Below are 115,343 nucleotides of genomic sequence, written 5' to 3' on the forward strand. Positions count from 1 at the left end.
CAGGACTGGTACGTGAAACGCTGGAAGTACCGCGCGGCGAAGGTCAATGTCGACGATTTCGCCGACAGTGTCGTCAGTACGGCGCGCGGGTATTTGAGCATGGTCAAGGCGCCGTAAAAACGCCGCCGACGGCGGCTTGTCGGGTTACGCCGTTCCGGCTAACCCGACCTACTGATCAGTTCGTGGTTTCTATGGGCAGCGTCTCCGGCACGGCTGCCGGATCCGTCGGCGTCTCCACGTCCATATCCAGGGTCTTGACCCCGTTCATGTCGATGAATTCATCGTACAGCCACTCGCCGTCGACCTGGCTCAGGCCCTCCGGCACGGCGCGCGTGATTTGCGGGCGCGTCGACAGGGCCGTGCGCATGTAGTCGATCCAGATCGGCATGGCCAGGGTGGCGCCGAATTCGCGTCCGCCCAGGGACTTGGGCTCGTCATAGCCCATCCACGCCACGGCCACGATGCCGCCGCTGTAGCCGGCGAACCAGCCGTCGACGGCGTCGCTGGTGGTGCCCGTCTTGCCGGCGATGTCAGTTCGGCCCAGTTTTTTCGTTGCCGCCGCGCCCGTGCCCGTGCGCGCCACTTCGCGCAGCATGCTGTCCATCACGAAGGCGTTGCGCGGGTCCAGCGCCAGGGTCTTGTCGTCGTTCGGCGCGGGCGGCTTGGTTTGCATCAGCACCGTGCCCTTGGCATCGACGATGCGGTCGATCAGGTACGGTTCCACCTGGTGGCCGCCATTGGCGAACAGGGCGTAGGCGCCCGCCATCTGCACGGGCGTGACGGAACCCGTGCCCAGCGCCATGGTCAGATTGTTCGGCTGGCGGGCCGGGTCGAAGCCAAATTTTTCCAGGAAGTCGTGCGTGTACGACACGCCCAGCGCGCGCAGGATGCGCACCGAGGCCACGTTCTTCGATTGCGCCAGCGCGTAGCGCATGGTGATGGGACCGTCGAACTTGAAGTCGTCGTTCTGCGGCGCCCACACCTTGCCGCCCGCCTGCATTTCCAAAGGCACGTCATTGATCAGGGTGGCCGGCGAAAAGCCTTTTTCCAGTGCCGCCGAATACACGAAGGGCTTCATCGCTGAACCGGGCTGGCGCCACGCTTGCGTCACGTGATTGAACTTTTGCAGGTTGTAGTCGAAGCCGCCCACCATGGCGTGGTAGGCGCCCGTGTCCGCGTCGAGCGAGACAAACGCGGCGGCCACCAGCGGCACTTGCGTGATGGCCCAGTTGTCTTTGCCATCCCTGGTGATGCGGATCACGGCGCCCGGGCGCAGCTTGATGCCGGCGCTCGCTTTGGCGGACAGGGCGGGGGCGGCAAAGCGCAAGCCGTCGCCCGTGATCGTCTTGGCGTCGCCATCGCCCGTATCGGCCACCACCTTGCCGCTGGCCACGTCCGTGACGACGGCGGCGATCAGGCCATCGCTGTCCGGGCGTTTTTGCAGCGCCGCGTCGATGGCGTCGTCGCGCTGCTCCGGGTCGGCTGGCATGTCGATGAAGGTTTCCGGGCCGCGGTAGCCGTGGCGCTGGTCGTAGGCGATGACGTTGCGGCGCGTCGAAGCATAGGCCGCGTCCTGATCCGCTTTCAGGATCGTCGTGTAGACGCTGATGCCCTTGGTGTAGCTGTCTTCCTTGAACTGCGCATAGACGGCCTGGCGCGCCAGTTCGGCCACGTATTCGGCGTGCGTATCGAAACCCTGCTTGCCGCGGCTATTGATATGCAGCGGCTGGGCCAGCGCTTGCTGGTACTGGCCTTCGCTGATGTAATCGAGTTCGCGCATGCGTTTCAAGACCAGCCGCTGGCGCGCGTGCGCCTTTTTCGGATTGCTGATCGGGTTGTGGCGCGACGGGTTTTGCGGCAGGCCCGCCAGCATGGCCATTTCCGCGATCGACAGTTCGGACAATGGCTTGCCGAAATACGTCTGCGCTGCGCTGCCGAAGCCGAATGAGCGCTGGCCCAGGTACATCTGGTTCATGTACAGCTCAAGAATCTGCTCTTTCGACAGGGCCGACTCGATTTTCAGGGCCAGCATGATTTCGTTGAGCTTGCGCGAAGCGACTTTTTCGCGCGTCAGGAAGAAATTGCGCGCCACCTGCATGGTGATGGTGGAGCCGCCGCCGTGGCCGAAGCCGTGGCGCAGGTTCGACAGCACGGCGCCGCCGGCCCGCACGAAGTCGATGCCGTGGTGCTCGTAGAAGCGGCCATCCTCGATGGCCAGCAAGGCCTTCTTCATCATTTCCGGCACTTGCGCAATCGGCACGAAGTCGCGGTGCTCTTCGCCGAATTCGCCGATCAGCACATTGTCGGCCGTGTACACGCGCAGTGGTATCTTCGGCTGGTAGTCGGTGATGACGCCCAGTTCGGGCAGGCGGGGGCGCACGTACAGGAACAGGTAGGCGGCCAGCAGCAGGACAGCGGCCAGCGCGGCGCAGCCGGCGATGATGATAGCGCGCACGGTGGCGCGGCGGGAAGGCCAGGGGAATCCGGTTCGTTTGGCAGTCAAGGCAGTCTCACGTGAGCGTGCAGGGCACGGTGGCAGCGATTATAGACCAATGCGCCAGCCGTTCCGGCGCGGGCGGGGTGCCAGGGCTGGCCGCCGGGACCGGGAGCAAAAAACCTTTTCATCGAAACGCGGCTGTGCGATAGTCTCGGCTTCAAGAAAATAGCCCGGGCGTCAATCCGGGCTGTTTATTTTTAAAAATTAAGGAAATATCCATGGCAAAAGATGCAACACCGAGCGTCGTGAAGCCGTACATTCCGGCCGATGCGAAGCTGCCCGAGATGACCTTCCGCGCGCTATTCATGGGCGTCATCCTGGGGATGGTCTTTGGCGCCTCCTCGCTGTACCTGGTGCTGAAAGTGGGCCTGACCGTCAGCGCGTCGATTCCCGTCGCCGTGATCGCCATCACCCTGTTCGGCCTGGCCAAGAAGGTGGGCGGCAAGGATTCGTCGATCCTGGAAAACAGCATCACGCAAACGGCCGGTTCGGCCGGCGAATCGCTGGCCTTCGGCCTGGGCGTGACCATGCCGGCCATTTTGATCCTCGGCTTCGACCTGGAAATCTCGCGGGTCATGCTGGTCGGTATCCTCGGCGGCCTGCTGGGCATCCTGATGATGATCCCGATGCGCCGCACCATGATCGTCGACCAGCACAAGGAACTCAAATTCCCCGAAGGCACGGCGTGCGCCGAAGTGCTCAAGGCGGCCGCCACGGAAGAATCGCGCATCGCCGCCGGCGAAAGCATCGAGAAGGATTCGGCCGCCGCGCTGGACGCCAAGCGCCGCGCGAAGATCATCTTCGGCGGCTTTGCCGTCGGCCTGCTGTACAAGGTGTTCAATATCTCGTTCAAGGGCTGGAAGGATACGCCGGGCGTGGAATTTGCCGCGCCGCTCAAGGGCGGCTCCATCGGCGCCGAGATTTCCCCTGAATTGCTGGGCGTGGGCTACATCATCGGCCCGCGCATCGCCGCCACGATGGCGGCCGGCGGCGTGCTGTCCTACCTGCTCTTGATCCCGATGATCAAGTTCTTCGGCGACAGCCTGACCACCGTGCTCTCGCCTGGCACCAAGTTGATCAGCGAAATGGGTGCGGACGACGTGCGCAGCGCCTATGTGCTGTACATCGGTGCGGGCGCCGTGGCCGCCGGCGGCCTGATTTCGCTGGTGCGCGCCATGCCCATGATCTGGCGCAGCCTGTCGGCCGGCCTGAAAGGCATCGGCAAGGGCGTCAAGAGCAATTCCACCCTGCGCACCGACCAGGATATCCCGTTGAAATGGGTCGTCATCGGCTGCCTGTCCATCATCGCCGTGATCACCTTCGCCACGCCGCTGCACATGAATTTCCTCGGCGCGCTGCTGATCCTCGTCTTCGGCTTCCTGTTCGCCACCGTCTCGTCGCGCCTGACGGGCGAAATCGGCTCGTCGTCGAACCCGATCTCCGGCATGGCCGTGGCCACCTTGCTGTTTACCTGCCTGATCTTCCTGATCATGGGCTGGACGGGCGGGCGTTACTATGTGACGGCCCTGTCGGTGGGCGCCATCGTCTGCATCGCCGCCAGCAATGCGGGCACCACGTCGCAAGACTTGAAAACCGGCTACCTGGTGGGCGCCACGCCGCGCCTGCAGCAGTACGCGATCCTGGCGGGCGCGCTGTCGTCCGCGCTGATCCTCGGTCCGATTCTGCTGAAACTGAACGAAGCGAGCACCGTCTACGTGCCGGCCGCGCAAGTGGCGCCCGGCCTGACGGTCGACGCGTCTAAGCTGACGGTGACGGGCGAGCTGCACGGCCCGCAAGCCGATACCGACCACAATACGTATAAAGTCTGGCAAAAGACGGACACCGTGGGTGGCCCGGCCGGCAAGTATTTCGTCAAGGAAGATGGCCAGCTGGCTTACCTGGTCGATCCGGGCATTAACGGCCATTACAGCAAGCGTCCGGACGGTTCGGAAGTGAAGAAATACGATGCGCCGAAGGCCGTGCTGATGTCCTACATCATCAAGGGCATCCTCGACCAGCAACTGCCCTGGACCCTGGTGCTGTTCGGCGTGATGATCGCCGTGGTGCTGGAAATGGCCGGTATCCCGTCGCTGGCGTTTTCCGTGGGCGTGTATCTGCCGCTGTCATCGACCTTGCCGATCTTCGTCGGCGGCCTGGTGCGCTGGCTGGCGGACCGCCGCAACAACAAGCTGGAACACAATGCGAAACTGAACGAGGAAGAGCGCCAGTTGGCGGGCGACCGCAGCTCGGGCGTGCTGCTGGCCTCCGGCTACATCGCCGGCGGCGCGCTGGCCGGCATCATCATCGCCATCACGGCCGGCGTGCTCACGCACTTCGACCAGATGATGGCCGACTGGGCCGAGCACGGCAACCCGTTCTACGCGGGCCTGCACTCGGACGCGCTGTCGCTGCTGCCGTATGCCGTCATCATCGTGCTGCTGTATATCGTGGCGCGCGAGAAAAAGGCGGACCGCCCGCAGGCTTGATGTTGTAGCCAACCCAATGAGAACCGCCCGGTGTCATGACGATCCGGGCGGTTTTTTTTTGCCCGTCGCTGGCCGGCTCAGGTATTTTTGTTATAAAAATGAAATCAAATATCGACAAGTAGTGTATTGTTGTTGCTGTTTAAAATACAACAATCTGGAGTTCTCCTCATGTCCCCACTGCAACGCGGTTTTATCTCTTTTGCCTTGCTGGCAGCCAGTCCTGCCCTGCATGCCACGCCTTTTCCCGTCGAGGCCATGTTTGAGGCGGAAAGTACGGCGCCTGGCGCGCCATGGGGGCTGGAAAGCCAGGGCGGCAACGTGGTGTCCGGCGGCGGCTATCTGAGTACGCCGGCTGACCTGGCGCGTGCCGAGTCGCCAGGCGCGGCGGCGCAATTGTCGTACAGCGTGACCGTGCCCCGCGATGGCAACTATACGATCTGGCTGCGCGTGCTGGCGCCGGCGGCGAACGCCGCGTCCTTGTACCTGGCGGTCGACAATGGCGCCTATGCCAGTGCATCCGTGCCGTTCACCGCCGGCCAGCCGCCGAAGTGGACCTGGCTGCCTGTCACGCGCTGGCTCGCGGCGGGCGAGCGCGAACTGAAGCTCCAGTACCGCGAGGGCGGCCTGGGGATCGATTGCTTGCTGGTCACGGCGCTGGCCGATTTTGTCCCGCAAGGCTATGGCGTGTATCCGCTGCCCACCGTGCTGCCGCCCGCCGGCGAGCATCCGCGCGTGTTTGCCCGGGTGGGGGACCTGGCCGCGATACGTAGCCGTTTCGAGTCCGGCGCGCAGGAAATGGTGCAGCATCGCGCTGTCCTGAACGGGTTTGTCGCGGCACCGGCAGTGGTGGCGTTGCCCGTGTTCGTGCCTGGCGGCCCGGCCAGGAGCAATCACCAGGTCGATGCCGTGAGCGCGATCAAGGCGAAGGCGCTGTACTCTCTGCTGTACGAACGCGGCGGTTCGGCGGCGCAGGCGCAGCGGGGCCGGGAAGCCGTGCAGATGCTGCTCGACTACCTGGCGGCCGTGCAGTTTGCGCCCGGCTACAATCACCCGAACGAGAAAGGCGATATCATCCTGGCCAGCGCCATGGTGTATGACTGGTGCTTCCATCTGATGAGCGCGCAGCAGCGCGCCTATGTCGTCGCGCGTTTTACGCAGCTGGCGGCCACGATGGAAATCGGCTTTCCGCCATCGCGGCAAGGCCCCGTCGTCGGCCATGGCAGCGACAACCAGCTGCTGCGCGACCAGCTGTCGGCCGCCATCGCCTTTTATGACGAGGCGCCGCTCGTCTACAACATCGTTGCCGGGCGCTTCTTTGCCGACTATATCGCGCCGCGTAACTATGCCTATGCGGCGCAAGCCTATCATCAGGGTGCGTCGTATGGCACGGTGCGTTTCCTGGCGGATATGTACGCCGCATGGATATTCCGGCGCATGGGCGCCGCGCCCGTGTTCGATCCCGTGCAGCAGATGACGCCGTATCACTGGCTGTACACGCGCCGCCCCGACGGACAATGGATGCGTGATGGCGACGTCTATCACTCCTCCTACACCAACAGCAGGGAGTACTGGAGCGAACCGCTGGCCTTTATGCTGCCCGCCACCTACTACAACAATCCCACCTTGAAGCATGAGTATTTGAAGCAGTCGCTGCAGCCGTCGACCAGCTTTATCCACCCGAAGGACAGCATCTGGCCTATTCTGCTGGGCAATACGGCCATGGGCAGCACGCCGAGCCCGGTGGCGTTGCCATTGACCAAATATTTTCCGGATCCCGCCGGCCTGATGATCGCCCGCACGGGGTGGACCGATGGCATACATGTGGAGTCAGGCAATGTCGTGGCGACGATGAAGCTCGGCGGCGACTGGTTCGGCAACCACGAGCATTATGACGCCGGGCATTTTCAGATTTACTACAAGGGCGGCCTGGCCATCGATTCCGGTATTTATAGCGGCAGGGATGTGGCCGATCCCAGCATCCCCCTGGAATACGGCAGTGCGCACGACATGAATTATCACAAGCGCAGCATCGCGCACAACACCATGCTGGTGCATGACCCGGACGAGAATTTCGACGGCTATGCCAATGATGGCGGGCAGCGCTTTCCGGGCGACGAGCCGTCATCCTTGGCGGAACTGGCCAATGGCTACAAGGTGGCCACTGTCCTGCGCCAGCAGCAGGTCGGCGGCGCGGCCGGGGCGCCCGACTTCAGCTACATCAAGGGCGATCTGACGGCCGCGTACAGCAGCAAGGTGCGCCAGTTCCAGCGCTCATTCGTGTTCTTGAATCTCAAGAATACGGACCACCCGGCGGCCCTGATCGTGTTCGACAAAGTCAGCTCCAGCGACGCGGGGTTCAAGAAGACCTGGCTGCTGCACAGCCAGTTTGAGCCGCAAATCAGCGGCGACACGGTGCTTATCCAGCGCACGGACTGGGATTACAACAGCACCTTGCAGTACAACGGCAAGCTGATCAACCGCACCTTGCTGCCGGCGAATGCGTTGCTGGCCAAGGTCGGCGGCAGCGGCAATGAATTCAGCGTCGGCGGCACGAACTATCCTATCCAGCCTGAAGCCGATTATTCGACCGAGGAAGCGGGCGCGTGGCGGCTGGAAGTGTCGCCGCCGAGCGGGAACGAAACGGATGTGTTCCTGAACGTGATGCAGGTGATGGATGCCAGCAGCACGCTGCCTGCGCTGCCGACGACGGCCATCGATTCGGCCCTGCTGGCTGGCGTGAAAATCCAGGACCGCGTGGTGCTGTTTTCCAAAAGCGGCTTGCCGCTGGGCGGGACTGTCACCGTCGAGTTGCCGGCGCACAGCGCATCCATGCAGGTGCTGGTGGCGGATTTGCAGGCGGGAAGCTGGACGGTGAGCAAGCGTGGCACGGATGGCCTCATCGAAGATGAGGTGAGTGACGGCGGCGGCACCCTGTATTTTGTCGCGAATGGGGGCGGTGTGTACGACCTGCAGCGCAAGTAGTCGCTGGCGTGTCACTGCCTCACCGGCCGTGCCGCCAGCTGCGCCGCTGTGGCGTAGATCGTCACGTCGTCGGACGCGAGCCGGCCCAGGTGCGCATAAAACGCCTGCGCCGGTATCAGCCACGACGCCGCGTCGCCCACTTGCCCGTTGACGCGCAGGCCGGCCGCGTCGAATTCCCGGTGAAAGTAGTCGCGCAGGTCGGCGCGGCCGGGATGGTCGATGCGGCGCTGGGCGACTGCCTGGTCGAAAGGGCGCACGGGCACGTCCCAGCGCCGGCCGTCATGGTCCAGACAAGGCAGCAGCTTGGTATCGTCTTCCCATACGCGCACGGGAAAGGCGTCGCCCATGGCGTCTTCCAGCGCGTGATAGAACGTCACCGGTCCCATGGAAATGCCGAGACCCAGCACCTTCGCCTGATCGCAGCCGATGAAACGCTGCCACGGCGAGTCCATGCCGAAGATCGAGGGCGCGTGGTGGTGCGCCTCGGTAAGGTGAACGGCATGGCGGCCCCACGCGGACACGGAGTGAGTAGGGTGGATGCTGCGCCGGACGCCGGTACTGGCGAGGAAGGCTTCAGGCAGGCGCCCCATGTGCGTGCCATGGCGGCGCGGGTCGAATACGTAGTCGGGCATGGCGCAGGTGGCGCGCACCGTGCCGCCCGGCAGATAGTAGGTGGGCAGCAGCAGGGTGCCTTGTGGCCCGACGGCGTCCTGCAGGGCGTTTATCACGGCCAGCGCGCCGCCTTCCACGTAGCCGAGGCTTTTCAGCGATGAATGGATGAACAGCGTATCTCCTTGCGCGATGCCCAGCCGCGCCAGATCTGCGGCCAATCCGGCGCGCGTCACGTGGGGCGCATTTTGGCGCACATGCCTCGCGCGGGCGGCGCGGTGCCACGTTTCCAGCGCGGCCCTGGCGGCGCGTTTGGTCTGTTCAAGCATCTCCGATTTCCATTTCCAGCAGGTTGGCATCGATGCAGAACTTGGCGGCCCAGTTCAGGTAGGCCCAGGTGCCGTAGTCGCCATCGACGGGAAACGAGCCCTTGACGCCGCCGCGCACGTGCGCGGGACCGTCGATGCTGATGGAGCGCCGCACGAAGCGGTTCAGGCGGCGCCCCGCGTCGAGGTAGCGCCGCTCGCCCGTGAGCTGGTACAGCAGGAACAGACAATGGGCGTTTTGTGCGGAACCCGTGAGGCAGGCGTAGCCGGCCCCCGGCTGGAAGTCCGGACCGAGGCGGCCCGCCAGGTAGCCGTCGTCCCTCACGGCCTTGGCGACGCTCGTGCCGGTGCGCGCGGCGGCGTCCAGCAGGCTGGCGCGCGCCGAAAAGCGGTGCGCTTCGAGCAGGCCGCGCAAGGCGTAGCCGATGGTATGGGTCAGCGGCAGCAGCGGGTTGTCCAGGCAGTTCGAGGCGAACCAGCCGTTGGGGCGCTGCTTGGTCAGCGCCCAGTCGACCTGGCGCAGGCCGGCCGCGCCATAACCGTGGCCCGGTGCGACGCGGTCCGCTTCAAACAGGCCCCACGCCACGTGCGTTTCGTAGGCCTTGTCGCCGGCGCTGGCGAAGGGCGTCGGATGCCTGCGCCAGCAGCCGTCGCCATCCTGGCTGTCGCGCAGCCACCTTGCCGCGCGGTGCATGGCGTCCTGGTAGGCTTCGCCGTACGCTGCCACGCCGGCGGCCAGGCCCAGCAAAATCTGCCCCGTGTTGAAGGTGACGGGCACGCGCGGGGTGGAGTCGATCTTGCCCCCCTGGAAGCCGCCTTCGGGGAACTGGATGGCCACGCACCAATCGAGCATGCGGCGCGCCCGCCAATGCAACCCCTCGTCGCCCGTGCGCTGCGCCAGGGCGATGACCGTGGGGATGATGTAGCCGGTGGTCTCCGGGTAGGAACTCGACCAGCCTGTCAGCAGGCTGTAGTCGCGCGCGACGCCGCCGTCCTTTGAGCTGGAATGGTCCTGCGCCGCGCACAGCCAGGCCGTGCAAGCCTTGACGACGGCTTGCGGCCCGGGGTCAAGGGCTGGCAGGCCGCGCCGGTCCGACAGCCGCTCCATGCGCGCGGCCGCCGGCAGGCTTGCCTGCGGCGCCAGTGTGTTCCGGATTTTCGTGAGCAAGGTGCGCATGGCAGTGATGGCGTAGTGGTGGGCTCCGGCTACTGTAGCGCCGGCAGCCGGCACGGCTATTGACTTGCCGCAAGGATCAGCCGCCGCATCGCCGCCGCCGGAATTGACGCATAATGGACGCCTCACCACCGTTGACGAGGCCCGCCATGAACAATGTCACGCTTGAGTACTCGGTCGTCACCAATCCCGATTCCTTTGTCGGCTTCAAGTATTACGTCAAGGCGGGGCAGGCATTCGATGCCGATGATTTCGCCTATTCCTACAAGCTGAAACGCTCCGACCTGGACCCCGACAGCGTGCTGGCCACGCGCGAGGCGGCGGAAAATCTGCAGCCGGGCGAGTGGCTGACGGTGTCGCATTCGATTGCGGCATAACCGGCAGCGCATTGTTTCTCAGGCTAGATGCCGAACACTTTCAAGATCGCGTCCGTGAAACCCTCGAACCAGCTGCCCACCTTGCCCGGCTGCTTGCCATGGCGCGGGGTTTCCTCGTACAGGTAGACGCCGTTGCCGCCGTCGAAGCGGTCGTTGAGCAGCGCCTGCTGGCCGCGCAGGTAGGGGATGAAGGTTTCGCTGCGCAGGGTCGAGTACAGCACGTCGGTGCTGAAACCCAGGGTGGCGGACTGGCTGATCGAGCGTCCCTGGCCGGCCCGCTCCAGGCGCACGCCACGGCAGCCGCGCACGATCAGGGTGACGGGGCCGCGAAAGACGATGAAGCGCAGCTGCAGGGTGAGCCAGGCGTGCAGGCTGCCCAGGCGCCAGTGGCTGCTGATCGCCAAAGGCTGACCCGCATCGGCAATCAATCCGACCAGTCCCCGCGGCTGGAACACGAGGGTGCTGCCGGCCGGCAGGTGGACGATGGCCACTTCCAGCAGCGGATCGTCGCTGGCGGATATCGTCACGGATGCCGGCTCGCTGCTTTCCAGCCGGGTCAGCGCCACCATGCCGGCGGCCAGGCTGGTGAACGGGAAGCGCCAGTCCAGCAGCCATTGCGTGCGCTTGGTGCTGCTGACGGGCGACGATTGCAGGTATTCGGGATGGATCAGCATCCGCTGGCCAGGCTGCAGCAGCAATGCTTGCGAGACGGCGGAAATGCGCGATTCGCCATGTGGCGGCAGGGGCAGGCTGGCGGCGTTGAGCTGCAATGTGCGCGCGATCGACAGCGGCGGCAAACGGGCAGCAACGGGCGCCAGCACGAAGTAAAAGAAGGCCTTGATCGCCGCCGGCAGCAAGATGGCCGACAGCACCAGCAGGGCGGCCGTGGGCGCCACGTCCATGACGGGCGCGCGCCAGCGGGCTATCCAGTTGCGCGCCAGCTGCGCTTCGCCGGCCGTGATGGCTTTTTGCACGGGCGCCAGCGCGCCGGTCAAGGCTTGCGTGTCGATGGCGAATGGGGCGGGGCGGGCAGCGTTCGTGGCGCTGCTGCGCGCGTGCTGCGCTGCCCAGGCCTGGTAGGCTTGCAGGTTGATCTCGCGCAGGTGCTGGCCTTGCGCTTCGAGCTGCGACAGCTGCGCATAGGCGTCGCTGCCGGGCAGGCGGGCCGCCAGCGGGTGCTGCGCTTCCAGTTGCCGGCGCTGGCGCAGATTGGCTTGCAGCGTGGCATACGCGCGCACATGTTCCGCGTGCAGGCGCGCCAGCGTCTGCCGCGCATCTTCGCCACTGATCGCCGCTTGCAGGGCCGTCAGATAGCGGGCTTCCTGCGCCAGCACTTCGATCTCCACGCGGCGCGTGGCTTCCTCCTGCGCGTGCAGGGCCAGGGTGGTCGTGTCGGGCAGGGGAAGCGTAAACAGCGACGGTTGCTGCCGCGCGCGCAAGGTGGTCAGTTGCGCCTGCACTTCCTTCAGGCGGGTGGCGATGGCCGCTTGCGAGGCTTTTTGCAAGGCGTTGACACGGGCCGTGGCGGCAGCGGCCAGGCCGGCGCTGTGGCTATCGGCGCCATCGGCGGCCAACCTCCGTGCGGCCACGGCTTCGCTGCCGGCACTGTAGGCGCGCCATTCGGCCAGCAGCAGGCGTCCGGCCAGCAGGATGACGATGAACAGCGCGAACTGCAGCGCGTGGCGCAGCAGGAAGCGCAGGGTGGCCGTCAGCAGCTGGCGCAAGGAGGAATCGCCTTAGGTCGCCGCGCTATCGGCGTCGGCGCAGCATTTCTTGTACTTCTTGCCGCTGCCGCAGTGGCACGGGTCGTTGCGGCCCGTCTTCGGCAGTTCGCGCAGCACGGTAGCGCCAGGCTGGCTTTGTTTCAGGTGGCGCTGGCGCGCCCAAGCGGCGTTGATGGCGATGACGGCGGGAATCACGCCGTCCATGGCTGTTTCGGCTGCATCGTCATCGAGTTCGCTGGCCGTGGCCAGGTGCTGGAACGGCGCCAGGTATTGCGGATGGCTGACGGCCAGGGCCGCCCACTGGGGCTTGTCCAGGCTCGTGCCGAGCACAAAACCGGCGCACCAGGCGGGTACGCTCCATTCGGGGCCGCAGACGTAGATGGGCTCGAAGCTGTCCGGGTCCTTCGCCAGCCATTCGACCATGTAGGCGTGGTGGCGCTGCGCCAGGCTGGCCGCCCGTTCGCTGGCCTCGTCCTGTGCCGGCAAGACGCTGCCGGCCGCCTTGTCCCACACCCACGGCAGCCACTGTTCCGGCGCGATCTGTTTCGGGCTCAGGGCGACGGCCGTGAGAAAACCTTCCAGCATCGATACATCCATGGCGCGGTTGTCCAGCGCTGGCGCGGCCAGCAGGGTGTCGAGTTCGGCGTATTCGTCGTCGGAGAGGGGCGTGGTGGTGGAGATGCTGGACATAATATTCTTTGGTGATGTGGGTGGAGTGGCCGGCGGCCCTGGCCGTATTGTACCGCCCGGCCGGGAAAAAACTGGCGCTGGAATGAAAAACGGCGGCCCGCAGGCCGCCGTTGTCAGCTAAGGCAGAAGCTTACTTCACGCCGTGCATCAGTTTGTTGATCAGCGGTGCGATCAGGAACAGCACGACACCGGCGCCCAGCAGGGACCAGAAGCCGAAGGTGTAGCCGGACAGGGCCGACTGCACCGACATGCCGCTGGTGCCGCTGACGTGGCTGGCGAAGATGCCCGACAGGTTGTTGCCGATACCGGTCGACAGGAACCAGCCGCCCATGCCCAGGCCGACCAGGCGCACTGGCGCCAGCTTGGTGACCATCGACAGGCCGATAGGCGACAGGCACAGCTCGCCGATCGATTGCAGCACGTACACGGTGGTCAGGGTCCAGAACGGGATCTTGTTATCGGCGCCAACCAGGCTCGACAGAGCGAAGATCAGCAGGCCGAAGGCCAGCGCATTGCCCAGCAAGCCCAGGCCGAATTTGCGCGGAATCGAAGGATTGACGTTGTGGCGCGCCAGGAAAACCCAGATGGCGGCGATGATCGGCGCGAAGACGATGATGGCGACCGAATTGACGGTCTGGAAGTAGGCGGTCGGGAAGATCCAGAAGCCCAGGTCGCGGTTGACGATCTTGTCGGCCAGGAAGGTAAACGAGCTGCCTGCCTGTTCGAAGAACATCCAGAACAGGATGTTGAAGACAAAGATCAGCAGCATGGCGATGACGCGGTCACGCGCAACTTTACCGTTGCGTATGCCTTCGATCATCAGCATCACGGCCAGGCCGACGAACAGCACGGTCAGGACGATTTGCAGCTTTTCAGCGCCGACGGTCAGCAGGAAGTACATCAGCGGGATCACGCACAGGGAACCGACGGCCACCCAGACGACGCGCATCGGGTTGCCGGAACCGGCTTCCGGAGCGCCGATGCCTTTCAGGGCGCGGCGGCCGATGGCGAACCATACCAGGCTGATCAGCATGCCGAAACCGGACGCCATGAAGACCATCTTGTACGACGGCATGGCGCTGGTGCCGAAGATCGACTCGGCCAGCCACTGGGTGAAGACGGGCGCGACCATGGCGCCCATGTTGATACCCATGTAGAAGATCGTGAAGCCGCTGTCGCGGCGCGGATCGGCTGTCGTGTACAGCTTGCCGACCATGGTCGAGATGTTCGGCTTGAACATGCCGTTGCCGACGATCATGGTGGCCAGGCCCAGGTTGAAGATGTCCTGGTTCGGTACCGAGATGCAGAACAGGCCGGCAGCCATGAAGACGGCGCCCAGCAGGATCGAGCGCTGGTAACCGATGACACGGTCGGCGATGTAGCCGCCGAACAGGGCGCCGGCGTACACCAGCGCGAGGAAGGAACCGTAGGTAAGGTTGGCCGCTGCCTGTCCCGAACCGTCGCCAGCGTGGAACTGAGCCACGATGTACAGGACCAGCGCCCAGCGAACTCCGTAGAACGCGAAGCGTTCCCAGAATTCAGTCATGAACAACATCCACAATGGGCTTGGATGGCCCATAATCTGCTTGAACTCGGGAATAACGGCTTCCTTGTTGGGCGTAGTCGCACCGCTCATGCGGTTCCTCCTGAAAAATTATTATAGTCAATCGATACAACAAACTTATGGAAGTCTGCGGGCGGCGGGGACTCTCATGAAGAACCTCACGCACGGGAATTCCAATAGGCTGGCATTCTAATCTACAAATTGCGCTGAGCGAAGGTTTCGATTCGCATTAGCAAGAATGACTGTTTCATATTAGTCAAACCGGTTTGCAGGCAAGGGCGGGCCCGGCGATTTTGCGGCGGCACAGCACAACTTGCCTGACTTGTCGTATATTAAGGCTGCAAGACCTTCGAGCATCGATTTTTAAAGGGATTTTTCGCATTATGGAACACGACGTTATCGATACTCTGGTTTCACCGGAAGGCCGCCTGGACGTGCTCTCCAAGACTGAAGTCAACAAACTGCTCGACACCAGCCAGGGCGGCCTGTACAACACCTTCCGCCGTTGCGCGCTGGCGGTCTTGAATTGCGGCAGCACCATCGACGATGGCCGCGCCCTGCTGGAGCGCTACCAGTCGTTTGAAATCTCGATCATCCAGCGCGAGCGCGGTATCAAGCTCGACATCAAGGGCGCGCCGGCCATCGCCTTTGTCGACGGCAAGATGATCAAGGGCATCCACGAGCACCTGTTTGCCGTGTTGCGCGACATTATCTTCGTCAGCGATGAAGTGACGGGCAACCCTAAATTCGACTTGCAGAGCACGGAAGGCGTGACGGACGCCGTCTTCCATATCCTGCGCAACGCCAACGTGCTGCAAACCCAGCTCAACCCGAACCTGGTCGTGTGCTGGGGCGGCCACTCGATCAACCGCGCCGAATACAACTATTCGAAGGAAGTGGGCTACCAGCTGGGCTTGCGCGGCCTCGACATCTGCACCGGCTGCGGTCCCGGCGCCATGAAGGGCCCCATGAAGGGCGCCACCATCGGCCACGCCAAGCAGCGCCTGCACAATGGCCGCTACCTGGGCATCACCGAGCCGGGCATCATCGCGGCCGAGTCGCCGAACCCCATCGTCAATGACCTCGTCATCATGCCGGACATCGAAAAGCGCCTGGAAGCGTTCGTGCGCGCCGGCCACGGCATCGTGGTGTTCCCCGGCGGCGCGGGCACGGCCGAAGAGATTCTGTATATCCTCGGCATCCTGCTGCACCCGGACAATGCCGAGATTCCTTTCCCGTTGATCTTCACGGGCCCGGAAACGTCGCGCGAATACTTCGTGCAAATCAACCAGTTCATCCACGACACCCTGGGCCCGGAAGCGCAGCAGCGCTACAAGATCATCATCGACGACCCGGAACTGGTGGCGCGCGAAATGCTCGAAGGCATCCGCCAGGTGCGCGAATTCCGCAAGGCGCACAGCGACGCGTATTACTTCAATTGGCTGTTGAAGATAGACCACGAGTTCCAGAAACCGTTCCAGCCCACGCATGAAAACATGCGCAACCTGAGCCTGCACAAGAACCAGCCCACGCACTTGCTTGCAGCCCAGCTGCGCCGCGCGTTTTCGGGCGTGGTGGCGGGCAACGTCAAGGATGACGGCATCCGCTCGATCGAAAAGTACGGCAACTTCGAGATCCACGGCGACAAATCGATCGCCGGCCCCATGGATGCGCTGCTCGCGTCGTTCGTGGCGCAGCACCGCATGAAACTGGCGGGCACCGCTTACGTGCCGTGCTACACCGTGGTCCAGTAAACAGTCTTGAAACCACCGCGCCGCCCGCTCCCTGCGTTTGCCGGGGGGGGCGGGCGGCGCTTTTCCATTGATGCCCCATCTTGTTCCTTCGCCGCCACAGGCAATCAAATCGCTTGCGTCATCGATTCGTGGGTGCTATCTTTGGAACCGGTTCCAAAATAAAAATATGCAGGTCAACAGGTAGTGGAGAACAAGCTTGGATTCAGTAAGCGGCAATAAAAAAACAGTTTCCGGCGAACCGGCGCGGCCCGTGACCATCGCCCAGGTGGCGCGCGAGGCGGGCGTGTCGAAGACGAGCGTGTCGCGCTTTCTCGGCGGCGAACTCGATGCCCTGTCCGAGAACATCCGCCAGCAGATCACCAGCACCATCGCGCGCCTCGGCTATCAGCCGAACCAGATGGCGCGCGGCCTCAAGCGGGGACGCACGCGTTTGATCGGCATGGTCGTGGCGGACATGCTCAATCCCTACACGGTGGCCGTGCTGCAAGGCGTGGAAGCGGCTTGCCAGCAGCATGGCTATACCTTGATTTTATGTAATACCGGCAATGACGAACAGCGCGAACGCCAGTCGCTTGCCGCGCTGCGCTCGTACAGCGTGGAAGGGCTGATCGTCAACACGCAGGGACGCAATATCGAGTCGTCCGACTTGCAGCAGGCGGGCATGCCCATCGTGCTGGTCGACCGCCGCATCGAGGGCGCCGATTTCGACCTGGTGGGCCTGGACAATGTGCAGGCGGGCCGGCTGGCCACGGCGCACCTGATCGAGCAGGGTTTCGACGCCATCGCCTTCGTTGCGCCGCCCTTGACTGGCGTCAGTTCGCGCCTGATGCGCGCCGACGGTTTCCAGTCCGTGATGGCCGAGCATCCGGGCTGCGTGGGCGAAGTGCTGGCGGTGGACCTGGACGACCGGCCCTCCATCGACGCGCAGGTGCGTCTATGCCTGGCGCAATGGCGCGGCCGCCGGGTGGCGCTGCTGGCCTCGAACGGCATGGTGGCGCTGGAACTGGCGCTGATGCTGCAGCGCCTCGCATTGCGCATGCCGCAGGACGTGGGCTTGCTGGGCTTTGACGAATTGCCATGGTCGCCGCTGGCGGGCCTGAGCACGATCGAGCAGCAGACATACGAGATCGGGTTTTCGGCGATGACGTGCATGCTGTCGCGCCTGCAGGGCGAGCAGTGCCCGCCGCGTGAGGTGCTGTTGCCGGGCAAGCTGATTGTGCGCAACTCCACCCGGGGCGGCGACTGACGGGGAAGAGGGCCTTGCCCTTTTTTTTGGGAAGGTTATGGAACCGGTTTCATAGATTGTATTCAGCCAGGAAAGGGGCATGGATAGACAGGCAGGACAATGGTTGCACGAAGTTGGCATGAAGTTGTAATGACACGGCAAGAGACGATCTGAATCGTCCATTTGACAATATTCCCGGAAGCGCCTCGACGAGGCCGGTACCGGGATCACAGGAGACTGAAGCATGAAGATGACGACACTGTTTTACGCGAAATTCGTGGCCTGCGCGCTGGCAGCAACATGCGCCTTGGGTGCGGCGGCCGACGCCGGCGCCCAGACGCTTGGCGACCTGATCAAGAAAGGCAAGCTGACCATCGGCGTGGTCAGCGGCACGCCGCCGTTTGGCAGCATCGACGCCAAGGGCGTGCCCGTCGGCTATGACGTCGACGTCGCCAACCTGATCGGCAAATACCTGAACCTGCCCGTGGAAATCGTCCCGCTGACGGCGCCGTCGCGCGTGCCGTCGCTGGAATCGGGCAAGGTCGACTTCCTCGTGGCGACCCTGGCGCCCACGCCGGAACGGGCCAAGACCCTGATGTTCACCATGCCCTACAGCGCGTTCGAGCTGGCCATCGTCGCCCCGGTCGGCGGAAAATTCAAGGCCCTGGCCGACTTGAAGGGCAAGAAGGTGGGCGTGACGCGCGGCACCACGAATGACACGGCGCTGAGCCGCATGGCGCCGGCCGGCACCAGCATCGTGCGTTTCGAGGATGACGCCACCGTCACCCAGGCCTTGCTCAGCAAGCAGGTCGACGCTGTCTCGATTCCCAGCACGATGGCGCTCGACATCATCAAGACGCGCGGCGCGGGCAAGATCGAGGTGCGCTTCTCCTACTCGCTGCAACCGAACTCGATGGCCGTGCGCCGCGGCGACTTCGAGCTGCACCAGTGGCTCAACAACTTCATCTACTACGTCAAGCTGAACGGCGAACTCGACGCCATCGCGCGCAAGTGGAGCGGTGCGCCGCTGCCGGCGCTGCCGACCTTCTGATACCGCCACCCGCACAGCGATAGTGCTCGTCCGCACGGCGCGCCGCCATGGTGGCGCGGCCGGGGACGCGCACGTAGAAAGGAGTTGAGTATGCCGTATGAATTTCATTTCGAACTCGTCTTGCAGTCGCTGGACCGCCTGTTGTGGGGCGCGGCGCTGACGGTACGCCTGAGCGCCCTGTCCATGGTGCTGGGGCTGGCGGTGGGCGTGTGCGCCGCCGTCATCCTGAAGAACGGTCCCGCCTATGCCCGCGCGGTGGTGCGCGCCTATGTCGAGATCATCCGCAGCACGCCGTTCCTGGTGCAGCTGTTCATCATCTACTTCGGCTTGCCGTCGCTGGGCTTGCAGCTCGATGCGAACGGCGCCGCGCTCGTCGCCATGACGGTCAACCTGGGCGCCTATGCGGCGGAAATCGTGCGCGCCGGCATCGGCGCCGTGCATCCGTCGCAGCTGGAAGCAGCGCAGGCGCTGGGCATGACGCGCTGGCAGGTGATGCGCCACGTGGTGCTGCTGCCGGCGCTGGAAAAAGTGTATCCGGCGCTGGCCAGCCAGTTCACCCTGATGATGCTGGCATCGAGCGTCGTGTCGGCCATTTCCGCCGAAGAGCTGACTGCCGCCGCGCACCTGCTCGACTCGGAAACCTTCCGCAGCTTTGAGATCTACATCGTTGTGATGGTGCTGTACATCGTGCTGGCCCTGCTGTTCCGCTTCAGCTTCTGGGTGCTGGGCCAGATCGTCTTCAAACGCCGCCGCCGTCTGGGCGCGGTGCGCATGGGAGCATGACATGATCAGTGATTTTTCCTGGGATAACCTGCAATTCCTGCTCGAGGCCACGCGCTGGACCATCGGCCTGTCGCTGATCGTCTTCATCACGGGCGGCATCGCCGGCTTCGCGGTGGCGCTGCTGCGCACGGCGCGCAGCCCCTTCCTGCGCTGCATCAGCGCCCTGTACATCCAGCTGGTCCAGGGCACGCCCGTGCTGATCGTGCTGTTCCTCACCTATTACGGCCTGGCCCTGTTCGGCTACAAGCTGTCGCCGGTCATCGCGGCCGGCGCGGCGATGACGATCTTCGCCAGCGCCTACCTGGGCGAGATCTGGCGCGGCTGCATCGAAGGCGTGCAGCGGCAGCAGTGGGAAGCATCGGCCGCGCTGGCGCTGAACCGCTACCAGCAGCTGCGCTACGTCATCCTGCCGCAGGCGCTGCGCCATTCGCTGCCGCCGACCGTGGGCTTCATGGTGCAGATCATCAAGAACACTTCGATTACTTCGATCATCGGCGTGGTGGAACTGACGCGGGCAGGGCAGCTGGTCAGCAATGCGACCTTCCTGCCGTTCATCGTTTTCCCCATCGTCGCCCTGATCTACTTCGCGATGTGCTATCCGCTGTCGCGCTACAGCCATTCACTGGAAAGGAAATTCCATGCCCATCGTTGAAATCGACAATATCAGCAAGAGCTTCGGCGCCAATCACGTGCTCAAGGGCGTGTCGTTCGCCGTCGAGCGTGGCCAGGTGATCGCCGTGATCGGCCGCAGCGGCTCCGGCAAGAGCACCATGCTGCGCTGTATCAACGGCCTGGAAACCATCGACAGCGGCAGCATCGTCGTGGCCGGCCACACGCTGACGGCGCGCCAGGAACATTTGCTCGACTTGCGCAAGGATGTCGGCATGGTCTTCCAGAGCTACAACCTGTTCCCGCATCTGACCGTGGAAGAAAACGTCATGCTGGCGCCGCGCGTCGTCAAGAAAGTACCCGACGCCCAGGGCCGCGTCACGGCGCTGCGCGTGCTCAAGCAGGTGGGCCTGGACCACAAGCGCGAAGCCTATCCCGAGCAGCTGTCGGGCGGTCAGCAGCAGCGCGTGGCGATCGCCCGGTCGCTGGCGATGGAGCCGCAAGTGATGCTGTTCGACGAAGTGACGTCGGCGCTCGACCCGGAACTGACGCAGGAAGTACTGAAGGTGATGGAAGAGCTGGCGCAGGCGGGCATGACGATGCTCCTGGTGACGCACGAGATGGAGTTCGCGCGGCGCATGGCCGACGTCACCGTCTTCATGCACCAGGGATTGGTGTGGGAAAGCGGGCCGTCGGAAGCCTTTTTCAGCAACCCGCAAACGCCCGAAGCGCGCCAGTTCGTCGGCGCGGGAGCGATCAAGTGAGCCCCGTCCTGGTGGCGGCGTCGGCCTACGGCGCAAGCAGGGTAAGGCAGCTGGGGCAAAGCCATTTCATCGACGTGGTGGCCGATGCGGGCGGTGCAGGCATCGAGATCCGCCGCGAATTGTTCACCTCCGACTTGCCGGACCTGGCGCGCATGGGCGCGGCGGTGGCCGCGCGCGGCCTGTATTGCGTGTATTCCACCCCCATCGAATTGTGGGATGCGGACGGGCAGCTGCAGCAAGAACTGCTGCGGCAGATGCTGGACGAGGCGGCGCGCCTGGGCGCGCGTTACTTGAAGGTGTCGCTGGGCCATTACCCGGCCGTGCCGGACTTGCCGGCCTTGAAGGCGCAGCTGGAGGCCGCACCCGTGGCGCTGCTGGTGGAAAACGACCAGACGGCCCACGGCGGCAAACTGGCGACGATGGCGCGCTTCCTGGCGGCGGCGCGCGACATCGGGCTGCCCGTGGGGCTGACCTTCGACATCGGCAACTGGCGCTGGGTGGGCGAGGACGCGCAGCAGGCGGCGCGCCTGCTGGCGCCGTACGTGCGCTATGTGCATTGCAAGGCGGTTCTCGATGACGGGGGCCGGCTGTCCGCCTGCGCCGTCTCCGACGCCGATCCCGCCTGGCGCGCCGTCTTTGCGCACTTTGCGCCGGGCGTGCAGCGGGCCATCGAATTCCCGCTCGAAGGCGCCGACCTGGTGGCCGAAACGGGTCGCTATATTCAGATACTGGAGGCTGCATGATGAAGCTTGACGTTGTTACCTATGGCGAGGCGATGGCGATGTTCGTTGCCGAGCAAACGGGCGACCTGGCCGCCGTGGCGCACTTTACGCGCCGCCTGGCCGGCGCCGAGACGAATGTCGCCATCGGCCTGGCGCGCCTGGGCTTGAAAGTCGGCTGGCTGAGCCGCGTGGGCGACGACTCGTTCGGCCGCTTCATCCGCGCCAGCGTGCAGGCCGAGGGCGTCGATTGCAGCCGGGTCGTCGCCGTCGCCGGCCAGTCCAGCGGCTTCCTGCTCAAGGAAAAGGCCGAGAACGGCGCCGACCCGCTGGTCGAATACTTCCGCAAGGGTTCCGCCGCCAGCCGGCTGGCGCCCGAGCACTTCGACCCCGCCTATTTCCTGTCCGCGCGCCATTTGCACGCCACGGGCGTGGCCGCGGCGCTGTCCGGGACCAGCCTGGCGTTCGCCGGCCAGGCGCTCGATTTCATGCGTGCCAACGGCCGCACCGTGTCGTTCGATCCTAACCTGCGGCCCTCGCTGTGGCCGTCGCAGGCCGTCATGGTCGAGCAGATCAACCGCCTGGCCGCCAAGGCGGACTGGGTGCTGCCCGGCCTGGGGGAGGGGAAAATCCTCACCGGCCACGACCTGCCGCACGACGTCGCCGGCTTTTATCTGCAGCAGGGCGCGCGCCTGGTGGTCATCAAGCTGGGCGCCGAGGGCGCCTATTACCGCACGGCCGATGGCGACAGCGGCATGGTGGCGGGCGAGCGCGTGGCCAAGGTGGTCGACACGGTGGGCGCCGGCGACGGCTTCGCGGCCGGCCTGGTCAGCGCCTTGCTGGAAGGCTTGCCGCTGGCGCAGGCGGTAGGGCGCGGCAACCGGGTCGGCGCCTTCGCCATCCAGGTGGCCGGCGACATGGAAGGCTTGCCGACCCGCGCCCAGCTCGACGCGCTGGTCCCATCTTGAACCGAACAGGGGAAACACTCGTGAAAAAACATGTGGTTGTCTATAAAAAGCTGGCCGAGCCGCTGCTGGCGCGCCTCCGCGCCGAATGCGAAGTGGCGTACTTCGAAGCGATCGACGCGGGCAACCGCGCCGCATTCGCCGCCGCCATCCGCGGCGCGCACGGCTTGCTGGGCGCCAGCGTGCGCCTGGACCGCGAACTGCTGGACCCGGCCGTCGACCTGCGCATCATTTCCACCATTTCCGTGGGCGTCGACCAGTTCGACGTCGATTACCTGCGCGAACGGGGCATCTTGCTGGCCAATACGCCGGACGTGCTGACGGAAACGACGGCCGACACGATCTTCGCGCTGATCCTCGCCAGCGCGCGGCGCGTCGTCGAACTGGCCGAATTCGTCAAGGCCGGGCGATGGACGCGCAGCGTGGGCGAGAGCCAGTACGGCGTCAACGTCCACGGCAAGACCATCGGCATGCTGGGCATGGGCCGCATCGGCCGCGCCGTCGCCCGCCGCGCCGCGCTGGGCTTCGGCATGCAGGTGCTGTACGTGAATGGCGAGGCGGTGCCCGAGGTGGAAGCGGCCTTGGGCGCGCGCCAGGTCGCGCTCGACGACTTGCTGGCCGGTTCCGATTTCGTCTGCGTGGTGCTGCCGCTGACGGCGCAGACGGAACGCATGATGGGCCGGCGCGAGTTCGCGCTTATGCGCCCCGGCGCCATCTTCATCAACGGTTCGCGCGGGCGCATCGTCGACGAGGCGGCGCTGATCGAGGCGCTGCGGCAGGGCGCCATCCACGGCGCCGGTCTCGACGTGTTCGAGCGTGAACCGCTGGCGCCGGACAATCCGCTGCCGCACATGGCCAACGTGGTGGCACTGCCGCACATCGGCTCGGCCACGCACGAAACGCGCTACGCTATGGCGCAGCAAGCCGTGGACAACCTGCTGGCCGGCTTGCGCGGCGAGCGTCCGCGCCACCTGGTTGGCCAAGAACAGTATCCACAGACAGGGAAAAAATGAAGAACAAGGTAGCAAGGGCAATCATCATCGGCGCGGGCGCTTGCGGCGGCCTGTGTAGCGCGCAGTCGAACGTGACCATGTACGGCATCGCGGACCTGGGCGTGGTGTCCGAGAACGGCGGCCCCGGTGGCAGGGTGCTCAAGCTGACGAGCGGCATCGCCAACGGTTCGCGGCTCGGTTTCAAGGGCAGCGAAGACCTGGCCGGCGGCATGACGGCGATATTTACGTTTGATGCGGGCATCCTGGCCGACACGGGCGCATCTGCCCAGGGCGGCCTGCTGTTCGGACGCCAGGCTTTCGTCGGCTTGAGCGGCGCGGCGGGTACGCTGCGGCTGGGCCGCCAGTACACGTTCATCGACAGCAGCCTGGGAGCGCTGGACCCGTTTTACCTTGGTTTCGCGGGCAGGATAAGCAATGTCTTCACGGCCGGCTACATCAGCCGGGTCGATAACAGCATCACCTACAGCTCGCCCGTGCGCGGGGGACTCTCCGGCGAACTGGCGTACGGCTTCGGCGAAGTGCCGGGCGACGCCTCGGCCAAACGCTACGCGGGCGCGGCGGCCACCTATGCCAGCGGGCCGCTGTATGTGCGCATGGCGCACCAGGACGCGAATACGCTGTCGAACGCGCTGGTGGCGGGCAGGGCGAGGAACACGGTGCTGGGCGCCACCTGGGACTTCGGCGTGGTCAAGGCGCATGGTGCCGTTGCCGTCAGCAAGAGCACGGCGGGCGCCGCCACCACGGTCGACAGCACGGACCTGATGCTGGGCGCCACCGTGCCTGTCGGGCCGCACAGAGTCCTGTTCTCGTACGTGCGGCGCGACGACAGGCGCGCCGCCAACGGCGACGCTACCCAGATCGGCATCGGCTACACCTATGCGCTGTCGAAGCGCAGTACCCTGTACGCGGCCTACGCGCATATCGACAACCGCAACGGCGCCGCCTATGTGGTGGGCAACGCCACCGACAACGGTACCGGCAACCAGGCCTGGAACCTCGGCCTGCGCCACACTTTTTAACGGGAGAATCGAATGAAGAAAACCGGATGGATACTGGTCGGCGCCAGCACCGTGGCGCGCGAATGGATGGTCGACGCGATCCGCCAGCAGGGCGACGCCGAAGTGCTGGCCGTGGTCAGCCGCGATGCCGCGCGCGGCGTCGCCTTTGCCGAGCAATTCGGCATCGCCGCCAGCTATACGGACCTCGATGCGGCGCTCGCGCATCCGGGCGCGGACGCCGTGTACATCAGCACCACCAACGAGCTGCACATGGCGCAGACCTTGCAGGCGGCGCGCGCGGGCAAGCACGTGCTGTGCGAAAAGCCGCTGGCGCTGAACCTGGAAGACGCCCGCCGCATGGTGGACGGCTGCGCCGAAGCGGGCGTGGTGCTGGGGATTAACCACCACTTGCGCAACGCGGCCAGCCACGGCAAGGTGCGCGAGCTGATACGCGCTGGCGAGATCGGCCAGCCTCTGTATGGCCGCGTGCTGCACGCGAACAATCTGCCGCAGCACCTGCGCGGCTGGCGCCTGGACGCGCCTGAGTCGGGCGGCGTCACACTCGACATGTTCGTGCACGATGTCGACACCTTGCGCTTCCTGCTCGACTCTGAACCGCGCCACGTCACGGCCTGCGCCACCAGCGGCGGCATGACGGTGGCCGGGCTGGAAGAGGGCCTGATGGCCGTCATCGAGTTCGACAACGGCGCCCTGGCGCAGGTGCACGACGCGTTCAACGCGCCGCATTCGCTGTCCGGAGTGGAAATCATCGGCACCAAGGGCACCATCTTCGCCACCGGCGTGATGACGCAGCGCCCCGTCGGCACCATCAGCCTGACGCGCGACGGCGGCAGCATCGATATCCCCGTCGAGCATGAAAACCTGTACGTGCGCTCGGTGCGCGCCTTCCAGCGCGCCATGCGCGGCGAAGGACAGCCGGCCGCCACCGGTGACGACGGCATGCGCGCGCTGGCCACGGCATTGGCGGCGCAGCAGGCCAGCCGCAGCCACCAGCGCGTGACCCTGGCCGGCTGACACGGCCGCAGACGTAAAAAAGCCGCCTGATCGCAAAATCAGGCGGCTTTTTATCGGCTTGCGTCCGTGATTACTCTTCGCGGCGTAAATGCGGGAACAGAAGGACGTCGCGGATGTTCGGCGAATCCGTGATGATCATCATCAGGCGGTCGATGCCGATGCCGCAGCCGCCGGCTGGCGGCATGCCGTATTCCAGCGCGCGGATGTAGTCGGCGTCGTAGAACATCGCCTCTTCATCGCCTGCGTCCTTGGCGGCCACTTGTGCCAGGAAGCGGGCCGACTGGTCTTCCGCGTCGTTCAACTCGGAGAAGCCGTTGGCGATTTCGCGGCCCACCATGAACAGCTCGAAGCGTTCGGTGATGCCGGCCACCGTGTCGGACGCGCGCGCCAGTGGCGACACTTCGACCGGGTAGTCGATGATGTAGGTCGGTTCCCACAGCTGTGCTTCAGCCGTTTCTTCGAACAGCGCCAGTTGCAGCGCGCCCAGACCGGCCGTGGCGAACGGCTTGACGCCGAATTTCTTCAGCTCTTCCTTGATGAAGTCCGCATCGTTCAGCTGCTCCGGCGTGTAGCCCGGCGCGTACTTGTTGATCGCTTCGACGATGGTCAGGCGGTGGAACGGTTTTGCCAGGTCCAGCTCGCGGCCGCCGTAGGTCAGGGTGGCGGTGCCGTGCGCATCGATGGCGGCCTGACGGATGACGGCTTCCGTGAAATCCATCAGCCATTTGTAGTCGGTGTAGGCCGCGTAGAATTCCATCATCGTGAATTCAGGGTTGTGACGGATCGACACGCCTTCGTTGCGGAAGTTGCGGTTGATCTCGAACACACGGTCGAAGCCGCCCACGACCAGGCGCTTCAGGTACAGCTCGGGCGCGATACGCAGGAACATCTGCATGTCCAGCGCATTGTGGTGCGTGATGAACGGCTTTGCCGCCGCGCCGCCAGGGATCGTGTGCAGCATCGGCGTTTCCACTTCCATGAACTCGTTCTTTTCCATGAAGCGGCGGATCGACGAGATGGCCGCGGTACGCGCCTTGAAGGTGCGGCGTGTCTCTTCGTTCATGATCAGGTCGACGTAGCGCTGGCGGTACTTCGTTTCCTGGTCGGCCAGGCCGTGGAATTTGTCCGGCAGCGGGCGCAGCGACTTGGTGATCAGACGCAGTTCCGTGACCTTGATGGTCAGCTCGTCCGTCTTGGTCTTGAACAAGGTGCCTTGCACGCCCAGGATATCGCCCAGGTCATAGTGGTGCAGCGCGGCCATGGCCGCTTCGCCGGTCAGGTCCAAGGTGGCGTAGATCTGGATGCGGCCGTCGGCCTTCGGGCCGGAAGCATCTTGCAGGGTGGCGAAAGCGGCTTTCTTGCCCGCTTCGCGCTTGAGCATCATGCGGCCGGCCAGTACCACGGTGACAGGTTCGGCTTCCAGCTCTTCGCGCGTCTTGCTGCCGTATTGCGCGTGCAGATCGGCCGCCTTGTGCTCGGGGCGGAAATCGTTCGGGAAGGCGACGCCTTGTTCGCGCAGTGCTGCCAGCTTGACGCGGCGCTCGGCGATGATCTTGTTTTCATCGGGGGCGGCGGCTTGTTCTTGGATATCCGTAGTCATGGTGTTCTTCGTTGGTGATTATTGATGATGTGGTGCCAGCGCTGGCGCCACGCTGGCAAACAGTGCGTCGACGTCGAGCGAGGAGAAATCCGGCACGATGGCAATGACGTTGTCGAAGGCGGCAAATGCCTCGGCCGGCAGGGTGGTGGTGAGTACCACGACGCGCATGCCGGCACGGCGCGCCGCTTCCACGCCCAGTGGTGCGTCTTCAAAGACGATGCAGTTGTGCGGCAGCGCGCCGGCCAGCAGCGCGCCTTTCAGGAAAACGTCCGGGTGCGGCTTGCCCCGTTCCACGTCGGCGGCGCCGACGATGGCGTCGAAGCGGTGGCGCAGGTCCAGGCCGTCGAGCGTGAACGCGATGTTCTCGGCCGGCGCGGCCGTGCCGACCACCAGCCCCACGCCAGCCTGGCGCGCGCTGGCGATCAGCCGGTCGAAACCGGCGACTGTCGCCAGGTGCGGACCATACAGTTCGCGGTAGACGACTTCCTTTTCAGCCAGCAGGGTAACGTGGTCGGCATCTTCGCCCAGGTACTTGGCGATGATTTCGTGGCCTTGCCGTCCTGCCGTGTCGCGGAAAAAGGCGTCCGCATCCAGCGCATGGCCGTGGCGTTCAAAGAACGCCAGCCACGATGTCGTGTGGAAGGCCATGTTGTCGACGATCGTGCCATCCATGTCGAACAGGAAGGCGCGCTGCGCTGGAGCGGGTGCGTTCATCCTTATACGCCTTGCTTGAGCGAGGCGGAAATGAAGTCGTCGATGTCGCCATCGAGCACGCCCTTGGTATTGCCCGTCTCGAAACCGGTGCGCAAGTCCTTGATGCGGGACTGGTCCAGCACGTAGGAGCGGATCTGGTGACCCCAGCCCACGTCCGTCTTCGAGTCTTCCAGCTTTTGCTGTTCGCTCATGCGCTTGCGCAGTTCATGCTCGTACAGCTTCGCTTTCAGCATTTCCATCGCTTCGGCGCGGTTGCGGTGCTGCGAACGGTCGTTCTGACACTGCACCACGATGCCGGTCGGCGCATGGGTCATGCGGACAGCGGAGTCGGTCTTGTTGATGTGCTGACCGCCGGCGCCCGACGCGCGGTAGGTATCGACGCGGATGTCGGCCGGGTTGACGTCGATCTCGATCGAATCGTCGACTTCCGGATACACGAACAGCGACGTAAACGAGGTGTGGCGGCCGTTGGCCGAGTCGAATGGCGACTTGCGCACCAGGCGGTGCACGCCTGTTTCCGTGCGCAGGAAGCCGTAGGCGTGATCGCCCTCGACCTTCAGGGTGGCCGTCTTGATGCCGGCTACCTCGCCGTCGGACTGTTCGAGGATTTCGACCTTGAAGCCCTTGCGTTCGCAATAGCGCAGGTACTGGCGCAGCAGCATCGAAGCCCAGTCCTGGGCTTCCGTACCGCCGGCGCCGGCCTGGATGTCGATGAAGCAGTTGTTCGGGTCCATCGGATTGTTGAACATCCGGCGGAATTCCATGCTTTCGATGACCTTGCGGATTTCCTGCACGTCCTGCTCGATCGCTTCGAGCGTGTCGTCGTCGCCTTCTTCGCGGGCCATGTCGAACAGGTCGCGGGTGTCGCGCAGATCGGCATCGGCCTTGGCCAGGGTGAAGACGATGGCTTCCAGCGCCTTCTTCTCTTTACCGAGGTCCTGGGCGCGCTTGGGATCGTTCCAGACGGTAGGATCTTCCAGTTCTTCGTTGACTTGCTCTAGTTTCTCCGACTTGACAGTGAAGTCAAAGATACCTCCGAAGTTCGGCTTCGCGGACCGTCAGGTCGTTGAGCAGGGCGGAGATGATATTGATGCGTTCGGCTTCCATAATGTTCTGGTCTTCTATGGTGAAATCAAACCCTGAATTATACGCGAGCGCGGCGCGTTTCTGATGCCGGGGGCGCCGAATCGATGCCGCATACGGCAATAAAATCGTCATTTCGCTGTATTTGCGACAATATTTTTGCCTTGATAGGGGCTGCCGTGCTGCGTATGATGCTGGCGATATTGTCTTTCCACAGGAATACATCATGCTTCAATCTCCCCGTCTTGCCCTGTTACCGTTGCTGCTGGCCGGCTGCGGCGCCTTGCCGCCCGCCGCCACCGGTCCGGTCCAGCCATCGGCCGCGCCGGCCGGCAGCAGCGCCACCCTGGCCCTGCTCGAGACGACGGACTTGCACGCGAATGTTCTTAGTTATGATTACTACAAGCTGCAGGCGGAGCCGTCGATCGGCCTGGAACGCACGGCGGCCCTGATCGCCCAAGCGCGCGCGCAGTTCCCGAACAACCTTTTGCTCGACAACGGCGACACCATCCAGGGCACGGCGCTGGCCGACTATCAGGCATTGGTAAAACCGCTGGCCTGCGACCAGACCCTGGCCATCTACAAGGCGATGAACTTGCTGAAAGTGGACGGCGGCGGCATCGGCAACCACGAATTCAACTACGGCCTGGCGTTCCTGAGCCAGGTGACGGGCAACCGCTTCGACGTCGACAGCGTCGACGCCAGCAAACCGCGCTGCGCCGGCCCCGCGTTCCCGCAAGTGCTGGCCAACGTCTACAGCGTCAAGACGGGTAAACCCCTGTTTGCGCCATACCACATCATCGACAAGCAGATCACGGCCACCGGCCCCGATGGCAAGGCCATCACCAGCACCGTGAAGGTCGGCATCATCAGCTTTGCGCCGCCCACCATCATGGCCTGGGACAAGCGCTGGCTCGAAGGTCGCGTCTATACGCAGGGCGTGCGCGAGACGGCGGAAAAATTCATCCCCGAGATGCGCGCCAAGGGCGCCGAACTGGTGGTGGCGATCTCGCACGGCGGCCTCGATGACAGCCCGTATTCGCCGACCATGGAAAACGGTAATTACTACCTGTCGCAAGTGCCGGGCGTGGACGCCATGCTGATCGGCCATTCGCACCAGCTGTTCCCGAACGCGGCCAGCACGGTGCCGCAGTTTAATTTGCCCGGCGTCGACAAGGTCAAGGGCATGGTCAATGGCGTGCCCACCGTAATGGCCAATTTGTGGGGCAAGCACCTGGGCGTGATCGGTCTCGCGCTGCGTCACGACGGCAAGCAGTGGGTCGTCGACAAGAGCGCCACCACGGTGGAAGCGCGCGGCATCCAGAACGAGGACAAGAGTTATGTGGCCCCCGATCCCGCCATCGCCAAGCTGGTGGCCGAGGAACACGCGGCGACGATTGCCTACGTGCAGACGCCCGTGGGCGCGACGGATTTCCGCATGTCGACGTATTTTGCCGACGTGGGCGACGTGAGCGCCATCGAAGTGGTGAATCAGGCGCAAGCGGGCTATCTGGCCGCGTATGTGAAGGCGAACTTACCGCAGTTTGCGCACTTGCCCGTGCTGTCGATGTCGTCGCCGTTCAAGAGCGGCTCGGCCGGCGTGTCCGACTACACGGACGTCAAGGCGGGCAATGTGGCGCTCAATAATGCGGCCGATCTGTATTTGTATCCGAACGCGCTGTACGGCGTGAAGATGAATGGCGCGGACCTGAAAGCCTGGCTGGAACAGTCGGCGCAGCGTTTCAATACCATCGACCCGAACAAGCTGGACGCGCAGGAACTGGTCAATACGGCCCATCCGAGCTACAACTTCGACGCGATCACGAGCGCCGACGTGCGCTACCAGATCGACGTCACGCAAAAGCCCGGCCAGCGCATCAAGGGCCTCAGCTACAAGGGCAAACCGGTGGACGCCAGCCAGGAATTTTTGATCGCGACGAATAACTACCGCGCCAGCGGCGGCGGCAACTTCCCCGGCCTCGATGGCAGCAAGACGGTGGTGGCCTCGCCCGACAACAACCGTGAGCTCCTGATCGCTTACGTCACGCAGCAGAAAAACCTGACACGCGCGAAAAACGGCTCGGCGCGCAGCTGGCGCTTCGCCAAGGCCGCCACGAAAGGCCCCGTGGTCTTCCGCTCGGCGCCGAACGTGATCGACCTGGCGAAAGCGGCCGGCATCGACAACGTCACTCAGCTGAAGGCTGACGACGGCGCTGGCAAGGGCTTTGCGCTGTACCAGCTCGACCTGTCGAAATGATGCTGGCAAACTTGCTGCTGGCCGCCGCGTTGGCGTCGCCCGTTGTGGCCGCGCCCGATGTCACGGCCCGGGCCAAGGTCTTGATGCGCGCGGGAGAATCGACCCAGCCGCAGGCACGCGCCCTGTTCGAGCAGGCCGCGGGGCAGGGCAGCGGCCCGGCCGCATACTACCTGGGCCTGATGCACAAGAACGGCATGGGCGGCCCGCAGGACGGCGCCGCCGCGCTGCGCTGGCTGGAACTGGCCGCGCAACGCGGCGTGGCGCCAGCCATGTTCATCGTGGCGAACATGCTGCTCGATAGCGATGAAGCCAGGGCGCGTTACTGGCTCGACGCCGCCTGCGGCCTCGACTACCCGGAAGCGCTGCAGCAGAAATCCGTGGCCCTGGCCGAGGGGCAGATGGGTTATGCGCACAACGAGGAGCAGTCGTTCCTGTATCTGAAGATGGCGACGCATGCGATGGGGCATCGGGCTGGCGAGCCCTGAGAGCACCGCTGGCTATCCGTGTTTGTCATTTGACGGTACTTATTGGCTTTTTTATAAAATTATGTGGCACTATGTCATGTGGTTTTTTTAATAACTCGATAATTCCGGGAGCCCGAGTGCAAAGTCAAATGATTCGCCAACAGAAAACAATGTTCAAGCAGCGCCGAAACGTTGTGCCGTCCTTGCCCAAGAAAATGGCGCATGCCATGCTGGGTGCTTTTTGCCTGCTTACCACTTCCGCGATGGCGCAATTACCCGCGCCCATCAAGCAGGGCCATCCGCGGCTCTTCGTCAATCAGGCGAGTTTTGATGTGCTGAAACCGCAGTTGCCGAATCTGCCAGCGGCATTTCCTGCCGCAGGCGGCAGCATCAGCCTGGAGTTATTCGCCAGGCGCAAGGATCCACTCGATAGCGGCAACCAGCCGATTTTTGGCGAATTCAATCCGAGCCGCAATGGCTTTTTCATTCGCCACGTTGATTCCTACGATAGCCCGGCCGGTGCGGTCGGGGAAAGCATCGGTTTCCAGGTCGGTTTCCAGGTCAATGGGCTGGCCCAGTATCTGTCGGTCGCCAGGATCGATTTAAAAGCCGATGCCTGGTCGGCCATCCAATTGTCATGGAATAGCCAGACCCATAAAATTGATTTGAAAGTCAATGGTCTTGTCGTGCCCACTGGCTGGAGAACGGTCGATGGTACCGGCGCCACGCTGCCGATGGAATGGCAGGCGGATGGGCAGACAAGCAGGATAGGCATGCGGCGCAATGAAACCATGCGCAATTTCCGCTTGCTCGATGCCGGTGGCCAGCAATTGTGGCAAGCCCCTGCGATGGATGCTTCGCTCAACAAGGCATGGTACAGCTTCATGGAGCGTGTCAATGGTCGGGTGGCCACGATTCAGGCTTGCCCGCTGCTTCCCCCTGCCGGCGGCGGGCCGGAGCTGTGCAACGTGGCCACCGGTAGCCGCGGCACGATTTATGAAACTGCGCAGATGCTGGCCATGGCGTACCGCCTGACAGGTAATGCGAAGTATCTGGATGGCGCCCTGAATTACCTCGACAAGCTGCTGGTGACGGCCCCCGTTGCCGGCGGCGAGTGGTCGATGGGCGGACGGGTGGGGGCGATGGGCATCCTGTACGACTGGCTGTTTGCCGAGACGGGCACCCGCGCCGTTCCCGATGCGGTGGGCTTTGGCAGCTACCGCGACCTGATGGCGCAGAAAATCAAGGAAACGATCGCCGCGGATACCGGCAAGGGACACGAGAATCTGTTTGTCTCGATGTGCGGCTATCAGCAGCTATATATCACCAGTACCAGTTTTGATTGCAAGAAAAAGCCCGTGTATGAACAGTGGGACCGCAGCGAATCGAAGCCTTCCATCGCCAATTTCTATATCAGCGGCCACCCGTTTAGCGCCGTCAATAATGTCACCGTTGGTTTGCTGGCCATCGCTGACGAGCATCCGGAAGTGTTGCCGATGATCGAAACGTCGTATGCGCACTACGAAAAAGGCTTTCTTGCGGCGCGCGCCTTGATTTCGGTCGATGGCGGCCACCATATGGGCTTTGCCTATGGCGTATCGAGCATCCCTGAACGCCTGCTCCTGTGGCGCAGCGCGCTGGAAAGTACGGGGGCGGCCCCCCTGTTGCAGGCCGACTGGCAAGCCAGGCTGATTTATCCGTATATCTACGGCTTGCGCCATGACGGCAGCTTTCCCGCCAGCGGCGATAATTTCACGACGCCGCTCGGCAGCACGTTAATAGGACAGCTGGCGCTTGGCGCGGTCACGGATACGGCCGATGGCGTGGCCGGGAAGTTTTATCGCGAACATGTCGTGGCGTCGCGCAGTTCGCACGAGGCCTTGATACTGGAACGGTTGTTGTGGCCCGCTCCCTTGCCTGCGGCGCCGCTGGAATCGCTGGAACTGTCGCGCCATTTCAGGACGTCGGGACAAGTGCTGATGCGCGATACCTGGGACTATGCGAATGCCACTTTACTGGAATTCAAATCGGCGTCCTTTATCGCGGAAAATCACCAGCACTTCGACCAGAATAGTTTCTCGCTCAATTACAAGGCTCCGCTGCTGCTCGACACCGGCTTGTATGAAGAATATGGCAGCAGCCACTGGTGGAATTACTATACGCGCAGCATTGCCCATAATACGCTGCTGATATTCGACAAGAACGAGCGTTTTACGCGCGGTGACAGGGAATTCAGCAATGATGGTGGCCAATGGTTCTATGCGCCGAGACAGGGCTACCCGACGATAGAGGAAATCAGCCCTGCGGGACCGAATGCGCTCGACGGCATCGTCCGCTACGAAAATACGCCGCAGTACACCTACACCAGCGGCAACGCAAGCAAGGCCTATGCCTCTAGCAAGCTTGATATGGCCAACGGTTTTGTGCGCAATGTGCTGTTCCTGCGCTCGCCATCGTTCTGGGGCAAGCCGGTCACTGTCGTCTTCGACAGCGTGCGCAGCAAGCAGGCCTTGCCGGCCACCTTCCTGCTGCATACGGCAAATGATCCGGTCTCCGCTGCGCCGGGCTTGACGGCGCTGGGCAATGGCCAGTACCAACTCGCTTACAGCGCAGGCCAGGAGCGCATCGTCACCATCCGCAATGGCGGCGGCATGCTGACGGCGCAGACGATCCTGCCGCTCGATGCCAGCGTGCGCAAGGTGGGTGGCGGGCAGGAAGGGGGGAGTGGCTGCGCGCAGATCAATCCCGGCACTGGCGAGGTTGCCGGCAATGGCGCCGATTGCCGTTTCACCGTGCGCAGGCGTCAGGCCGATGGCAGTTACCTGTGGCGCAATCAGACGGCGTTGGTCAGCACGCAGCAGTCTTCGACCAGCGACGTCGGCGCCTGGCGCCTGGAAGTGACAGCGCCCGCCGCGCCTGCGTTGAACGCGCCCGAGTATTTTCTGCACGTGCTGGCCGTGGCCGATAATGACGGCGCCACAGCGCCTGCCGGCGCGCCTGCTGCCTTGCGTTTAGCCGCGACTGGCGCTACCGAAGCCTTGTTGCTGGGTGAGCAATTGCAGGTGCTGTTCAACCGCGACGTGGCGCCAGCCGCCCGCATGGACTGGACTTCGCCGTTGGCCGCCGGCGCCATCCTGGCCACGGGCCTGAAACCGGGCGTCCATTATGCGTTGACGTCGGCAGCGGCGGGTAGCGCCTTTGCCAGGAGCCTGGTTGAAACGCAGGAAGGGACAGGCACGCACCTGAGTTCCGACCAGGGCGTGCTCAGTATCGAGTAAGCCGTTTGTCTGCCGGCTGGGTCAAGCCTGAGCGTCTTTTTTAGGCTTGGCCCGCAAGCTGGCCGCCGCCTCGCCGATGGCGAACGGGTCGCGCGACAGGATGGCGGCGCCCAGGTCGACCAATTTGGCTGCCGCACCGATGGCGGCTTTTATGTCGGCGATGCGCTTGAGCTGCTGCTTGCCCTTGGCGATGGCGCCCTCGATATCGCCACGTGCCTGCTCCGCCCCTTCGGCCGTCAGGTAAATGCCATACGCGCGAAACAGGGCCACCATCTGGTCCAGGTGGTTTTCATATTGCTCCAGCAGCGCGCGCTCGTCCGGCGCCAGCGTCTCGCGTTCGCGGATGCGCAATTCCAGCACCAGGCTCGAAGCCTGCGCCAGGCTGTCGGCGATGGCGTAGCTTTGGTCTTTTGTCAGTTCGGTCAGTTGGGCCATGAGATACTCCTGTGTGCGCGCCGTTTACCAGCGGGCGGGGGCATAGAACGCCGCTTGCCGCTGCAGCGCTTCGACGCCGCGTGAAAACTGCGCCAGTTGCCGTTCCAGTTCGGGTGCCTGCAGGTGGTCGAAATTGGCCCGCAGCGCGGCCACGCTCGCTTGCAGCGCGTCGACGGCGGCGACATATGCGGCGACGATCTTTTCCCTTTCCTGCAATTGCCGGCCTTCCAGGTGCAATCGCGTGCGGATGTAGTTGGCGGCCAGCGGTTCGCGTGGCGCGGCCTTGTCGACGGCGCCGCGCAACAGGTCCAGGTCGCGCAATTCATCCTGCAAACCGGCGCGGTAGCTGCGCTGTGCATACTCCTTGAGCGCATTGCTGACGATGTCGACGGCCTCCTGCTCGTCGAGCAATTCGCGCAAGGCCGATTTCTGCAGGCGCTGCGTGGCCAGGCGGCTCAGGTGCTCGCTCAGTTTGACGACCTTCGACAGCTTGCCCGCATCGAGCAGGGGCGCGCCGCCACCTGGCTGCGCCAGGCCGCCCAGCGCATCGCCGAGTCCGGCAATCTCTTCCTTGTAGACGGGCAGCTTGTCATCGGCCAGCGCTGCCATGGTGTGAGCATAGCGCAGCAGGAGGTCGTTCAGGCTGGCGATCGAGGTGCTGGCTTGCGCGATGGCGGCGCAATCGGTGCGCGCCGCCTGTTCGCTCGCTTGCGCATCGAAACGCTCGGCCAGGATCAGGCGCTTGCGCATGGCCTTGTCCATGCAGCTGTGGACGCCGCCCGCCAGCATGGGTTCGAACTGGACCGACATCTTTTGCGTCTGTTCGGCAAACGTGCGCACGGGCGCCAGGTTGGTGGCGCAGCCGCCCAGCAGCAGGCTGGCGATGGCGCCAAGTAGCAGGGGAGAAATGGACGAGTTCGACGGGCGCTGCATATCGCCTCCATGCGGTGGGAGTGGCTGATCGGACCTGCGCGTACGCGCTGGCAAGGGCGACGTTAGCATGCTGGGCAGTGCCAGTATTGCGCCAGATCAGCGTCCTGATGAATCGCCGAGCTCGCCTTTTTCCTGTCGCGTTTTGCCACAGCAGTGTTGCCCGATGGCGCAAGGTGCACCAATTTGCGCCATATTTTCCTTACAAAAGACTGACATCGGGCCAGCAATCTGGTCTTTTTCGCATGTTGCGACGCGTCATATGTAGTTGTTGCTGGGGCATGTTTACTCACCTACAATGATTTATCGATGGGGCGGTTATCCAGCGTACGACAATAAAAATAAGTGGCATTAAAAACGTTGTAACAGAGGAGATGACAATGAATTTGAAACAGAAATTGCTCGTAGCAAGTTTGGTTTTGGGTTTCTCGCAGGCGGCAGTCGCAGCCGACCCCATCAAGATTGGCGTGTCCGGTCCGTTCACGGGCGGTTCCGCGCCGATGGGCGTGTCGATGCGCGACGGCGTCAAGCTGGCCGTCGCTGAAATCAATGCCAAGGGTGGCGTACTGGGCCGTTCGCTGCTGCTGATCGAGCGCGATGACGAAGCGAAAAACGAACGCGGCGTGCAGATCGCCCAAGAGCTCATCAACAAGGAAAAGGTCGCCGCCACCGTCGGCTACATCAACACGGGCGTGGCCCTGGCATCGCAGCGCTTCTACCAAGAAGCGAAAATTCCCGTCATGAACAATGTGGCGACGGGTTCCATCGTCACCAAGCAATTCGCCGACCAGCCGGAAAACTACGTCTTCCGCAATGCTGCCAATGACACCATCCAGTCCGGCATGATCGTGCATGAGGCGATCGAGAACCGCAAGTTCAAGAAAGTGGCGATCCTGGCCGACTCCACCAATTACGGCCAGCTGGGCCGTGAAGACCTGGAAAAGGCGCTTGACAAGAAGGGCATCAAGCCCGTCGTCGTTGAGAAATACAACATCAAGGACGTCGACATGACGGCCCAGCTGCTGAAAGCCAAGCAGGCGGGTGCGGAAGTCGTGCTGACCTACGGCATCGGCCCGGAACTGGCGCAGATCGCCAACGGCATGGAAAAACTGGGCTGGAAAGTGCCGCTGATCGGCAGCTGGACCCTGGCCATGGGTAACTTCATCGACAACGCGGGCAAGAACGGCAATGGCACGCGCATGCCGCAAACCTTCATCCAGGATGCCAGCACGCCGAAACGCAAGGCCTTCATCGACGCCTACGTGGCCGCCTACAAGCCATCGGGCGGACGCATGCCATCGGCCGTCTCGGCCGCGCAAGGCTACGATTCCATCTACCTGCTGGCAGCCGCCTTCAAGCAGGCAGGCGGCACGGATGGCCCGAAAGTGCGCGCCGCGCTGGAAAACCTGAATGAGAAGGTGGAAGGCGCCGTCACCACCTACAGCAAACCGTTCAGCAAAACCAACCATGAAGCGATCACGGCCGAGCTGACAGTCTTCGGTGAAGTCAAGGACGGCAAAGTCGTCCTCGCGAAATAAGCCTGGCAGACATTCGCCGCGCAGTGGCCAGCCTTGAGGAATCAGGACTGGCCATTTTTTCATCGTTCGTCTTCCGGGGAATACCATGGAAATCTTCCTGCAGCTCGTCTTCAGCGGCATCGCGCTGGGCATGATCTATGCCGTCATCGCCTTCGGCTACCAGCTGACCTTTGCCACTTCCGGCACCCTCAATTTCGGCCAGGGCGAATCCCTGATGCTGGGCGCGCTCGTGGGCCTCTCGCTGGTGGGCACCATCCACGGCGGCCCGTACATGAGCTATCTGTTGATGATCCCCATCGTCATCGTCTTCGGCGCCTTGCAGGGCGTGTTCGTCGAGTGGATAGGCGTGCGGCCCGCCATCAAGATCAAGTCCGAATTCGGCTGGATCATGTCGACCATCGCGTTGGCCATCATTTTCAAGAACGTGGCGGAAAACATCTGGGGCAAGGACGACCTGATGTTCCCGTCGCCGCTGTCGGCCGCGCCGTTCCAGGTGTTTGGCGCCAATGTGCAGCAGATGCAGGTGGCCGTCATCGTCGGCGCGCTGGCCATCATGCTGGCCGTCGAAGTGTTCAACCGCAAATCGATCTACGGCAAGGCCGTCGTGGCGACGGCCAACGACCGCGACGCAGCTGGCCTGATGGGCATCAACACGGGCATGGTCATCACGTTCTCCTACGCGCTGTCGTCGGCCACGGCCGCCTTTGCGGGCGTGCTGGTGGCGCCGCTGACCTTGACCGGAGCCACCATGGGCGCCTCGCTGGGCTTGAAAGCGTTTGCCGTGGCCATCATCGGCGGCCTGACCTCGGGCGTGGGTGCCATCGTCGGCGGCTTGATCCTGGGCATCGCGGAAACGACCACCGGCTACTACATCTCCACCGGCTACAAGGAAGTGCCTGGCCTGCTGCTGTTGCTGCTGGTGCTGGCCGTCAAGCCGTCCGGCCTGTTCGGCAAAGCCGCGATCAAGAAAGTCTGAGGACGACATGAACAAGAAAATCACCATGCTGGCGCTGAGCGCGGCGGGACTGGCCGCGCTCGCACTGTTCCCCATCGTCATCCCGAACCCGTATTACATCCATCTGGCCGAGACCATCCTGATCTACGCCATCCTGCTGTTCGGCCTCGATATCGTCGTCGGCTACACGGGGCAGGTGTCGCTGGGCCACGCGGGCCTGTTCGGCATCGGCTCCTACGTCACGGGCGTGCTGGTGTTCAAGCTGGGCGTGTCGTTCTGGCTGGCCATCCCCGCCAGCATCCTGGGCGCGGCCGTGTTTGGCGCCATCCTGGCCTTGCCGGCCCTGCGCGTGACGGGGCCCTACCTGGCCATGGTGACCCTGGCCTTCGGCACCATCGTGCAAATCCTGATCAATGAAATGAGCTTCCTGACGGAAGGGCCGATGGGCATCAAGATCCACAAGCCCGTCCTGTTCGGCCACAAACTGACGGAAGTGGAGTACTACTACATGGTCGCCGCGCTGCTGGTGATCTCGCTGGTGGTGGTGCACCGCATCTTGAAATCAAACCTGGGCCGCGCGTTCGAAGCCTTGCGCGACAGCCCCATCGCCTCGGATTGCATGGGCGTGTCCGTGTACCGCTACAAGGTGTACGCCTTCGTCATCAGCGCCGGTTTCGCGGGCCTGGCCGGCAGCCTGTATGCGTATTCGGAAGAGTATATCTCGCCCAATACCTACAACTTCGAGCTGACGATATTGTTCCTGCTGGCCGTCATCATGGGCGGACGCAAGACCCGTTCGGGCGCGCTGATCGGCGCCCTGATCGTCGTCATGCTGCCAAGTCTCTTGTCGGACATCGAATTGTTCCGCAAGATCGCCGTCGGCGCGGCCGTGCTGGGCGTGATCGGTTCCGCCTTCATGCTGGCGAAAAAGCGCTCCACCTTGCGCGGCGTGATCGTGCCTCTGGTGGCCACCATCGGCCTGGCCGCGTTTTCCTACAAGCTGGAAAACATGGTCGACTGGCGTTTGACCATCTTCGGTTTGATGACCCTGTTCGTCGTGTACTACCTGCAGGACGGCATCGTGGGTTTCTTGATGAGCTTTATCGGCAAGGGCCGGCGCCATGTGCAGGCCGTCGCTTCCCACGGTGTGGCGCCGTTCGACCATGCGCAGGGCGGGCAGCAGGGCGCGACCCTTCTGCGCGTGGACCAGGCCCTGATGCAGTTCGGCGGCCTGAAAGCGCTGAACCAGGTGGACCTGAACGTCACGCAAGGCTCCGTGCACGGCTTGATCGGGCCGAACGGCTCGGGCAAGAGCACGATGATGAATGTGCTCACGGGGATCTACAAGCCGACGGCGGGCAAGGTGGAATTTGCCGGCGCCGTGATCTCCGGCCGCACGCCATCCGAGATCGCGCTGGGCGGCGTGGCGCGTACCTTCCAGAACGTGCAGCTGTTCGGCGAGATGACGGCCACCGAGAACGTGCTGGTGGGCCTGCACAACACCTTCAAGTCGAACGTGCTCGACGTGATGCTGCATACGCCGCGCTACAAGCGCGAAGAGACGGCCGCGCGCGAGCGGGCCGCCAGCATCCTCGAATTCGTGGGCCTGGCCGACCTGGCCAACGAAGAGGCACGCAATCTGCCGTATGGCAAGCAGCGGCTGCTGGAAATCGGCCGCGCGCTGGGTCTCAACCCGCGTTTGCTGCTGCTCGACGAACCGGCGGCGGGCCTGACGGCACCCGACATCAAGGAGCTGATGGCCATCATCCGCAAGATCCGCGAGCACGGCATCACCATCATCCTGATCGAGCACCACATGGACGTGGTGATGGCACTGTCGGACGTGGTGACGGTGCTGGACTTCGGCCAGAAGATCGCCGAAGGCGCACCCGCGCTTGTCCAGAGCGACCCGAAAGTGATCGAAGCCTACCTGGGCGGCAGCGCCGAAACCCTGGCGCCAGCGGCGCACTGAGAGGAAGACCATGCTGACCATTAGTAATCTGCACGCCGCCTACGGCAAAGTCGAAGTCCTGCACGGCATTTCGCTCGACGTCCCGAAGGGCAAGCTGGTGACGCTGATCGGCTCGAACGGGGCAGGCAAGACCACCACCATGCGCGCCATTTCCGGCATGCTGAAGCCGAAATCGGGCACCGTCACCTTGGGCGGCAAGGACGTCACGGGCCTCGATTCGCACAAGATCGCGCGCGCGGGCCTGGCCCATTCGCCGGAAGGACGGAGGGTGTTCGCTTCGATGTCGGTGACGGACAACCTGCTGCTGGGCGCCTTCCCCCGCTTCACGCGCTCGCGCCCGAAAGGCGATATCAAGCGCGACCTGGACAAGGCACTGGAGCTGTTCCCCCGCCTGAAGGAGCGGCGCGACCAGCTGGCCGGCACCTTGTCGGGCGGCGAGCAGCAGATGCTGGCCATGGCCCGCGCCGTGATGCTGAACCCGGAAGTGATCCTGCTGGACGAGCCGTCGATGGGCCTGGCGCCGATTCTGGTGGAAGAAGTCTTCCGCATCATCACGCGCTTAAAGGCCCAAGGCGTGACCATGCTGCTGGTCGAGCAATTCGCCGCCGCCGCCCTGAACGTGGCCGATTACGGCTATGTGCTGGAAAACGGCAGCATTTCCGTGCACGGCCCGGCGGAAAGCCTGAAAACCGATCCGAAGGTGATCGCGGCGTATTTGGGGGGAGGGCATTGATGATGGCCTGACAATGCGCTTGCTGCGCATTGTCAAATCCTATACAGCCGTGTGCCTGGCAGGACTTGCCGGCTACGAATTGAGCAGGCGATGGCGAATCAATGCTTCCAGGTCACGGTTGGTATGGGCAATCATATGAACATGGACGATATCGTTATGTCCGTACTCGATGATGATACGATTCTGGCCGGCCAACAGTTGGCGGTGAGTCGTCAAGTGAAGGTCTTCAAGTTCAGGAACAAAGCTACCTTTAATGTTCCAATCTTTGAGAGAACTGACTTCAGCCAGAATCTCTTGCGTCACCTTCCTGGCAAAAGCAAGGGATTCGCTCTGCTTCAGATAGGAGCGAATGTCCTGTAAATCGTTCAGGGCGTATTGAGTCCAAATGATTTTCATTTGCGTAATCAGTTGTCGTCGTCTTCAGCTTCCAGAAGGGCCACAACGTCATCATGACCGATGACTTTACCTTGCTCAATCTGCTTGCGGCCGAGAGCAAGGATGCGGAGCATGGCAAGCTGATCTTGGGTCTTTTGATAGCTAACGGGGTCTAGCACAACTGCCTGAACTCTGCCATTTACCGTGATGGCTACCGGGTCATGAGTCTCCAGTACCTGTTTGACCACGTCGCTGGTGTTGGTCTTCAAGTAACTAATTGGCTGAATGTTTAGAAAATTCATACTCACCTCCATAAGTTGGCAGGCCGATGATAGCACCGTATGACCAAATTACGTACCGAATTTAGTTGGTCGCATATTTTCCTGGTTTCTGGCGCAGCCTGTCAGCGTCAGTGTTTGGTGGGCTTTTCCTGCTGCACCAGAATAAACGGGCTGACGACGACGGCCCATAGCGCCGCGTCGGCTGCCTGCCAGTCCAGCGCCTGCTGGTCGGAGACTTTGGCTACCTTGCCATCGGCCATCCATTGCGTGATGGTGGCCTTGTCGTCGTGCGAGATGCGCACGGCGACTTCGACCAGGTCCAGTTCATTGGCGACCCAGACGACGTTGCCTTGGGCGAAGTGCTTTTCCAGTTCGCTCCAGGCCAGGCGGGCCGTTTCGCTGTTGACTTTGAGGCGCAGTTCGGTGTCTTTTTCAGGATTGGTTTGCATGTGAGATCAGGTTGCGGTGAGTCGGGTGCCGATGCGCGCGGTTTATTTGCCCGGGAGGGCTTCCACGTGCGGTATCGGCGTACCCCGCCATGTTAACCGATAGGCGGTGCCTTTGCGAACATTGCCGACCAGGGCAGGGCGGAAGCAGGCCAGGTTGGTGCCGCCCGCCAGCCGCGTGCTGGGGAAGATGATGCCCATGGAACCGGCCTCGAGCAGGATGGCGGCCAGGTCTTGCGAAGCGATGTAGCTGGCCGGGTCGAGACAGGCCGCATAGCGCTCCTGGCCGCGTAGGTCGTGGAAGCTGGCGGAGAAATCGGCCAGCAGCGACTGGTAGCTGACGCTGTCGGCGAAATAATCGATTTCCTGGTATTCCACGGTCTTGTGGAAAATGATCTCGGCCAGCGCCGTTTTCATGTCGAAGGCGCAATACCAGGCGCCCCGTTCGCCATCGTTGAAGCGTGCCCCTTCCGGCCGGGCATACGTGTACGCGGCGTTGATGATGCGAAAGTGCGGCACGCCAAAAACCAGTTCGTCCACGCCAATTCCTGGCGCGCCGCCATACTCGGCGACCAGTCGCGCGTTGGTGGCGTTATCGAGTTCGAACAGCTCGCGCAGGTGATCGTCATCCTCGGCCAGGGGCGCCAGCACGGAGTCTTCCATGTCGGCGAAGCGCGATGGAATCAACCGGCAAGTGTCGATCTGGCGCAGCGCGGCCAGCGGCGGCAGGTGGGTATTCGGGGCTGCAGGCACAATTACAGTCCTCCGCGGCGCGCGTCGAGCAGCTTGCGCACCGTCTGCATGGCCAGCAAGCCGCCAGCCAGCATCTGCGACAGGGGTGTGCGGCCGCCAAACACGGGATTCTTGTTGGGCAAACTCACCCATTCGTCGGCCAGCTTGTCGCCATACAGGATGTGCAGGGCTTTATAAATGCCCAGCAAGTAGGAAATGCGCGTGATACGGTCCACTTCCAGCACGCGGTCCGGGTGTTTCTTCCACTCGTAATAGGCGCTGCTGGATAGGCCGCCCAGTAATTCGCGCGCATCGTCGTCGCGCAGTTTCCAGGCGGCGGCCAGCTTGAAAAAGCCCTTCAAGGCCGCCTGCGACAATCGCTCGCGCTCGGCTTTGGCGTTCAGGTCGACGAGCACGGCCGGTTCGAAGCGGCTCTTGGGGTAGGCGTAGGCAAGATTCATGATGAACTCCTTTTATGGAAGAATATTACTCCTTTTCGGGAATTTGTGCTGTCCTCGTCCAAATGTGCGCGCCAATACCCTTAGCCGTCAAAGAATTGCATGCCAGCATAGGGCGCCGCCCGGCAGGCTGCCAACCGCTGCGCCAGGCTGCCCGCATGGGCTTCCAGCTGATGGCCGTCCGGATCGAGAAAGTACAGGGAATCGCCGGCGCTGCGGTTTTGCTGCCATTCGGGCACGCCGGCGGCGCGCAGGCGGGCGGCAAACGGGGCGAAGTCGGCGGACGCGATGGAGAACGCGTAATGCGTGTAGCCGGGGCTGGCCAGCACAGGCGTGTCTTGCGCGTCAAGCGACAGGCACAGCCACAGCTCCCCGGCCGACAGATACGCGCCCCTGTCCCAGCGCGCATGCAGACGCAGGCCCAAGGTGTTGCGGTAAAAGGCGACGCTGCGCGCCAGGTCGCGCACGGACAGGGTGAGGTGGTTCAGGCCGGTCAGCATGGGTTGGAAGGCATCTCGAAGGCGATCAATAGGTTTGGGCAGGTGCCATCACACAGGTTCGGCGTGCTCCACCATGAGCTGTACTTTTGTCGTGCCATTGTATTCATTCGCATCGAGTCTGAACGCGACCCTCGTGCGTTCGCCCAAGGCATCCGTATGCCCGAACCAGATGGCGTCAAAACGCACGCCGTTCTTTTCCAGCAGCAGTTTCAGATGGCGCTCTTTGAGGATGCGCTGGCTGACGACGCGGAATTCGTCGCAGAAGACGGGCGGGGCGAAGCCCTGGCCCCACACCTGGCCATCCATCAGCTCGATGAAGGCCGTCGTGTAATAGGCGTCTTCCAGCGGGCCGTCCGTTTCCACCACCCGTTCCAGCTGCTGCTGGCTGAGCCAGGCCTGGCCCACGGCTTCGAAGGCCTTGGAAAAGGCATCGAAGGCGTCGGCGCGGATGGTCAAGCCCGCCGCCATGGCGTGGCCGCCGAACTTGTCGATCAGGCTAGGTGCCCGTTTCGACACGAGGTCGAGCGCGTCGCGCAAGTGGAAGCCGGGAATCGAGCGGCCGGAACCCTTGATCCAGCCGTCCGCGCCCGGTGCAAACGTGATGGTCGGGCGGTAGAACTTTTCCTTCAGGCGCGAGGCCACGATGCCGATCACGCCCTGGTGCCATGATTCATCGAAGACGCTGATGGTGCTGCTGTTGGCCGGCTCGAAAGCGTCCAGGTGCAGCAGGGCCGTATCCTGCATTTCCGCTTCGATCTCGCGGCGCTTCAGATTGATGTCGTTCAATTGCTGCGCCAGCGCCCAGGCGCGGCCTTCGTCGTCCGTGACCAGGCATTCGATGCCCAGCGACATGTCTTGCAGGCGGCCGGCCGCATTCAGGCGCGGTCCCAGGGCAAAGCCCAGGTCGAACGGCGTGGCGCTGCGCGCTTCGCGGCCCGCCACGCGGAACAGGGCCGCCACACCCGCGTGCATATGGCCCTTGCGCATGCGTTTGAGACCTTGCGCGACGAGGATGCGGTTGTTGGTATCGAGGCGCACCACGTCGGCCACCGTGCCCAAGGCCACCAGGTCGAGCAGGTTGTCGAGCTTCGGTTGCGTTTGCGCATCAAAGATGCCACGCCGGCGCATTTCCGCGCGCAGGGCCAGCAAGACGTAGAACACGACGCCCACGCCCGCCAGATGTTTACTGGGAAAACCGCAGGCGGGCTGGTTCGGGTTGACGATGACGGCTGCGTCGGGCAGGGTGTCGGCCGGCAAATGGTGGTCGGTGACGACCACCTGGATGCCGCGCCGGTTCGCTTCGGCCACGCCGTCGATGCTGGCGATGCCATTGTCGACGGTGATGATGATGTCGGGCGACTTTTCGCGCGCCGTCAGTTCGACGATTTCCGGCGTCAGGCCGTAGCCATACTCAAAGCGGTTGGGCACGATGAAATCGACGTCGGCGCCCATGGCGCGCAAGCCGCGTATGGCCACGGCGCAGGCGGTGGCGCCGTCGCAATCGTAGTCGGCGACGATGACCATGCGCTTCTTGGCGGCAATCGCGTCGGCCAGGAAGACGCCGGCTGCGCCAATGTGCAGCAAGCCGGACGGCGGTATCAAGTCTTTCGGCTCGATCGAAAGTTCTTTCGCGTCGGACAGGCCGCGCGACGCGTACAAGCGGGCCAGCACGGGGTGGATGCCGCCCTGGCGCAGCAATTCGGATTCGCGGTAGGGACAGGGACGGGTGGCGATGCGGGTACGGGTCATGATGCTTTCAACTTGTTCAGGGTAATCGCGCGCCAGAATTTGCGCTGCGCATTCTTGCTGGTGGTGCAGTCCAGCCAGGCGTCGCGGTGGCTCAGCACCAGGCGCAGCTGGCCCAGACGGCCATCCTTGAGGGCCGCCAGCAGGGGCGCGAACCAGTCTGTTTCCAGCGCTTGCAACTGCTGCAGCCACATGCCCCATTCCTGGGCCTGCGCCGCTTCGGTCAGGCCGCCCAGCACGACGATTGCGTCCTGTGTGCTGGCCAGCACACTGTTTGGACTGGCATCGCGCTGCGCCGGTTCCGCCAGCGCGGCCAGCCAGCCCGGTGCGTCCTGCGTATGCAGGCTGGCCGCGCAGCGCGCCAATGCAGATGCCGCCGTGGCCAGGCTGCCGCCCCAGATCCAGAAGGAGTTGATGGCTTTCAAGCCCCGCTCCTCGCGCGCCGCATTGACCGGATGTTCATGCCACAGCATCTGCACTTCATTTTGCAGGCGGCGCGCCGCGCGCGCGTGCTCGCCTTCGGGCATCCACACGGACAGGTCTTGCGTGGTGGCGGCGTCCGGCGTGGCGCACTGCAAGTCGGACCAGGCGTCGGCGCGCATGAACCAGGTGCCCGCGTCGCCATACGCGAGGGGCTGGCCGATCTCGTCGAAATACGGAGCCGCAATGTCGAACAGGGCGCGGCCGTCCGCTTCGCTCAGCTTGAGCTGGCGCAAGTCTTCCAGGCTGATATGGCTGCGGGCGATGGCCAGGTGGGCCGGATGCAGCAGGAAGTAGCGCGCGCCCGGTTCCGGCACGAGGCCGTAGCCGCGCATGGCCTGGGCGGCAAAAGCCGATTGCGCCGCCTCGCCGTTGGGCGCGGGCGACAGGCTCAAGGCATGCGCCAGCCACGCTTCGTGCGGCAGCAGGCGGTTGGCGTTGTCAAAATTTTCTAAATTGCAAGTGGAGGTGCGCGACAGCAGCGCCGCCAGCGCGGGCGCCTGCAAGACCTTGAGCAGGTCGGCAGCCAGTTCGGCATTGGGCAAGGCGAAGGGCAGGACGAGGGTAAGTTGATTCATCCCGAGATTGTAGGCGATTGTAGTGGGGGCCGAGCAGGCGCATGTATTTTCAGGGCCGCGATGGCAACACCGGACGCGCCGGAAATGCGGAAAAATTATAAAAATTTTATTGATATTAATGGAAATTAATTTGCTTTTGAAAATATAGTGGATATAATTGCGACAACTTAAATATTAGAAAGACAATCACCCCCTGTTGTGTGGTTGCGTCGTCTGGCTCCTGTGTCCCTCGAAACTGTATACAAGATCTGCCGGCTTCATTTTTAAACAAGTCCCTTCTTGGAAGCCCACCTATGTATACATTCGCCGCTTTGCGCGGCCAGGCTGATCGCGCCCTGGCCCCCCGTATTTCCGCTCCTGCCGCCGCCGTGGCATGCCGTCAGGAGGCCGCATGACTACCTACAACCTGTCGACCACGGTCCACGTCTGCGAAGACATCAACAAGAATTTCGACATCCGCGACCTGCTGATCCAGGCCGGCTACTCGGTGCAAGGCGAACTGAATATCAAGAATTTCACGGTTTTGTTGCCGGACGATACGGAATCGACGGAGAACACGCCGCTGTTCGGCATGCTTGACGCGGACACCGTGTACGTGCGTCCCGGCGACTGGGCCGCCAACTACAATGGCAGCTTCTCGACCATCCAGGTGACGATCGACAAGGGCAATGGCGATATCGTCCAGCTGAGCCTGCAAGTCATCATCGACCCCGTCAATGACGCGCCCGATGCGGCCGACAAGACCTTCACCCTGGTCGACGGTGCCAGCGTCGTGCTGAGCGAAAGCGATTTCGGCTTCCACGACGACGTCGAGCACGACGGCTTCAAGTCCATCGTCATCACCAATACCACCACGGCGGGCCAGGTCTTGCTCAACGGCGTGGCCGTGGCGGTGGGCACGGAAGTCTCCATCGACGATATCCGCGCGGGTCACCTGGCCTTCGTGCCCAGCCAGACCGTGGCCGGCGACTTCGACCTCGGTTTCAAGGTGCGCGACGATGGCGGCACGGACGGCTGCAATGCGCAAGACCTGAGCCTGGCGCCCCATTACCTGACCTTCAAGGTGCCGATGGCCCACCTCGGCGATTTCGTGTGGGAAGACAAGAACGCCAACGGCGTGCAGGACGCGGGCGAGGCGGGCATCGCCAATGTCGTCGTGCAACTGAAGGATACGGCCGGCAATGTGGTGGCCTCCACCACGACGGACGCCAGCGGCGGCTACCACTTCGACGTCAATCCGGGCACCTATTCGGTGACCGTGGTGGCGCCCGCCGGCTACGTGCCGACGGCAGCGAACCAGGGCGGCGACACGGCCAAGGACAGCAACATCGATGCGGCCGGCAAGATGGCGCCCGTCACCCTGGCGCCGGGCGAAACCAATTTGAGCCTCGATGCTGGGCTGTACCGCACGGCCGAACTGGGCGACCGGGTCTGGTTCGATACGAACAGGAATGGCGTGCAGGATGCGGGCGAAGCGGGCGCCGCAGGCGTGAAAGTGACTTTGCTCGATGCGTCGGGCAACGCCGTCGGCAGCCCGCTGCTGACGGATGCGAACGGCAACTACCTGTTCACGAACCTGAAACCGGGCGCCTACAGCGTGCAGTTCGATAAAACCACCTTGCCAGCCGGCTACGCCTTCACGGGCCAGGACCAGGGCGGCGATGACCAGCGCGACTCGGACGCCAATGCCGACGGCCGCACGGCGCAAGTGCTGCTGGCCTCGGGCGACAGCAACCACAGCGTGGACGCCGGCATCGTCGCCTTGCCAGCCACCCTGGGCGACCGGGTCTGGCATGACAGCAACATGAATGGCGTGCAGGATGCGGGCGAAGCGGGCATAGTCGGCGTCACCGTGCAGCTGAAAAACGCGGCCGGCAGCGTGATCGGTTCGACCTTGACGGACGCCACCGGCTATTACAACTTCAATGTCGATCCAGGTACCTACTCGATCGCCGTCGTCGCCCCCGCCGGTTATCTGACGACGGTCAAGGATGCGGGCGGCAACGATGCGCTCGACAGCGACATCAATACGCTGGGCAACAGCGGCCAGGTGACGGTGGCTGCCGGCCAGAACTACAGGGATCTCGATGCCGGCCTGTACAAGACGGCGTCCATCGGCGACCGCGTGTGGTTCGATGCGAACGGCAACGGCACGCAGGATGCGGGCGAGGCGGGCGTCTGTGGCGTGAAAGTCAACCTGTACAACGCGCAAGGTGCCGTCGTGGCCAGCGCCACCACGGATGCCAGCGGCAATTATCTGTTCAGCAACCTGGTTCCCGGCAATTACTACCTGGGCTTCGTGCCGCCGGCCGGCTACGGCTTCACCAAGGCCGACATCGGCGGTTACGCCACCGATTCGGACGTCAATCCGGCCACCGGCTTCACCACCACGTGGACCACCCTGAAGTCGGGCGACGTACAGCTGGACTGGGATGCGGGCCTGGTGAAACTGAACACGGCTTCCATCGGCGACCGCGTGTGGGAAGACAAGAACTACAACGGCGTGCAGGAGGCGGGCGAACTGGGCGTGGCGGGCGTGAAAGTCAATCTGCTCAACGCGTACAACCAGGTCATCGCCACGACGACGACGAATGCCAGCGGCAATTACCTGTTCAGCGAACTGGCGGCCGGCAGCTACAAGGTGGAAGTCATCCGTCCATCGGGCTTTTACTACACCAAGGCCAATGTGGGCGTTGACACGGCCGATTCCGACGTCGATGTCAGCACGGGTCGCTCGGGCCTGATCAACCTGGCCGCAGGCCAGAATGACATGAGCTGGGATGCGGGCATCTACCGCAAGGCCAGCCTGGGCGACAAGGTGTGGCGCGACGCCGACCATGACGGCGTGCAGGACTACAACGAGGCGGGCATCGCCAACATCAAGGTGCAGCTGTACTCGGGCAGTGGCGTGCTGCTGGCCACCACCTACACGAATGCCTACGGCAACTACCTGTTCAGCAACCTCGACCCGGGCAGCTATTCGCTCAAGTTCGACAAGTCGGGCGTGTATCACGCGGGCTATGCCATGGATACGTGGCGCTGGGGCGCGAAGAACGTGGGCACGAACGACAACATCGATTCTGACGTCAACAGCAATGGCACGACGGGCAACGTGGTCTACACGGACATCCTGAAACTGGCGTCGGGCCAGAACGACATGAGCTGGGATGCGGCCATCACGCCCATCGTCATCGACCTCAACGGTGACGGCGTGCACACGATCGCCCGCGCGGACTTCCACGGCAGCTTCGACTTGCTGGGCACGGGCAGCGCCATCCAGACGGGCTGGGTCTCGGCCCAGGACGGCTTGCTGGCCATCGACGGCAATGCCAATGGCAAGATCGATAACATCTCCGAACTGTTCGGCGGCAACGAGAAGGGCACGGGCTTTGCCAAGCTGTCCAGCTATGACTCGAACGGCGACGGCGTGGTCGATGCGCACGATGACAAGTTCGCGGAACTGCGCATCTGGCGCGACGCCAACAGCAACGGCGTGACGGACGACGGCGAATTGATGTCCTTACACGACGCCGGCGTGGCCAGCCTGACGGTCAGCTACACGGAACTGCCGTTCCTCGACGCCAACAGCAATTTGCACCTCGAGCGCAGCAGCGCCACCCTGGCCGACGGCAAGACGGTCGACATGACGGACGTGTATTTCAACGTCGATGCCAAGGATGCGGCCGCCGCCGGCGTGACCTTGCCCAGCATGGCCGACCTGCTGCGCGACGACAGCACGCTCGACGTGGTGCTGGGCCAGGATGGCACGGTCAACACGGTCGCTGCCGCCCAGGCTGCCCCGGCTGCCGAAGCCCAGGCCCAGTGCGAGATGGCCGACCTCTTGCGCCGCGCCATGGCCCACGCGAATGTCCAGCCCCAGGAAATGGCTGCCTGATGTCCCTTGCCGGCCCGTAATCCTGCCCGGCAATGCCGCACCGGCGCACCCGTCACGGGGCGCCGGCGCTTTCCACGCTTTTCCACACTTGATAATAGAAATAGGGAAACCAATATGAAACAATCCATGCACCTGTTCGTCCGCGGCGCCATCGCCGCCGCCACCTTCGCTCTTGCCAGCGGCAGCGCCCTGGCCGCCTCCAACCTGCAAGTCGTCGATTCGCACAGCGTCAGCCTGTTTACGGCTGCCGGCGGCGCCTTTGGCTCGGGCAGCGCCATCTCGCCGACCTTGTGGGAAGTCAAGTACGACAGCAACACCTTCCTGGCGTTTTGCCTCGATCCCCATGTCGCGCTGAGCAATAGTTCGAACAGCTACAGCAGCGGCGTTTTCGCCGCCAGCGATTCCGTCAAGCGCCTGTATGAAGGCTATTACGCCTCGTCCGTCGCCAGTGTGTCGACCAGTGCCAACAGCGCCGCCGCCTTCCAGCTGGCCCTGTGGGAATTGAATAATGACAACACGAACCTGCTGACGGGCGATTTGCGCTTCAAAAGCCTGAGCAATGCCGTCGTCAGCGAAGCCAACACCATGCTGGGCGTGGCCACGGGCAATGGCGCCATCCAGAACCTGTACAACTACACGAGCTTGAGCAGCGTCAACCCGGCTTCGCAAACCTTGCTGGCTGTGTCGCCGGTGCCGGAAGCGCAGACCTGGGCCATGCTGGTCGCGGGCCTGGGCCTGCTGGGCTTCATGGCGCGCCGCCGCAAGGGCGCTTCCGCGCTGATTTAATTATTACTCATCGCTCATCGCGCAAGCGATAGCGTTCCCGCTGCGGCGCGCCCGACCGGCCCGCCGCAGCGTTTTATTGTGAATCCATCATGACCCCACCCCCCGATACTTCCACCGCTTCCGCCGGCGCGTCCACCGATGCCATCGCCGACGCCATCGTCTTCCTTGCGCGCTTTTTCGGCGTGGCCGTGCAGGCCGAGCGCCTGCGCGCCAGCGTGACCGCGCATGGCGACCCGGCCGCCGCCGATTTCCTCGATCAGGCGCTGGCGCAAGCCACCCTGGCCGGCACCGGGTTGCCGGCAGACAAACCGCGCCGTCCTACGGAAATGCCGGCCTTGCTGTTCAACGGGGAAGGGCAGGCGCTGGTGGTGCTGTCCATTGTTGATGGTAAATATGAATGCCACGTGCCCGGCATCGAAGGCAGCGCCTGGCTTGACGCGGCCGCGCTGGCGCAGGAAGTGCCCGATGCACGCTGGGTGGCTGTGCGGCCCGTACTGTTTTTCGACCAGCGCAGCTTGCTCTACAGCATGCCGGTGGCGGGGCGCTGGTTCTGGGATGTCTTCAACCGCAACCGCTGGGTCTTCCGCTGGGCCTTGCTGGGCACCCTGGTGCTGAACGTCATCGGCGCGCTGGTGCCGTTCTATGCGATGGCCGTGTATGACCGCGTGATCCCGAACAATGCCACCTCCAGCCTGTGGGTGCTGACGATCGCCGTCGTGGTGCTGACGGGCTTCGAACTGGCCCTGCGCCTGCTGCGCGGCGAACTGGTGGAAACGGCGTCGCGCCGCATGGACGTGGCGCTGTCGTCGAATATCTTTGCCCAGTGCCTGCGCCTGCGCGCGGCCAGCCGGCCCGCTTCCGGCGGCACCCTGGCCAATACCGTGCGCGATTTCGAATCCGTGCGCGAATTTTTTGCTTCGACCACCCTGACGACCCTGGGCGACTTGCCGTTCCTGCTGCTGTTCCTGCTGGTGATCGCCCTGGTGGGCGGCTGGCTCGTGCTCGTGCCCCTGGCCGTCATCCCGATTTTGCTGCTGGTGGCCTTTGCCTCGCGCGCGGCCCTGGCGCGCCACGTGGCCGCCTCGATGCAGGAAAGCGCGCAGCGCACGGCGCACCTGTTTGAAACCATGAATGGCCTCGACACGATCAAGGCGCTGGGCGCCGAAGCATGGAGCCGGCGCAAGTGGGAAAGCCTGACGGTGGCCATCGCCGCCAACAGCGTCGAGACGCGCGAAATCGTCAGCCGCGTCAACTACATCAACACGGCCGTGCTGGCCCTGTCCGGCGTGGCCGTGGTGGCCACGGGCGCCTTGCTGATGGGCGAGCACTTGCTGACCCTGGGCCAGATCATCGCCGTGAGCATGCTGACGGGCCGCGCGCTGGCGCCCGTGAGCCAGATCGCGGGCCTGATCATGCGCTGGGAACAGACCAAATTGTCCTACCACGCTCTGAATAAAATCATGGAAGCGCCGACCGATGACGACGCGGCCAGCCTGCAGGCGCCGCCCCTGTCCGGGCGCATCGAATTTCGCGACGTGGGCTTTGCCTACCCGAATTCGCCGCCGCTGCTCGATAAACTCACCCTGCACATCCGTCCCGGCGAGCGGGTCGGCGTGATCGGCAAGCTCGGTTCCGGCAAGAGCACCTTGCTGCGCTTGCTGCTGAACCAGTACGGCCCGCAAAGCGGCAGCGTGCTGTTCGACGACCTGGCCAGCACCCAATTGGAGCCTTTGAGCCTGCGCCGCCAGATCGGCTACGTGCCGCAGGACGTGACCCTGTTCCACGGCACCCTGCGCGAAAACATCGAACTGGGACGCAGCCAGCCCGACGACGCGAGCCTGCTCGACGCCATTCGCCTGGCCTGCCTCGACGACATCATCACCCAGCTGCCCAACGGCGTGGCGACGGAAGTGGGCGAGCGGGGCGAACGCCTGTCCGGCGGCCAGCGGCAAGCCGTGGCCATGGCCCGCGCCTTGCTCGCGAAACCGCCGATGCTGCTGCTCGATGAACCGAGCAGCATGTTCGACCCGGCCACCGAGCAGCGCTTGATCGGCCGGCTGCGGTCATTGAAAGACACGACCATCGTGCTCGTCACCCACCGCATGGCCATGCTGGCGCTGGTGGACCGCCTGATCGTCTTCGACAAGGGGCGCATCGTGGCTGATGGCCCGCGCGATGAGGTCATGCGCGTGTTGAATAGCCAGGCGGCCAGGCCTGCGGCGCAGCAGGGAGTGGCGGCATGAGCGCCCTGAACGCCCGCCCGCTGCCAACAGCCCACCCGGACCCGGAACGTGAACCGCAGACCATCGTCATGCGCATGCTGGCGCTGATCGCCGTGCTGCTGGTGTTGACCCTGGCCTGGGCCACCTTCGCCCAGCTCGACGTGTCCGTGAATGGCCGTGGCGCCATCACGCCGCCATCGCATCTGCAGGAAGTGCAAAGCCTGGAAGGGGGCATCGTGCGTGAAATGCTGGTGAAACCGGGCCAGCGGGTGCGGCGCGGCGACTTGCTGCTGCGCCTGGACACGGCCCAGTACGAGGCCAATCTGGGCGCCAGCGTGCAAAACCGCCTGGCCGCGCTGGCGGGCAGGGCGCGCCTCGACGCGCTGCTGTCTGGCGGCACGCCCCGGTTTGCGCCGGAATGGCAGCAAGAGGCGCCCGAGCTGATCGCCAAGGAAACGCAGTTGTGGCGCGATGGCCAGCGCGAATTCGCGTCGGCCACGGCGGCCGCGCGCGAAGGCGTGACGCGCCGGCGCGGCGAGCTGGCCGAGGCGCACAGCCGCATCGCCCAACTCGACACGGGTTTGAAGATCGCGCTGGAAAGCCTGTCGATCGAGGAGCGCCTGTTCAAGGAGGGCGCCGGTTCGCGTGGCGATTATCTGAATGCGCAGCAGCGCGTCCAGCAGCAGCGCACGGAACTGGACAGCCTGCGCGCGTCCGTGCCGCGCCTGACCGCCACCCTGGCCGAGGCGCAGGCGCAGGCCGGCGAAGTGGAAGCGCGCATGCGCGGCCAGTGGGGCGCCCAGCGCAGCGAATATGAAACCAAGGCCGGGGCCCTGGCCAGCACCGTCAAGGGCCAGCAAGACCAGGTGAGCCGGCGCGACGTGACGGCGCCCGTCGACGGCGTCGTCAACCGCGTGCTGGTGGCAACCGTCGGCGGCGTGGCGCAGCCGGGCAAGCCTATCCTGGAAATCGTGCCCGCCGATTCGGAAATGCTGATCTCCGTGCGCGTCAAGCCGTCGGACATCGGTTTCATCCACGTGGGGCAGCGCGCCTCGGCCAATGTGCTGGCGTATGACGCCACCACCTATGGCCGCATGCAGGCGCAGGTGGTGCGCGTGGGCGCCGACGCGATTCCCGATGAACGCAACGAGCCTTATTTCGAGGTGCAGCTGAGTACCGACCGCAGCCAGTTGACGGCGCACGGCAAGGTGCTGCCGATTACGCCCGGCATGCCCGTCGACGTGGGTATCCTGACGGGACGCCGCTCGGTGCTGCAATATGTGTTCAAGCCCGTGCTGCGCGGCTTGCAGTCTTCCCTGCAGGAGCGGTGATGCGTGCTTTTTTACTTTGCATGGCATTCGCCTGCGCAAACGCGGCCGCCCAACCAGCGCCACCGGCCGCTTTCCAGGCGCAGTCCGTGCGCGGCTTGCCGGCCTTGCTGGCGCGCGCCGTGCCGCGCGATCCGCAGGTGATCGCGGCGCAGGCGGCGCTGGCCACCGCCGAAGCGCGCTACAAGCAGGCCCGCTCGCGTTTGTTCCCGACGGCGGCGCTGCAGGCCACGCGTGGGCGCAGCAATGACCTCGATGGCACCCTGGACGTGGAACGCCGCACGCACCAGGTGGAAGCGAGTGTGCGCTGGAATGTCTACAACGGCGGCGCCGACCGCGCCGAACTCGATGCGGCCGAGCGCGACATGGCGGGCGCCGCTTTCGACGTGGAACGGGCGCGCGCGGACAGCGCGGAAAAGCTGGCCGAAGCGTATTTCGACATGCAACGCCTGGATCGCAGCCTGCAGCAGTCGCAGGAACGGCTGCGCGACGTGACGCTGCTGGTGCGGCAGGTGACGCGCCAGGCGGAGCTGGGCAAAGCGTCGGAAGTGGACCGCGAACTGGCGCAAAGCTCGCAGCTGGACGCGGAACTGGTGCACGACGGCTTGCTGACGGACCAGCAGGCGGCGCGCATCAAGCTCGAAGCGCTGGCCTTCGAGCCGGTGGCGCAGTTTGCCGATTTCGCCTTCGCGCCGCTGCCGGCGCAGGCTTTGGAGAATGCTGATACGCAGCACGCGCAATTGCGCGCCGCGCGCGAGCGGGCGGCGGCGGCCCAGCTGCGCGTGCGTGGCGTGGCTGCCACCCTGGCCCCGAAAATCGACCTGAATGTCAGCCATCTGCTCAATAACAAGACCACGCCGCCGCCGTCGACCATCCAGCAGCGGGGCTGGTCGGTGGGAGTTTCCTGGGAATTTCCGCTGGGCGGCGGCAGCCTGGCGCAACGCGACGAGAGCATCAGCCGCGCCCAGGCGGCCGAGGCGGACGTGGCGCGCGCCGAGCAGGGCACGCGCGCCGACCTGGCCAGCATGCTGCCGCGCATCGCCAATGCGCAGCGCACCCTGGCCCTGCTCGACGAACAGGAAAAGAAGATGGCCTTCGTCGTGCGCGGCGGGACCATCCAGTATGAGGCGGGCCGGCGCAACCTGCAGCAGGTCATCCAGACGCGCGACAGCTACTTCACGATACAGCAGCGGCGCAGCGACCAGCTGCACCGTCTGACCCTGGCGCAGATGCGGCAATATGCGCTGGCGGGGCGGCTGCTGGACGCGTTCGGCCTGGCGCAGGAGGCAAAATAGGGCAGGCGTGCGCGGTTTCACACATGGATCACGCAGACTTGATGCATGAAATGCCCATTATGTGGCACACTGCGCGCTCGCATATCATCGTTGTCGCGGGAGCGCATGAGCATCATCAAACAATTTCCCTTCGAGTGGCAGGTCGGCGTGCGCTATACGCGCGCCGGGAAACGCAGTGGCCGCAACAGCTTCATTTCCTTCATCTCCCTCATTTCCGTGGCCGGCATCGGCCTGGGCGTGGCCGCCCTGATCGTCGTGCTGTCCGTCATGAACGGCTTCCAGAAGGAAGTCACGGACCGGCTGATGTCGGTGCTGGCCCACGTCGAGGTGTTCGACACCAGCGGCTCCATGCCGAACTGGCAGGCGCAGGAACGCGCCGCCTACGCCAACCCGCAAGTGAAAGCCGTGTCGCCGTTCGTGGAAACCCAGGGCATGCTGCTCAACGACGAAACCATGCGCCCGTCCGTCGTGCGCGGCGTGCTGCCGCAGCAGGAAGCCACCGTCTCGAGCGTGGCGAGCCAGATGAAGCAGGGCAGTTTCAACGATCTGACGCCAGGCTCGTACAATATCGTGCTGGGCATCGACCTGGCCAAGGCGCTCGACGTGAAAGTGGGGCAGAACGTCACCCTGATGCTGGAACGCGAGCCGAGGGCGGGCGATCCGGCCAATGGCATCGTCATGCCGCGCATGCGCGCGCTCAAGGTCGCCGGCATCTTCGAGGCGGGCCACAATGAACTCGATGGCAGCCTGGCCTTCGTCAACATGCAGGATGCGGAGCAGCTGCTGCAGCTCGACGGCCCGTCCGGCCTGCGTTTGCGCCTGCATGACATGAACAAGGCGCCGCAGGTGGCGCGCGAATTGAAAGCGTCGATGCCGGGCCAGCTGTGGATGCGCGACTGGTCGCGCGCCAGTGCCAGCTGGTATGCGCTGGTGCAAAGCCAGAAGAACATGATGTTCATCATCCTCAGCATGATCATCGCCGTGGCCGCGTTCAACCTCGTCTCGACCCTGGTGATGTCGGTCACCGACAAGCAGGCCGATATCGCGATCCTGCGCACCCTGGGCGCCTCGCCGTTCTCCATCATGAAGATTTTCATGATCCAGGGCGCGCTGGTCGGCTTGCTGGGGAGTGCCCTGGGCGTGATCGGCGGCGTCGTGCTGGCGCTGAACGTGGGCGTCATCGTGCCCTTCATCGAAGGCATCTTCGGCCTGCACTTCATCTCGAAGGAAATCTACCAGATCAGCGCCGTGCCGTCGGACGTGCACTGGCTGGACGTGGCGCAAATCGGCCTGATCGCCTTTGGCCTGGCGCTGGTGGCGACCATCTACCCGAGCTGGCGCGCCGCGCGTGTCAAGCCGGCCGAGGCGCTGCGGTATGAGTAATTGGCTGATCAACAAACTGCCGGGGTCAGACCCGGCGGGTCAGACCCCTGAGAATTAACGAATCAATGAGCATGTTAAAAAATCTTCCCTTCGAATGGCTGGTCGGCCTGCGCTACACGCGGGCTGGCAAGCGCAGTGGCCGCAACAGTTTTATCTCCTTTATCTCGCTCATTTCCATGGCCGGCATCGGCCTGGGCGTGGCGGCGCTGATCGTCGTGCTGTCCGTGATGAACGGCTTCCAGAAGGAAGTGACGGACCGCATGCTGTCCGTGCTGGCCCACGTGGAAGTGTTCGACAACAGCGGCAGCATGCCGGACTGGCGCGCGGAAGCTGCGCAAGCGTTCAAGAATCCGGCCGTGAAGGGCGCCGCGCCGTTCGTGGAAACGCAGGGCATGCTGCTGCGCGACGATGCGCTGCGCCCCGCCATCGTGCGCGGCGTGCTGCCCGAGGAAGAACCGAACGTTTCCGACGTGGCTGGCCAGACGCGCATGGGCAGCTTCAAGGCGCTGCAGCCGGGCACCTTCAATATTGTGCTGGGCATCGAGCTGGCGCGTGCCTTGCGCGTCAACCTCGGCGAAAAAGTCACCTTGATGCTGGCTCAGGGCCAGGTCACGCCGGCCGGCGTGCTGCCGCGCATGCGCAGCTTTACCGTCAGCGGCATCTTCCAGGCCGGCCACAATGAATTCGACGCGGGCCTGGCCTTCATCAATATCGAAGACGGCCAGCGTTTGCTGCGCCTCGACGGGCCATCGGGCCTGCGCTTGCGCCTGGCCGACATGAACCAGGCGCCGCAAGTGGCGGCGGAACTGAAAAAAACCATGCCGGGCGACCTGTGGCTGCGCGACTGGTCCAAGCTGAACGCCAACTGGTTTGCCGCCGTGCAGACGGAAAAGCGCATGATGTTCATCATCCTGACCCTGATCATCGCGGTGGCCGCCTTCAACCTGGTCTCGACCCTGGTGATGACGGTGACGGACAAGCAGGCCGATATCGCGATTCTGCGCACCCTGGGCGCGTCGCCCCGTTCCATCATGAAGATCTTCATGATCCAGGGCGCGCTGGTGGGCATCCTGGGCACGATCCTGGGCGTGGGCGGCGGCGTGCTGGTGGCCATGAACATCGACGTCATCGTGCCCTTCATCGAGCATCTGCTGGGCGTGCAGTTCCTCTCGAAGGACATCTATTTCATCAGCACCGTGCCGTCCGACCTGCGTTGGCCCGACGTCACCAAGATCGGCGTGCTGGCCGTGATCCTCGCCTTTTTGGCGACCCTGTACCCAAGCTGGTGGGCTGCCCGCGTGAAACCTGCGGAAGCCCTGCGCTATGAATAAACCACTGACTACGACCATGACCGATCTGAACAAACCTGCCTCCAACGGCGCTTCCGCCGATTCCGCCGTCCTTTCCTGCCGCGGCCTGGGCAAGACTTTCACGCAGGGCAGCTATAAGGTGCAGGTGCTGGCCGACATCGATATCGACGTTCACCGTGGCGAACGCGTCGCCATCGTCGGCGCGTCCGGTTCCGGCAAATCGACCCTGCTGCACCTGCTGGGCGGCCTCGATACACCCACCAGCGGCAAGGTCACCCTGCTGGGCAAGGACTTCGCCAATCTGAGCGAAAAGGCGCGCGGCGACTTGCGCAATGCCTCGCTGGGTTTTGTGTACCAGTTCCACCACCTGCTGCCCGAGTTTTCCGCGCTCGACAACGTCGCCATGCCGCTGATGATACGGCGCATGAAGCGCGCGCCCGCCACCGAGCTGGCGCAGCAGATCCTCACGCGCGTCAACCTGGCCAAGCGGGTCACGCACACGCCCGGTGAATTGTCTGGCGGCGAGCGCCAGCGCGTGGCCCTGGCCCGCGCCCTCGTCACGCAGCCGGCCTGCGTGCTGGCCGATGAACCGACGGGCAATCTCGACCATGCCACGGCCGAACAGATTTTCGACCTGATGCTGGAACTGTCGCGTACCCTGGGCACGGCCTTCGTCATCGTCACGCACGATATCGAACTGGCCAAGCGCTGCGACCGCGTGCTGCGCCTGACGGACGAAGGGTTGCAACCGTACCAATATTAAGGAGCCGCCATGCTGTGGATCGACACGCACTGCCACCTCGACGCGCATGAATTCGGCAGCGAATCGCTGCAGGTGGCGGCGCGCGCCCAGCAGCAGGGCGTGGGCATGATCGTCATTCCCGCCGTCGAACGGGCGAATTTCGCCATCGTGCGCAACCTGGCGGTAGCGGCGCCCAACGCCTGCTATGCGCTGGGCATCCACCCGATCTACGTGCCGCACGCTACGGATGACGATTTGATCGCGCTGCGCGAGGCCGTGGCGCTGGCCATGAATGATCCGCGTTTTGTCGCCATCGGCGAAATCGGCCTCGATTTCTTCATCCCCATGCTGTGCGAACCGGCCATGCGCGCCAAGCAGGAACACTTCCTGCGCGAGCAGCTGAGAATCGCCCGCGACTTCGACCTGCCCGTGCTCACCCACGTGCGCCGCTCGCAGGACATCGTCCTCAAGCACGCGCGCCAGATCCGCCCGAACGGCGGCATCGCCCATGCGTTCAATGGCAGCTTCCAGCAGGCGCAGGGCTATATCGACCTCGGTTTCAAGCTGGGGTTTGGCGGCGCCATGACCTTTACCCGGGCGCTGCAGATACGCCGCATGGCCACGGAATTGCCCCTGGACGCCATCGTGCTGGAGACGGACGCGCCAGATATTTCCCCGGCCTGGGTGCACCCTGGCCGCAACAGCCCCGAAGAATTGCCGCGCATCGGCGCCGTGCTGGCCGAGCTGCGCGGCCTGGCATTGGCCGACGTGGCCATTGCTACCAGCGCCAACGCGCGCGCCGTCATGCCCCGATTACCTTTGATGGAATGAGACCACAATGAACAACAAGATAATCCTGGCCGCCTGCCTGTCCGGTGCGTTCGCTCCCGTTATGGCGGCGACCAGCGCCCAGTGCGACGGCATGCCCCGCCTCGACGTCACCACACCGGCCGGCTTTTGCGTGGCCGTGCTGGCCGATGGCCTGAAGTTCCCGCGCGGCGTGCTGCCGCTGACGAATGGCGACATCCTCGTCACCGACATGACGGGATGGGCGCCGAAGCAGGGCAAATTGTGGCTGTTGCAGCCGAAGGCGGCCGGCGCCGGCTACGAGCGCAAGCTGCTGCTCGACAAGCTCGATCGCCCGAACGGCATCGTGCAGGGGCCGGACGGCATGGTCTACGTGGGCGAAGTAGGGCGCATCTTCCGCTTCGACCTGCGCGACACCAAGCGCACCCTCACCGACGTGATCGGCGGCACGGCCAAGACGCCGCGCCTGCCGGGCCTCGGTTTGCACCTGCTGACGAATATGCGCTTCAGTCCCAAGGGCGACCTGTACGTGAACGTGGGCTCGAGCACCGACCATTGCGAGAACGATGGCAAGGCGCCCGATCCGGCCAAGGCTTGTCCTTCGGCGGAGGGACTGGAAGCGCTGGGCGCCATCCGCGAATACACGATGGCCTGGCCGGCTGGGACGGTGACGAGCTGGCGCACGCATGCGCGCGGCTTGCGCAATTCGATGGCGCTGGCTTTTCACCCTGCGACGGGCGAGCTGTGGCAGGCCGAAAACTCGCGCGACGCCATCCAGGCCACCATGCCGCAACTGAAAAGCGACGAGAACCTGCCGCACGAGGAACTGAATTTGATCAAGTCCGACCGGCACTACGGCTGGCCGTACTGCTACGACGATAACGTCGCCAGTCCCGAATATCCGAAGACGGCTTGCGACGCCCAATATGCGGCGCCCGAGCGCCTGCTGCCCGGCCACGCCGCGCCGCTGGGCATGACGTTTTACACGGCCAGCCGCTTCCCGGCGCTGTACAAGAATAGCCTGATCATCGGCTACCACGGCTACCGCAGCAATGGCCACCGCCTGGTGGCCCTGCTGCCTGACAAGGCCGGCGCGCCGCTGGGCAAGTCCGTCGAGCTGATCGGCAACTGGGAGCGCAAGGGCAAGCAGGGCAGGGGCGCACCCGTCGACGTGAAACTGGGGCAGGATGGCGATATCTATATGGCCGACGACCATAATGGGCTGGTGCTGAAATTGCATTATGCGGCGCCGGGCAAACCGTAACCGGCGCTAATCCGATACATCGTTGGCGTTACGGATGTTGTCGGGTTACGGCCGTTGGCCTAACCCGACCTACTCGACCTACCTGGCCTACGCTTGACCTCGCTCATTGCGGGGCTGCCGCATCGTTCTACAATCGGCCTGATGTTCGTGTCGACCAGGGACGACGGGAGGCTGGCGTGAAACCTGCATTCATCAATCTGCATGAAAATTACTCGAGCGTGGACGCCGTCGACCAGGCGGCCCTGTTCCGCGAAATCGGCTGGGAAGACTTGATCGGCAAGGACAGCTTTGCCAACACCTGCGCCATCCGCGTCAGCCTGGCCCTGATCAAGGCCGGCGTGAAGGTCAAGGGCCGCATGGCCATCCGCAAGGGACCGTTCAAGGGCGCGCTGATCGAGCCGGGGCAGGCCAAGCTGGCGCACATGCTGGCCAGTCCCTCGTTGTTCGGCGCGCCCGAAAAATTTGCCGCCGATGCGGCCATCGAAGGCATCGGCCAGCGCCAGGGCCTGGTCGCCTTCTTCCGCATTCCCGGCTACCTGGGTGGCGCCGGCGGGCATATCGACATCCTGCTGCCCTCCATCGGCGTGAAGGTGTGCGGCACCGAATGCTACTGGGATTGTGGCGAGGTCTGGTTCTGGCCACTCCGTTGACGTTTACCTGAATTTCTTCGAGCGTCCCCGCGACGCCGCATTGTGCGCGCGCAGGATGGAATCGACCCGCTCCGACGCATCGCGCGACAGGTTTTGCGCCACGTCGATATCGGGGAAGAATTCGGGCAGGCGGTAGCTGAGCCACGCATACGCCGAGTAGTAGCGGCAAGTGTCTTCCACCTGCTGCAGATTCTGGGTGCCGCCGCCGTACGCATGCTGGCGCAGGGTGCTGACTTTTCCCTGCGACAGATTCTTTGCCCAGTGTTCCCACGCCGTTTGCAAGGACGGCACCTTGCTTGATATCGGCACCAGCGACAGGGTGAACTTGTCGGCCACGGACAGGGGCAGGGTGTCGAGCCAGACAGCGCGCTCTTTCTGGTCTTCCGTGATGCGGGGGAAGAAGAAGCCGTCCGGCACGTCGATATTGTGGATGAAGCGGCGCAGCAGCTTTGACAGCGACAGTTCGCCCGTCACCGATGAAATGCGGTGCAGATGTTCGAGCGACGGCGCCACGGCAAAGCCGCTCGTGTTCAGCGGGTGCAGCTTTTCCTTCAGCAGGGCGCGCATCACTTCATGTGTTTCGTTGTCGTAGCCGGCCACCAGGCCCTCTTCATGCACGCCGTAGCGGCCCGCGCGCCCGGCGATCTGGCGCGCCAGCGCGGCCGAAATCTCTTCCTCTTCGCGGCCATTGTATTTGACGCAGGTGGTCATCACGATGCGCGCGATCGGCATGTTCAGTCCCATCGCCAGCGCATCCGTGCCGACGACGATATCGGCCGTGCCGTCGCGGAAGCGCTGCGCCTGCGCGCGCCGCACTTCGGGCGACAGGTTGCCGTAGACGGTGGCCACCGACAGCCCCGTTTCCGTGATCATGTCGCGCCACATCAGCACTTCGCGGCGCGAAAAGGCGATGACGGCGTCGCCGCGGCGCAGGTTGCGCACCTTGCGCACGGCCGTCGGCTCCATCGACAAGGGCGCCATGCGTTTTAATACGTGCACTTCCAGCGGGCATTCGAGGCGCTCGGCCAGCGCCTCGATGGCGCGCCGCGCTTCGGGAGCTCCTACCAGATACACGGTGTGGGCAGGCGCGCCGCACACGGCCGCCGTCCACGCGGCGCCCCGGTCCGGGTCGGCCAGCATCTGGATTTCATCGATGACGGCTACTTCGACGACGGTTTTCGTGTCCAGCATTTCCACCGTGCTGGCCACGTGCGTGGCGCCGTCGACGACCCGGCGCTCCTCGCCCGTGATCAGGCTCACAGCCAGCGGTTTGCCGTGCGGCGCCGCTTCCTGCAGGCGCTCGTAGTTTTCCAGGGCCAGCAATCGCAAGGGCGCCAGGTAGATGCCGCTCTTGGCCTTGACCAGCGCTTCCATGGCGCGGTGCGTCTTGCCGGAATTGGTGGGACCCAGCAGCGCGATGAAGCGGCGCGGCAGGCGACGCGCCATCTCGAACGAGGCGGGGTATTCGGCCAGGTTGATGCTCTGGCGCGTGCGCGCCGCGTGCTGCTCTTCCTGCTGGCGCTCGATGGCGTGATGGAAGCGCTGGCGGATGCGGTCGAACACCATGCCGGCCGGCTCCGACGTCTGCATGTCGGCCAGGGTGTGCAGGAAGACCATCGGGTCCGTGTCCACGTCCTCGCTCAGGCCCGCGATATCGGCGACGAAATCGATCACGTGCTGGCGCAGCTCCTCGAACACGGCCGCGCTGGCCCGTTCGCGCACGAGGGCCAGCTTAGCCTCGCGGTCCATCTTGCGCCACTTGGCCGGCCGCGCCAGCACGCCCTGTGCCGGCACCAGCGCATACGGCACCACCAGGTGGCCCGCCTTGACCACGCCGGAAAAGCGCACGAAGACGCGGCCTTCCATCTTGACGAGGCGGATATGCTCGGCCAGCTCCCCCAGTTCCGCGACGAGGGTAGCGTCGTTATTGTCGTCGCTGCTGTCGGAGATGTCGGTGGATGTATCGGGAGGAAGCGGGGAGGAAGTCATGTCGTGCCTGGGTGTTGAAGTAAGCGAGGCCGATTATACCGTGCGCCGGGCAAAGATTTTTTGCGGCGCACGGAGTGGCTGTTGCGGAAACGCTGATTTTTAAAGTGATGCTTCCATGGCCCGGATAAAAAACTGAATGGCATTGAGCCCGGCGTTTCCATAATGTCGAATTCAATTTGCTTGAACACGGAGTGCGATATCTGGTGCTTCGTGTTTTATCATTTTCTTTTCTCTGAATTTTATTCGTCCGGAATTTAGTGAATGTATTTTTATTAAGTTTGTTTTATTCTGTGAATTTTATTATTAAAATTTAACTGCCGATAATGACAAAGAGTAAGTTTCTATTGATATCCATGGTGATGATATTCGTATCACGTGCAGATTGTTTTCTTGCGTCTGCCAGGCAGTGAGTCGTTGTCGTCGCGCTCCCATGCGCCAGCAGCAGCCGGCATGACTGAGCGAACCTTCCCATTCTATCGATTTTATTGCGACCGTATTTTTCATTGCGCGAGAAATTATCCGATAGTACGAAATGAATTGAATTGTCTTGACAATTAATAATGGCGGGCTGATCATGACCTCAGATTTCGCGAGGAGAATTTTCGCATGTTTTCAACATATCGGAAATTGACGGCGATGCGCGGCATTATTATGGATGCTGGTCTGGCTATCGGCCGGGACGCGCCGCGTTTATATGAACGGCTTTGATTTGGCGGTGCTCCAGTATCCGCTGGCGGCCGCAGGACTTTTCACTTCGCGCTGACGCACGGCCAGCTTGCGATGACACCCGACATACTTGTGTATGTGGCCCTGCGCCAGTCGATGGCGCGCGCAGGGATTCATCAGCCATCCAACTTTGGAGAACACCATGAATAAAAAGCTCGCTGCATTTCTTTTTGCGTCCGGCCTTGGTTTGGCGGTGACCGCGACGCCAGCCTTTGCAAGCTGCGCTAGCGCCTGTGCTGCCGAATGGCGTGCTTGCATTGCTGGCGGTACCGCTCAAGCAGAGTGCAACGCCGAACGGTCCGCCTGCCAGCAAACCTGCAATGGACAGTAGCAGTGCTGCGCGCAGTGGCAGCCACTATCGCGGCCTGTTGCCGGTGATGCCGGCAGTCACTGGCGACGATGGCAGTTCAGGCCGCCCGAGCGCGTACGGCGCGTAGCCCCCAGCCGGTGGCGATCAATCCGTCACCGGTTTGCAGCGGCGCCACGGCATCCAGGAACGCGTTGCGCAGGCGTTGCCTGGCGCCGTCGTCCAGGCGGTCGATATCGTAGGTGTCCAGCAGGGCCGTCCACAGTTCGCTCGGCGTGGGCGTCCATGGTACGTCGATGTCGTCGAATTCGACGTCCGCAAACGCGCCATCGAGCAGCCCGCGCCAGCCCGCTTCGGACCCTGTGCGGCGGTCACCAAAGCGCAGCGGCGGCAGCTCGGTGCTGGCGATGGGCTTGAACACGCGCATGAAAACGTCGTTGACTTCGCCCAGCAGGAAAGTGCGGCCGACGATGGCCGCAAAGTGACCATCGGGACGCAGCACGCGGCGCATTTCGCGCACGACTCGTTCGATGTCGTCCATCAGCATCAGCGCCATGTGCGAGACGAGATAGTCGACGCTGGCCGATGGCAGTTCCAGCGCCTGGCCGCGGCCATGCAGCAGCCGCACGGAGGCGGGCAGGGCGGCGCGCGCGACAGCCAGTTCACCCTGGCTCATGTCGACGCCGAGCAGTTGCAGCCGGGGCTGCCGCCTGGCTGCCAGCAAACCCAGCAGATGGCCGTCGCCGCAGGCGAGGTCGAGTACGGTCAAGGGCGTGTCCACGGCCGGTATCAGGCTGGTCAACACTTCGTAGGACGAAGCCCAACTCCCGGCAGGCGAACTGGCCGGCAGGTGGGCAAACGCGGCGCTGGTCGCGCCGACTTGTCTTTGGTGAAAGTCTTGCAAATAGGTTTCGGCCGCTGTCAGTGGGGTCATGCCAGATCCGCTAATTCGTGGCGCCTGAACGCCGGATGGCCATCTTAGCATGGGGGAAGTTTCGCCTGCGGTGGTGCCGGATGGTGTGCTGAACTTCTATCCTTGGCATCATTGCGCCAGATCAGATGGCAAACAGTCGAAAGCGATCACAGTAGCTGAGCCCTTTTCGCCGCGAGCTGATTCTGTCTTGATTCTGCCTCCCTATGCGCACCCTGATACTCGGCTTTGCCGCTGGCGCCGCCTGGTTGCAGACGCAGGCAAGCTTGCCTGTGCAGGCGGGCACGCTGCTGTGGGTGATTGCTGGTGCAGGGTTGACGGCTAGTCTGGCGCTGCGCCGCCACGCGCGCTGGCGCTGCGTTGTTGCGCTCGCCGCTGGCGTAGGCCTCGGCTTTTACTGGGCCGCGTGGCTGGCCCAGGCGGCGATGGCGCCGCAATTGGCACTGGCTGACGAAGGGCAGGACATTGTTGTTACGGGCACCATCGCCAGCTTGCCCTACCGCTTCGAGCAGGGCGTGCGCTTCAACTTTGCCGTGGAAAAGGCGGTTGGGGCGAAGGTGCCGCCCTTGATCGCCCTGTCCTGGTACGCGGGTTTTCGCGATGCAGTGACGAACGCCGTGGGCGACGTGCAGCCGGGCGAGCGCTGGCGCCTCACGGTGCGGCTGCAGCGTCCGCACGGCAATGCGAATCCCATGGGTTTCGATTACGAGGCGTGGCTGCTGGAGCAGGGCGTGCGCGCCACGGGCTACGTGCGGCCGCAGCCGCGCGCCGATACGCCCAATGCGCGCCTGGTCCCCTTCGTGCCCGGCTTCGGCAACGTGGTGGAGGCCAGCCGCGCAGCGCTGCGCGCGCGCATCGCCCGCAGCCTGGAAGGCAAGCAGTATGCGGGCGTGATCGTGGCGCTGGTGGTGGGCGACCAGCGTGCCATTCCCCAGTCCGACTGGCAAGTGTTCAACCGCACGGGCGTCAGCCATCTGATTTCGATTTCCGGCTTGCACATCACCATGATCGCGGGACTGTTCGCCTTGGGCGCAGGCGCATTGTGGCGCCGTTCATTCTTTACCGACTGGCAGCTGCCCTTGCGGCTGCCGGCGCAAAAGGTGGCGGCGCTGGCTGGCGCGCTGGCGGCCTTTCTTTATGTGCTGCTGGCCGGCTTCGGCGTGCCAGCGCAGCGCACTCTATATATGTTGCTGGTGGTGGCGCTGGCCCTGTGGCTGGGACGCACCACCAGCATCGTCCATATCCTGTGCCTGGCGCTGGGCGTCGTCGTGCTGCTCGATCCGTGGGCCGTGCTGTGGCCCGGTTTCTGGCTGTCGTTCGGTGCCGTCGCCACCATGCTGTACGCGACGGCGGGCCGCACCACGGCGCCCATGCCGCAGCAAGCTGGACGCTGGCGCCGCCTGCGCGCGGCCGTGGCGCTGGGCGCACGCACGCAATACGTGGTGACGGTGGGGCTGGTGCCGTTGACGATGCTGCTGTTCTCGCAAGTGTCCTTGGTCAGCCCTGTGGCCAATGCGCTGGCCATCCCCGTCATCAGCCTGGTCGTCACGCCTTTGTCGTTGGCGGGCAGCCTGCTGCCTGCGCCTTTGTCCGATGGACTGTTGCTGTTGGCGCACGCCATCGTGCAGATGCTGGCGCAGGTGCTGGAATGGCTGGGCGCGCGCCGCTTTGCCGTGTGGACGGCGCCCGCGCCGCCAATGTGGAGTTTTTGCTGGGCATTGTTTGGCACGGCATGGCTGCTGGCGCCACGTGGCTGGCCACACCGGTGGGCGGGCATGCTGGGCTGGCTGCCGCTGCTGACGGCCTTGCCATCCAGCCCGCCACCTGGCCAGATGTGGATCACGGCCTTTGACGTGGGACAAGGCATGGCCGTGCTGGTGGAAACGCATGGCCACCGTCTGCTGTACGACACGGGACCCGCCTACAGCCTCGATTCCGATGGCGCCAGCAGGGTCATCGTGCCGTATTTGCGCGCGCGCGGCATCGCCGAACTTGACGGCGTCATCATTTCCCACAGCGACCTCGATCACGCGGGCGGCGCCATGTCCCTGCTCGAGAACGTGCAGGTGGGCTGGCTGGCCTCGTCGCTGTTCGATGGCCATCCGGCCGTCGAGTTCCAGCGGGAATCGCACCGGCCTTATCTGCACTGCACGGCGGGCCAGAGCTGGACCTGGGAAGGCGTGCACTTCGCCATGCTGCACCCATTGCCCGCCAGCCATACGGACATTGCCCTGAAGCCGAACGCCCGCAGCTGCACCGTGAAAATCACGGCAGGCAAGCACGCGATCCTGCTGGCCGGCGACATCGAAGCGGCGCAGGAGGCGCAATTGCTGGCCCGTTCTGCCGAGGGGGAACTGGCAGCCGACGTGTTGCTCGCACCCCATCATGGCAGCGGTACGTCATCGACGCCGGCATTTTTGAGTGCCGTCCATCCGGCCCTGGCGATTTTCCAGGTGGGACACAGGAATCGCTATAAACATCCGAAGCCGCAAGTGTATGCGCGCTATGGCGACATGGGCATTGTCCGGCTGCGCACGGATGTGACGGGGGCGGTGGTGCTGGAATTCGGGGGCAATATCGATGTGACGCAGTATCGGGCCAGCCGGCCGCGCTACTGGCATGGACGCTAGCGGACGCCGCTGCATCAATGGTATAAATCTGTCATGGCTTGGCAGCCCCCGGTGCTGCCTGGAATATTCTGAAAGGGTGGAGATGGGCTGGTTCAGTTGGAAGAAAAAGGCGTCCGTGGCAGCGATCGGCTTTGAGGCGCGGATCCGGTCCCAAAGCAAGCAGTCGAAGACGCTGTCATATGATTTGCAGGGACGGCAAGCTGACGCCGTTCGCCTGCAGCATCCGTATCTGTATCATATGACGGACGTGTCAACCGCCGAGGCCATAGTGAAGCAGCAACAGCTGCAAGGCGCTTTTGCCTACGTGACGCTGTCGCAGGGACTGCAGGGGGCGCTTTCGCAGGCGGAAAGAACAGGCTGCGTGCTGGTTTTTCGCTTCCATGGACAGGCCATCGTCGGGCCGGCGCCGCTAGCGAAAGCGAAGGAGGTGGCTTACCACCATGTGGGTTCCGACGGCTATGTGGAAACGTTTATCGCGCATGGCACGGTGACGCCGCTGGAGCTCATCGCGATATCGTTTCGTGGCACGGCGCCGATTTATGACGTGGCGTGGGTCCTGAAAACCCCTGTTTCTGTTCGCATCAAGCCATAGCGGCCATTCATCGGTACAGGTGTCAGCTGTGCCGCTCGTCCGGTATCTCCAGCCCTTTTTTTCTCACATACTCAAGGAACAGTCGCGCTCCCTTGGCCATCCTCGACGTGCCATACACGGCATGGATGCTGGGATCGAGCTCCTTTGACGACGTCAGCCGGTAGGCCGTGCAAACCCGGCGCAGGGCGCCGGCGGCCACGGCAGGCTCGGCCAGCCAGCTGGCCAGGCGCACGATGCCGGCGCCTTCCAGGGCGGCCTGGAAAGTGGCGATGCCCGAGGTGAAGCGGAAGCGCGGCTGCACCTGGTAGCGCACGTTGCGTTCGCCGGAGACGAAATGCCAGTCGCGCAGGATGCGGGGGGCCGAGTGCATGATGATGTCGTGGCCGGCCAGCTCTTCGGGCTCCTCGGGCGCGCCCATGCGTTCTATATAGTCGGGCGAGGCGTACATATAGCGGCGGTAATTCCACAGTGGATAGCCGATCAGCTCGCTCGACTGGGGGAAGGCGCCGCGGATGGCGAAATCGAGCTTTTCCTGGATGGGGTCGATCGATTTGTCCGAGAAATGGATGTCCACCGAGACGTTCGGGTAGTCGCGCGAAAATTGCGCCACCACTTTCGGCAGGAAGCCCAAGGACAGGATCTCCGGCGCGGAGAGGCGTACCCAGCCTTGCGGCGAGTTGCTCAGCTCGGCCAATTGGTCTTCCGCCTCGGCCTGCGTTTCCAGCAAGTGCTTGGCCGACGCGTAATATGTTTCGCCGGCCGTCGTCAGGGTGAACTGCTTTTGCGTGCGCAGGATCAGCTCGGCGCCGATGGCTTCCTCGAGGAACTGGATGGCGCGCGTGACGGCCGACGGCGAGCGCCCCAGCATGCGCGCCGCGTGGATGAAGCTGCGCTTTTCGACCACGGTGCAGAAGGCGCGGATCTCCCACATCAGTTTCATCGACATCGTGACTCCCGGCAAAAGAGGCCAGTAGACCGCATGGGGCGCATTCCGTCAAGCGTTACGCCTGATTGCGTTTTCCGCAATTTGAAGTTGCATCGGAAAAAATCCACGGCGCCTATACTGCCGCTGTCGATCATTCCATATTGCCTATCATGCTGACCATCTCGCTGCTGTGTTTATTTGCCTTCTTTGCCGGCCTGATCGACGCCGCCGTAGGTGGGGGCGGGCTGATACAGCTGCCGGCCCTGTTCAACCTGATGCCGAACATGGCCTCGACGTCCTTGCTGGGCACGAATAAACTGGCGTCCGCCTGCGGCACCACGTTTGCCGCCCGCTCGTTTGTCGGCAAGGTACATATCCCGTGGCTGCTGGTGCTGCCGGCCGTGGCCAGCGCCTTTGTCATGTCCTTCATCGGCGCGGCCGCCGTGTCCTACGTGCCGCAACAAGTGGTGCGCCCGATGGTGCTGGTGCTGATCATCATCATGGCCATCTACACCTTCATCAAGAAGGATTTCGGCACGACCCGCGAAGCGCGTCCCATCGGTCCGCGCGAACGCATCCTGGCCATCGTCATCGGCGGCGCCATCGGCTTTTATGACGGCCTGTTCGGGCCAAGTACGGGCAGCTTTTTGATTTTCCTGTTCATCCGCGTCTTCGGCTTCGATTTCATCCTTGCCTCGGCCTGCTCGAAGCTGGTGAATATCGCCACCAACGTGGCCGCGCTGGCCTTCTTCATTCCCGCCGGCCACGTGGTGTATGCGGTGGCCGCACCGATGGCCGTATGCAATATCCTGGGCGCGCTGACGGGCACCTGGATCGCCGTGCGTCGCGGCGCCGCCTTCGTGCGCATCCTCTTCCTCGTGCTGCTGGTGCTGCTGATCGTCAAGTTGTCCTACGACATCTTCTTCAAGTAAGTTTTGATAGATAACAAGAGCGACAACAAGCCATGAAAACCATCCAGGGCGTGCTGTGGGACAACGATGGCGTGCTGGTCGATACCGAACAGCTGTTTTACGAAAGCAACCGCGATTTGCTCTTGCCTTACGGCATAGACCTGACGCCAAAGCAATTCTTTGACTGGTTCCTGGACAATAACTACGGCGCCTGGCACCTGCTGCTGGGGCAGGGCCACGAGATCGAACTGGTCGAGCGCCTGCGGGCCGAGCGCACGGTGCTGTTTGCCGAACGCCTGCGCCAGGCACGCCGGCTGGCCATGCCCGGCATCGGGCAAGTACTGGCGGCGCTGCGTCCGCACGTGGCCATGGGCGTGGTCACCAGCGCCTACGAACAGCATTTCCGGATCAGCCATGCGGCCACGGGCTTGTTGAAGCACTTCGACTTCGTGCTGACGCGTGAAATGTACGGCGAGAGCAAGCCGGCGCCCGACGGCTACGAGCTGGGCTTGCAGCGACTGGGCCTGGCCGCCGCCGACTGCGTGGCCGTGGAAGACTCGCCGCGCGGCTTGCGCGCCGCCAATGCGGCCGGGCTGGAATGCATCATCGTGCGCAATCACATGAACCGCGAGCATGCATTTGATGGGGCATTCTGTGTAGTCGAATCGATGGCCGAGCTGGGCGAAGTGCTGGCTTCGTTCGTGCCCGGCATGGCGCCGGCGCACGGGCAATTAGAGGCCTTCCTCTGATCCGTCTTGCTGGCATGCCATTACAATTGCCTATCGCATTCACCGGCACCGCCCCACGATGACCCTTCCGCAACTGCACTTTGCCCACGCCAACAGCTATCCTGCCGGCACCTACCGCAAGCTGTTCGGCTTGCTGGGCCAGCACTACACCGTGCAGGCGCTCGACATGCATGCGCACGACCCCGCATACCCCGTCAGCACGGGCTGGCCCGAACTGGTGCGCGAGTATATCGACGACCTCGAGCGCCGCTACAGCGGCCCCGTGATCCTCGTCGGCCACTCGCTCGGCGGCATGCTCAGCGTGATGGTGGCCAAGCAGCGGCCCGACCTCGTGCGCTGCGTGGTCTTGCTCGATTCGCCCGTGGTGGCGGGCTGGCGCGCCTTGCTGGTGCGGCTGGCGCGCAACACGGCGCTGGGCGAGCGCTTCTCTCCATCGCGTTTTTCCGCCAGGCGGCGCAAGCTGTGGCCCGATGCGCAAGCCGCGTATGAGCACTTCGCGGCCAAGGACATGTTCGCCATCTGGGCGCCGCAGGTATTGCGCGACTACATCGACAGCGGGCTGGTTCCTCATCCGGAAGGGGTGCAGCTGCGCTTTACGCGGGAAGTGGAAACGCAGGTGTATCGCAGCTTGCCGCACCATATCGGCGGCCTCGTCAAGGACGGTTTTCCAGTACCCATCGGCTTTATTGGCGGCACGGAATCGGTGGAATGCCGCCAGGCGGGCTTGACGGCCACGCGCAAGCTGGTCGGCAAGTTTTTCCGCCAGGTGCCGGGCGGCCATCTGTTTCCCATGGAAAACCCCGAGCTGACGGCGCAAGTGGTGCGCGAGATGATCACGGCATTGCTGGCGAAACAATAGAATATCGCCGAGGATTTTCAGGGGATGGGGGCCAACAGCGGTAGATTTTCGCGTAAAATCCTGCCATCCGGGCCGCGCCTGCACCAGATGTGCGGCCCCAGCCATTCCGATATTCTAGAAAGATACCCCTGCGATGACGATTAAAAGCGATAAATGGATACGCCGCATGGCGGAAACAACGGGCATGATCGAGCCGTTCGAACCGGGCCAGGTCAAGGAACGCGACGGCAACCGCATCGTGTCCTACGGCACGTCCAGCTATGGCTATGACATCCGCTGCGCCGACGAGTTCAAGTTGTTCACCAACATCAACACGACCATTGTCGACCCCAAGGATTTTGACGCGAACAATTTCGTCGACGTGTCGGGCAAGGGCTATTGCATCATCCCGCCGAACTCGTTTGCGCTGGCCCGTACCGTGGAATATTTCCGCATTCCCCGCAACGTGCTGACGATTTGCCTGGGCAAGAGTACCTATGCGCGCTGCGGCATCATCGTCAACGTCACCCCGTTCGAACCGGAATGGGAAGGCTATGTGACGCTGGAGTTTTCCAACACGACACCGCTGCCGGCCAAAATCTACGCCAACGAAGGCGTGGCGCAAGTGCTGTTCTTCGAGTCCGATGAAGTGTGCGAAACGTCGTACAAGGATCGTGGCGGCAAATACCAGGGCCAGGTCGGGGTGACATTGCCGAAGACCTGATTGCGGCACAGGGCGGGGTGACCGCCTTCTTTACCTGCCTTTACCTGCCTTTACACCGGCCGCACTAGTTCCGCGCCCCATGCCTGCCGTTAACCTTGGTATCGAAACACTGAGGAGGCAGTATGGTAGCGGCAATCGGTTCGGGCGGCGCAGTCGGCGCGGCCGGTAGCGCCAGTGCGGGCAGCGGCTCGCAGATCGCGGTGCTGCAAAAGCAGATCACGGCGGCGCAAAAGCAATTGGCGGAATCGCAGAAGGGCGAGCAGACGGAGGCGTCGCAAAAGCTGCAGCAGCAGCTGGCGCAGCAAATCCAGGCCTTGCAGGCGCAGATTGCTCAGTTGCAAGCGGCGGCCGCACAACAGGCGGCGCAACAGGATGCTCAGACGGCCAGCAGCGCCGAGGCGGCGGCCAGCCCGGCCAGGTCAAGCGCGTCGACCCTGGGCAGCATCATCGATATGCAGGCCTAACAGCACATCCACAAATAAGACGCCAGGCTCGCCGACAGGTCAGCCTGGCGTTTTGACGGGCAACAGCATTTCCACGCACAAGCCGCCACCGCTGCGCAAGCTGGCCCCGATGCGGCCGCCATGGGCGCTGATGACGTGCTGGGCGATGGCCAGGCCCAGGCCGTGGCCATCCGTGCTGTGTTGGGTATTGCTGGCGCGGAAGAACGGTTCAAAGATGCGGGCCAGATCGGCGCTGGCCACGCCGGGTCCCCGGTCCAGCACGGCGATGCGCAGCCAGCCGGTCTGGCGCGACAGATCCACTTCCACCGTGCCGCCATCGGGGCTGTGCTTGATGGCATTGCGCACGACGTTTTCCACGGCGCGCGCCAGCAATTCGGGCTGGCCCGTGACGCTGGCGTCGGCCATGGCCGCGTCGCCCGCCAGCGCGATGTCCAGCTGGCGCGCCCGCGCTTCATAGCGGGCGTCGTCCACGATGTCGTGCACGAGGTCGGCGATGCCGACGTCTTCGCTGTGCGTGTGCCCGGCCCCGGCTTCCAGCCGCGACAGGGTCAGCAACTCACCGATCAGTTTATCCATGCGTTCGCTTTCGCGTTCGATGCGCTGCATCGAGGCAGCCATCTTTTCCGGCTGCTGGTGCGCCAGGCCGATGGCGGCCTGCAAGCGGGCCAGCGGCGAGCGCAGTTCGTGCGATACGTCATGCAGCAGGCGCGTCTGGCTATCTATGAGGTTGCGCAAGCGGCCCGTCATGCGGTCGAAATCGCGGCCCAGGTCCGTCAATTCATCGCCGCGCTTGCCGTTGGCCTGAAAGCGCGGCGCCAGGTTGCCCTGCGAGGCGGCCTCGAACGCCTGCCGCAAGTCGCGGATGGGGCGCGCAAAATACCAGGCCAGCAGGAAAGAGAACAGCAGGCTGGCGGCGATGGCGGCGGCCAGGGGAATAAAGGTGCGGTAGGGCGTGTCCATGCGCGGGGGCGGGCCGCGGCTGAATTCGCCGCGTAGCGGCGGCGCGCCCGCTGCGTTGGGCTGCGGACCGGGTCCCATGGCGCGCGGGCCGCTCATGGCGACGGCGTTCAGCGTGTCGCGCGCGGCGCCCGCCTCGGCATTGCGGAAGCGTTCGGACGAGGGCAGGAACAGCAGGTAGCGCTTGCCGTCGCTGCCGGCCGCGTCGCGCACGACGGGATGGGCCTGGCCCTCTCCCTGTCCCAGCATGGCGCGCGCCTTGGCCAGCATGGTGGCATGCACTGTGCGGCCCATCAATTCTTGTCCTTTGGCATCGACGGCAAATACGCGCATGCGTTCGAGCTTGCCGAGGAATTGCCGCAAGGCCTGGCTGCCACCCGCTTCCAGGGTGGCGCTGGCGGCCTCGATGATCATTTGCGCGGGCGGACTGGTGTCGATGTCGAGGGCCCGCTCCTGCTGCGCGGCCCGGTTTTTCAGCCAGAAGGTGCCGCCGATGCCGATGGTGGCCGTCACTTGCGCCAGCATGATGCACAGAAAAAACTTCCAGAACAAACGGCCCACGCTTACTCCTTGATCAGCTGGTAGCCGAGGCGGTACACGGTCTGCAGGCAGGAACGGCCGTCGGCCAGGCTGCCGAGCTTGCGGCGCAGGCTGCTCAAGTGCACGTCAATATTGCGGTCGAAGCGGGCCATGGGCCGTCCCAGACCCAGTTCCGACAATTGATTCTTGCTCACGGGCTTGCCCGCATGGCGCACCAGCACTTCCAGCAAATTGAATTCCGTGCTCGTCAGCTCCAGGTGCGCGCCGGCCCAGGAAACGCGGCGCTGTTCGGGCCACATCGTCAGTTGCCCCACGGTCAGCGGCGCCAGGCCCGACGCATCGTGCGGCGCCGCTTGGGCGCGGCGCAGGATGGCGCGGATGCGCGCCGTCAGCTCGCGCGGCGTGCACGGTTTTGTCACGTAATCGTCGGCGCCCAGCTCCAGGCCAACGATGCGGTCCGTATCGTCGCCGCGCGCCGTCAGCATCAGGATGGGCAGGTTGCTGCCGGCGCGGATGCGGCGCAGGGTTTCCAGGCCATTCATGCGCGGCATCATGACGTCGAGGATGGCGATCGCGTACAGGCCCGTCAGCGCTTCGGCCGCGCCGCTTTCGCCGTCATGCACGGCGCGCGCGTCGAAACCTTCCTGCGTCAGGTATTCCTGGAACATGCCGACCAGTTCCACATCGTCATCGATTAACAAAACCTTGCTCATGCCTGTGCTTTTTTCGGGTGAATATCGTCCGATGATAGCAGCCAACAGAGGTTGCTCACGGCGGTTTTACCCGCTTTTACACACGTCCGCTTACATTTTCTGCCCTTCCTTTACGCGCTTTTACGCGGCCCTGACGTTGCTTTACACGCCAGACGACGACAATCAGGGCTGACCGCCACGAAAGGAAATCCCGATGAAATACCTGAGCATCATGCTATCCCTGTTGCTGTTGTCCGCCTGCAGCATGCCCTTGCTGGCGCTGGCCGAGCCAGGGCCGCCGCCCGGCTTGCCGCCGTTTCTGCATGGCATCGAGTTGAACGAAGCGCAGCAGGACAAGATTTTCGCCGCCACCTATGCCCAGGCGCGTCTCGAGCAGCAATTGCTGGCCGTGCTGACGCCGGAACAGCGCCAGCAGGCGCAGCAGCTGCACGACGGCCGCCCGGGCCCGCGCCACCTTGAGCGCGCTGAGTAAGCGGCAGGCGCGAGGACAGGGAGAGCCAGCATGCGCATCCAGGCGCTTTCGCGACGGGCCACGCAGGTGTTGTACCTGTGCGCCAGCCTGAGCCCCGCCTTGGCGGGCTTGCCCCATTTGATGGAATATATATGGAATTACATGATCACGGTCTGGCATCCGACCTCGAAATGATGCGCCGGCAGGCGGCTGAACGGCGGCAAGTGCTGCGCTGGCTGCTGGCCGGCGCCGCCACCTTGCCTTTGATCAGTTGCGGCGGCGGTTCGGACGCCGGCACCACGGCGGCCGGCAACGGCGCCAGCGCGGGCACGCTGGCGACACCCGCCACGGGCGCCTGCACGGTGATCCCCGAAGAAACGGGCGGGCCCTATCCGGCCGATGGCACGAACACGCATGGCGGCAGCATCATCAACGTGCTGAGCCAGTCGGGCGTCGTGCGCGGCGATATCCGCGCCAGTTTCAATGGCGCCACCGGTGTGGCGGCGGGCGTGCCACTGACCATCGAATTGCAGCTGCTCAACGCCAGCGGCGGCTGCGCCAGCCTGGCCGGCTACGCCGTGTATCTGTGGCATTGCGACCGCGACGGTCTGTATTCGCTGTATTCGAGCGGCGTCACGGCGCAAAATTACCTGCGCGGCGTGCAGGAAACGGACAGTACTGGCAACCTCAGCTTTACGACCATCTTTCCCGGCTGTTACGCGGGACGCATGCCGCACGTGCATCTTGAGGTCTACCCGAGCCTGGCCAGGGCGGCCTCTGCCTCGAACCGCATCAAGACCTCGCAATTCACGTTCCCGATGGCAACCTTGAACGAGGCCTACGCGGCCAGCGGCTACACGGCCAGCGTGCGCAACCTGGCGCAGATCAGCTATGCGAGCGACAACGTTTTTAGCGACGGCACCCGCCTGCAGATGGCCACGGTGACGGGCAATGCCACCGATGGCTACGTCGCCACCCTGGTGATCGCCGTGAACGGTTAAGTCACCGTCATGAAACCCAGGTCGCGCCGGCTGAAGTTGCCGATGTTCGGGAACACCTCGGCCAGCTGGCTGTCGGCCACGCCGAACCATTTGGCCAGGGTGGCGCCGTACTGGTCGACGGACGTGGTCGGCAGCAGGGCGCCGGAACCGACGTCGAGCGCATGGCCGACGCCCGTGACGGGGAAGGCGCCGTAGATGTCGCGGCCCTTCACGGCACCGCCCACGACAAAGTGGTGGGCGCCCCAGCCGTGATCCGTGCCATCGCCGTTGCTGCTGAAGGTGCGGCCGAAGTCCGACGCCGTAAACGTCGTCACCTGGCGCCGCAGATCCACACCCTGCAGAGCTGCCAGGGTTGTGTCGAAGTATGCGAGCGCATGGGCCAGACGCGCCATCAGGTCGCCATGCAGCACTTTTTGCCGGTCATGCGTGTCGAAGCTGCCCAGGGTCACATAAAACACTTGCCGTTTTGCCCCCAGGGCGCCGCGCCCGCCGATGATGCGCGCCACCGTCTGCAATTGTACGGCCAGCGGATTGACGCCGGACGCGCCCGTGTTCGGATTGATGTAGGGCGGCGGATTGGGCACGCCGCCCGTGCCGGCCACCAGCATGGCGCCGCTCAGTACGCTCTGGCTGGAAATGGCGCGCTGCACGACGGCCACGTGTTCCTGTTCGATCAGGTCGCTGCCCGCCTCGTTGATGATGGCTTGCAGCGCGCCCGCGCCGCCCGTGCTGCCATACAGGCTGCCGCTCATGCCACGGATGGGCACGGCGCCTGCCTGGCCCACCTGGAACTGGCGCACCTGGCGCCCGCTGAGGAAGACGGTATTGCCCGCAGCGGAAATGGCCGTAAACATGGCATTTGTATTCAGCGAGCCGGCCACGTCGGCCACCCGGCCGCCCCAGCCCACGGTGGCGCCTTCCGGCGAACCCGACTGCCACGTCGATTGCTGGTCGTTGTGCGAAAACAGCTTGGGTGGCAAGGCCACGCTGCCTGCCTTGTACTGCGCCAGGGTGGCCGGCTGGATCAGCGTGCCCACATTGGCCACGATGGCGGCGCGGCCATTGTCGAAAAGGCCTTTCAGGGGCGCCAACTGGGGATGCAGGGCGAAGGCGCGGCCCGTTTGCGCGGTGGCGGGCACGATGGGCAAGACGCCGCCCGTCTGGCCCACATCGGGCAGATGGATGGAATCGCCGCCGCCCGTGTTGCGCAGGCGCGTGTATTCAGCCCACGAGGTGGGATCGGTGGCCAGCACCGTGTTGAAGGCGTCGTTGCCGCCTGCCATGAACAGGCAGACCATGGCCTTGTAGTCGCCGGCCGATTGCGCGGCGGCGTTGCCCATGGCGGCAAGGTTCAGGGCGAAGGGGGCGGCCGTGGTGCCGGCCAGGCTCAGCATGGAGCCGAGGAAGCGGCGGCGGGAAAATGGGGTGTTTTGCATGTGATCGCTCTTACTTTTGTACCAGGTAGGCCGGCGAGGCCATGGTCAGGAAAATGGCCAGCTTGACGCGGCTGGCCTGGGCGGCGGCTACCTGGGAGGCATTGCTGGCCGTGGCCGCAGGGATGCTGACGCCATTGACGGCGGTCAGGATTTGCCCGCGCAGCCTGGCGGGCATGCTGCCATGCATCAGGAGCAGGTTGATGCGGTCGAGCAGGGCTCCCGGGTCGGCGGCCAGCGCCAGTTCGCGCGTGTAGTCGGGCTTGATATCGCGGCCGTCGCCCACGCCGCTATTGATGGCTTCCTGCATGAAGTTCAGATAGCCGGTCACCGATGGCTCTGCCGTGATCTGCAGTTCCGGCGCCACCAGGCCCGCGCCGGCCAGGGTGGAGTTGGGCGGCGTATAACCGGGGCGGAAAAAACTGAACACGGAGGGCGGATTCAAGGGACTCTGGCCCAGGCCGCTCAATGGGTCGTCGAGGTAATACAGGTTGTAGCGGCCACTGGTCGGCTTGGCATCGAAGGCGCGCATCCAGCCAGCCAGGCGCATCAGCGGCTCGCGCAGCTTGCCCGTGCGCAGGGTGGTGCCGCCTGGGGCCAGCGCCTCCGGATCGAGCAGCACGGCGCGGATGACGGCTTGCATGTCGCCGCGCACGCCGCTGCCATTGTTGGCAAACACGGCTGCCACACGGCCCACGTAGGCGGCGCTGGGATTGCTGCTGACCAGGCGCTGGATCAGCTGGCGGGCAAAGAACGGCCCCGTATTCGGATGGTTGAACAGGGTGTCGAGCGCCAGTTTCAGGTCGGCCTGGCCGCTGCTGGCGCCGGAAATGCTCTGGCCCAGGAAGCGCTTGTCGCCGCTGGAATGAAAGGCCGCGTAGTTCTGCATCGGCTTCCAGTCACGGTCGGGGTCGGTAGTGCTGGCATAGAAGCGCGCGTCGCTCTGGTCCGGACCGGCCCAGCTCCAGCCCGTAAAGACGCGAGCCAGGCCCGCCACATCATCGTGCGTGTAGGTATCGATGGGCTTGCCACCGGACAGTTTCAGGCTGCCATCCCCATTCAACTGGTACAGGCCGATGGTAAACAGCTGCATCACTTCGCGGGCGAAGTTTTCATCGGGCGTGCGCGTCGCCGATTCCTTCTGGTTGCGCAGGTGGGACAGGTACAGTCCCATCATCGGATGCAGGGCCACGCCTTCCAGCAGATTGCGGAAGTTGCCAAAAGCATGCTGGCCCAGCATGTCGTAGTAACTGGCCACGCCACGCACTCTTGGGCGCACGGACTCGTTCTGCATTGAAATGACGAAGATTTCGGACAGGGCAAAGGCCATGCGCTGGCGCAATTGATCCTCGCCGCGGATGCCCTGCTGCCAGAACGTTTCATACATCCCCGTAAAGCCGACCGCTTGCCCGCCTGCCGCCTGCGCCGCCAGCATGGCGTCGATATATTTCCGGTGCAAGGTTTGCGGCTTGGAAAACTGTGCGCGGAACCAGGCCTCGCTGTCGCTGGCGGCCAGCGCATCGATGGCGGCCATATTCGGCCCGAACGTGGCGCGGCCCAGGAAACGCGACGCTTCCTGGCGCGTGAAGGTGACGGCCGTCCGGCTGGCTGGGGGCGTGGTCAGGGGCGGTGGCGGGATGGTATCGCCCGTCGTGCTGCCGGGGGCCGCCGTATCGCCGGGGGCGGTGGTCGCTGGCGACACGGCCGAGACGTTCGAGTTCTGGGTGGAGCTGGTTTTGCTGTCGCCGCCACCGCCGCAGGCGGAAAGCAGGCTGAACAATGTGATGGCCAGCAAACGGCGCAAAGTAGGGTCAGTCATTCAGTTTCTTTCAGGCAATAAAATTCTAGCCCGTTAATTGTAGGCCTTAGCTACCAAAATCCTGTTTTCAATTAACTATTTACGTGTTGGCCACGTTTTCAGTTGCCGGACGTTGGCGTGGTGTTACGGCTGGTTTTGATGCTGTAGAGCGAACTTTACTGTTTGAAAATAAAAAATATTTTTTGCCGATCGCAGCCACTGTGGTGGATAGACGACGTAATCAATTTCATCGAATTAAGCTTGTTTGAAAGCTCATGGACAGAGCGAAAACAGCTTCGCCGGAAACCATGGTTTTTACGCTATCGGCGAAACGCCGTTCGCCGCTTCCTCCTCCTTTTCCCTTGTCCTTGCTGGCACGGCCCTTGCGATAACAGGGCATGGGCCGCGTGCCTTCCCTTGTGTTTTGCCGGAGCCTGCCATGACCAGCCGTCTGCTCGCCTATCGTCCCGAAATGGAATTGCCTGAAGCACCGGGCACGCTGCCTTTGCAGCAGGAAGATGAACTGGCACTGGCGGCGCAGTTGCTGGAATTGCAGGCGCCGGCCCAGTTCGATGCTTTTCTGGCGCGCCAGCTGGGCGCCACGGCCGCGGGCCAGCAAGTGCGCGGCACGCCGCTGGAAGGGCCGCTGCGTCAGTTGCTGGGCAAGGTGGTGGCGCCCCTGCTGCCCCTGCATGGCGGTTCGTCGCAGGCGCTCAAGCGGCGCGCCGCCGGCATCTTCGGCATGGAACTGGAAGGACTGAGCCCGGAAGACAAGGAATTCGAACTGGCGCGCCAGGTCGTGCATCTGATCGATGCCGTCAATACGGCGCTGGCGCAGGACGGCGGCACGGGCGCGCGCACGCCCAGGGCGCGGGTGGAAACGGCCCTGTTGCAAGTGGCACGCGGCGTGGCGCCAGGCCTGCTCAGGCAGGCGGCGCAAACGCCGGTGCGGGACGGTGGCCGCTGGCGCCGCGAGGGCGGGCACATCGTCGTGCTCGATTGTTAGCCGGACGGCCATCTGTCCGGCGCTGTAGTGTCAACTGAGGTCTCAACCAAGGTGCTAACTTTTAGGAGCTCATCATGCATGACTTAGATCGTACGACCCTGGAATACGGGCAGGAGATGTCCGGCTTTGAAGCGGAACAGTTCGAGTTTGGCCAGGGCGAGTGGAGCGGCGAGGGGGGCGCGAACGCCATGTTTTCCGAGACCGAGGAAATGGAACTGGCGAATGAACTGCTGTCGGTCAGCAATGAAGCCGAGCTGGAACAGTTTCTCGGCAATTTCCTGCGCAAGGCCGCCTCGGTGGCGGGCGGCATCATCAAGTCGCCCGTGGGGCAAGCGATCGGCGGCGTGCTCAAGGGCGTAGCGAAAAAAGCCATCCCCCTGGCCGGTGGCGCCATCGGCGGCTATTTCGGCGGCCCGCTGGGGGCCAAGATCGGCAGTGGCCTCGCTTCGGCCGCCGGCAACGCGCTGGGGCTGGAAGCGGAAGCGTCGTCGAATGAGGACCGCGAATTCGAGGGCGCCAAGCAGTTCGTGCGCCTGGCCGCCGACACCGTCAACCGCGCCGCGCAGGCACGCGGTGCGGGCGACCCGCGCGCCATCGCCCAGGCGGCCGCCAGCGCGGCGGCGCGCCAGTTCGCGCCCGGCCTGCTGGGACGCCCCGGCAGCCAGGTCGCTACGCAGGGCGGCAGCGGCGCCGGTGCGGGTGGCGGCATGACGCAGGGGGGCGGACGCGGCCAGGGTCAGGGCGGCATGCGCCCGGCCAGCGGGCGCTGGGCGCGCCAGGGCCACAAAATCGTCCTGTACGGCGTCTGACATCATGGCCATCGGCGCTTACGCAGCCTGGATGCTGGCGCAGGAGGCGCGCTCGCTGCTGACGCGGCTGGCGCGGCTGGAACCGTTCGCGCTGATCGAGCCGACGGTGCTGGCGGCCGCCCTGATGCCCAGCGCCCAGTCGGCCATCGAAAGCCAGCTGGTGCAGGGCCGGCGCGCCTTGCGGCGCATGGTGGCCCAGTTCCAGTGGTGGCTGCGGCGCGAGCACGCCGACGGCGCCAGCATGGCCACGGCCGCCGAGGCACAGCGCCGCTTCACCTTCCTGCGCCTGAAATTCAATGCCGCGCTGACCCAGTTCGACCTGTTCAACGAAGTCATCACGCAGCGCAGCGAGCACAAGACGGGTGTGTGGCTGGCCGGCCTCGACATCGTTGCCGCCGACGCGCTGGCGCTGCCCGGCAATGTGTACCAGGCGCCGCCCGTGATCTGCTACCTGGACCGGGGTCCGGGCGCGGCCATCCGCCGCGCGCGCACGCGCCTGCCGGGAGGCGGCGACAATCCCGTCGCCATCATCCGCCTGCCGCGCGAACGCATGATCGGCAGCAGCATCGCCTCGTCGCTCGTGCACGAGGTAGGCCACCAGGGCGCGGCGCTGCTGGACCTGGTGGCATCCTTGCGGCCCGTGCTGCAAGCCATGCAGCACGGCGGCAGCGGTGCCGTGCACGTGTGGCAGCTGTGGGAACGGTGGATTTCCGAGATCGTGGCCGATTTCTGGTCGCTGGCGCGGGTCGGCGTGGCCGCCACCCTGGGCCTGATCGGCGTGGTCAGCCTGCCGCGCGTGTTTGTCTTCCGCCTCAATATCGACGATCCCCACCCGGTGCCATGGCTGCGGGTACGCCTGAGCTGCGCCATGGGGCGGGCTCTGTATCCGCATCCGCAATGGGACCGCCTGGAGCAGCTGTGGCTGTCGTACTACCCGCTGGCTGGTCTGCCGCCGGCCCGGCAGCGGCTGCTGGAGCAGTTGCAGGCCAGCATGGAGGCCCTCGTGGGCTTGCTGGTGCAGCACCGGCCGCCGGCCTTGCGCGGCGGCTCGCTGGCCGAAGCCATGGCCGTGCGCACACGCCAGCCGGCCATGCTGGCGCAGCTGTTGCGCAGCTGGACCCTGGCGCCGGCGCAGATGTACCAGGCCGCGCCGACCCTGGTCTTCGCCGTGCTGGGCCAGGCGCGCGCCAGCGGCACCTTGAGCCCGGAAGACGAAAGCGAGCTGCTGGGGCGTTTGCTGACCCACTGGGCCCTGCGCAGCACCCTGGACACGTCGGAGCTGTGCGCCGATGTCGTGCGGCATGGCCGCCAGTCCGGCAGGCCGCTGCCGCCCCTGGCATCCCGTTTGATTATCCATTGAGGAGAATGACATGAGCAGCAAGATGAGCAGCAATATGGGTGGCAAGAACAGGGGGGCGGGCCAGGTGGGTCCGAAACACCACGGCGGCAGCATCGCTGTCACCGTGCACGAGCAGGACAGCGGGGCCATGGTCGTCAATGCCGCCATCAGCCTGTACCGGGGAGCCGAGGCGGACTGCCATCTGTTCAATGCCGCCACCTGGGTACCCGACCCCGCCATGCTGGTGGGTGTGCGCTGGACGGACGGGCGTGGCGGCACCGTGTTTACCGACTTGGCGACTGGCAGCTACGTGGGGGTGTATGGCAATTTCCCCGCCACGCCGCCCCAGTGCGTGACGGTGCAGGCCGGCTGCAGCGCCGTGCTGTGCTTCACGCCCCAACTCAATCCGCAGGTGACGCTGGCGTTTGAAACGGCCGACTGCCATCCCAGCGACTGCCATTTCGGCAGGGTGGGCGACCGCGCCGTGGCCACGATCTCGTTTGACGGCGATCAAAGCGCCGACGGGCGCGACCAGGTGCAGGTGCTGGCCGCCGCGCCCTGGGTACCCCTGCGCGGGGCGGCAAACGCCTTTTCCACACCCGTACGGCGCGCCGGCATGCACCGCTTCATGGGGCAGATGATGCTGTCGCAGCGGCCCGAACTGCGCAGCGCCTTGCCCGTGCCGGAAGGGCTGAGCCCGAACGCCATGCTGGCGCTGGATGCGGAATACGAGACGGAAGAGCGCCAGCCGCAACCGATCTCGGGCAATGTGGGCGTGTCGCTGACGCGCACGGAAACGGAGCCGACGGAAGACTTGCCGCTGTGGACCTTGATACGCAACAGCACCGAGGCGATGTCGTTTACAAATTACCTGCATTTCATGGACAGCCTGTTTTGCGGCGACCTGGCCAGCGTGCGCGGCTTCGAGCAGGAACGCTTCGTCAAAAAGACGGAGATGTTCCAGCAGCTCAAGCAGCGCCGCGCGCTGCCGTTTTCCGATGCCGATTCCTACCGCGTGCTGAAAGTGGCGACGGAAGCGTTCGTGATGGTCAATTGCGGCGTGCTGAACCAGCCGCTGGCCTTCAATCCGGCCGAAGACAACGCTTACCTGGACCGGCGCGACATCCCCCAGGGGCGTGACCTGGAAACCGTGCTGCGCAATGACTACCTGGAAAACATCGACGGCTTCCAGACCTTGCCCTACCTGGCCGTGATCCGCCGCAAGCTGCCCGACATTCCCATCAGCATCCCGCGCGGCCAGGAAGGCGAAGTCGACCTGTGCTTTGGCATCATCCAGGAAAAGCTGGCCAATCCTTGCCTGCTGGAACTGATCTGGTCGTACTGGCATGAAGAGGGCATGCTGGTGCAAACCATGAACGCCATCGCGCAACGATTCCAGAACCTGCGCGCGCCGGGCAACCATCTCGATCCCCTGTCGAACACGGAAATCGACATGCTGCGTCCGCTGAATAATTTGCTGTGGGGATACACGCAGGATGAACAGCATCGGCTGACCGTGATGCGCCGGAACTATGAGTATGACCATCACTACGGTGTGCGCCTGGACGGCAAGGCAGTGCAGCACTTCCGGCCAGCCGATAGCCGCTCCAAATTCCTGGAAGCGTTCCACCACTTGCTGCGCCTGCTGACTTCGTTCTACAAGCAGGACGACGACACCACCGTGAAGGCCGACGCCTTCCCCGTGCTCAATGCCTTGAAAGAAATCCACCTGATCCTGTCGCAGGGCGCGCACAACCAGTTCGGCGACTTGCCGTCGACGGCGCGCATCGAGATGCTGATGCAGCAGTGGATGCTGGCGCGTCCCGAATTCCGTGAATTTTTACCGACGCGTGTGATGGTCGCGTATCCGGAACCGTGGATGGACAGGGTTGACGCCATGAAGAAACTGCAGGGCTGGACGGATACCAGCGTGATGCATTTCCGTAACCTGGCCATCTTTGGCGAGCAATTGCTGCTCTCCGTGCGCTACGGCAACTGGAGCGACATTTATGAGCCGACCCAGGCGTTCAACTGGGCGCGTTTCTGGCGCCCGCAAGTGCAGGGCTATATCCACGGCTACCGTGCCGCCACCGGGGTCGACCTGTCCGTCGACAGCAGCGACCCGGTGGTCGAATCGACGATGCCCTCGGTGTTGCTGCGCCAGCGCCTGAGCCAGCAGCTGCGCAGCGTCTAGGGCGGGAGCGGGGCGCGTGCATGCTCGACTTTTCCAGTGCCCTGTATCTGGGCATGCGCCATCCGGCGGCCGCGCTGGCGCCGTGGAGCAGCCTGACCCTGGGCCAGCCGGCGGCGCTGCAGGAGCTGCCCGGCGCGCCGGCCCTGGCCGCGGATCTGGCGGCTCTGCAAGGCTGCGAAGCGGCCTGTGTGCTGCCGTCGACCCTGCACCTGTTCTGGGACCTGTTCGGCATACTGGCTGCCGAGCGGCTGGTGATCCTTGTCGATGGCGGCAGCTACGCCATCGCGCGCTGGGGCGCCGAGCGGGCGCAGGCCCTGGGCTTGCCGCAGCAAGTGTTTCCCAGCGGCGAGATGGTGGCGCTGCGGCAACTGGTGGCGGCCTGGGGCAGGCAAGGGCGGCGTCCATTGATACTGGCCGATGGCTATGTGCCGGGCAGCGAACAGGTCTTGCCGCTGGCCGGCTATGCGACGCTGGCGCGCCAAGGCGGCGGTTATCTGCTGCTCGACGACACGCAGGTGCTGGGCGTGATGGGTACACGGGGCGGCGGCTCGGCGCGGCTGCATGGCTTGCAAGGGGAGTCGCTGATCATCGGCGCCTCGCTGGCCAAGGGATTCGGCGTGCCGCTGGCCGTGCTGGCCGGCAGCCGCAAGCTGCTGCGGCGATTCGCGGCGCACAGCCAGACGCGCGTGCATGCCAGTCCACCCTCGGCGGCCGTGCTGGCGGCGGCGCGGCGGGCGCTGGCGCTCAACGCGCGCCATGGCGACACCTTGCGCGCCAAGCTGGCGGACAGGGTGGCGCAATGGCGGGCGGGAATGGCGGCGGCCGGCATCGCTTGCCGGGGCGGCAGCTTTCCCGTGCAGCGCCTGCCCGGGCGCGCCCATTTGCAGCCAACCTTGCGCGCCGCGGGCGTGCTGGCGCTGGCGCAAGCGGGGGAAGGTCGCGGCGCGCTGACTTTTCTGCTGCGGGCCGATCAGACGCCCCGGCAACTGGAACAGGCAATGAACTTGCTTGAACATCATACGAGGAGGCGATATGAACGAAGCGTTTGAAATGCTGCCCTTTGGGGGACAGGCGGGAGCGGCCGGCGAGCAGGAGTGGCTGGGGGAATGGTCGCAGGAGTGGTCGCAAGAAGGGACGCAAGAGGGGGAGGACGAGGGCGAATGGGAAGGTGAATGGGAGAGCGAATGGGAAGGCGAGCGTGCGCGCCCTGGCGGTGGACGCGGCGCCATGCGCGGTGGCGGCCTGCGTGCGAGGCCGCCGCTGCGGGGCCCGCGCCGTCCCGCGCCGCCACGCTACCAGGGCCAGGGGCGCCGGCCACCCCGGTATCCGCCGCCGCCCTTGCCGTATCCGCCGCGCTACCGGGGCTGGGGCGGCTATGGCGCCATCTATCCCACCATTTATCCGGCGCCGTATCCCGTGTTCGGCGGCCAGCAGGAGCCGGCGCCGTATCAGGATACGGGCCAGTATCAAGACCAAGACCAGGGGCAGGATCAAGGAGCGGATCAAAACCCGGACCAGGATGACGGCCAGATGCAGGGCGAAGTGCCGCCCATCCTGGCGTCCACCCTGGGCCGCGTACCGGGAGCGGCCGCCTTGCGCTACCAGGCGGTGGGCGCGATTCCGCAGGCCGTCAACGATGCGAACGCCACGGGGCCGGGCCTGTATGTGATCGAGTTCAACACCAAGGATGGCCGGCGCGCCTACAGCGGCCAGACCGACGATTTGCGGCGGCGCCTGAAACAGCACCACCTGTGCGGCAAGATGATGGGCATCGACATGAGCGCGCATGACGTCTATGTAGCGCCGCTATCGTCGGCCGCACAGCGGCGCATTCTGGAAAAGGGTATCCACAGCGACATGTTTACCCACCGGCGCGGCGTGTTGACGAACCAGCGGCGCGAACTGGAAATGGCCGTGCTGGGCGAAATGTGGGGCTGACTCCAGCACCTTGATGACTACGAAGGAGAGCATCATGCACCAACTCGAATGTGAATGCGGGCAATGCCGGCAGCGGGCCGGCGCCGCGTTTGAAGTGCTGGAATTCGGCCGGGACTGGCCCGGCAAGGGCCGCGCGCCGGCCGTCTTCAGCGAAGAGGAAGAACTGCAACTGGCCATGGAGTTGCTGGAAGTGGCCAGCGAGGAGGAACTGGAGCAGTTTCTCGGCAATGTCTTCAAGAGCGTGTGGAAGGGCGTCAAGAAAGTGGGCGCTACCATCGCCAAGGTGGCCAAGCCCTTGGGCGGCGCCTTGAAGGCCGTGGCCAAGACGGCCTTGCCCTTTGTCGGCGGCGCCCTCGGTTCGATGATCCCGATACCGGGTGTGGGCACGGCGCTCGGGTCGGCCCTGGGGCGTGCGGCCAGCAATGCGCTGGAGCTGGAAATGGAGAACGCAGCGCCGGCCGACCGTGAACTGGAGCTGGCGCGCCGCTTCGTGCGCATCGCGGGACAGGCGGCGCGCCTGGCCGGTGACAGCGATGGCAGCACGCGCGCCGTGGAAAGCGCGCTGACGCGGGCCCTGCACCAGCAATTGCCGCACTTCCGCTCGCCTGCGCCGCAGCAGGAAGATGAAAGCGGACGCTGGCGCCGGCGCGGCAACCGCATCGTCGTCATGGGCGACTGGCAATAGCGCGGCACGATGATCATCGATTGCCACTGCCATGCGGGTCCGGGCGACGGCTTGAGCGGGCCGTGGGACAGCGATGCGCCGCTGCAGGCCTACTTGCGCCGCGCGCAGGCGGCCGGCATCGCCCGCAGCGTGCTGTTCGCCACCTTCCACTCCGATTACGCCATCGCCAACCATGGCGTGGCGCGCCTGGTCGCCTCCAATCCGCAGCGGTTTTACGGCTTTGCCTTCGTGCATGCGCGGCGCGACCGGGGCCGCATCCAGGACCTGGTGCGCACGGCCGTCGAGCGTTACGGCTTTGTCGGCATCAAGGCGCACCGGCTTGACTCTCGCATCAGCGGCGAACTGTGCGAGGCTGCGCGCTTCTTCGGCTTGCCCGTGCTGTACGACCCGGCCGGCGAGGTGGCCGTGGCCGAGCTGCTGGCGCAGCAGTATCCCGACGTCAATTTCATCCTGCCGCACCTGGGCAGCTTTGGCGACGACTGGGCGGCGCAGCTGGCGCTGATCGACCACCTTGTGCGCCATCCGAATATCCATACGGACAGCTCGGGCGTGCGCCGCTTCGACTTGCTGCAGCAGGCCGTGCGCCGCGCGGGGCCGCACAAGGTCCTGTTCGGCTCGGACGGTCCGTGGCTGCATCCGGGACTGGAATTGCACAAGATCGAGTTGCTGGGATTGCCGCCGCTCGATGCGGCGTTGATCACGGGCGGCAATTTTTTGCGGCTGGCGCGGCTGGCTTGAGGCAGATCAAAAGACAGCCGGCGGTGTCGCGGCAGTAGCGGCTTGCTCCGCGCAGGTAGCCGCCTTGCGGCGTATCTGCAGGGCGCGGTCGGTCACGCCCAGGCGGGCGGCGGCGCGCTGGTTATTGCCGTGTTCCTCGGCCAGCACGAGGCGGATGGCCACGTCGGTGGCGCAACGCGTGATGTGCGACAGCTTGCAGCCCTGGGCCAGGGCCCGCCGCACGGCCGCTTCGAAATACTGGTCAGGCCAGAGCGGCGCCAGCAGCCGTTCGTCGGGCGGCAGGGCGCCGATGGTGATGGGGCCGGGGCCGCAATGGCGGTGCCAGATGCGCGTGACGGTCTGGCGCAACTCGCGCACATTGCCCGGATAGTCGCGCAGCAGCAGGTATTCGCGCACGGCCGCGTCCAGCGCGGGCGGAGGGCGCTGCGCCAGCTCGGCGAGGAAATGCCGGGCCAGCGGCAGGATGTCGTCCTGGCGCTCGCGCAGGGGCGGCGTTTGGCAGCGCCAGCCGGCGATGCGGTAATACAGGTCGGCGCGGAAGGCGCCGCGCGCCACCTCATGTTCCAGTTCGCGGTTGGTGGCGCAAACGAGGCGAAACTGGGTCGGTTGCCAGGTATTGCCGCCCACGCGCTTGTATTTGCGCTCCTGGATGGCGCGCAGCAGCTGCGCCTGCAAGGGCAGCGGCAGTTCGCCCACTTCGTCGAGAAACAGCACGCCGCCGTCGGCCAGGGCGAAAGCGCCATCGCGCGCGGCCGCCGCGCCTGTAAAAGCGCCCCGTTCATGGCCGAACAGTTCGCTGCCGGCCAGGTCCGGCGACAGGGTGGTGCAGTCGAGGATGGTGAAGTCGCCGCTGCAGTTGCCGAGGCGGTGGACCAGTTGCGCCAGTAAATCCTTGCCCGTGCCCGTCTCGCCCGTGATCAGCATCGACGCCTGGCTGAAGGCGGCCATTTCCACCACCTGGTGCAGCAAGGCGGTCCAGGCCGCGCTCTCGCCCACCAGCTGCTGGCGCACGGCGCCGGACGCCAGCAGCTGCGCTACGGCCTGCCAGCGCTGCAGGCGCGCCAGCACCTGGCCCGCATCGATGCTACCGGCCGGCCACAGCAGCACATCGAGCGCGCCGGCCGCCAGCAGGGCACGCTTTTGCGCGCAGCTGGGAGGCTGGCCGCAGGCGGCAATGGCCAGCACGGAGGCATGGCGGCACAGTGCTGGCAGCGCTTGCAGCAGCGCGGCATTGGCCTCGGCAAACAGGACGATGCCCGCCCCATCTTCCTCGCCATCGTGCCGCCGGGCGACAGTTACCTGAGCCTGCTTCAAGGCCGTCATCAGCAAGGCGCCACTGCCAGCCGCCGCCTGCTGCACGATTTCCAGCCACACCTTGAGCGTCATATGCCAGCCATCACGAGGGCACGAGTGGCCCATCTTAGAAGCCCGATACCCCAGCCGTTTGATCTGGCGCAAGCGTGCGCGGTAGTGCATCAAATGAAAAACGCCGCCTGATTTGCATCAGGCGGCGCTATTTAATGAAGTTCAACGAACGTCAACGTCTTTAGACGTTCTCATCCAATTTCACGCAATCAACAAAATATCCGCGCTTGCCATCGACTTCGCGTTTCACGAGACCATGCACATCCGTTTCGAAGCCTGGGAAGCGCTCGTTGAAGTCGCGCGCGAAGCGCAGGTAGTCGACGATGGTCTTGTTGAAGCGCTCGCCGGGGATCAGGAGCGGAATGCCCGGCGGATACGGCGTCAGCAGGATGGACGTGATGCGGCCTTCCAGTTCGTCGATGGCCACGCGCTCGATTTCGCGGTGCGCCATCTTGGCGAAGGCGTCCGACGGCTTCATGGCCGGAATCATGTCCGACAGATACATTTCCGTCGTCAGACGCGCCACGTCGTAGGCCTTGTAGAAATCGTGGATCTGCTGGCACAGGTCGCGCAAACCCATTTTTTCGTAGCGTGGGTTGGCCGCCGCGAATTCCGGCAGGATGCGCCACATCGGCTGGTTCTTGTCGTAGTCGTCCTTGAACTGCTGCAACGCGGTCAGCAGGGTATTCCAGCGGCCCTTGGTGATGCCGATCGTAAACATGATGAAGAACGAGTACAGGCCGCATTTTTCAATGATGACGCCGTGCTCGGCCAGGTACTTGGTGACGATGGACGCGGGGATGCCCGTGTCGCCGAACTGGCCGTCCAGCGACAGGCCCGGGTTGACGATGGTCGCCTTGATCGGGTCGAGCATGTTGAAGCCGGGAGCGAGGTCGCCGAAGCCGTGCCAGTCATCCTCGGCGCGTATCATCCAGTCTTCCTGCTGGCCCATGCCTTCGTCGTTGAAGCTGGACGGACCCCAGACCTGGAACCACCAGTCCTGGCCCCATTCCTGGTCGATCTTCTTCATGGCGCGGCGGAAATCGAGCGCTTCCATGATCGACTCTTCCACCAGGGCCGTCCCGCCTGGCGCTTCCATCATGGCCGCGGCCACGTCGCACGAGGCGATGATGGAATACTGCGGCGACGTCGAGGTGTGCATCAGGTAAGCCTCGTTGAAGGCGTCCTGGTCCAGCTTGACCGTGTCCGATTCGCGCACGAGGATTTGCGATGCCTGCGACAGGCCGGCCAGCAATTTGTGCGTGGACTGGGTCGAGAAGATCATCGATTCCTTGGCACGCGGACGGTCCTTGCCGATGGCGTGCATATTCTTGTAGAAATCGTGGAAGGTGGCGTGCGGCAGCCATGCTTCGTCGAAGTGCAGGGTGTCGATCTTGCCGTCCAGCATTTCGCGCAGGGTTTCCACGTTGTAGATCACGCCATCGTAGGTCGATTGCGTGATGGTCAGAATGCGCGGCTTCTTGTTCTTCGCTTCGCGTGCGAACGGGTTCGCCTCGATCTTGCGGGCAATGCTTTCCGGCGTGAATTCATGCAGCGGGATAGGGCCGATGATGCCCAGGTGATTGCGCGTCGGCATCAGGAACACGGGAATCGCGCCGCACATGATGATCGAATGCAGGATCGACTTGTGGCAATTGCGGTCGACGACGACGATGTCGCCTGGCGCCACGGTCGAGTGCCACACCATCTTGTTCGAGGTCGACGTGCCGTTGGTGACGAAATAGCAATGGTCTGCATTGAAGATGCGCGCCGCATTGCGCTCGGACGCGGCGACAGGACCCGTATGGTCGAGCAGCTGGCCCAGTTCTTCGACGGCGTTGCAGACGTCGGCACGCAGCATGTTTTCACCGAAGAACTGGTGGAACATCTGGCCGATCGGCGACTTCAGGAAGGCCACGCCGCCCGAGTGGCCGGGGCAGTGCCACGAGTAGGAACCGTCGTTGGCGTAGTGCACCAGCGCGCGGAAGAACGGCGGCGACAGGCCGTCCAGATAGGATTTCGCTTCGCGGATGATGTGGCGTGCGACGAATTCCGGCGTATCTTCGAACATGTGGATGAAACCGTGCAGTTCGCGCAGGATATCGTTGGGGATATGGCGCGAGGTACGCGTTTCGCCGTACAGATAAATGGGGATGTCGGCATTCTTGTAGCGGATTTCCTCGACGAAGGCGCGCAGCGATTTCAAGGCGTGGTCGGTTTCCTCGATGGAACCGCCGCCGAATTCTTCATCGTCGATCGACAGCACGAAGGCTGACGCGCGCGATTGTTGCTGGGCAAATTGCGACAAATCGCCGTAGCTGGTCACGCCCAGCACTTCCATGCCTTCTTTTTCCATTGCGGCGGCAAGGGCGCGAATGCCCAGGCCGGACGTATTTTCAGAACGGAAATCCTCGTCAATGATGACGATAGGGAAACGAAATTTCATGCATGTCTCCAAAAAAGCAAGCCGCCCCTGACAGATGTGAAGGGGCGGACTAGGGCGCGACCTCAGGCGGTGATACTAGCCGGCAGCCGCAGAAAAAAAATAAGAACGGGATTCTCGCAGAAATGCGGCCTCTGCGGGAAAAAAATATCGTAGTAAAGCGTCACAAGCGTACGCTAGCGTGACGCACGGGTGTGACAGGGGTATTACAGCAACATTCTGGCCATAATTCTCAACCTTATCAGGCTTTGCGTTCCAGCGTGACAAAGGCGTAAGGCAGGCCGGATTTCTCCGAAACATGCGCTACACGCGCGGTCTCTTGCCACACGGCATGGTCAACGGCGGGGAAAAACGCGTCGCAGTCAAATGTCTGGCCGATTTCCGTGACGAGCAAACGCTGTGTCAGGGGCAGTGACTGCTTGTAGATTTCCGCGCCGCCGATGACGTAACCTTCGGCGCCGTCGAGCAGGGCGATGGCCGCTTCCACCGACGATACCGCTTCCACGCCCTCATGGCGCCAGTCGGGATTACGCGAGATGACGATGTTGCGGCGGTTCGGCAGCGGACGGCCGATGGAATCGAAGGTCTTGCGGCCCATGAGGACGGGATGGCCCGTCGTCAAGCGCTTGAAACGCGCCATGTCTTCCGGCAATTTCCACGGCAGGGTGTTGTCGATGCCGATGCCGCCTTGCTGGTCGGTGGCGACGATGATGGTCAGATGGCTCATTGGTTCTGTCAAAGTGGTGGGGGCGATGCCCGATGCCCGCCATTATCGTTGAAATTGCCCGCTGCCTCCAGATGCGCACGCATGGCGCCGGCCAGCGGTCCCGGCGCCTCCAGCGGAATCATGTGGCCGGTGTTCTCTTTCAGCAGGTGCAGGGTGGCCTGCGGCAGGCGGGCGGCCATGGCGCGCAGGTCGTCGGGATTGACGAGCTTGTCGTCTTCGGCACCCACGATCAGCACGGGAAAATCGAGTTCCGGCAAGCGCGCCATCAGGTCCGGGCGATCGATGGTGGTGATGAATTGCGCCAGCAGCACGTCCTTGCCCAGGTACAGACCCATCTGCTGGATCAGGCCCGTGATGCCGGTGTCCTGCAAGTGCGCGGGATGCAGCAGTTCGCGCAGGCGCTGGCGCGTGATGCCCGCATAGGCATTGCGTTCGAGCATGGCGACGATGCGCTGGCGCGCTTCGATTTCCGCCGGCAGCAAACCTTTGGCGGAATTGGCGATCAAAGTAAGGGACTGGACACGCTGCGGGTGCGCCAGCGCGTATTCGAGCGCCAGATAGGCGCCCAGCGAAAAGCCCACCAGATGGGCCTGTTGGGCGCTGTGGCTGGCGATCAGTGCCTGCATCTGCGTGCGCGTGCGCGCCTCGTGCAGGGGCACGTGCCGCAGATCAAAGGCGCCGTCCAGGGCTGGGGCCAGGCGCGACCACAGGCGTTTGTCGCACAGCGTGCCGGGGATGCAGTCGAGCCGTATCTTGGTATTGTTCAAGGGCAAGCTTGGTTGGGAAAATTTTTGTCGAGCGGCATTATCCGTCATTTTGCATATTGGGGCAGCGGCATGGTATTTTCTGCATGGCATTATTTTCAATAGTGCGCGGCTGGCAAGCAGCCACTTTATGGTAGGCTCATGGCTCATCAAGCCAGGGTACCGGCGACGTGACCTGAAACACCGAATGCAACCCACTAATTATACAAAGAGGAAACACCATGGCGATCAGTTTGCAAAAAGGCGGCAATGTCAACCTGAGCAAGGAAGCTCCTGGCTTGAAGAAAATCGTGATTGGCCTGGGCTGGGACCCGCGCGCCACCGATGGCGCCGCATTTGACCTGGACGGCAGCGCCTTCCTGCTGAAAACGGATGGCAAGGCCCGCTCCGATGCCGATTTCATTTTCTATAACAACCTGAAGTCGGCCGACGGCTCCATCGTCCACGCGGGCGACAACACGACGGGCGGCGGCGATGGCGATGACGAGAAAATCGCCGTCGACCTGGCCAACGTGCCTGCCGACATCGACAAGATCGCCGTGGCCGTCACCATCCACGACGCGGAAAACCGCAAGCAGAACTTCGGCATGGTCGGCAAGGCCTACATCCGCTGCCTGAACGGCGACAACGGCGCGGAAATCGCCCGCTACGACCTGTCGGAAGACGGCTCGACGGAAGCGGCCATGATCTTCGGCGAAGTCTACCGTGCCGGCAGCGAATGGAAATTCAAGGCAATTGGTCAAGGCTTCAAAGGCGGCCTGGGCCCTCTGGCCCGCTCTTTCGGTATTAATGCTTAACAACCAGTTGTTTGCGTAAATGTACCGGGTGGCACCGCTGCCCGGTTCTGTCTTTCCCATCTTTCTCCCTGACTCCATGGAAAACCTGATCAAGGGGCAGCGCCTGGCGCTGTCCGGCCTCGTCACGGGCAATATTGTGCAACTGGGTCTGGCCAGCGCCGGCGTGACGCTGGATTTCGCCTGTTTCGGCCTCGACGCCAACGGCAAGCTGTCCGATGACCGCTACATGACTTTCTTCAACCAGCCGCGCACGCCGTGCGGCGGCGTGGAAACCGCGGCGCCGTCCGGCGATGCGGCCGGTTTCAGCTATCAGCTCGACCGTTTGCCTGCGTCCATCGAGCGCCTGGTCGTCACGGCCGCCATCGATGGCGATGCCACCATGGCGCAGCTGGGCAGCGGCTACCTGCGGCTGCTCGACGGCGGCAGAGAATTGGCCCGCTACACGTATGCAGGCGCTGATTTTGCGCAAGAAAAAGCCGTCATGCTGGGCGAGTTCTACCGCAAGGATGGCGGCTGGCGCTTCATGGCCGTGGGCCAGGGTTTCAATGGCGGCCTCGATGCGCTGGTCGCGCATTTCGGCGGCGAAGTGGCGCCGGCGGTAGCGGAACCGGCGCCGGCGCCCAAGATTTCCCTGTCCAAAATTTCGCTGACCAAGGCGGGCCAGACGCACAAGGTGTCGCTGGAAAAGGGCGCGGGCGCGCCGAAGAAACTCACCGTCAAGGCGACCTGGGTCGATAACGGCGATGGCGACGACGATAACGATGACCTCGATTTGCGTGTCGGCATTCTCTTGCCGAACGGCCAGATGCGCTTCATCCAGGCGCCGGACACGGCGGGCAGCTTCGACGCCATGCCCTATGTGCGCCACCTGGGCGACGTGGCGGGCGCGGCGGGCAAGGAGCCGGCCACGGAAACAGTGGAAGTCAATCCCGCGCTGGCGCAACATTACGGCGGCACGGTGGGCCTCGTCTTCAGCGTGTATTCGGCGGTGGCCAATGGCGCCGTCTCGGTCGCGTCCATGCGGCCGAAGATGGTCATGCAATATGGCGAGCAGATCGTCGAGTGCGCGTTCGACTTCCGCCTGTCCAAGGCGGCCGACGATGACTCCGTCTACACCTATGTGATCGGCATGGCGCGCATCACGCCCGACAGTATCATCCTCGAGCCATCCGGCAAGACGTCGGAGCCGGGCAGCGAAGCGACGCCGTGGCTGATCTGGCAGGGTGAGAACCTGCAGCTGGCCTTCAACGGTCCCGTCGTCTTCAAGGGCGAGGACAAGGAAGACGAAGATGATTGCAATGCCGACAATCCGCGCCGCTACATCGCCTAGGAGACACTGATGGAAACCTTGTCCAAGGGACAGCGCTTGCCGCTGGCCAATCTCGTTCCCGATGGCGTGCTGCAGATCGGCGTGGCCGCGCAGGGGCTGGCGCTCGACGTGGCCTGCTTCGGCCTCGACGCCAGCGGGAAACTGTCCGACGAACGCTACATGACTTTTTTCAACCAGCCGCGCACGCCGTGCGGCGGCGTGGAAGCGCGTACCGGCAGCGGCGGCGACACGACGGAGTTTGCCTTGCAGCTGGCGCGCTTGCCAGCCGGCATAGACCGCCTCGTCGTGACGGCGTCCATCGATGGCGGTGGCGTGATGTCGCAGCTGCAAGCTGGCCACGTGCGCCTGCAGGCGGGCGGACGCGAACTGGCCCGCTTTGCCTTTGCCGGTGCGGATTTCGCACAGGAAAAAGCCGTCATGCTGGCAGAGATCTACCGCAAGGATGGCGGCTGGCGCTGCATGGCCGTGGGACAAGGTTTTAATGGCGGACTCGATGCGCTGGTGCGCCACTTCGGCGGTGAAGTCGAGCAGGCTGCCCCCGCAGCGGCTTCGGCTGTCATGCAGGCGAAGATCAACCTGGAAAAGCGCGTGGAACGCGAAGCGCCGCAACTGGTCAGCCTCGTCAAGCAGGCGGGCGTGTCCCTGCAAAAAGTGGGGCTGCTTGATCACCGCGCCAAGGTGTGTCTGTGCCTCGATATTTCCGGTTCCATGGGACGGCTGTATAAAGAGGGGCTGGTGCAGCGCTTTGCCGAGCGCATCCTGGCCCTGGGCTGCAAGTTCGACGACGATGGCGAGATCGATGTTTTCTTGTTCGGCAAGAACGTCCACCATCCGGCGCCCATGGCCTTGAGCAACTGCAATACCTATGTGAGCCAGGCGATACAGCGCCATCCGCTCGAAGGCGATACGCGCTATGGCGCCGCCATGCAGGCAATCCGCGCGTTCTATTTCCCCGACAAGGCCGGCAGCGAGCGCACGCGGCCCGTCGCGGCCGAGTTGCCCGTGTACGTGATGTTCGTCACCGACGGCGGCACGAGCGACCAGGCAACGACGGAGAAGCAATTACGCTGGGCCAGCAATGAACCTATCTTCTGGCAATTCATGGGCATCGGCAAGGGACGCAAGTCGAAAAGCAAGTTTCTTTCCGCCTTTGCCGATTCCGATTTCCCGTTTCTGGAAAAGCTCGACGAGTTGCAGGGACGCCTGGTCGACAATGCCAATTACTTTTCCGTCAGCTCGCCCGACGAGCACAGCGATGCGGAACTGTATGACTTGTTGATGACGGAATATCCGGGCTGGCTGAAACTGGCGCGCGGCAATGGCTTGCTGAGGTAGTGGCCATCGGATGAGGCTGTATGACCACAAGTGCAAGAGATTTGTAAATTGAAGTAAATAACAATGGTTCGCATTTGCTTTGCGTAATGGAGTCGTGGCATGCTTTAACTGTGCCCACACCTGTGCCCTCACGCCACGGCGTAGTGCCTCATCCGTAGCGTCTCCATTATTTTTTAAGCAAATGCATAAAATCCTCTTTCACTGTCTGGCGGGCGGCAGCCTGCTCGTTTCCGGCGCCGCTGTCCAGGCCCAAACCACGCCTACCAGCGGCGACACCGTCGTCAAGCCCGCACCGGCCAAGGCGCCCGCCGCCGATGCGCCTCCTTCCGTCAGCGTGACGGCCGAGCGTCCCACGGGCCGTATCGACCGCCAAGTCTACGACGTCAAGTCCGACGTGGGCAGCAGCAACGGCACGGCGGCCGATGCCTTGAATAATGTGCCGTCGGTGGCCGTCGATCCCGATGGTTCCGTGTCCCTGCGCGGCAGCAGCAATGTGCAGATATTGATCGACGGTAAACCGTCGGCCATGCTGCAGGGCGATTCGCGCGGCGCCACCCTGAACGCCATGGCGGCCGACGATATCGAATCCGTGGAAGTGATCAACAATCCCGGCGCCCAGTTCGGCAACGAGGCCGGTGGCGGCCCCATCCTGAACCTGGTGATGCGGCGCAACCGCAAGCCGGGCGGCTTTGCCACCGTCAACGCGAACGCGGGCATCGCGGGGCGCTACAACAGTGCCGTGTCCGGCACCTACAACGAAGGCCCGTGGGGCTATCAGGGCGGCATCAATGTGCGCCATGACGGCCGCAATTCCGTGGGGGAGGTCAGCCGCGAGCGCCTGGAACGTAGCACGGGGGCATTTTCCCCCAGCAGCCAGCAATCCACCAACAATGGCTTGAACGACTCGCTGGGCTTGCACGGCACCGTCAATTACAACCTGAACGCCAACGATACCCTGGCCGCCAGCGTGTCGTATAACGGACGCAGCAACGACCAGCGCTCGCTCGACCGCTACATCAATGGCGACAGCACGGGCAGCACCATCGGCGACTATGTGCGCAGCACCGTGCGCAATGGCGACAGCCGCAACTACAGCTGGGGCGCGCGCTACGACCACAAGGGCGAATTGCCGGGCGAAACCCTTAAAATCGACTTGCGCGTGTCGTCGTCGACCAACGAGAGCGACAGCGATTACGCGAATACCTACGCGGTGGCGCCCGTCAATGCTTTCGACAGCCGCGCGCGCCAGCACAGCGAAACGGGCAATCGCATCGTCGACTTCAGCGGCGACTACGAGCGTCCGCTGGCGGGCGGTACGGCCAAGCTCGGTTACAAGGTGGCCGACAACAAGAGCAGCTTCGACACTTTATATACGGACATCAATCCGGCCAGCCTGGCGGAAATCGTCAACCCCATGCGCAGCAACCGTTTCGAGCTCGACGAGCGCACTGTTGCCCTGTATGGCTCCTACCAGATGCGCCTGAGCGAACGCTGGGGCGCGCTGGCCGGCTTGCGCGCCGAATACACGGACTTGAACGTGCGCCAGATCACGAGCGGCATCGAGGCCAGCAACAATTACGTCAACTACATTCCCAGCCTGTTCGCCACCTACAAGGTCAGCGACGAGAGCAATGTGCGCTTCAGCTATGCGCACCGCATCCGCCGCCCGAATGCGGGCGACCTGAATCCGTACGTGGTCTACCGCGACGAATTCAATGTGTCGGCCGGCAACCCCAAGCTGAAACCCACGCAGACGGATTCGTTCGAGATCGGCTATGAAACGAAGATCGCGGGCCTGGAAAGCAGCTTGCGCGCCTACCACCGCCGCGACACGGACGCCATCGTCGATTACCGCTACTTTATCAGCGACAATGTGCTCTTGACCACGCGGGAAAACGGCGAGGGCAGCCATTCGAGCGGCCTCGAGTTCAGCGTCAGCGGCAAGCTGACACCATCGTTGACCCTGAATACGAGCGGCAACCTGGCGCGTAGCCAGCAGACGAGTTCCGACGACCTGGGCAACCGCAGCACGCGCACGGCGAACGCCCTGAGCGGCCGCGCGCGCCTCAATTACCAGTTCGATGCGGCCAACCAGCTGCAGCTGGCCCTGCAAATGCAGGGCAAGACGCTGTCGGGACAGGGCTATCGCTCGCCGAACAACACCTTGAATGTGAGCTGGCGCCACACGGTGACACCGCAGCTGAGCCTGGTCATGAATGTGACCGATGTATTCAGCAGCAACAAAATGGAAACCGTCATCAACAGCGCCTCGCTGCGCGAGACGAGCACGCGGCGCTTCGACGGACGCATGATTTATGTGGGGCTGTCGTACCGCCTCGGCGGCGCCACGTCGGCGGCGAAAGAGGGCGAGCGCGAACCGCGTTTCGGTCCGCCGGGCGGACGCGGGCCAGGCGGCCCTGGCGGTCCCGGTCCGGGCGGACCGGGAGGTGAACCGGGCTAGGCTGCCAGCGCGATCTGGTGCAGGAAGTCAATGAAATCGTCCGTATGAAGCTCGAAGCGCCATCCGCCCGCGCCATGTTTGGCTCGGTACACGGGCAAGTCGCCGTCGATGCTTCTTTCTTCCAGATGCACGCAGTACGGGTCGCCGCCCGCGTCAGCAATCACCACCAGCTTCGGTGGCCAGGACGCGATTTGGTGATGGTGCACCGCATGGACGGAGTAACCGTGCTGTGCCTTCACCAGCTCGGCCGCACCGTACAGATGCAGGCCCTGCGGGAAGCGCTTGCCGTCGACATGCACGCGCAGCGGCGAATACCATTCCAGGAAGCGGCGGTATATTTCCGGCAAGACCCAGTGCGCGTCGATCTCGGCCATGTCCATGGCGCTGGCGATCGTCAGCCAGTTCGATGGTTGGGCCAGGTCCTGTTCGTGCTGGCGCCGCGGCGCCAGTTTTCGTTCCAGGAAGGCGGCTGCCATTTCCAGGCGCGAAAGCGGCTGGGTTAACGTGTAATGCGTGGCGGGCGCCCTGTAGCCTGCGCCGTCAAAGTAGCCGTCCGCTTGCCATGCCAGCACGGCGTCCAGCCGCAACTGCTCGGCCTTCCAGTGGCCGGGGTCCTGCGGCAAACCGGCATCGAAAGGCTGGCGGCTGAACACGGCCAGACTTTTGACGGCCTTGGCGCGCACGCTGAGCTTGGCGTTTTCCGCCGTGGCCAGGGCCACCAGCCGGGCATAGGCTTCCTTGCCCATGCTTTTCAGCATGCCATCCACGCCCCAGTAGGCGAGGCCGTCGATATCGAGGCTCCAGCTGAAAAAGTCGCCGTATTCTCCCGGCTCGGCCAGAGCGACGATATCCGTCATCAGGAAGGCGCGCCAGTGCAGCAGCTGGCCTTCCCTGGCGTAGGCGATCAGGATGGCCAGCACGGCTTGCCGCTCGTCGGCCCCATGCTTTTTCAGCAGCCGGTCTTTCAGGCGGGCGAACTTGTTGCCGTCCGTTTCGTCAAACAGCTTGCGGTGCAGTGCTGCCAGCGGTGCGGCCGCCATCAGACGGCCATCGCCGCCTTGATCGGCGCATGGTGTTCATAGCCTTCCAGCGAGAAATCCGATGGCTCGATCTTTTCCAGCCACTCCGGCTCGTACTTGCCCGTCTTGGCGTAGTCGGGCACGCGGTCGGAAATGACAAACCTGGGCGCCGGGAAGGGCGTGCGCTTCAATTGCTCTTCCACCATGTCGAGGTGGTTTTCATAGATGTGCGCGTCGCCGATGAAATAGGTGAACCAGCGCGGCGTGTAGCCCGTCAGGCGCGCCACCAGGTGCAGCAGGGCCGCGCCTTCGGCGATGTTGAACGGCGTGCCCAGGCCGATGTCGTTGCTGCGCACATATAAGCACAGCGAGATTTCGCGCGTGCTGGCGTTCGGGATGAACTGGTACAGCAAATGGCAGGCGGGCAGGGCGACGGCATCGAGCACGGCCGGGTTCCAGCCGTGGAACAGGATGCGCCGGCTGCCCGGGTTCGTCATGATGGTGTCCAGGCATTCGCGCAACTGGTCGACAGCCTTGTACAGCAGCACTTTTTGCACGCCGTCCTCGACGATGGGAGCAACGAGCGCAAAGCCGTTCGCTTGCGCGTCGGCGATTTGATCCGGTTTGGCCGCATCCAGCAGTTTATATGCGGGCCACTGGCGCCATTGCACGCCGTAGACGGGACCGAGGTCATCCTCGCCTTCGCGGTAGGGGTTGGCCAGCCACTGCGCATTTTCATTAGCGTTCTGGTCCCAGACCTTGCAGCCCAGCGCGCGGAACTCGGCCGCGTTGCGCGAAGCGCGCAGGAAGGCGCACAATTCGCCGATCACGGATTTGAAAGCCAGTTTCTTGGTCGTCACGGCAGGGAAGTTGCCGTTGGCCAAGTCGAAACGCATCATGGCGCCCGGCACGCTCAGGGTGCGGATGCCCGTGCGGTTGTCTTGCCAGCTGCCCGTTTCGAGCACGGTCTTGATCAAATCTTGATATTGCTGCATGTATTTCTCCAACGGTAAGGATGGTGATTGTAACGCAGGCGCGACAGGCGGGATGTGGCCCGCACACATAATTACGCTGCTGTCTTACCTGCAAACATGACTCTGTGGTAATTTGTGTGTCCTTAAGGAAATACACAGAAACGGCAGACGCTGCACCATGTTCTTGCGACAATTTGTAAACAATAATAACGGCGCCATGGTGGAGATGAGCAGGGCCGATTTCCTCAAGGCCAATTTGCGCCTGATCCTGGCCTGGCCCCTGCTGGGACTGGTCCTGTGCGCGGTGCTGTGGACGGCCACCTTGCTGCAGCTGGAGGCGGAAAAGAAGGTGGCGCAGCAGCAGGCGCTCGACAGCGTGTCGTCGCTGTCGAAAGCGTATGGCCAGTATCTGCTGCGCACCCTGGAGCAGATGGACCAGCTGACTTTGCAGCTCAAGTATGAATGGGAAAATTCGCGCGGCCAGCTGCGGCTCGACCAATTGAAGACGCAGGGCATGTATGCCTTGCCGCAATTTGCCATCGTCGCCATCCTCGACCGCAAGGGGCATCCCGTGACGGCCACGGCGCCGCTGCAGCGCCTGCGGGTCAACGAGCGCAGCGATTTCCTGCTGCGCCACTGGCGCAGCAATTCCAGCGCCCTGCGCATCGCGCTGGGGCGGGCCAATGCCGCCAATGTGAACGATCAGGCCACGGTGCCCGGCGCCGACGAAAGCCTCGTGCATTTCACGCGCCGGCTGGAAGACGAGGATGGCAATTTCGACGGCGTGCTGCTGATCTCGATTCATTCCGGCTATTTTTCCGAATTCTATAACAGCGTCAGTTTTGGCAAGTTCGGCATGTCGGCCATGGTGGGCGAGGAGGGCGAGCTGTTCAGCACACGTCTCGGCTCGCGCGTGCTGCCGGCCCAAAGCGCCCAGGGCACGCCGTTCCTCGACACCAGCTTCCTGGAAACGGAGAGCGGCGCCCTGCATTCGGGCGGCAGGATCGCTTTTTCCGACAAGCAAAGCCGCTACGTGGGATGGCAGGCGCTGAAAGCCTATCCGTTCACGGCCGTAGTCGGATTGTCGGACGGCGAAATGCTGCATCCCTACGAGGAAACGCGCACGATTTATATCGGCATCGCCCTGGCCGTCACCATGCTGCTGCTGGCCTTTACCGCCATCGCCACCATGCTGTCGCTGCGCCTGGCGTGGCGCCACCACCAGTCCGAAGGCGTGCGCAATGCATACCGCATGGCCACCGAAGGCACGAGCGACGGCTTTTATATCATTGCCGCCCTGCGCGGCGCGGACGGCAGCATCCTCGATTTCGAGATGGTCGACTGCAACGAGCCGGGCGCCGGCTACTTTGGCGTGCGGCGCGAACAATTGCTGGGCATGCGCCTGCAATCGCGCGCCCATGAACCGTATTTCCGCGACCTGATCCATAATTACCGGGCCGCCATGGTTTCCGGTTTTTCCGAGGAAGAGATCGAGCTGCCGGAAGGCAACCCCTTCAAGCTGCGCTGGATACGCCGGCGTGTGGTGCGCAGCGGCGACCGCCTGGCCGTCACCCTGCAAGACATCAGCACGGCCAAGGAGCACGAGCGCGACTTGCGCCGCCTGGCCAACGAGGATGGCTTGACGGGCTTGCCCAACCGCTACTGGCTGCAGCAATTCCTGCCCGGCGCCCTGGGCCGGGCCGCCATCGCGCGGCGCATGCTGGCGCTGCTGTTCATCGACCTCGACGGCTTCAAGGATATCAACGATACGCAGGGCCACGCCGAGGGAGATAAAGTGCTGCGCGCCGCCTCCTTGCGCCTGAAGGCCGTGCTGCGGCCGGGCGACCACGTGGTGCGCCTGGGCGGCGACGAATTCGTCGTCGTGCTCGACCCCGTGGAAGACGACAGCCGCGCCGAGCAGGTGGCGCAGCGCATCGCCATCGCCTTCGACGAGCCGTTCTACCTGGGCAGCGAGCGCCACAAGATGGGCGCCTCGATCGGCATCAGCCTGTATCCGCGCGATGGCGCGGAAACGGACGTGCTGCTGAAGAACGCCGACATCGCCATGTATGCCGTCAAAGTGGCGGGCAAGGGCCATCACCGCTTCTTCCAGCCCGAACTGTTCGAAACCATCCGCAGCCGCCGCGAACTCGAGCAAAGCCTGGTGGCGGCGCTGGAGCTGGACCAGTTCCTCGTCGTCTACCAGCCGCGGGTCGACGCCATGAGCGGGCAGCTGTGCAGCATGGAGGCGCTCGTGCGCTGGCACCATCCGCAGCACGGCATGGTGCCGCCGCTGGAATTCATTCCCGTGGCCGAGAGCAGCGGCCTGATTTCGCAGCTGGGCGAAGTCGTCATCGAAAAGGTGTGCCTGCAGATGGCGCGCTGGCAGGCGAGCGGGCTGGAACTGGTGCCCGTGTCGATCAACGTGTCGGCGCGCCAGTTCGGCCGCGGCGACGTGCACCAGGTGCTGGCGTCCGCGCTGGCGCGGCACCGCATCGATGCGCGCCTGATCGAGGTGGAAATCACGGAATCGGCCATGATGGATGAACAGAACCGCGCCGTGGAGCAGCTGTCGGCCATCCGCGCGCTGGGCGTGCGCCTGCTGGTCGACGATTTCGGCACCGGATACTCGTCGCTGTCGCAGCTGCAGAAGTTCGCCATGGATGGCTTGAAGATCGACCGCGCCTTCACCATGGAGCTGGGCCGCTCGGAGCAGGGCGAAGTCTTCGTGCGCGCCATCCTGTCGATGGCGCATGCGCTGGGCATGAGCGTGGTGGCCGAAGGGGTGGAGACGCGCGAGCAGCTCGACATCCTGCGCACGCTGCAATGCAACGAAGTGCAGGGCTATTTCATCTCGCGCCCCGTACCCGCCGAACAGATGCTGGCGCTGATGCACCAGCGCTTTCTGATACCGCTTCCAGCCCCGGCGCTAGCCCTGTAGAACGCCGTAATGGGTGTGGAAAACAACGCTGTTTCATAAAAAGAGCGAACGTTCGCTTTTTTCTAAAAAATATTATATGCTTCGCTCATGCCGTCAGTGAATTGGAGTTCACGGCGGCAAGAAAAGTGCAAGACGGGGCGGCTTGAGATGCCCGCGACAGTGTGCCGAAGACCTTCATATAATAAAGAGAGACTAACTTGAAACATAAATATCTGCCCCTCCTGATCGTTGCCGCGTTCGCCGGCATCTCCTCCACCGCACAAGCATCGGGCTACCGTTTTGGCTCGCAAAGCGTTTCCGCGCAAGGCTCGGCCGATGCCAGCGGCGCCGAAGCGGCCGACGCATCGACCATTTTCTACAACCCGGCCGGCATGTCGCGCCTGGAAGGCACGCAATTCCTGGGCGGCGGCACCCTGGTGGTACCGCATTCGACCTACCAGGACACGGGTTCGAAGACTTTCACCGGCCGCACGCCGGGCGGCACGACCAAGGACTACGCGCCGGACGCCGTCTTCGCGCCAGCCCTGTATGCGAGCAAGAAGCTCAATGAGCAATGGACCGTCGGCATGGGCTTGTTCGTGCCGTACGGCGCCAAGCTCGATTACGGCAATGACTGGAGCGGCCGCTATGCGATCACCAACATCAAGCTCGAAGCGATCGCCCTCAATCCTTCCGTTTCCTTCAAGGTCAATGAGCACCATTCCTTCGGTTTCGGCGTCACCGCTGAACACATGAAGGCGGAACTGGGCCAGGCGGTCGACGTGCCGGGTTCCGTGACCTTCCTGGCCCAGCACGCACCAGCCGCGTCGCAAGCCTTCCTGGCCAATATCGCCAAGACGCAGGGCCTGGCCGCCGCGCAGGCAGCCGGCGCTGCGCTGAAGGGCGCCAAGGACGGCCATGCATCGATGGATGGCGACGACTGGGGCTTCGGCTTCAACCTCGGTTATTTGTACCAGATGAATGAAGGCACGCGTTTCGGTATTTCCTACCGTTCGTCGATTTCGCACAAGCTGAAAGGCGACACGATCTGGGACTTCTCGCAAGTGTCGGACAACGCCGCCGTGAATGCCTTCATCGCCAAGGCATCGAACAAGGTCAATTCCAAGGCGCTGGTGGAAGTGCGCACGCCGGAAACCCTGTCGATCAACGCCTTCCATCAGATGGATGACCGTTGGGCCTTGATGGGCGACGTCACCTGGACCCGCACTTCGCGTCTGCAGAACCTGGATATCCAGTTCCCGCCGACGGCCGAAGGCGCGGAGCGCATCCGCCAGCAGTGGAAGAACACCTACCGCGTCTCGCTGGGCACCAACTACAAGTACAGCGAAAACCTGCTGCTGCGCGCCGGTATCGCCCACGACCAGGCGCCAGTGCGCAGCGCCGAGCTTCGTCATCCAGCGCTGCCGGACAGCGACCGCATGCAGTACTCGATTGGCGCGAACTGGAAGCTGAACGCCAATTCCTCGCTCGACCTGGCTTACAGCTTCATCGACTTCAAGGATGCCAACGTCAACTACAAGAATGACTGCTCGCCGGTGACCCCTGGCTGCACCGGCAACGGTGAAACCACCAAGGGCCTGTTCAAGACCCGCATGCAGTTGATCGGTCTCGCTTACAACTACAAGTTCTAAGCAGGTAGTGGCGGCCGACCCGGCCGCCATGAAATGAAAAAAGCGCCTTCGGGCGCTTTTTTTTTCGGGGTCAGACCCGCTGGGTCTGACCCCAGCCTTTCATGGGTTTTCGGATGTTGTCTGCTTACGCGCTGCGCGCTAAGCCGACCTACCCCGACCTACGTTGTTCAGGCTTTGATGCGCATGGCCTGATCCAGCAACGTCAAGGCCAGCCGCACAGTGTCGTCGGGCAGGTCCAGCAAGTTATCTCCCACATACCATTCCACCACGCTGTGGCCGGGCAGGGCGGCGTGGCTGGCGCGGCCGAACAGCCAGATGCCGTGGTCTTCCGCCACCTGGTTGCGGATCGCGATGGCCCGCTCGCGCGAGACGGGCAAGTGCAGGTGCAGCATGTTGGCTTGCGGGGCGGCGGGATTGACGGCAATCGATGGAAAATCGCGCAGCAGCGCGTACAGCCACTGCGTGCGCGCAAAATATTGCGGCATGGCGGCGAGGCGCGCGTCGAACTGCATGGCGGCGGCCACCACGTAGGGCGTACGGTGGACGATATTGCCGCCCTGGCGGCGGAACCATTCACGCGCCCGTTCGACAAACGGGCGGCTGCCGGCAAGCACGGCGCCGCCGAGGCCGCCGATACCCTTGTACAGCGACACGTAGACGGAATCGAAACCGTCGCAGATGGCGGGCAGGGACTGGTTGAAACCCGCTTGCGCTTCCCACAGGCGCGCGCCATCCATGTGCAAATGGATGTTGTGCTCGCGGCAGTGCCGCTTGATGTCGTTCAATGCGTCCCACGACGGGCACTGGCCGCCGATTTCGCGCATCGGCAGCTCGACCTGCGCGGCGCCCAGGGCATCGGGCACGGCGCACAAGTCGTCCACCGTCCAAGGACGGTGCGGGTCGCCGATCGTCAAACCCTTGAAGTGGTCGAGCAATTCATGGTTGCCGCGCTCGTGGCGCAGGATGTGCGAGGTCGGGTGCAGCGCCACCAGGCGCGAGCCGCGGTCCTGGCACGCCAGGCGCAGGGCGGTGACTTGCGTCATGGTGCCCGTGATGCAGAACACGGCCGCTTCGAAACCGAGCAGGCTGGCGATCTTGTTCTCGAACTGTTCGATCAGCGCGCCTTCGCCATAGGTGTCGTGTGCAACAGCGTTGGCGTCGCACCAGGCGGCCATGGCGGTAAAGGTGGCCGCTGGCGTTGGCTGGCGGTGGCCGGGCAGGACGGTATGGCAGCGCTGGCGCAGCTCAAGCTCGTTCACGGTGTTTTCCTCACAAGGTGGCCGTGGCCAGTTTCGCGCCAAAGCCGATGAACATGGCGCCCACGCCGCCGCCCATGCCGGCCGACAGGCGGCGACGGCGGCGGAAGGTGTCGGCCAGGCGGGCGCCGACAAAGATGATGGCCGTCAGGTAGCTAAAGCTGATCACCTGGCAAATCAGGCCCAGGCCGACGAAGGACAGCACGGGATTCGGGAAGGCCGGGTCGACGAACTGGATGAAGAACGAGATGAAGAACAAAATGGCTTTCGGGTTCATCAGACTGATGATCAGCGCCTTGCGGAATGGATCGCTTTCCTTGACGGGCGCTGGCGCGGCAGGCGCTTCACCGTCGGCCGGCGCGGGCGCGCGCAGCTTGCGCCAGCAGCCGATCAGCATTTGCAGGCCGATCCAGCCCAGGTAGGCCGCGCCGATGTATTTCACCACGTAGAAGAGGGCAGGGCTGGCTTTCAGCAGGGAGGCCACGCCGCAGGCCGACAGCACCATCAATATCAGGTCGCCGGCGAAGATGCCGAAGGCGCCCTGGTAGGCGGTGCGCACGCCCCGCTGGGCCGCGACCGACAGCACATACATGGAATTGGGACCGGGCAGGATGACGATGAAGATGGTCCCCAGTAAAAAGGTCCAGAAATCGGTGATGCCCAGGTTGGCGTGGAAAAGTGCGTTCATGATGGTTCTGTTTAATTGAGTTGTACGTGATGGAATTGCAGGGCCGCCAGATTCGCATAGATGCCACCCAATGCGACCAGTGACGCGTGCGTGCCTGTCTCGACGATCTTGCCGTCTTCCATGACGATGATGCGGTCGGCCCGCTGGACGGTGGCCAGGCGGTGCGCGATGATGACCGTGGTGCGTCCCACCATCGCCGCTTCCAGCGCCTTTTGCACCAGGCGTTCCGATTCCGCATCCAGCGCGCTGGTCGCTTCGTCAAGCAGCAGCAGCGGCGGGTTTTTCAGCAGGGCGCGGGCGATGGCGATGCGCTGGCGCTGGCCGCCGGACAGGCGCACGCCCCGTTCGCCGAGGAACGATTTGTAGCCGTTCGGCAGGCGCTCGATGAATTCGTGGGCGGCCGCCATTTTTGCGGCCGCGATCACTTCCGCGTCGCTGGCGCCGGCGCGGCCATAGCGGATGTTTTCCATGGCGTCGGCCGAGAAGATCACGGTATCCTGCGGCACGATGCCGATGGCGTCGCGCAGGGTGTGCAGGTCCAGCTGCTTGATATCGACGCCATCGAGGCGGATGCTGCCGCTTTGCGGGTCATAAAAGCGCAGGAACAGCTGGAACAGCGTGGTCTTGCCGGCGCCGGACGGGCCGACGACGGCCACCGTTTCGCCAGCGCGGATGTCGAGGCTGACGTGATTGAGCGCGTGGGTATCGGGACGCGACGGGTACGAGAACATCACGTCGTCGAGCGACAGCGCGGCGCCGGTGGCGGCGCGCGCGGGCAGCGGCAGCGGCGTGACCGGGGATTCGATTTCCGATTTGACGGCCATCAGTTCCAGCAGGCGCTCGGTGGCGCCGGCCGCGCGCTGGGCTTCGCCCATCACCTCGGACAGGGCGCCGATGGCGCCGGCCACGATGGAGGCGTACAGGATGAACTGGCCCAAATCTCCGCCCGTCATCGAGCCTTCCAGCACGGCGCGCGCGCCCAGCCACAGCACGAACACGATGGTGCCGAAGACGAGCAGGATGGCGATCATGGTGAGCAGGGCGCGGGCGCGGATGCGGCGCATGGCTGTCATGAAGGCGCCTTCGACGGAGTCGCCGAAGCGCTTCGATTCGATTTTCTCGTGCGTGAATGCCTGCACGGTGGGCATGGCGTTGAGGATTTCGCCGGCCATGGCCGACGCGTCGGCGATGCGGTCCTGCGAGTCGCGCGACAGCTTGCGCACGCGGCGGCCAAAGACGATGATGGGCACGACGACGAGGATCAGCAGGCCGATGATGATGCCCGCCAGCTTGGCGCTGGTGACGAACAGCATCACCAGGCCGCCGAGGAACAGCAGCACATTGCGCAGCGCCATCGAGATGCTGGTGCCGACGACGGCCTGGATCAGGGTCGTGTCGGTGGTGATGCGCGACAGGACTTCGCCCGTCTGCGTCGTTTCAAAGAAGGCGGGGCTTTGCGTGACCACGTGGCGGTACACGGCGCTGCGGATGTCGGCCGTGACCCGTTCACCCAGCCACGACACCGTGTAGAAGCGCGCGGCCGTGGCCAGCGCCAGGATGGACGCCACGCCGAACAGGGCGAGGAAGACCAGGTCGACGTGCTGGATGCTGCTCGAGCCGGCCGCGCCGCCGAAACCGAGGTCGATCATCTGCTTGAAAGCGGCAGGGATGGCCAGGGTCGAGGCGGCGGCCACCACCAGCGCGATACCGGCCAGGAAGAACTGCTTGCGATACGGCGTCAGGAAAGGCATCAAACCCTTGAACGCGGCCAGGCTGCCTTTTTTCAGTTCGCGGCTGGTGCCGGTGTCGGGCGTGGGTGCGGTGCTTGCGGCGGTTGTTGAACTGGTGCTGCCTGTTTCTGTGCTGGTTGTCATTGTTTTTCGCTTTGATTTACATATTCGGTAGTGCTTATAACTTCATCGGCTGGACATAGCCCGTCATCTCCAGGTAGGCGCGGCCCACCGGCTGGCCGTCGCGCTCCACCGTCACGGCGCCTTCCCAGTACACGGCCCCCGTCGAGCGGCGCGAATCGAGTTCCTGGTCCGCTTGCAGCGGCTTGATGTGCCAGCGCGTGGCACCAGTGCGGATCTCGGTGGCGACCGGGTATTCGGCTTGCGTGCGGGGCGAACGCCACAGCTGCGTGGGCGTGAAATCGACGTCGCCGGGCGCGAACTGCGTCATCTTACCGGACGCATCGCGCCATGTCGCGTGCGCCCATAGTTTAGCACCTGTCTTGCTGCGGATCTGGAAGGCCATCAGGGCGCCGCCGTCATCGAGGTTGGCGCCTATCCAGTTCCAGCCGCTGGCGTCCGCGTCAAGCACCTGGCTTGACCACTCGTGGTCGAGCCAGGTGGTGCCCGTCACGGCTTCCGGCTTGCCGCCCGCGCGCGCGATCGTGCCTGTGGTACTCAGCTGCGGCTCGCTGTAGTAGTAACTCGATTGCGCGGGCCGCGCGCCCTTGCGCGAGTAACCGTTCTCGCCCTGCAGCAGCACGGGCTGGCTGGGGGAAAGGGTCAGCTGCAAGTTGAATTCGCGCGCGGCCAGGCTGACCCGGTAGCTGCCGTCTTTTTGCCGCTGCATGCGCCAATCGTCGAGCTTCACGTCCGTGTCGCCCACCTTGGCGTAGGCCAGGCCGAAGCCCTCGCGTGCGCTTTTCTCGTCGTGCAGCAGCTTGCCCACCTTCGGGTCGGACAGGGCCGCATGGCCGATGATCAGCTGCTTGGGCGCAAACGCGCTGGGGTTGTCCGCGTCCGTGGCCGTGGCGCTGCGAAAGAAGGTCACCTGGTAGCCCAGTTGTTCGCCACCGGCGGTTTTTACCCAGCCCGTGGCATACCACCATTCCGTTTTATAGGCGGGATGGGCGCCGAAGTCGTGCGGCAGGCGCAGGGTCTGGCCGGCCGGCAGCGGCGTGACGGGGGCGAAGGCGGGTGGCGCGGCCAACGCAGGCAAGGCCAGCGCAAGCAACAAGATGGCGAGATGGCGCATTACCAGTCCTCCCTGACGGCGCGGATGGGGCCAGCGGACAGCGCCTGGCGGCCCGCGATCAGCGCCGTGGCGGCGGCCGCCGTCAGCAGAGCGCCGGCCACCGTGGCGATCAGGGGCCACGGCAGGTGCAGCTGCATGGTCCAGTGGAACGATTGGGGATTGACGATGAAGACGAGCACAAAGCTGATCAACAGGCCCAGGACAAAACCGGTGGCGATGCCCAGCGCCGTCAGCGCGCCGCCTTCGAGCGCCAGGATGGACAAGATCTGGCCGCGTGTCACACCCACATGGCGCAGCATGCCGAATTCGCGCGCGCGCGCCAGGGTCTGCGCGGAGAACGTGGCGGCCACGCCGAACAGGCCGATGACGATGGCGATGGCTTCCAGCAGATACGTGACGGCGAAGCTGCGGTCGAAAATCTGCAGGCTCAGGGCGCGGATGGCCGAAGGATTGGACACTTCCAGGCTGGCGCCGAACGGCAGCGCTTTCAGGCGCTGTTGCAACGCGTCGCCCGTGGCGTCCTTGGCCAGCCACAGGGCCGCATCGCTCACGTCATTGTCGCCGGTCAGCGCGCGATAGTCGTCCAACGGCATCTGGATGGCGCCGGACGAGCGCGCATAGTCGCGCCAGATGCCGGCAACAAAGAACTGGTGCAAGCCGCCCGCCAGCGGCAGGGCGATCTGCTGGCCAGGCTTGACGTTATACAGGTCGGCCGCCGCTTCGGACAGCCACACGGGTTTCGCGCCATTGGGCACGGGCAGGGTGTCGCCCACCAGCACCATGCTCTTGCCCGGGTCTTGCAAATTGATGGGGCGCGCCAGCAGCGCCACGTTCGGCCGGTCTGGCGCCAGCGACAGCGAGCGCACGCGCTGGAAATCCACCCTGGCCACTTCGGGCAAGGCGGTGATACTCGCCTGTTCGCGCGGGTTCAAGCCTGCCGTGCCGCCGCTGGCGGCCGTGCGCGCATACACGTCGGCGGGCAAGATCTGCAGCAGCCAGTCATCGACGGAGACGCGGAAACTCGACACCATGATGGCCATCGCCACCATCAGGCTAAAGCTCGACAGCACGCCGCCGAGGGCGATGCCTGCCTGGCCCGAGGCGTTCGCCAGGCGCGCCAGGGTCAGGCTGCGCACGGGCGCATGTTTGCTCGTTTCCGTGCGCAGCCAGGTGCGTTGCAGGAAACGGAAGACGACGGCGGCCAGTTGCGGCATCAGGGCGATGGCGCCGATCAGCAGCAGCGCGATGGACAGGTAGCCGAACAGGGGCAGCTCGAACACGGGCGGCAGGAACGTCAAGGCGCCGGCCAGCAGCAAACAGGCCAGCGCCGGCCAGGTTTTTGCCAGGCGCGTCGTTACGACTTCCTCGCTGCCCGATTTCAGGGCGATGGCGGGCGCGGCGCGGGCCGCTTCCAGCGCGGGCGCGGCGCAGCCCAGCAAGGCGACGCCGAGGCCCAGGGCGAAGTAGACGAAGGCGGCGACGGGCGTGAACTGCACCTGCGGCTGCACGCCCGCGAAATAGCCGGCGCCCAGGTCGCCGCCGAAAAAGCGCAGGGCCACGGCGGCCATGGCGTAACCGCCGGCGATGCCGAGAGCCGCACCGACGACGCCGAGGCTGGCGCCTTCCAGCAGCACCTGGCGCAGCAACTGGCCCCGCTCCATGCCCAGCACGCGCAGCAGCGCGAACTGGCCGCGGCGGCGGATGACGGACAGGGCCTGCGTGGAAAAGACCAAAAAGGCGCCCGTAAACAGGGCGACGAGGGCCAGCACCGTCAGGTTGACGCGGTAGGCGCGGCTCAGGTTATTGTTGCGGCTATTCTGGTTTTCGTCATTGGGCTGGCCCACCTGGAAACGCCCCGGATACTGCGCTTCCAGCGTGCGCGCCAGGTCCGCCTGGAAGGCGTCGCGGTTCACGCCCTGGCGTAGTTTCAAGTCGATGCGCGACAGCTTGCCCAGCTTGTTGAAGCGCCACTGCGCCGCGCCGATATCCATCACGGCGATGCGCTGGCCGGCGCGCGCGCGCTGCAGCGAACCGGCCACGCGCAGGGACACCGTGCCCGTGCCCGATTGCAGGGCGACCTGGCCGCCCTCGGCCACGGCCAGCCAGCGCAAGGCGGCCGGCGATAAGAAGACGGCGTCGTCGGCCAGGGTGTCGAAAGGCTGGCCTTCGGCCGGCGCGCCGATCAGATCGGGTGAGATGAAGCCGGCGCGGAAGACGTCGAGCGCCAGGATGTGCAGCGGGCCGCCGTCCTTCTTGCCGGCCACGCCGGCTTGCAGTTCCAGCACGGGCGAGGCCACGGCCACGCCGTCGCGCTGCGCCAGTTGCGGGTAGATGCTTTCGTCGAACAACGCTTCGCGCCCGGCCACCTGGACGTCGGCCTGGCCGGACAGGCTTTTGACGGCCGTGGAAAATTCATTGAAGGCCGCCGCGTTGATCAGGTGGATGGCAAAGCCCAGCGACACGCCGATGGCGATGGCCAAGATGGCGACGAGGGCGCGCACGGGGTGAAAGCGCCATTCGCCCAGCAGCAGCCAGCGCGACAGCAGGCGCGTCGTCGCCGGGCTGGCCAGCGGCGCACTCAATTCAGGCATTCGACGGCCAGGCGTTCACCGGCGCGCCGCGCTTTCAATTGCGCCGCGTCGCGGGTTTTATCGCCC

The 115,343-nt window shown here is 64.1% G+C and carries 96 protein-coding genes (2 of these 96 only partly in view); 56 read left to right on the top strand and 40 right to left on the bottom strand.

The genetic code is table 11. The annotated features are described in order from the left end of the window. Positions 1-117, top strand: the 3' portion of a protein-coding gene (locus tag SKZ59_RS08085; RefSeq protein WP_034756249.1) for a TetR/AcrR family transcriptional regulator. It extends 540 nt beyond the left edge of the window; only the last 117 of its 657 coding nucleotides appear in the window; its start codon lies beyond the left edge, outside the window; the stop codon is at positions 115-117. Between the two features lie 58 nt (positions 118-175). On the opposite strand, the gene SKZ59_RS08090 is transcribed toward SKZ59_RS08085, so the two are convergent. After that, positions 176-2,455, bottom strand: coding sequence for a PBP1A family penicillin-binding protein (locus SKZ59_RS08090; protein ID WP_319991345.1), 2,280 nt, complete (start codon positions 2,453-2,455; stop codon positions 176-178). Positions 2,456-2,715: 260 nt separating this feature from the next. On the opposite strand from SKZ59_RS08090, the gene SKZ59_RS08095 reads away from it, so the two are divergent. Then, positions 2,716-4,983 carry an OPT family oligopeptide transporter gene (locus SKZ59_RS08095; protein ID WP_058049920.1) on the top strand — a complete coding sequence of 756 codons (2,268 nt, stop codon included), beginning with the start codon at positions 2,716-2,718 and terminating at the stop codon, positions 4,981-4,983. Between the two features lie 168 nt (positions 4,984-5,151). Next, positions 5,152-7,965 carry a heparin/heparin-sulfate lyase HepB gene (gene hepB / locus SKZ59_RS08100; RefSeq protein ID WP_319991346.1) on the top strand — a complete coding sequence of 938 codons (2,814 nt, stop codon included), beginning with the start codon at positions 5,152-5,154 and terminating at the stop codon, positions 7,963-7,965. 11 nt (positions 7,966-7,976) lie between these two features. Here hepB and SKZ59_RS08105 read toward each other — a convergent pair whose 3' ends face one another. Together SKZ59_RS08105 and SKZ59_RS08110 are read right to left on the bottom strand one after the other, a co-directional pair. Beyond that, a complete protein-coding gene (locus SKZ59_RS08105; RefSeq protein WP_219329925.1) occupies positions 7,977-8,903 on the bottom strand; it encodes an AAC(3) family N-acetyltransferase in 927 nt (308 codons plus the stop codon). Further along, on the bottom strand, positions 8,896-10,077 hold the full coding sequence (locus SKZ59_RS08110; protein ID WP_219329924.1) for a prenyltransferase/squalene oxidase repeat-containing protein: 1,182 nt from the start codon (positions 10,075-10,077) through the stop codon (positions 8,896-8,898). The genes SKZ59_RS08105 and SKZ59_RS08110 overlap by 8 nt, the downstream gene beginning before the upstream one ends. Before the next feature lie 146 nt (positions 10,078-10,223). Between SKZ59_RS08110 and SKZ59_RS08115 the strand changes: the two genes are divergently transcribed. Further along, positions 10,224-10,451 carry a hypothetical protein gene (locus SKZ59_RS08115; RefSeq protein ID WP_046683010.1) on the top strand — a complete coding sequence of 76 codons (228 nt, stop codon included), beginning with the start codon at positions 10,224-10,226 and terminating at the stop codon, positions 10,449-10,451. 23 nt (positions 10,452-10,474) lie between these two features. Here SKZ59_RS08115 and SKZ59_RS08120 read toward each other — a convergent pair whose 3' ends face one another. The 3 genes from SKZ59_RS08120 to SKZ59_RS08130 all read right to left on the bottom strand — a co-directional run bounded on the left by SKZ59_RS08120 (position 10,475) and on the right by SKZ59_RS08130 (position 14,501). Beyond that, complete coding sequence (locus SKZ59_RS08120) at positions 10,475-12,175, bottom strand: hypothetical protein (RefSeq protein ID WP_319991347.1); 1,701 nt, start codon at positions 12,173-12,175, stop codon at positions 10,475-10,477. 12 nt (positions 12,176-12,187) lie between these two features. Continuing rightward, positions 12,188-12,865 carry a UPF0149 family protein gene (locus SKZ59_RS08125; protein ID WP_319991348.1) on the bottom strand — a complete coding sequence of 226 codons (678 nt, stop codon included), beginning with the start codon at positions 12,863-12,865 and terminating at the stop codon, positions 12,188-12,190. A 130-nt stretch (positions 12,866-12,995) separates the two neighbouring features. Continuing rightward, a complete protein-coding gene (locus tag SKZ59_RS08130; RefSeq protein ID WP_034755379.1) occupies positions 12,996-14,501 on the bottom strand; it encodes a peptide MFS transporter in 1,506 nt (501 codons plus the stop codon). 311 nt (positions 14,502-14,812) lie between these two features. Between SKZ59_RS08130 and ppnN the strand changes: the two genes are divergently transcribed. The 11 genes from ppnN (at position 14,813) to SKZ59_RS08185 (ending at position 25,345) form a co-directional block, all read left to right on the top strand. Then, positions 14,813-16,183: a nucleotide 5'-monophosphate nucleosidase PpnN gene (ppnN, locus tag SKZ59_RS08135; protein ID WP_046683005.1), complete on the top strand. Its 1,371-nt coding sequence runs from the start codon at positions 14,813-14,815 to the stop codon at positions 16,181-16,183. Between the two features lie 196 nt (positions 16,184-16,379). Then, complete coding sequence (locus tag SKZ59_RS08140; protein WP_051991647.1) at positions 16,380-17,429, top strand: LacI family DNA-binding transcriptional regulator; 1,050 nt, start codon at positions 16,380-16,382, stop codon at positions 17,427-17,429. Positions 17,430-17,652: 223 nt separating this feature from the next. Next, a complete protein-coding gene (locus tag SKZ59_RS08145; protein WP_034755383.1) occupies positions 17,653-18,459 on the top strand; it encodes a transporter substrate-binding domain-containing protein in 807 nt (268 codons plus the stop codon). A gap of 90 nt (positions 18,460-18,549) precedes the next feature. Continuing rightward, a complete protein-coding gene (locus SKZ59_RS08150) occupies positions 18,550-19,242 on the top strand; it encodes an amino acid ABC transporter permease (RefSeq protein WP_034755385.1) in 693 nt (230 codons plus the stop codon). Position 19,243: 1 nt separating this feature from the next. Further along, a complete protein-coding gene (locus SKZ59_RS08155) occupies positions 19,244-19,894 on the top strand; it encodes an amino acid ABC transporter permease (RefSeq protein ID WP_319991349.1) in 651 nt (216 codons plus the stop codon). Further along, positions 19,881-20,615 carry an amino acid ABC transporter ATP-binding protein gene (locus SKZ59_RS08160; RefSeq protein ID WP_319991350.1) on the top strand — a complete coding sequence of 245 codons (735 nt, stop codon included), beginning with the start codon at positions 19,881-19,883 and terminating at the stop codon, positions 20,613-20,615. The genes SKZ59_RS08155 and SKZ59_RS08160 overlap by 14 nt, the downstream gene beginning before the upstream one ends. After that, a complete protein-coding gene (locus SKZ59_RS08165; RefSeq protein ID WP_319991351.1) occupies positions 20,612-21,358 on the top strand; it encodes a sugar phosphate isomerase/epimerase in 747 nt (248 codons plus the stop codon). Before SKZ59_RS08160 ends, SKZ59_RS08165 begins: the two co-directional genes overlap by 4 nt. Continuing rightward, positions 21,355-22,302 carry a sugar kinase gene (locus SKZ59_RS08170; RefSeq protein ID WP_319991352.1) on the top strand — a complete coding sequence of 316 codons (948 nt, stop codon included), beginning with the start codon at positions 21,355-21,357 and terminating at the stop codon, positions 22,300-22,302. Before SKZ59_RS08165 ends, SKZ59_RS08170 begins: the two co-directional genes overlap by 4 nt. Positions 22,303-22,322: 20 nt before the next feature. Beyond that, entirely contained in the window at positions 22,323-23,312 is a 990-nt protein-coding gene (locus SKZ59_RS08175) for a D-glycerate dehydrogenase (protein WP_319991353.1), read from the top strand. Further along, a complete protein-coding gene (locus SKZ59_RS08180; protein WP_319991354.1) occupies positions 23,309-24,331 on the top strand; it encodes a porin in 1,023 nt (340 codons plus the stop codon). The genes SKZ59_RS08175 and SKZ59_RS08180 overlap by 4 nt, the downstream gene beginning before the upstream one ends. Positions 24,332-24,343: 12 nt before the next feature. Next, positions 24,344-25,345: a Gfo/Idh/MocA family oxidoreductase gene (locus SKZ59_RS08185; protein WP_319991355.1), complete on the top strand. Its 1,002-nt coding sequence runs from the start codon at positions 24,344-24,346 to the stop codon at positions 25,343-25,345. A 70-nt stretch (positions 25,346-25,415) separates the two neighbouring features. Here SKZ59_RS08185 and lysS read toward each other — a convergent pair whose 3' ends face one another. The 4 genes from lysS to SKZ59_RS08205 all read right to left on the bottom strand — a co-directional run bounded on the left by lysS (position 25,416) and on the right by SKZ59_RS08205 (position 28,877). After that, positions 25,416-26,945, bottom strand: coding sequence for a lysine--tRNA ligase (lysS, locus tag SKZ59_RS08190; RefSeq protein ID WP_058049906.1), 1,530 nt, complete (start codon positions 26,943-26,945; stop codon positions 25,416-25,418). 18 nt (positions 26,946-26,963) lie between these two features. Beyond that, positions 26,964-27,659 (bottom strand): HAD family phosphatase, encoded by a 696-nt coding sequence (locus tag SKZ59_RS08195; RefSeq protein ID WP_319991356.1) that lies wholly within the window; start codon positions 27,657-27,659, stop codon positions 26,964-26,966. Positions 27,660-27,661: 2 nt separating this feature from the next. Then, positions 27,662-28,766 (bottom strand): peptide chain release factor 2 gene (prfB, locus tag SKZ59_RS08200; RefSeq protein ID WP_115057524.1). Its coding sequence is split into 2 segments (ribosomal slippage): positions 27,662-28,684 and positions 28,686-28,766, totalling 1,104 coding nucleotides; the frame shifts between segments, so codons are not numbered across the junction. Beyond that, complete coding sequence (locus tag SKZ59_RS08205; RefSeq protein ID WP_319991902.1) at positions 28,683-28,877, bottom strand: hypothetical protein; 195 nt, start codon at positions 28,875-28,877, stop codon at positions 28,683-28,685. The genes prfB and SKZ59_RS08205 overlap by 84 nt, the downstream gene beginning before the upstream one ends. A 91-nt stretch (positions 28,878-28,968) precedes the next feature. Between SKZ59_RS08205 and SKZ59_RS08210 the strand changes: the two genes are divergently transcribed. The 3 genes from SKZ59_RS08210 to SKZ59_RS08220 all read left to right on the top strand — a co-directional run bounded on the left by SKZ59_RS08210 (position 28,969) and on the right by SKZ59_RS08220 (position 34,741). Then, complete coding sequence (locus tag SKZ59_RS08210; RefSeq protein ID WP_319991357.1) at positions 28,969-30,999, top strand: bifunctional 2',3'-cyclic-nucleotide 2'-phosphodiesterase/3'-nucleotidase; 2,031 nt, start codon at positions 28,969-28,971, stop codon at positions 30,997-30,999. Continuing rightward, a complete protein-coding gene (locus SKZ59_RS08215) occupies positions 30,996-31,484 on the top strand; it encodes a hypothetical protein (RefSeq protein WP_319991358.1) in 489 nt (162 codons plus the stop codon). The genes SKZ59_RS08210 and SKZ59_RS08215 overlap by 4 nt, the downstream gene beginning before the upstream one ends. Positions 31,485-31,690: 206 nt before the next feature. Beyond that, on the top strand, positions 31,691-34,741 hold the full coding sequence (locus tag SKZ59_RS08220; RefSeq protein WP_319991359.1) for a heparinase II/III family protein: 3,051 nt from the start codon (positions 31,691-31,693) through the stop codon (positions 34,739-34,741). A 21-nt stretch (positions 34,742-34,762) separates the two neighbouring features. Here SKZ59_RS08220 and SKZ59_RS08225 read toward each other — a convergent pair whose 3' ends face one another. Together SKZ59_RS08225 and SKZ59_RS08230 are read right to left on the bottom strand one after the other, a co-directional pair. Further along, complete coding sequence (locus tag SKZ59_RS08225; RefSeq protein WP_319991360.1) at positions 34,763-35,176, bottom strand: hypothetical protein; 414 nt, start codon at positions 35,174-35,176, stop codon at positions 34,763-34,765. Between the two features lie 24 nt (positions 35,177-35,200). Continuing rightward, complete coding sequence (locus tag SKZ59_RS08230; protein ID WP_319991361.1) at positions 35,201-36,109, bottom strand: hypothetical protein; 909 nt, start codon at positions 36,107-36,109, stop codon at positions 35,201-35,203. A gap of 377 nt (positions 36,110-36,486) precedes the next feature. Here SKZ59_RS08230 and SKZ59_RS08235 point away from each other — a divergent pair, with 377 nt between their 5' ends. The 4 genes from SKZ59_RS08235 to SKZ59_RS08250 all read left to right on the top strand — a co-directional run bounded on the left by SKZ59_RS08235 (position 36,487) and on the right by SKZ59_RS08250 (position 41,304). After that, positions 36,487-37,644 carry an ABC transporter substrate-binding protein gene (locus tag SKZ59_RS08235; RefSeq protein WP_072453321.1) on the top strand — a complete coding sequence of 386 codons (1,158 nt, stop codon included), beginning with the start codon at positions 36,487-36,489 and terminating at the stop codon, positions 37,642-37,644. Between the two features lie 85 nt (positions 37,645-37,729). Further along, on the top strand, positions 37,730-38,620 hold the full coding sequence (locus SKZ59_RS08240; protein WP_010398938.1) for a branched-chain amino acid ABC transporter permease: 891 nt from the start codon (positions 37,730-37,732) through the stop codon (positions 38,618-38,620). A 7-nt stretch (positions 38,621-38,627) separates the two neighbouring features. Further along, positions 38,628-40,571, top strand: coding sequence for an ABC transporter permease subunit (locus SKZ59_RS08245; RefSeq protein ID WP_034755420.1), 1,944 nt, complete (start codon positions 38,628-38,630; stop codon positions 40,569-40,571). A 10-nt stretch (positions 40,572-40,581) separates the two neighbouring features. Next, positions 40,582-41,304, top strand: a complete 723-nt coding sequence (locus tag SKZ59_RS08250; protein ID WP_319991362.1) for an ABC transporter ATP-binding protein — start codon at positions 40,582-40,584, stop codon at positions 41,302-41,304. 72 nt (positions 41,305-41,376) lie between these two features. On the opposite strand, the gene SKZ59_RS08255 is transcribed toward SKZ59_RS08250, so the two are convergent. From SKZ59_RS08255 to SKZ59_RS08290, 8 genes are all read right to left on the bottom strand, one after another. Next, positions 41,377-41,700, bottom strand: a complete 324-nt coding sequence (locus SKZ59_RS08255) for a type II toxin-antitoxin system RelE/ParE family toxin (protein ID WP_219329907.1) — start codon at positions 41,698-41,700, stop codon at positions 41,377-41,379. Positions 41,701-41,708: 8 nt separating this feature from the next. Then, on the bottom strand, positions 41,709-41,981 hold the full coding sequence (locus tag SKZ59_RS08260; RefSeq protein ID WP_034756273.1) for a type II toxin-antitoxin system Phd/YefM family antitoxin: 273 nt from the start codon (positions 41,979-41,981) through the stop codon (positions 41,709-41,711). A 107-nt stretch (positions 41,982-42,088) separates the two neighbouring features. Then, on the bottom strand, positions 42,089-42,409 hold the full coding sequence (locus tag SKZ59_RS08265; protein ID WP_070304968.1) for a DUF2288 domain-containing protein: 321 nt from the start codon (positions 42,407-42,409) through the stop codon (positions 42,089-42,091). Positions 42,410-42,451: 42 nt separating this feature from the next. Further along, positions 42,452-43,159: an RES family NAD+ phosphorylase gene (locus SKZ59_RS08270; protein WP_034755430.1), complete on the bottom strand. Its 708-nt coding sequence runs from the start codon at positions 43,157-43,159 to the stop codon at positions 42,452-42,454. Between the two features lie 2 nt (positions 43,160-43,161). Further along, entirely contained in the window at positions 43,162-43,599 is a 438-nt protein-coding gene (locus SKZ59_RS08275) for an MbcA/ParS/Xre antitoxin family protein (RefSeq protein ID WP_034755432.1), read from the bottom strand. Positions 43,600-43,679: 80 nt separating this feature from the next. Further along, entirely contained in the window at positions 43,680-44,096 is a 417-nt protein-coding gene (gene fos / locus SKZ59_RS08280) for a fosfomycin resistance glutathione transferase (protein ID WP_034755435.1), read from the bottom strand. Between the two features lie 48 nt (positions 44,097-44,144). Then, entirely contained in the window at positions 44,145-45,845 is a 1,701-nt protein-coding gene (recJ, locus tag SKZ59_RS08285) for a single-stranded-DNA-specific exonuclease RecJ (RefSeq protein WP_072453323.1), read from the bottom strand. Then, positions 45,842-46,900 (bottom strand): hypothetical protein, encoded by a 1,059-nt coding sequence (locus tag SKZ59_RS08290; RefSeq protein WP_319991363.1) that lies wholly within the window; start codon positions 46,898-46,900, stop codon positions 45,842-45,844. Before SKZ59_RS08290 ends, recJ begins: the two co-directional genes overlap by 4 nt. Positions 46,901-47,291: 391 nt before the next feature. Here SKZ59_RS08290 and SKZ59_RS08295 point away from each other — a divergent pair, with 391 nt between their 5' ends. From SKZ59_RS08295 to SKZ59_RS08345, 11 genes are all read left to right on the top strand, one after another. Next, on the top strand, positions 47,292-50,795 hold the full coding sequence (locus SKZ59_RS08295) for an SdrD B-like domain-containing protein (protein ID WP_319991364.1): 3,504 nt from the start codon (positions 47,292-47,294) through the stop codon (positions 50,793-50,795). A gap of 114 nt (positions 50,796-50,909) precedes the next feature. Further along, positions 50,910-51,581, top strand: a complete 672-nt coding sequence (locus SKZ59_RS08300) for a PEP-CTERM sorting domain-containing protein (protein WP_319991365.1) — start codon at positions 50,910-50,912, stop codon at positions 51,579-51,581. An 89-nt stretch (positions 51,582-51,670) separates the two neighbouring features. Then, positions 51,671-53,824, top strand: coding sequence for a type I secretion system permease/ATPase (locus SKZ59_RS08305; RefSeq protein WP_319991366.1), 2,154 nt, complete (start codon positions 51,671-51,673; stop codon positions 53,822-53,824). Next, complete coding sequence (locus tag SKZ59_RS08310; protein ID WP_319991367.1) at positions 53,821-55,134, top strand: HlyD family type I secretion periplasmic adaptor subunit; 1,314 nt, start codon at positions 53,821-53,823, stop codon at positions 55,132-55,134. The genes SKZ59_RS08305 and SKZ59_RS08310 overlap by 4 nt, the downstream gene beginning before the upstream one ends. Further along, positions 55,134-56,426, top strand: coding sequence for a TolC family protein (locus SKZ59_RS08315; RefSeq protein WP_319991368.1), 1,293 nt, complete (start codon positions 55,134-55,136; stop codon positions 56,424-56,426). Before SKZ59_RS08310 ends, SKZ59_RS08315 begins: the two co-directional genes overlap by 1 nt. Before the next feature lie 105 nt (positions 56,427-56,531). Further along, positions 56,532-57,809 carry a lipoprotein-releasing ABC transporter permease subunit gene (locus tag SKZ59_RS08320; protein WP_034755457.1) on the top strand — a complete coding sequence of 426 codons (1,278 nt, stop codon included), beginning with the start codon at positions 56,532-56,534 and terminating at the stop codon, positions 57,807-57,809. A 65-nt stretch (positions 57,810-57,874) separates the two neighbouring features. Further along, entirely contained in the window at positions 57,875-59,140 is a 1,266-nt protein-coding gene (locus SKZ59_RS08325; protein ID WP_046682975.1) for a lipoprotein-releasing ABC transporter permease subunit, read from the top strand. 16 nt (positions 59,141-59,156) lie between these two features. Then, positions 59,157-59,882 carry a lipoprotein-releasing ABC transporter ATP-binding protein LolD gene (gene lolD, locus SKZ59_RS08330; protein WP_319991369.1) on the top strand — a complete coding sequence of 242 codons (726 nt, stop codon included), beginning with the start codon at positions 59,157-59,159 and terminating at the stop codon, positions 59,880-59,882. A gap of 12 nt (positions 59,883-59,894) precedes the next feature. Further along, positions 59,895-60,692 (top strand): TatD family hydrolase, encoded by a 798-nt coding sequence (locus SKZ59_RS08335; protein ID WP_319991889.1) that lies wholly within the window; start codon positions 59,895-59,897, stop codon positions 60,690-60,692. 7 nt (positions 60,693-60,699) lie between these two features. After that, the gene (locus SKZ59_RS08340; protein WP_319991370.1) at positions 60,700-61,932 is read left to right on the top strand and encodes a PQQ-dependent sugar dehydrogenase; all 1,233 of its coding nucleotides are present in this window, start codon (positions 60,700-60,702) and stop codon (positions 61,930-61,932) included. Positions 61,933-62,108: 176 nt separating this feature from the next. After that, entirely contained in the window at positions 62,109-62,582 is a 474-nt protein-coding gene (locus SKZ59_RS08345) for a T6SS effector amidase Tae4 family protein (RefSeq protein ID WP_319991371.1), read from the top strand. Positions 62,583-62,585: 3 nt separating this feature from the next. Here SKZ59_RS08345 and SKZ59_RS08350 read toward each other — a convergent pair whose 3' ends face one another. The 3 genes from SKZ59_RS08350 to SKZ59_RS08360 all read right to left on the bottom strand — a co-directional run bounded on the left by SKZ59_RS08350 (position 62,586) and on the right by SKZ59_RS08360 (position 66,538). Beyond that, positions 62,586-64,571, bottom strand: a complete 1,986-nt coding sequence (locus SKZ59_RS08350; protein ID WP_319991372.1) for a helicase-related protein — start codon at positions 64,569-64,571, stop codon at positions 62,586-62,588. A gap of 690 nt (positions 64,572-65,261) precedes the next feature. Continuing rightward, positions 65,262-65,555: a hypothetical protein gene (locus SKZ59_RS08355; protein ID WP_219329895.1), complete on the bottom strand. Its 294-nt coding sequence runs from the start codon at positions 65,553-65,555 to the stop codon at positions 65,262-65,264. A 149-nt stretch (positions 65,556-65,704) separates the two neighbouring features. Then, positions 65,705-66,538 carry a class I SAM-dependent methyltransferase gene (locus SKZ59_RS08360; protein WP_319991373.1) on the bottom strand — a complete coding sequence of 278 codons (834 nt, stop codon included), beginning with the start codon at positions 66,536-66,538 and terminating at the stop codon, positions 65,705-65,707. Positions 66,539-66,741: 203 nt separating this feature from the next. On the opposite strand from SKZ59_RS08360, the gene SKZ59_RS08365 reads away from it, so the two are divergent. Together SKZ59_RS08365 and SKZ59_RS08370 are read left to right on the top strand one after the other, a co-directional pair. Further along, complete coding sequence (locus tag SKZ59_RS08365; protein ID WP_319991374.1) at positions 66,742-69,165, top strand: DNA internalization-related competence protein ComEC/Rec2; 2,424 nt, start codon at positions 66,742-66,744, stop codon at positions 69,163-69,165. Between the two features lie 82 nt (positions 69,166-69,247). Beyond that, on the top strand, positions 69,248-69,757 hold the full coding sequence (locus tag SKZ59_RS08370) for a hypothetical protein (RefSeq protein ID WP_034755475.1): 510 nt from the start codon (positions 69,248-69,250) through the stop codon (positions 69,755-69,757). A 22-nt stretch (positions 69,758-69,779) separates the two neighbouring features. Here the strand turns inward: SKZ59_RS08370 and SKZ59_RS08375 are convergent, their stop codons facing one another. Next, positions 69,780-70,703 (bottom strand): LysR family transcriptional regulator, encoded by a 924-nt coding sequence (locus SKZ59_RS08375; RefSeq protein WP_319991375.1) that lies wholly within the window; start codon positions 70,701-70,703, stop codon positions 69,780-69,782. 149 nt (positions 70,704-70,852) lie between these two features. On the opposite strand from SKZ59_RS08375, the gene SKZ59_RS08380 reads away from it, so the two are divergent. The 5 genes from SKZ59_RS08380 (at position 70,853) to SKZ59_RS08400 (ending at position 74,368) form a co-directional block, all read left to right on the top strand. Further along, positions 70,853-71,614, top strand: coding sequence for a sulfite exporter TauE/SafE family protein (locus SKZ59_RS08380; RefSeq protein WP_319991376.1), 762 nt, complete (start codon positions 70,853-70,855; stop codon positions 71,612-71,614). Between the two features lie 32 nt (positions 71,615-71,646). Beyond that, positions 71,647-72,342: an HAD family phosphatase gene (locus SKZ59_RS08385; protein WP_319991377.1), complete on the top strand. Its 696-nt coding sequence runs from the start codon at positions 71,647-71,649 to the stop codon at positions 72,340-72,342. Between the two features lie 58 nt (positions 72,343-72,400). Further along, positions 72,401-73,201 carry an alpha/beta hydrolase gene (locus tag SKZ59_RS08390; protein WP_319991378.1) on the top strand — a complete coding sequence of 267 codons (801 nt, stop codon included), beginning with the start codon at positions 72,401-72,403 and terminating at the stop codon, positions 73,199-73,201. A gap of 133 nt (positions 73,202-73,334) precedes the next feature. Beyond that, entirely contained in the window at positions 73,335-73,904 is a 570-nt protein-coding gene (gene dcd / locus SKZ59_RS08395; protein ID WP_034755486.1) for a dCTP deaminase, read from the top strand. A 122-nt stretch (positions 73,905-74,026) separates the two neighbouring features. Next, positions 74,027-74,368 (top strand): FlxA-like family protein, encoded by a 342-nt coding sequence (locus tag SKZ59_RS08400; RefSeq protein ID WP_319991379.1) that lies wholly within the window; start codon positions 74,027-74,029, stop codon positions 74,366-74,368. A 39-nt stretch (positions 74,369-74,407) separates the two neighbouring features. Here the strand turns inward: SKZ59_RS08400 and SKZ59_RS08405 are convergent, their stop codons facing one another. Together SKZ59_RS08405 and SKZ59_RS08410 are read right to left on the bottom strand one after the other, a co-directional pair. Next, entirely contained in the window at positions 74,408-75,886 is a 1,479-nt protein-coding gene (locus SKZ59_RS08405) for an ATP-binding protein (RefSeq protein ID WP_070302761.1), read from the bottom strand. Between the two features lie 2 nt (positions 75,887-75,888). Then, the gene (locus SKZ59_RS08410) at positions 75,889-76,578 is read right to left on the bottom strand and encodes a response regulator transcription factor (RefSeq protein WP_034755491.1); all 690 of its coding nucleotides are present in this window, start codon (positions 76,576-76,578) and stop codon (positions 75,889-75,891) included. Between the two features lie 193 nt (positions 76,579-76,771). Between SKZ59_RS08410 and SKZ59_RS08415 the strand changes: the two genes are divergently transcribed. Continuing rightward, positions 76,772-77,050 carry a hypothetical protein gene (locus tag SKZ59_RS08415; RefSeq protein ID WP_319991380.1) on the top strand — a complete coding sequence of 93 codons (279 nt, stop codon included), beginning with the start codon at positions 76,772-76,774 and terminating at the stop codon, positions 77,048-77,050. Positions 77,051-77,181: 131 nt separating this feature from the next. Continuing rightward, positions 77,182-78,030 (top strand): intradiol ring-cleavage dioxygenase, encoded by an 849-nt coding sequence (locus tag SKZ59_RS08420; RefSeq protein WP_319991381.1) that lies wholly within the window; start codon positions 77,182-77,184, stop codon positions 78,028-78,030. Here SKZ59_RS08420 and SKZ59_RS08425 read toward each other — a convergent pair. Then, entirely contained in the window at positions 78,027-79,466 is a 1,440-nt protein-coding gene (locus SKZ59_RS08425) for a DUF1501 domain-containing protein (protein ID WP_319991382.1), read from the bottom strand. The genes SKZ59_RS08420 and SKZ59_RS08425 overlap by 4 nt on opposite strands. A 10-nt stretch (positions 79,467-79,476) precedes the next feature. After that, complete coding sequence (locus tag SKZ59_RS08430; protein ID WP_319991383.1) at positions 79,477-81,282, bottom strand: DUF1800 domain-containing protein; 1,806 nt, start codon at positions 81,280-81,282, stop codon at positions 79,477-79,479. Positions 81,283-81,700: 418 nt separating this feature from the next. On the opposite strand from SKZ59_RS08430, the gene SKZ59_RS08435 reads away from it, so the two are divergent. From SKZ59_RS08435 to SKZ59_RS08470, 8 genes are all read left to right on the top strand, one after another. Continuing rightward, a complete protein-coding gene (locus SKZ59_RS08435; RefSeq protein WP_219329886.1) occupies positions 81,701-82,267 on the top strand; it encodes a hypothetical protein in 567 nt (188 codons plus the stop codon). A 74-nt stretch (positions 82,268-82,341) separates the two neighbouring features. Further along, positions 82,342-83,076 (top strand): hypothetical protein, encoded by a 735-nt coding sequence (locus SKZ59_RS08440; protein WP_083292652.1) that lies wholly within the window; start codon positions 82,342-82,344, stop codon positions 83,074-83,076. A 4-nt stretch (positions 83,077-83,080) separates the two neighbouring features. Next, positions 83,081-84,436: a hypothetical protein gene (locus SKZ59_RS08445; protein WP_319991384.1), complete on the top strand. Its 1,356-nt coding sequence runs from the start codon at positions 83,081-83,083 to the stop codon at positions 84,434-84,436. 10 nt (positions 84,437-84,446) lie between these two features. After that, positions 84,447-86,609 (top strand): hypothetical protein, encoded by a 2,163-nt coding sequence (locus SKZ59_RS08450; protein WP_319991385.1) that lies wholly within the window; start codon positions 84,447-84,449, stop codon positions 86,607-86,609. A 20-nt stretch (positions 86,610-86,629) separates the two neighbouring features. After that, positions 86,630-87,658, top strand: a complete 1,029-nt coding sequence (locus SKZ59_RS08455; protein WP_319991386.1) for an aminotransferase class I/II-fold pyridoxal phosphate-dependent enzyme — start codon at positions 86,630-86,632, stop codon at positions 87,656-87,658. Then, complete coding sequence (locus SKZ59_RS08460) at positions 87,642-88,547, top strand: GIY-YIG nuclease family protein (RefSeq protein ID WP_319991387.1); 906 nt, start codon at positions 87,642-87,644, stop codon at positions 88,545-88,547. Before SKZ59_RS08455 ends, SKZ59_RS08460 begins: the two co-directional genes overlap by 17 nt. 34 nt (positions 88,548-88,581) lie before the next feature. Next, on the top strand, positions 88,582-89,232 hold the full coding sequence (locus SKZ59_RS08465; RefSeq protein ID WP_319991388.1) for a hypothetical protein: 651 nt from the start codon (positions 88,582-88,584) through the stop codon (positions 89,230-89,232). A gap of 9 nt (positions 89,233-89,241) precedes the next feature. Further along, entirely contained in the window at positions 89,242-89,970 is a 729-nt protein-coding gene (locus SKZ59_RS08470) for an amidohydrolase family protein (RefSeq protein WP_319991389.1), read from the top strand. A 6-nt stretch (positions 89,971-89,976) separates the two neighbouring features. Here the strand turns inward: SKZ59_RS08470 and SKZ59_RS08475 are convergent, their stop codons facing one another. The 4 genes from SKZ59_RS08475 to SKZ59_RS08490 all read right to left on the bottom strand — a co-directional run bounded on the left by SKZ59_RS08475 (position 89,977) and on the right by SKZ59_RS08490 (position 95,272). After that, positions 89,977-91,356, bottom strand: coding sequence for a sigma-54-dependent transcriptional regulator (locus tag SKZ59_RS08475; RefSeq protein WP_319991390.1), 1,380 nt, complete (start codon positions 91,354-91,356; stop codon positions 89,977-89,979). Between the two features lie 160 nt (positions 91,357-91,516). Then, positions 91,517-93,781: an arginine/lysine/ornithine decarboxylase gene (locus SKZ59_RS08480; protein ID WP_034755510.1), complete on the bottom strand. Its 2,265-nt coding sequence runs from the start codon at positions 93,779-93,781 to the stop codon at positions 91,517-91,519. A 238-nt stretch (positions 93,782-94,019) separates the two neighbouring features. Then, positions 94,020-94,505: a dihydrofolate reductase gene (locus SKZ59_RS08485; protein WP_319991391.1), complete on the bottom strand. Its 486-nt coding sequence runs from the start codon at positions 94,503-94,505 to the stop codon at positions 94,020-94,022. Between the two features lie 8 nt (positions 94,506-94,513). Continuing rightward, positions 94,514-95,272 carry an alpha/beta fold hydrolase gene (locus SKZ59_RS08490; protein ID WP_319991392.1) on the bottom strand — a complete coding sequence of 253 codons (759 nt, stop codon included), beginning with the start codon at positions 95,270-95,272 and terminating at the stop codon, positions 94,514-94,516. A 218-nt stretch (positions 95,273-95,490) separates the two neighbouring features. Here SKZ59_RS08490 and SKZ59_RS08495 point away from each other — a divergent pair, with 218 nt between their 5' ends. The 4 genes from SKZ59_RS08495 to SKZ59_RS08510 all read left to right on the top strand — a co-directional run bounded on the left by SKZ59_RS08495 (position 95,491) and on the right by SKZ59_RS08510 (position 101,192). After that, entirely contained in the window at positions 95,491-96,066 is a 576-nt protein-coding gene (locus SKZ59_RS08495) for a TerD family protein (protein WP_034755514.1), read from the top strand. Positions 96,067-96,142: 76 nt separating this feature from the next. Further along, the gene (locus SKZ59_RS08500; RefSeq protein WP_319991393.1) at positions 96,143-97,396 is read left to right on the top strand and encodes a TerD family protein; all 1,254 of its coding nucleotides are present in this window, start codon (positions 96,143-96,145) and stop codon (positions 97,394-97,396) included. Positions 97,397-97,405: 9 nt separating this feature from the next. Then, positions 97,406-98,731, top strand: a complete 1,326-nt coding sequence (locus SKZ59_RS08505; protein ID WP_319991394.1) for a VWA domain-containing protein — start codon at positions 97,406-97,408, stop codon at positions 98,729-98,731. Positions 98,732-98,912: 181 nt separating this feature from the next. Further along, positions 98,913-101,192, top strand: coding sequence for a TonB-dependent receptor domain-containing protein (locus SKZ59_RS08510; RefSeq protein ID WP_319991395.1), 2,280 nt, complete (start codon positions 98,913-98,915; stop codon positions 101,190-101,192). Here the strand turns inward: SKZ59_RS08510 and SKZ59_RS08515 are convergent. Together SKZ59_RS08515 and SKZ59_RS08520 are read right to left on the bottom strand one after the other, a co-directional pair. After that, on the bottom strand, positions 101,189-102,232 hold the full coding sequence (locus SKZ59_RS08515; protein WP_319991396.1) for an SMI1/KNR4 family protein: 1,044 nt from the start codon (positions 102,230-102,232) through the stop codon (positions 101,189-101,191). The genes SKZ59_RS08510 and SKZ59_RS08515 overlap by 4 nt on opposite strands. Continuing rightward, positions 102,232-103,206, bottom strand: a complete 975-nt coding sequence (locus SKZ59_RS08520) for a thymidylate synthase (protein WP_319991397.1) — start codon at positions 103,204-103,206, stop codon at positions 102,232-102,234. Before SKZ59_RS08520 ends, SKZ59_RS08515 begins: the two co-directional genes overlap by 1 nt. Before the next feature lie 205 nt (positions 103,207-103,411). Here SKZ59_RS08520 and SKZ59_RS08525 point away from each other — a divergent pair, with 205 nt between their 5' ends. Together SKZ59_RS08525 and SKZ59_RS08530 are read left to right on the top strand one after the other, a co-directional pair. Next, positions 103,412-106,126, top strand: coding sequence for an EAL domain-containing protein (locus tag SKZ59_RS08525; protein ID WP_070302813.1), 2,715 nt, complete (start codon positions 103,412-103,414; stop codon positions 106,124-106,126). A gap of 197 nt (positions 106,127-106,323) precedes the next feature. After that, the gene (locus SKZ59_RS08530; RefSeq protein WP_319991398.1) at positions 106,324-107,757 is read left to right on the top strand and encodes an OmpP1/FadL family transporter; all 1,434 of its coding nucleotides are present in this window, start codon (positions 106,324-106,326) and stop codon (positions 107,755-107,757) included. A 167-nt stretch (positions 107,758-107,924) separates the two neighbouring features. Here the strand turns inward: SKZ59_RS08530 and SKZ59_RS08535 are convergent, their stop codons facing one another. The 6 genes in view from SKZ59_RS08535 to SKZ59_RS08560 are tightly spaced (at most 34 nt apart) and all read right to left on the bottom strand, a layout consistent with a single transcriptional unit that may run on beyond the window. Next, positions 107,925-109,016, bottom strand: a complete 1,092-nt coding sequence (locus tag SKZ59_RS08535; RefSeq protein ID WP_319991399.1) for a threonine aldolase family protein — start codon at positions 109,014-109,016, stop codon at positions 107,925-107,927. A 10-nt stretch (positions 109,017-109,026) separates the two neighbouring features. Further along, entirely contained in the window at positions 109,027-109,701 is a 675-nt protein-coding gene (gene leuE, locus SKZ59_RS08540) for a leucine efflux protein LeuE (protein WP_072453360.1), read from the bottom strand. A gap of 11 nt (positions 109,702-109,712) precedes the next feature. Continuing rightward, on the bottom strand, positions 109,713-111,575 hold the full coding sequence (locus SKZ59_RS08545) for an ABC transporter transmembrane domain-containing protein (RefSeq protein WP_070302738.1): 1,863 nt from the start codon (positions 111,573-111,575) through the stop codon (positions 109,713-109,715). A 34-nt stretch (positions 111,576-111,609) separates the two neighbouring features. Then, on the bottom strand, positions 111,610-112,686 hold the full coding sequence (locus SKZ59_RS08550) for a carotenoid 1,2-hydratase (protein WP_319991400.1): 1,077 nt from the start codon (positions 112,684-112,686) through the stop codon (positions 111,610-111,612). After that, entirely contained in the window at positions 112,686-115,277 is a 2,592-nt protein-coding gene (locus SKZ59_RS08555) for an FtsX-like permease family protein (RefSeq protein WP_319991401.1), read from the bottom strand. The genes SKZ59_RS08550 and SKZ59_RS08555 overlap by 1 nt, the downstream gene beginning before the upstream one ends. After that, positions 115,265-115,343 carry the final stretch of a DUF4124 domain-containing protein gene (locus SKZ59_RS08560; RefSeq protein ID WP_319991402.1) on the bottom strand. Its footprint extends 350 nt past the window's final position, so only the last 79 of its 429 coding nucleotides appear in the window; its start codon lies off the right edge, out of view — the gene reads right to left on this strand; the stop codon is at positions 115,265-115,267. The genes SKZ59_RS08555 and SKZ59_RS08560 overlap by 13 nt, the downstream gene beginning before the upstream one ends.

The organism is Janthinobacterium sp. GMG2, from assembly GCF_033949445.1.
Lineage (GTDB): Bacteria > Pseudomonadota > Gammaproteobacteria > Burkholderiales > Burkholderiaceae_D > Janthinobacterium > Janthinobacterium aestuarii.

Excerpts from the sequence above, each read along its gene's own strand:
- SKZ59_RS08425 (WP_319991382.1), bottom strand. The coding sequence starts at position 79,466 with ATGCAAAACACCCCATTTTCCCGCCGCCGCTTCCTCGGCTCCATGCTG.
- SKZ59_RS08380 (WP_319991376.1), top strand. The coding sequence starts at position 70,853 with ATGCTGACCATCTCGCTGCTGTGTTTATTTGCCTTCTTTGCCGGCCTG.
- SKZ59_RS08300 (WP_319991365.1), top strand. The coding sequence starts at position 50,910 with ATGAAACAATCCATGCACCTGTTCGTCCGCGGCGCCATCGCCGCCGCC.
- SKZ59_RS08520 (WP_319991397.1), bottom strand. The coding sequence starts at position 103,206 with ATGCAGCAATATCAAGATTTGATCAAGACCGTGCTCGAAACGGGCAGC.
- SKZ59_RS08295 (WP_319991364.1), top strand. The coding sequence starts at position 47,292 with ATGACTACCTACAACCTGTCGACCACGGTCCACGTCTGCGAAGACATC.
- SKZ59_RS08455 (WP_319991386.1), top strand. The coding sequence starts at position 86,630 with ATGCTCGACTTTTCCAGTGCCCTGTATCTGGGCATGCGCCATCCGGCG.
- SKZ59_RS08260 (WP_034756273.1), bottom strand. The coding sequence starts at position 41,981 with ATGAATTTTCTAAACATTCAGCCAATTAGTTACTTGAAGACCAACACC.
- SKZ59_RS08385 (WP_319991377.1), top strand. The coding sequence starts at position 71,647 with ATGAAAACCATCCAGGGCGTGCTGTGGGACAACGATGGCGTGCTGGTC.
- SKZ59_RS08420 (WP_319991381.1), top strand. The coding sequence starts at position 77,182 with ATGGAATTACATGATCACGGTCTGGCATCCGACCTCGAAATGATGCGC.
- SKZ59_RS08545 (WP_070302738.1), bottom strand. The coding sequence starts at position 111,575 with ATGACAACCAGCACAGAAACAGGCAGCACCAGTTCAACAACCGCCGCA.
- SKZ59_RS08105 (WP_219329925.1), bottom strand. The coding sequence starts at position 8,903 with ATGCTTGAACAGACCAAACGCGCCGCCAGGGCCGCGCTGGAAACGTGG.
- SKZ59_RS08350 (WP_319991372.1), bottom strand. The coding sequence starts at position 64,571 with ATGACTTCCTCCCCGCTTCCTCCCGATACATCCACCGACATCTCCGAC.
- SKZ59_RS08510 (WP_319991395.1), top strand. The coding sequence starts at position 98,913 with ATGCATAAAATCCTCTTTCACTGTCTGGCGGGCGGCAGCCTGCTCGTT.
- SKZ59_RS08255 (WP_219329907.1), bottom strand. The coding sequence starts at position 41,700 with ATGAAAATCATTTGGACTCAATACGCCCTGAACGATTTACAGGACATT.
- SKZ59_RS08475 (WP_319991390.1), bottom strand. The coding sequence starts at position 91,356 with ATGACGCTCAAGGTGTGGCTGGAAATCGTGCAGCAGGCGGCGGCTGGC.
- SKZ59_RS08155 (WP_319991349.1), top strand. The coding sequence starts at position 19,244 with ATGATCAGTGATTTTTCCTGGGATAACCTGCAATTCCTGCTCGAGGCC.
- SKZ59_RS08115 (WP_046683010.1), top strand. The coding sequence starts at position 10,224 with ATGAACAATGTCACGCTTGAGTACTCGGTCGTCACCAATCCCGATTCC.
- SKZ59_RS08465 (WP_319991388.1), top strand. The coding sequence starts at position 88,582 with ATGCACCAACTCGAATGTGAATGCGGGCAATGCCGGCAGCGGGCCGGC.
- SKZ59_RS08505 (WP_319991394.1), top strand. The coding sequence starts at position 97,406 with ATGGAAACCTTGTCCAAGGGACAGCGCTTGCCGCTGGCCAATCTCGTT.
- SKZ59_RS08195 (WP_319991356.1), bottom strand. The coding sequence starts at position 27,659 with ATGAACGCACCCGCTCCAGCGCAGCGCGCCTTCCTGTTCGACATGGAT.
- SKZ59_RS08310 (WP_319991367.1), top strand. The coding sequence starts at position 53,821 with ATGAGCGCCCTGAACGCCCGCCCGCTGCCAACAGCCCACCCGGACCCG.
- SKZ59_RS08485 (WP_319991391.1), bottom strand. The coding sequence starts at position 94,505 with ATGAGCCATCTGACCATCATCGTCGCCACCGACCAGCAAGGCGGCATC.
- SKZ59_RS08145 (WP_034755383.1), top strand. The coding sequence starts at position 17,653 with ATGAAGATGACGACACTGTTTTACGCGAAATTCGTGGCCTGCGCGCTG.
- SKZ59_RS08325 (WP_046682975.1), top strand. The coding sequence starts at position 57,875 with ATGAGCATGTTAAAAAATCTTCCCTTCGAATGGCTGGTCGGCCTGCGC.
- dcd (WP_034755486.1), top strand. The coding sequence starts at position 73,335 with ATGACGATTAAAAGCGATAAATGGATACGCCGCATGGCGGAAACAACG.
- SKZ59_RS08370 (WP_034755475.1), top strand. The coding sequence starts at position 69,248 with ATGGGCTGGTTCAGTTGGAAGAAAAAGGCGTCCGTGGCAGCGATCGGC.
- ppnN (WP_046683005.1), top strand. The coding sequence starts at position 14,813 with ATGGAACACGACGTTATCGATACTCTGGTTTCACCGGAAGGCCGCCTG.
- SKZ59_RS08470 (WP_319991389.1), top strand. The coding sequence starts at position 89,242 with ATGATCATCGATTGCCACTGCCATGCGGGTCCGGGCGACGGCTTGAGC.
- SKZ59_RS08360 (WP_319991373.1), bottom strand. The coding sequence starts at position 66,538 with ATGACCCCACTGACAGCGGCCGAAACCTATTTGCAAGACTTTCACCAA.
- SKZ59_RS08410 (WP_034755491.1), bottom strand. The coding sequence starts at position 76,578 with ATGAGCAAGGTTTTGTTAATCGATGACGATGTGGAACTGGTCGGCATG.
- SKZ59_RS08340 (WP_319991370.1), top strand. The coding sequence starts at position 60,700 with ATGAACAACAAGATAATCCTGGCCGCCTGCCTGTCCGGTGCGTTCGCT.
- SKZ59_RS08365 (WP_319991374.1), top strand. The coding sequence starts at position 66,742 with ATGCGCACCCTGATACTCGGCTTTGCCGCTGGCGCCGCCTGGTTGCAG.
- SKZ59_RS08315 (WP_319991368.1), top strand. The coding sequence starts at position 55,134 with ATGCGTGCTTTTTTACTTTGCATGGCATTCGCCTGCGCAAACGCGGCC.
- SKZ59_RS08225 (WP_319991360.1), bottom strand. The coding sequence starts at position 35,176 with ATGGCCCAACTGACCGAACTGACAAAAGACCAAAGCTACGCCATCGCC.
- lysS (WP_058049906.1), bottom strand. The coding sequence starts at position 26,945 with ATGACTACGGATATCCAAGAACAAGCCGCCGCCCCCGATGAAAACAAG.
- SKZ59_RS08235 (WP_072453321.1), top strand. The coding sequence starts at position 36,487 with ATGAATTTGAAACAGAAATTGCTCGTAGCAAGTTTGGTTTTGGGTTTC.
- SKZ59_RS08440 (WP_083292652.1), top strand. The coding sequence starts at position 82,342 with ATGCATGACTTAGATCGTACGACCCTGGAATACGGGCAGGAGATGTCC.
- SKZ59_RS08430 (WP_319991383.1), bottom strand. The coding sequence starts at position 81,282 with ATGACTGACCCTACTTTGCGCCGTTTGCTGGCCATCACATTGTTCAGC.
- SKZ59_RS08355 (WP_219329895.1), bottom strand. The coding sequence starts at position 65,555 with ATGCAAGCACGCCATTCGGCAGCACAGGCGCTAGCGCAGCTTGCAAAG.
- SKZ59_RS08460 (WP_319991387.1), top strand. The coding sequence starts at position 87,642 with ATGAACGAAGCGTTTGAAATGCTGCCCTTTGGGGGACAGGCGGGAGCG.
- SKZ59_RS08500 (WP_319991393.1), top strand. The coding sequence starts at position 96,143 with ATGGAAAACCTGATCAAGGGGCAGCGCCTGGCGCTGTCCGGCCTCGTC.
- SKZ59_RS08205 (WP_319991902.1), bottom strand. The coding sequence starts at position 28,877 with ATGACGATTTTATTGCCGTATGCGGCATCGATTCGGCGCCCCCGGCAT.
- SKZ59_RS08215 (WP_319991358.1), top strand. The coding sequence starts at position 30,996 with ATGATGCTGGCAAACTTGCTGCTGGCCGCCGCGTTGGCGTCGCCCGTT.
- SKZ59_RS08150 (WP_034755385.1), top strand. The coding sequence starts at position 18,550 with ATGCCGTATGAATTTCATTTCGAACTCGTCTTGCAGTCGCTGGACCGC.
- SKZ59_RS08250 (WP_319991362.1), top strand. The coding sequence starts at position 40,582 with ATGCTGACCATTAGTAATCTGCACGCCGCCTACGGCAAAGTCGAAGTC.
- SKZ59_RS08400 (WP_319991379.1), top strand. The coding sequence starts at position 74,027 with ATGGTAGCGGCAATCGGTTCGGGCGGCGCAGTCGGCGCGGCCGGTAGC.
- SKZ59_RS08180 (WP_319991354.1), top strand. The coding sequence starts at position 23,309 with ATGAAGAACAAGGTAGCAAGGGCAATCATCATCGGCGCGGGCGCTTGC.
- SKZ59_RS08210 (WP_319991357.1), top strand. The coding sequence starts at position 28,969 with ATGCTTCAATCTCCCCGTCTTGCCCTGTTACCGTTGCTGCTGGCCGGC.
- SKZ59_RS08320 (WP_034755457.1), top strand. The coding sequence starts at position 56,532 with ATGAGCATCATCAAACAATTTCCCTTCGAGTGGCAGGTCGGCGTGCGC.
- SKZ59_RS08220 (WP_319991359.1), top strand. The coding sequence starts at position 31,691 with ATGCTGGGTGCTTTTTGCCTGCTTACCACTTCCGCGATGGCGCAATTA.
- SKZ59_RS08160 (WP_319991350.1), top strand. The coding sequence starts at position 19,881 with ATGCCCATCGTTGAAATCGACAATATCAGCAAGAGCTTCGGCGCCAAT.
- SKZ59_RS08445 (WP_319991384.1), top strand. The coding sequence starts at position 83,081 with ATGGCCATCGGCGCTTACGCAGCCTGGATGCTGGCGCAGGAGGCGCGC.
- SKZ59_RS08435 (WP_219329886.1), top strand. The coding sequence starts at position 81,701 with ATGACCAGCCGTCTGCTCGCCTATCGTCCCGAAATGGAATTGCCTGAA.
- SKZ59_RS08515 (WP_319991396.1), bottom strand. The coding sequence starts at position 102,232 with ATGGCGGCCGCACCGCTGGCAGCACTGCACCGCAAGCTGTTTGACGAA.
- SKZ59_RS08450 (WP_319991385.1), top strand. The coding sequence starts at position 84,447 with ATGAGCAGCAAGATGAGCAGCAATATGGGTGGCAAGAACAGGGGGGCG.
- SKZ59_RS08230 (WP_319991361.1), bottom strand. The coding sequence starts at position 36,109 with ATGCAGCGCCCGTCGAACTCGTCCATTTCTCCCCTGCTACTTGGCGCC.
- SKZ59_RS08375 (WP_319991375.1), bottom strand. The coding sequence starts at position 70,703 with ATGTCGATGAAACTGATGTGGGAGATCCGCGCCTTCTGCACCGTGGTC.
- SKZ59_RS08495 (WP_034755514.1), top strand. The coding sequence starts at position 95,491 with ATGGCGATCAGTTTGCAAAAAGGCGGCAATGTCAACCTGAGCAAGGAA.
- SKZ59_RS08095 (WP_058049920.1), top strand. The coding sequence starts at position 2,716 with ATGGCAAAAGATGCAACACCGAGCGTCGTGAAGCCGTACATTCCGGCC.
- SKZ59_RS08415 (WP_319991380.1), top strand. The coding sequence starts at position 76,772 with ATGAAATACCTGAGCATCATGCTATCCCTGTTGCTGTTGTCCGCCTGC.
- SKZ59_RS08550 (WP_319991400.1), bottom strand. The coding sequence starts at position 112,686 with ATGCGCCATCTCGCCATCTTGTTGCTTGCGCTGGCCTTGCCTGCGTTG.
- SKZ59_RS08185 (WP_319991355.1), top strand. The coding sequence starts at position 24,344 with ATGAAGAAAACCGGATGGATACTGGTCGGCGCCAGCACCGTGGCGCGC.
- SKZ59_RS08265 (WP_070304968.1), bottom strand. The coding sequence starts at position 42,409 with ATGCAAACCAATCCTGAAAAAGACACCGAACTGCGCCTCAAAGTCAAC.
- SKZ59_RS08305 (WP_319991366.1), top strand. The coding sequence starts at position 51,671 with ATGACCCCACCCCCCGATACTTCCACCGCTTCCGCCGGCGCGTCCACC.
- SKZ59_RS08110 (WP_219329924.1), bottom strand. The coding sequence starts at position 10,077 with ATGCGCACCTTGCTCACGAAAATCCGGAACACACTGGCGCCGCAGGCA.
- SKZ59_RS08130 (WP_034755379.1), bottom strand. The coding sequence starts at position 14,501 with ATGAGCGGTGCGACTACGCCCAACAAGGAAGCCGTTATTCCCGAGTTC.
- fos (WP_034755435.1), bottom strand. The coding sequence starts at position 44,096 with ATGCTGACCGGCCTGAACCACCTCACCCTGTCCGTGCGCGACCTGGCG.
- SKZ59_RS08170 (WP_319991352.1), top strand. The coding sequence starts at position 21,355 with ATGATGAAGCTTGACGTTGTTACCTATGGCGAGGCGATGGCGATGTTC.
- SKZ59_RS08125 (WP_319991348.1), bottom strand. The coding sequence starts at position 12,865 with ATGTCCAGCATCTCCACCACCACGCCCCTCTCCGACGACGAATACGCC.
- SKZ59_RS08480 (WP_034755510.1), bottom strand. The coding sequence starts at position 93,781 with ATGAAATTTCGTTTCCCTATCGTCATCATTGACGAGGATTTCCGTTCT.
- SKZ59_RS08290 (WP_319991363.1), bottom strand. The coding sequence starts at position 46,900 with ATGAATCAACTTACCCTCGTCCTGCCCTTCGCCTTGCCCAATGCCGAA.
- SKZ59_RS08555 (WP_319991401.1), bottom strand. The coding sequence starts at position 115,277 with ATGCCTGAATTGAGTGCGCCGCTGGCCAGCCCGGCGACGACGCGCCTG.
- recJ (WP_072453323.1), bottom strand. The coding sequence starts at position 45,845 with ATGACCCGTACCCGCATCGCCACCCGTCCCTGTCCCTACCGCGAATCC.
- lolD (WP_319991369.1), top strand. The coding sequence starts at position 59,157 with ATGACCGATCTGAACAAACCTGCCTCCAACGGCGCTTCCGCCGATTCC.
- SKZ59_RS08525 (WP_070302813.1), top strand. The coding sequence starts at position 103,412 with ATGAGCAGGGCCGATTTCCTCAAGGCCAATTTGCGCCTGATCCTGGCC.
- hepB (WP_319991346.1), top strand. The coding sequence starts at position 5,152 with ATGTCCCCACTGCAACGCGGTTTTATCTCTTTTGCCTTGCTGGCAGCC.
- SKZ59_RS08245 (WP_034755420.1), top strand. The coding sequence starts at position 38,628 with ATGAACAAGAAAATCACCATGCTGGCGCTGAGCGCGGCGGGACTGGCC.
- SKZ59_RS08275 (WP_034755432.1), bottom strand. The coding sequence starts at position 43,599 with ATGAATCTTGCCTACGCCTACCCCAAGAGCCGCTTCGAACCGGCCGTG.
- SKZ59_RS08240 (WP_010398938.1), top strand. The coding sequence starts at position 37,730 with ATGGAAATCTTCCTGCAGCTCGTCTTCAGCGGCATCGCGCTGGGCATG.
- SKZ59_RS08390 (WP_319991378.1), top strand. The coding sequence starts at position 72,401 with ATGACCCTTCCGCAACTGCACTTTGCCCACGCCAACAGCTATCCTGCC.
- leuE (WP_072453360.1), bottom strand. The coding sequence starts at position 109,701 with ATGAACGCACTTTTCCACGCCAACCTGGGCATCACCGATTTCTGGACC.